We start from the raw sequence: 109,845 nt of genomic DNA, 5'->3' as shown, positions 1-109,845 counted from the left end.
GGAGCTGCACGACAAGGGGGGTCATGTGGGCTTCATCGGCGGCTCGCCGCGCCAGCCCGACTACTACCTGGAGCGGCGCATCCCCGCCTGGCTGGCCGCACTGCCGCGCTGACAGGCCTGCGCCTGGCCAACGTCAGCCCAGCGGCGGCACCACCTGCTCCAGCGGCACGAACAACCGGGCCTGGAGCGCCGCCACGGCTTCCCGGCAGCCCTCGGTGACGTAGCCCGCCTCCAGCGCCAGCACCTGGTAGATGCCGCGCATCAGCAGGCGCTGGTCCAGGTCGCCCGGGGCGCTGCGGGTGGTGCAGAGGAAGCGCACCCAGGAGGTCATGATGATCCAGCTGTTCAGCGCCAGCGCCTCGATCTGCGCCGCATCCATGCGCAGGATCCCCACCTCGACGAAGCCCCGGTAGATCGCCTGGGCATGCCCCAGGCAGCGCTGGGCGAACACCCGGTAGCGCGCCGCCAGCTCGTCATCGGACTCCAGCAGGTGCTCCAGGTCGCGGTGCAGGAAGCGGTAGTGCCACATGGCCGCCAGCAGCGCCTCCAGGTAGAAGGTCTTGTCGTCCATGTTCAGCGGCCGGTCCTGGGGCAGGCGCAGGAAGGTGTCCACCCGCGCCTCGTACTCGGCGAACAGCTCCGCGATGATCATCTGCTTGTTGCGGAAGTGGTAGTACAGGTTGCCCGGTGACATCCCCAGGTGCGCGGCGATGTGGTTGGTGGTGACCGTCCGCTCGCCCTGGGCGTTGAACAGCTCCAGGCTGCTCTGCACGATGCGTTCGCGGGTCTTGATGCGTGGGGCCATGGGCGGGTCGGTCTCACAGGCGCCAAAAAGGTGGCCGAGGGTAACAAAACTACCCAGAGGCCGTGAATCGGCGCCCCGGGGGCGGGCAGCCCAACTTTTCGTTTGGTAGGCAAGCGTCGGCCGGCCGCGTCATGCTATTTGACACTCTAGAGCAATTACTCTAGAAATCGGCATGTCCAACAATAACGAAGAGGTGCCGCCATGGTCGCCGATGTCGCCTACCTGCAGCAGACCCAGCAGCAGATCAGCCAGCTGGAACAACTGTTCGCCCGCCAACGTGCCGCCTATGGCAACCACCCGATGCCCAGCGCCGAGCAGCGCATGCAGTGGCTGCAGTCGCTGCGCGACCTGATCTTCAACGAGCAGGACGCCCTGATCCGCGCCGTCAGCCAGGATTTCAGCAACCGCTCGGCGGACGAGACCCTGCTGGCCGAGATCATGCCCAGCCTGCACGGCATCCACTACGCCCGCCGCCGCATCCGCCGCTGGATGAAGCCCTCCCGCCGCGCCGTCGGCCTGGCCTTCCAGCCCGCCTCCGCCAAGGTGGTCTACCAGCCCCTGGGCGTGGTCGGCGTGATCGTGCCGTGGAACTACCCGCTGTTCCTCGCCATCGGCCCGCTGGTGGGTGCGCTGGCCGCCGGCAACCGGGTGATGATCAAGATGAGCGAATCCACCCCGGCCACCTCCCAGCTGTTCAAGGAGCTGATGGCGCGCATCTTCCCCGAGGACCAGGTCGCCGTGGTGCTGGGCGAGGCCGACGTGGGCGTCGCCTTCTCCAAGCTGCCCTTCGACCACCTGCTGTTCACCGGTGCCACCAGCATCGGCCGCCACGTGATGCGCGCCGCCGCCGAGAACCTCACCCCGGTGACCCTGGAGCTGGGCGGCAAATCGCCGGCCATCGTCTCCGCCGGCGTCCCCCTGGCGGACGCCGCCGAACGCATCGCCTTCGGCAAGACCATGAACGCCGGCCAGACCTGCGTCGCCCCCGACTACGTGCTGGTCCCGCGGGACCGCGTGCAGGGCTTCATCGATGCCTACCGCGAGGCGGTCAACCGCTTCTACCCGAAGCTGGCGGACAACCCCGACTACACCGCCATCATCAACGAGCGCCAGCTGCAGCGCCTGAAGGGCTACCTGCAGGACGCCGAAGCCAAGGGCGCGCGGCTCATACCGCTGTTCCCCGGCGACCAGGCCCGCCGCCTGGCCCACACCCTGGTGCTGGACGTGAACGACGACATGAAGCTGATGCAGGACGAGATCTTCGGCCCGCTGCTGCCGGTGGTGCCCTACGACCGCCTCGACGACGCCCTCGCCTACGTCAACCAGCGCCCGCGCCCCCTGGCCCTCTACTACTTCGGCTACGACAAGCGCGAGCAGCAGCACGTGCTGGAGCAGACCCACTCCGGCGGCGTCTGCCTGAACGACACCCTGCTGCACGTCGCCCAGGACGACATGCCCTTCGGCGGCATCGGCCCGTCCGGCATGGGCCACTACCACGGCCATGAAGGCTTCCTCACCTTCAGCAAGGCCAAGGCGGTGTTCGCCAAGCAACGCTTCAACGCCGCCCGGATGATCTACCCGCCTTACGGCAAAGCCATTCAGAAACTGGTCTACAAGCTGTTCGTTCGCTAACCCTGCAAGGGACCTGATGGGGTCACAACAACAATGACAGACACCACCCTCCAAGCGCCGGGGCTTACCCGGCGCGGCCTGCTGAAAGTCGGCCTCGTCGGCGGCGCATTCCTCGCCACCGCCGGCGTCACCGCCACCCTCACCGGCTGCTCCGCCTCCACACCGGCCAACGGCATGGTCGTGCTACGGGACTCCGACCTGCCCTGCCTGAAGGCGCTGATCCCGGTGATGCTCGCCGGCGCCGTCACCGCCGAACAGATGCCCCAGGCCGTCGCCGGCACCATCCAGAGCCTGGACAACGCCCTGGCCCACCTCTCCCCGGAGATGCTCAAGCTCACCGTGCAGCTGTTCGACGTGCTCGCCCTGCCCATCACCCGGGGCCCGCTCACCGGCATCTGGGGCAGTTGGGAGAACGCCAGCGCCGACGACGTGCGCACCTTCCTCTCGCGCTGGCAGAACAGCTTCATCGGCCTGCTGAAGATGGGGCACGCCTCCCTGCTGCAGCTGGTGATGATGGCCTGGTACAGCCGGCAGGAAGCCTGGGCGCACTGCGGCTACCCCGGTCCGCCGACCGTCTGAGCGCCGCTACCACAACAAGAACCCCGCGCCCCGACCGCCAGGTCGGCCGGCGCGACCGAGGATTGAGCTGATGCCTGTACCTGATCTGTTCGCCGAGGGCCTGGCCCGCGGCTGGAAAACCCACAACGGCTCCCGCCTGGAGCAGGACCTGACCCTGGAAGCCGACGTCGCCATCGTCGGCAGCGGCGCCGGTGGCGGCACCACCGCCGAGATCCTCAGCGCCGCCGGCTACAAGGTGCTGATCATCGAGGAAGGTCCGCTGAAGACCAGCAGCGACTTCAAGATGCAGGAAGCCGAGGCCTACCCCTCCCTCTATCAGGAAGGCATCGGCCGCATGTCCAAGGACGGCGCCGTCACCATCATGCAAGGCCGCGCCGTAGGCGGTACCACCCTGGTGAACTGGACCTCCAGCTTCCGCACCCCCGAGCCGACCCTGGAGCACTGGGCCAAGGAGCACGGCGTCAAAGGGCACAGCCCGGCCGAGATGGCCCCCTGGTTCGAGAAGATGGAACAGCGCCTGGGCGTCGCGCCCTGGGCCATCCCGCCGAACGCCAACAACGACGTGCTGCGCCAGGGCTGCGAGAAGCTCGGCCTGCACTGGAAGGTCATCCCGCGCAACGTACGCGGCTGCTGGAACCTCGGCTACTGCGGCATGGGCTGCCCGACCAACGCCAAGCAGTCGATGCTGGTCACCACCATCCCCGCCACCCTCGACAAGGGCGGCGAGCTGCTCTACCTCGCCCGTGCCCAGCGCCTGCTGATCCAGGGCGACAAGGTCACCGGCATCGAATGCCAGGCCATGGACGAACGCTGCGTCGCCCCCACCGGCCGCACCATCACCGTCAAGGCCCGCCACTACGTGCTGGCCGGCGGCGGCATCAACACCCCCGGCCTGCTGCTGCGCTCCGACGCCCCCGACCCTCACGGCCGCGCCGGCAAGCGCACCTTCCTGCACCTGGTGAACTTCTCCGCCGCGCAGTTCGACCAGGTCATCAACCCGTTCTACGGCGCACCGCAATCCATCTACTCCGACCATTACCAGTGGGACGACGGCACCACCGGGCGCATGTCCTACAAACTCGAAGTGCCGCCGCTGCAACCGGCGCTCACCGCCACCCTGCTCGGCCGCTTCGGCGAGGACAACGCCCTGCGCATGGAGCAACTGCCCCACACCAACGTGATGCTGGCGCTGCTGCGCGACGGCTTCCACCCGGAGAGCGCCGAAGGCACCGTGGAGCTGCGCGGCGACGGCAGCCCGGTGCTCGACTACCGCCTCACCGACTACACCTGGGATGGCCTGCGCCGGGCCTTCCACACCATGGCCGAGATCCAGTTTGCAGCCGGCGCCAAGGCCGTGCTGCCGCTGCACGCCGACGCCGACTACGTGAAGACCCCGGCCGAAGCCCGCGAACTGATCGACCGCCTGTCCCTGGAGCTGTACCGCACCCGCCTGGGCAGCGCCCACGTCATGGGCGGCTGCGCCATGGGCGAGGACCCGAAGCAGGCCGTCACCGACAGCCTCGGACGCCACCACCAGCTGGAAAACCTGTCGATCCACGACGGCTCGCTGTTCCCCACCAGCATCGGCGCCAACCCCCAGCTGTCGATCTACGGCCTCACCGCCCAGCTCTCCACCGAGCTGGCCAAGCGCCTGGGCAAGGCCTGACGCCCCCGGGCCCGCGCCCGGCGGGCCCGGCATCCGACGGACCGCGTGAACCGCACCTGTGCGTCTTTGCCGCAGGGTGCGGCCTGCGCTACCATCCGACTCCCTTACGGACCCACCCCAGGACGTAGCGATGAACCGAGTGCTGTATCCGGGCACCTTCGACCCGATTACCAAGGGCCATGCCGATCTGATCGAGCGTGCCTCCCGCCTGTTCGACACCGTGATCATCGCGGTCGCCGCCAGCCCCAAGAAGAACCCCCTGTTCTCCCTGGAGCAGCGCGTCGGGCTGGCCAAGGAAGTCACCAAGCACCTGCCCAACGTCGAAGTGGTGGGCTTCTCCACCCTGCTGGCGCACTTCGTCAAGGAACAGAACGCCAACGTGTTCCTCCGTGGGCTGCGCGCCGTCTCCGACTTCGAGTACGAATTCCAGCTGGCCAACATGAACCGCCAGCTCGCCCCGGACGTGGAAAGCATGTTCCTCACCCCGTCCGAGAAGTACTCCTTCATCTCCTCCACCCTGGTGCGCGAGATCGCGGCCCTGGGCGGCGACATCAGCAAGTTCGTCCACCCCGCCGTGGCCGACGCCCTGGCCGAGCGCTTCAAGCGCTGACCACCGGCCGGCGCGCACAAGTGGTGCGCCGGCCCCCGCATTCCGGCACAATTCCGCTCCTGTTCCGATAGACCGCCGTGTTTGGACGGCTGGAGTTGTTCCATGTCCCTCAAGATCACCGACGATTGCATCAACTGCGACGTCTGCGAACCCGAGTGCCCCAACGGCGCCATCTCACAGGGTGAAGAGATCTACGTCATCGACCCCAACCTCTGCACCGAGTGCGTCGGCCACTACGACGAACCGCAGTGCCAGCAGGTCTGCCCGGTGGACTGCATCCCCCTCGACGACGCCAACGTCGAAAGCCGCGACGAGCTGATGGCCAAGTACCTCAAGCTCACCGGCAAGGCCTGACCGGCATGGGCAGCCCGGTGCTCGGCAGACCCTGGCAGCGGGGGCTGATCGCGGCCCTGGCCCTGCTGGCCAGCAGCGCCCTCCAGGCCGCCACCCCGCAACGCGCCGCCGTTGCCAGCGCCCAGCCCGCCGCCACCGTCGCCGGCCTGGAAACCCTGGCCCTGGGCGGCAATGCCTTCGACGCCGCCGTCGCCATCAGCGCCGCCCTGGCGGTCACCGAGCCCCATGGCTCGGGCCTCGGCGGCGGCGGGTTCTTCCTGCTGCGCAAGGGTGGCGCCAAGCCCGAGTACCTGTTCCTCGACGCCCGCGAACGCGCACCCCTGGCGGCCCGCCCCGACCTCTACGTGCGCGACGGCAAGGTGCAGCCGCAACTGTCCATCAACGGGCCGCTGGCCGCCGCCATTCCCGGCCTGCCCGCCGCCCTGGCGGACCTGGCCGGCCACCACGGCCGCCTGCCCCTGGCCGACAGCCTGGCCCCGGCGATCCGCCTGGCAAAGGACGGCATCTCGGTAGACCGGGTGTACATCGAACGCGCCGGTTTCCGGGCCGCCGCCATGCGCGACGACCCCGAGACCGCGCGCATCTTCCTCGACGCCAAGGGCCAAGTGCCCGAAGAATTCAGCCTGCTGCGCCAGCCGGAGCTGGCGCGGACCCTGGAACGCCTGGCGCGCTACGGCAAGGCCGGCTTCTACGCCGGCGAAACCGCCGAGAAGCTGGTGGCCGGTGTGCGAAAGGCCGGCGGCATCTGGACCCTGAAGGACCTGGACAGCTACCGCGTGGTGGAGCGCCAGCCGCTGCGCTACCCCCTGGCCGACGGCCGCGAACTGATCGGCGCACCGCCCCCCTCCGCCGGTGGCGTGGCCCTGGCCCAGAGCCTGGCGATGCTGCAGCAACTGCCCTGGCGCGACGGTGACCGCCTGCAACGCACCCATTACGTGGTCGAGGCGCTGCGCCGCGCCTACCGTGACCGGGGCCTGCTGGGGGATCCGGACTTCGTCCGCAACCCGCTGGACAACCTGCTGGCACCGGCCTACCTCAAGCAGCTCGCCGCCGGCATCGACCCACGCCGGGCCACCCCCAGCGCCAGCCTGCCGCCCGCGCCCGCCTGGCGCGAGGGCGACCACACCACCCACTTCGTGGTCATCGACCAGGACGGCAACGCAGTTGCCGCCACCCTCTCGGTGAACCTGCCCTTCGGCGCCGCCTTCGTGCCGCCCGGCACCGGTGTGCTGCTCAACAACGAGATGGACGACTTCGCCGCCGATCCCAACGGCGCCAACGCCTACGGCCTGGCCGGCAGCCAGGCCAACGCCGTGGCCGCCGGCAAGCGCCCGCTGTCGAGCATGAGCCCCACCTTCATCGAGAGCGACGCACAGTTCACCGCCTTCGGCACCCCGGGCGGCAGCCGCATCCCCAGCATGGTGCTGCTGTCGATCCTCGAATACCTCGACGACCAGCCGGTGAGCCGCTGGGCAGCGGTGCCGCGCTACCACCACCAGTACCTGCCGGACGTGGTCGAGCACGAGCCGGACACCTTCAGCGCCGCCGAGAAGGCCGAGCTGCAGGCCCGTGGCTACAGCCTCAAGCAGGTGGACCGCCGCTACGGCAACCAGCAGGTGCTGCTCTGGGACAAGCGCGGCGGGCAGATCGAGGTGGCCAGCGACCCACGGGGCGTGGGCCTGGCGGAAACCCTGGCACCCCGGACGCCCGAGGCGGTCAACGGAGCTCGATGAGGCTCCCTTCGCCCTCGTCCTCAAGGGTGCGCATCACGCTGAACAGCCCCTGTCCCTGCCCGATCATCAGCACGTTGCGCAGGCTCTGGATGATGCGGCTGGCATAGCCCAGGTCGTTCATCAGCGAGCTGGTCTGCAAGCCGTCCAGCTGCCCCGCCCGCACCGCCGCGAACAGGTGTTCGCGGAAGGCGCCGTCGAAGGCCGCCGCCTGCTCGTCCAGCCACTCCAGGTGCTGGTTCCAGACCTCCTCGGGCAGCTCCGAACGCCCCAGCTCACGCACCTTCTGCAAGGCGCCCAGCAGGTGGCGGCGCAGGTCCAGGTAGGCATCGCGCACCGATGAGGGGCCTTCGCCGAGGTAGCGACCGAGGTTCTTCTGCAGGTGCTTGGCGTCCTTCACCGCGTCCACCAGCTGCAGGGCCGCCACCTGGCAGCTCAGCCAGAGGCGCTGGTGGGGTTCGTCCAGCTGCACTTCCAGGCGCCCCATGAAACTCAGCAGGTCGCCGTAGACGCCCTTCACATGGCGCTGGTAGAGCGCCTCGGCATCCAGGTGCAGGCGCTCGGGGATGATCTGCAGGGCGGCCTCGTCCGGGCGCGAGCGGTTGAGCTGATCCACCGGCAGGTAGAGCGCGTGGCAGATCACCTCCAGGCTCAGCCGCCCCAGGTGCCGCAGCTCCTGCAGCACCGCGCTGCAGGCCGCCTCGGAGGAGTCCAGCGCCCGAGCGCTCAGGTAGCGGGCCGTGGTGCGCTCCGGCTCCACCGGCCCGGCCACCAGCTCGGTGATCAGCACCTGGGGCTCCTCACGCTCCGGCAGCCAGCGCACCAGCAACCCGGCCAGGCGCTGCTGCCAGGGCCAGAACAGCGCCACGCCCAGGGCGTTGAACAGGGTGTGGAACATCGCCAGCTGGATCAGCGCGTTGCCTTCCAGCCCCACCGGCTCGGCCAGGGCCCGCACCAGCAAGGTCAGGGGCGTGAGCAGGGTGAAGGCCACCACCGCCGTCACCACGTTGAACAGCACGTGGGCCAAGGCCAGCCGCTGGCCGCTGCGGTTGCCCCCGAGGGAGCCGACGAAGGCCGTGGTGACGCTGCTGCCGACATTGGAGCCGATGGCGATCGCCAGGCTCTGGCCCAGCTCCAGCTGCCCGCCGGCCAGGGCCGCGAGGGTCAGCATCAGGGCCGCGTGGCTGGACTGCAGCACCACGGTCACCAGCATCCCCACCGCCATGAACAGCAGGCTGCCGAGCACGCCATCGACCCGCAGCCCGGTCATGTCGAAGCCGTCACCGAAGGTGGAGAAGCCGTCCTTGATCTGGTCGATGCCGAGGAAGACGAAGGCGATGCCCAGCACGATGCGTCCGGCGGCCTTGCTGCGCGGGCCGATGAACCCCGCCAGCACCCCGAACACCAGCAACGGCAGGGCCAGCGGCGAGAGGCTGAGGTTCTGCCCGGCCATGGCCAGCAGCCAGATGCCGCTGGTGGCGCCGAGATTGGCGCCGAAGAGGATGGCGATGCCGCCGGCCAACTGGATCAGCCCGGTGCTGATGAAGGCGATGGTGAGCAGCGCCACCAGGGTGCTCGACTGCAGCAACAGCGTGCCGCCCACGCCGAACATCAGTCCCTTGAAGGGCGTTGCGGTGCTGCGGGCCAGCACCTGCTCCAGCTTGCCGCCGGCCAGTTGCCGCAGCCCGTCCTCCAGGCACTGCATGCCGAACAGGAACAGCGCCAGCCCCGCGCACAGCTGCAGCCAGCCCGGGCTGTACCAGAAACTCGCCGCCAGCCCGGCCGCCCCCAGCACCAGCAGCGCGATCAGTTGAAACCCCTTCATCCACTCCCTCCATCCCTGGCGGGGCCGGTCCAGCGCCGGCCCCCAATGCAAACGGCCCCTTGCCCGCTACCGGGCAAGGGGCCGTGAACGGCCTGGCAGGCCGCAGCCGAAACGGATCAGTCCTTCTGGTAGCCGCTGCTGGTGCAGCCCAGGCAACGCACGAAGGCTTCCTTGCCCGGATCGACCACCAGGGCCTTGCCGGCGGCGCCGACGTTACCGCCCAGGGCGCTGAACGGCAGGCTGACCACGAACAGGCCGGCACCGATCACGGTGGCACCGATCAGCAGCGGACGGGCGATCAGCAGGTCGCCGGCCATGGCGAAGGCGGGGGGCGCTTCGACGGTGTAGGTGGGGTCGCCGCTGGCATTCTGCTGCTGCACCGTCTCGGCCTGCGCCGGGAGCGCCATGAGGCCGGTGGTCAGCGCCAGGACGGCAGCGGAAGTGCGAAACAGGTTCATGATGCAATCCTTCGGCTATTTGTAGGAGTAATCGTGCGGCTAACTATAACAGCGCCGTTTGCCTTGTCAGCGTGACGGCCATCAATCGCCGTTAAAAGCGTAGTCGGGATTCTTCGGCACATAGGGGCGGTAGAAGGCCAGCAACTGGCGCAGATCGGCCTCCTCGTTCCCGGTGGGCTGGAACGGCGCACCGATGACGATGCGCCGGTGCTGGAAGTCCAGCGCCGCCGGCACGATGGGCACGCCGGCCCCGCAGGCGATGTGGTAGAAGCCGCTCTTCCAGCGCTCCACCTTGCGCCGCGTGCCCTCCGGCGACAGCACCAGGATGAACTGGCGGTGTTCGGCGAAGGCCTCGATGGCCTGCTCCACGGTGTTGAGCTTCAGGTGCCGGCGGATGGGAATGCCGCCCCAGTAGCGCATCAGCGCACCGAAGGGCCAGCGGAAGATGCTGTGCTTGCCGAACCAGCGGGCGTTCAACCGCAGGATGAACTTGGCAGCGATGAACAGCACGAAATCCCAGTTGGAGGTGTGGTGGGCGCCGATCACCACGAACTTGTCGAGGGGCGGCAGCTGCCCCTCGATGCGCCAGCCCATGAGCCGGAAGACGGCATGGCCGAGTGCCTCCGCAACCGCATTGCGGGGCAGGTAGTTGCCGGACATCGTTCACCTCTTGTTCTTGTTCTCGGCAGGTGTCGGTAGCAGCCCCTAGCGCTGGCAGCGGGGGCAGTAGACGCTGGCGCGCTGGCCCAGCCTGACCTCCCGCAGGGTGGAGCCGCAGACCTTGCAGAAGTCCCCGCCACGCCCGTAGGCGAACAGCTCCTGCTGGAAGTAGCCGGGCTGGCCATCGCCGCCGACGAAATCCCGCAGCGTGGTGCCGCCACGCTCGATGGCATTGGCGAGAATGCGCTTGATCTCCCCGGCGAGCTTCAGGTAGCGGGCGCGGGACACACTGCCGGCCTCCCGGCGCGGGTCGATGCCGGCGGCGAACAGCGCCTCGGTGGCGTAGATGTTGCCCACGCCCACCACCACCGCGTTGTCCATGATGAAGGGCTTCACCGCCATGCTGCGCCCGCGGGAAAGGCTGAACAGCCGGTCGCCGTCGAAGGCCTCGGTCAGCGGCTCGGGCCCGAGGTTGCGCAGCAGCTCGTGCCCGTGGGGATCGAGGCTCCAGAGCAGCGCCCCGAAGCGGCGCGGGTCGGTGTAGCGCAGCGCCAGGCCCGACTCCAGCTCGATGTCCACGTGCTCGTGGCGCGCGGCCTCCAGCCCGGCTTCCACCAGGCGCAGGCTGCCGGACATGCCCAGGTGGCTGATCAGCGTTCCCGCCTCGGCCTGCAGCAGCAGGTACTTCGCCCGCCGCTCGACGGCGACGAAGCGCTGCCCGGACAGGCGCACGTCCAGGTCCTCGGGGATGGGCCAGCGCAGGCGGCGCTCACGCACGACGACGCGACTCACGCGCTGCCCTTCGAGGTAGGGGGCGATGCCCCGCCGCGTGGTTTCGACTTCGGGTAGTTCAGGCATGTGGATCTCGGCAGACAGCGGGGAGGGCGCTCAGTTGGCGCCCAGTTCGCGGATGTTTTCCTTGAGGTTGTCGAAGTCGTAGTCGGAGAGACCGACGTAGTCGAGCACCAGCCGGTGGATGCTGTCCCACTCGTGGTCGTCCGCCTGGCCACCCAGGACCAGGTGCGACGAGCAGATGTGCTCGGACATCTTCAGGATCGCCAGCAGGGTCTTCAGCGGCGCGTCGCGACCGGAGTCGTCGCTGAAGATGGCCAGGGCGTTGTGGTGGTTGGCGATGGCCTCGCACAGGTGCTCCGGCAAGCGCCAGGAACGCGCGGTGAAATAGCCCACCACCGCGTGGTTGGTGTTCAGCAGGCGGTTCTCGGTGTCGACGATGCGGCGCTCGTCGCAGGCGCTGGCATAGGCCTCCTCCAGCACCGTCATGTAGTCCGGGAAGCGCTTGAGCATCAGCGGGATGCCGCAGTTGTGGAACAGCCCCAGCGCGTAGGCTTCGTCCGCCTGCTGGTAGCCGATGCGCTTGGCCAGGGTCAGGCAGGTCATGGCCACGTCCTGGGCGGTGTCCCAGAAGCGGTTGAGGGTGACGATGGTCTCGTCGGTCATCTCGCCCTTGATCGACTGCGCGTTGATCAGGTTGATCACCGTGTTGCAGCCCAGCAGGTTCACCGCCTGCTGGATAGAGGCGATGCGGTTGGTGAGCCCGTAGAACGGCGAGTTGACGATCTTCAACAGCGCCCCGGAGAGCCCCGGGTCGTGACTGATCAGCTTGGCGATGGTGCGCAGGTCCGGGTTGGGCATGACCTGTTCCATCTGCAGGTCCACCATGATCTGCGGCTGCGGCGGCACGCTGATCCCCTGGAGGAAGTGGCGGATCTGTTCGGCGGAGAGTTCTTGGGCCATGACAACGGAGACCAAGGGAGGGAATTCGGGACGACAGTCTAACTCTAGCCGGCGATGGCCAGAACACTCCTTTGAGCTGAACTTTCCGGCGGCACCACGGCTCGGAACCTGCATACCCCAACGCGAACAGGAGGCAGCATGAACCCCTCGATCAAGGGCAAGCGCGTGGCGCTGCTGGTTACCGATGGTTTCGAACAGGTGGAGCTGACCGGCCCCCGCCAGGCGCTGGAGCAGGCCGGCGCCACCGTCCACATCCTCGCCCCGACGGCCGGCACCGTGACCGGCTGGCACCACACCACCCCGGCGGACCGCTTCCGGGTCGACCATACGCTCGACAGCGTGCGCATCGACGACTACGACGCCCTGGTCCTGCCCGGTGGCGTGGTCAATGCCGACACCCTGCGCACGGACCCGCTGGCCCAGGAACTGGTGCGCGACGCCGCCCGGGCCGACAAGCCCATCGCGGTGATCTGCCACGGCGCCTGGCTGCTGGCCAGCGCCGACCTGGTGAAGGGCAAGACCCTCACCAGCTGGCCGTCCCTCACCGACGACCTGCGGAACGCCGGCGCCCATTGGGTGGACCAGGAGGTGGTGGTCGACGGCAGGCTGATCAGCAGCCGCAAGCCCGACGACATCCCTGCCTTCAACCAGCGCCTGTTGGAGGCCCTGGCCGCCTGAGCCGACGCCCGCCGGTAGCAGGCTCGGCGGGCGCCTTCGGGTATACTTCCGCTCTTTTTTCCGGAGAGCGACCCATGTCCCTGCCCAGCCTGCGCCTCAAAGCCAATGCCGATCGACGCCTGCGCGCCGGCCACCTGTGGGTCTACAGCAACGAAGTGGACGTGGTCGCCACCCCGCTGAACGCCTTCCAGCCGGGCGACCAGGCCATCCTCGAAGCCGCCGGCGGCAAGCCCCTGGGCGTGGTCGCCCTGAGCCCGAACAACCTGATCTGCGCGCGTCTGGTCTCCCGCGACGTCAAGCACGTGCTGGACAAGTCCCTGCTGGTGCACCGCCTCAACGTCGCCCTGAGCCTGCGCGAGCGGCTGTTCGACAAACCCTTCTACCGCCTGGTCTACGGCGACTCCGACCTGCTCCCCGGCCTGGTGGTGGACCGCTTCGGCGACCACATCGTGGTGCAGCTGGCCTCCGCCGCCATGGAGCGCAACAAGGACGCCGTACTGGATGCCCTGGTGCAGGTGCTCAAGCCCCGTGGCGTGCTGTGGAAGAACGACTCCGCCGCCCGTGATGCCGAAGGCCTGGAGCGCTACGTGGACACCGCCTTCGGCGTGGTGCCCGAGTGGGTCGCCCTGGAAGAGAACGGCGTGAAGTTCGAAGCCCCGGTGCTGGAAGGCCAGAAGACCGGCTGGTTCTACGACCACCGCATGAACCGCGCCCGCCTGGCCCCCTACGTGGAAGGCAAGCGTGTGCTCGACCTGTTCAGCTACATCGGCGGCTGGGGCGTGCAGGCCGCGGCCTTCGGCGCCAGCGAAGTGTTCTGCGTCGACGCCTCCGGCTTCGCCCTCGACGGCGTCGAGCGCAACGCCACCCTCAACGGCGTGGCCGAGAAGGTCACCTGCGTGGAAGGCGACGTGTTCGAAGCCCTGAAGGAGCTGAAGGCCGCCGAAGAGCGCTTCGACGTGGTGGTGGCCGACCCGCCGGCCTTCATCAAGCGCAAGAAGGACCTGAAGAACGGCGAGGCCGCCTACCGCCGCCTCAACGAACAGGCCATGCGCCTGCTGAACAAGGACGGCATCCTGGTCAGCGCCTCCTGCTCCATGCACCTGCCCGAGGACGACCTGCAGAACATCCTGCTCGGCAGCGCCCGCCACCTGGACCGCAACATCCAGTTGCTGGAGCGCGGCGGCCAGGGCCCGGACCACCCGATGCACCCGGCCATCGCCGAAACCCGCTACATCAAGAGCCTCACCGTCCGCCTGCTGCCCAACAGCTGAGCATGACCACCCTGCAGGTCCGGGCCTTCGGCAGCGCCGACGGCCCCGGCCCTGTGGGTCCACGGCGCCCGGCACGGGCCGCCCGGCCCCGGCCGCAGCACAGTGCCGACGCGCTGATGCAGGCCTGTCACCGGCAGCCCTGAGCACCGGTCGCGCCGGCCTTCCGCCCGGCGCCTGCCTGGGATTAGAATCCCGACTCCCCCTGCCACACCCTCAGGCGGGCCAGTGAGCCCCGGCCGAGCGCACGGTGATCCCGCAGCGCCCTCACGCCATCTCCGGACACGACGGGTACATCCCCTCACCACCGGCACCTTCACGCTCACGACACGACCATTACCTGATCAGCCTGCAGGACACCGAAATGCCCGATTACCGCTCGAAGACCTCCACCCACGGCCGCAACATGGCCGGCGCCCGCGCCCTCTGGCGCGCCACCGGGATGAAGGACGAAGACTTCAAGAAACCGATCATCGCCATCGCCAACTCCTTCACCCAGTTCGTGCCCGGCCACGTGCACCTGAAGGACCTGGGCCAACTGGTTGCCCGCGAGATCGAGAAGCACGGCGGTGTGGCCAAGGAATTCAACACCATCGCTGTGGACGACGGCATCGCCATGGGCCACGACGGCATGCTCTATTCCCTGCCGAGCCGCGAGATCATCGCCGACTCCGTGGAGTACATGGTCAACGCCCACTGCGCCGATGCCATCGTCTGCATCAGCAACTGCGACAAGATCACCCCCGGCATGCTGATGGCCGCCCTGCGCCTGAACATCCCCGTGGTGTTCGTCTCCGGCGGCCCGATGGAAGCCGGCAAGACCAAGCTGGCCAACCACGGCCTGGACCTGGTGGACGCCATGGTGGTGGCCGCCGACGACTCCTGCTCCGACGAGAAGGTCGCCGAGTACGAGCGCAGCGCCTGCCCCACCTGCGGTTCCTGCTCCGGCATGTTCACCGCCAACTCCATGAACTGCCTGACCGAGGCCCTGGGCCTGTCGCTGCCGGGCAACGGCTCCACCCTGGCCACCCACAGCGACCGCGAGCAGCTATTCCTGCGCGCCGGCCGCCTGGCCGTCGAGCTGTGCCAGCGCTACTACGGCGAAGGCGACGCCTCCGTGCTGCCGCGCAACATCGCCAACTTCAAGGCGTTCGAGAACGCCATGACCCTGGACATCGCCATGGGCGGCTCCACCAACACCATCCTGCACCTGCTGGCCGCCGCCCAGGAGGCGGAAGTGGCCTTCGACCTGCGCGACATCGATCGCCTGTCGCGCAAGGTGCCGCAGCTGTGCAAGGTGGCGCCGAACATCCAGAAGTACCACATGGAAGACGTGCACCGTGCCGGTGGCATCTTCAGCATCCTCGGCGAGCTGGCCCGTGGCGGGCTGTTGCACACCGACGTGCCCACCGTGCACAGCCCGAGCATGGCCGACGCCATCGCCCAGTGGGACATCACCCAGACCAACGACGAAGCCGTGCACACCTTCTTCAAGGCGGGCCCGGCCGGCATCCCGACCCAGGTCGCCTTCAGCCAGAGCACCCGCTGGGACAGCCTGGACGACGACCGCGCCAACGGCTGCATCCGCTCCGTCGAGCATGCCTACTCCCAGGAGGGCGGCCTGGCCGTGCTCTACGGCAACATCGCCCTGGACGGCTGCGTGGTGAAGACCGCCGGCGTGGACGAGTCCATCCACGTGTTCGAAGGCACCGCGAAGATCTTCGAAAGCCAGGACGGCGCCGTGAAGGGCATCCTCGCTGACGAAGTGAAGCCGGGCGACATCGTCATCATCCGCTACGAAGGCCCGAAAGGCGGCCCGGGCATGCAGGAAATGCTGTACCCCACCAGCTACCTGAAGTCCAAGGGCCTGGGCAAGCAATGCGCCCTGCTCACCGACGGTCGCTTCTCCGGCGGCACCTCGGGCCTGTCCATCGGCCACGCTTCCCCGGAAGCCGCCGCCGGTGGCGCCATCGGCCTGGTGAAGGACGGCGACAAGGTGCTGATCGACATCCCCAACCGCAGCATCAACCTGCTGGTGTCCGATGAAGAGCTGGCCGCCCGCCGCGTCGAGCAGGACAAGAAAGGCTGGAAACCCGCGCAGCCCCGCGCCCGCAAGGTCTCCACCGCCCTCAAGGCCTACGCCCTGCTGGCCACCAGCGCCGACAAGGGCGCCGTGCGCAACAAGGCGATGCTGGAAGACATCTGAGTCCACCCGCCAACGAAGGAGCCCGGCCTTGTGCCGGGCTTTTTGTTGGGCACCTTTCGGAGGCATCGATGGGTGGATGGAAAGAGCGCCATCCACCCTGTAGGGGCGACTTCAGGCGCCAAGGGCCGCGCAGCGGCCCCATGCCCGGCCGGCAGCGGGCGAATGGATTCGCCCCTACACAGACGCGTCCGCAGCAGGCGATTCGCGAGCAGGGCTTGCTCCTACGGAGCGCTCAACGCCTTGGAAAGGCACCAATCCAACAGCTGACCGACGCCCCTCGCCGCCCCTGGCCATTCAGGTAGAATCGCCGCTTTTTCGCCGGCCGCCCCCACCATGACCCCACTGGAAACCCCCTCCGCCCCCGAGTCCCGCAACGAACTGGTCTACGGCCTGGAGGACAAGCCACGCCCGCTGGCGGCGATCCTGGCTGCCCTGCAGCACCTGCTGGCGATCATCGTCCCCATCGTCACCCCCGGCCTGCTGATCTGCCAGGCGCTGGGCGTGTCGGCCCGCGACACCAACCTCATCGTCTCCATGTCTCTGGTGGTCTCCGGTATCGCCACCTACGTGCAGTGCCGCCGCTTCGGCCCCTTCGGCGCCGGGCTGCTGATCGTCCAGGGCACCAGCTTCAACTTCGTCGGCCCGCTGATCGCCGGCGGCGCGCTGATGGTCAAGCAGGGCACCCCGGTGGAAGCGGTGATGGCGGCGATCTTCGGCGTGGTTATGGCCGGCGCCTTCATCGAGATGGGCGTGTCGCGCATCCTGCCGTTCATCAAGCGCCTGATCAGCCCGCTGGTGACCGGCATCGTGGTGCTGATGATCGGCCTCACCCTGATCAAGGTCGGCCTCATCAGCATGGGGGGCGGCTTCGGCGCCATGGCCAACGGCACCTTCGCCAACGGCGAGAACCTGCTGCTCTCCGGCACCGTGCTGGCGGTGATCCTGGTGCTCAACCGCATCCCGGTGGTGTGGATGCGCAGCTGCGCCATCGTCATCGCCCTGCTGGTGGGCTACGCCCTGGCCGGCGCCCTGGGCCGCCTGGACTTCAGCGGCATGCACGAGGCGCCGCTGATCCAGGTGCCGACCCCGCTGCACTTCGGCCTGGGCTTCTCCTGGTCGCTGTTCGTGCCGATGCTGGTCATCTACCTGGTGACCTCCCTGGAAGCCATCGGCGACGTCACCGCCACCAGCAAGGTCTCCCGCCAACCGGTGGAAGGCCCGCTGTGGATGCAAAGGATCAAGGGTGGCGTGCTGGTCAACGGCGCCAACTCCCTGCTGGCCGGCGTGCTCAACACCTTCCCCAGCTCGGTGTTCGCCCAGAACAACGGGGTGATCCAGCTCACCGGCATCGCCAGCCGCCACATCGGCGGCTGGATCGCCCTGATGCTGATCCTGCTGGGCCTGTTCCCGGCCGTGGCCGGCGTGCTCCAGGCCATGCCCGAACCGGTGCTCGGCGGCGCCGTGATGGTGATGTTCGGCGCCGTGGCCGCCTCGGGCATCAACATCCTCGCCGGCATCGAGCTGGACCGCCGCGCCCTGCTGATCATCGCCGTGTCCCTGGCCCTGGGCCTGGGCGTGTCCCAGGTGCCGGAGTTCCTCGCCCACATGCCGGCAGCGGTGCGCAACGTGCTGGAGTCCGGCGTGGCCACCGGCGGCCTGTGCGCCCTGGTGCTGAACTGGTTCCTGCCGGAAACCCCGCGCTCCGCCGCGTGAGGCAGAATGGGCCTCGTTCCCCCACGAGGCCCCTTCCATGACCCTGCGCATCGGCCTGATCGCCGACACCCACGGCCTGCTGAGGCCCCAGGCCCTGGCGGCCCTGGAAGGCTGCGACCACATCCTCCACGCCGGTGACATCGGCAAACCCGAGATCCTCGACGCCCTGCGCCAGCTCGCGCCCCTCAGCGTGGTGCGCGGCAACAACGACACCCAGGTCTGGGCCCAGGCCATCCCCCACGACCTCAGCGTGCAGCTGGGTGGCGCATGCCTCTACCTGGTCCACGACCAGGCCGACATCCCCACCGACCTCGCCACGCGCGGCGTCGACGCCATCATCACCGGCCACTCCCACAAGCCGCTGATCACCCAGCGCGACGGCATCCTCCACATCAACCCGGGCAGCGCCGGGCCCCGGCGCTTCAAGCTGCCGATAGCGGTGGGGTCGCTGCTGATCGAGGACGGGCGAGTCCGCGCGGAACTGCGCGAGCTGGACATCTGAACGGGTGCGCCCGGCCCGCCTGAAGGGTCGATCCGGGCATGGGGTGGACGTCGTTTCTTACGTCCACCCGCGCTGTGCCAACCGGCTCAGCGCCGCTCCCACACCTGGAAGGCGTAGGCGGGGGTGGTGTCGCTGACGGGGTACTCGATGCTGGAAGCCAGGTGCCAGTCGGCAGTGGGCACCTCGGGGAAGAAGGCATCGCCTTCCGGTTCCAGCTCCACCTGGGTCAGGTACAGGCGGTCGCCATGGGCCAGGCCCTGGGCGTAGAGCTGGGCGCCGCCGATCAGCATCACTTCCTCGGCGTCCTCCTCGCGGGCCCACACCTCGGCGCGGGCCACGGCCTCTTCCAGGCTGGCGAACACCTCGGCGCCCTCCAGCTGCAGGCCGGCCTGGCGGCTGACCACCAAGTTCAGGCGCCCCGGCAGCGGGCGGCCCAGGGAGTCCCAGGTCTTGCGGCCCATGATGATGGGCTTGCCCAGGGTCAGGGCCTTGAAGTGCTTGAGGTCCGCCGGCAGGTGCCAGGGCAGTTGGTTGTCGCGGCCGATGACCCGGTTGCGGGCCTGGGCGGCGATGAGGGCGAGGGGGAGGGTCTTTTTCATGGCGGCGAGAATACCAGAGGCCATGGCCACCGCCAGCCGGCCTTTCCTTCTGTCACCGCCAACGGTGTCACGCCCGGCAACACATGCCCGGGCGGCGCACGACAAACCGTCATCTATCCTGCCGCAGGCTTGCGCTTCCCTACCGCAAGGAGACGCCCCCATGGCATCCACCCCGACCCTGCGGCATTGGCTGGCGGCCTGCAGCCTGACGTTGCCCCTCTGCACCTTCGCCGCGCCGGACCCGGTGCAATCCGCCCTCGACTGGGCCACCCAGCAGCCCCAGGCCACCCGCGCCCCGGCGCGCGCCGAGGGCCAGCCCCTGGTGATCGGCCATCGCGGCGCCAGCGGCTACGTGCCGGAGCACACCCTGGCGTCCTACGCCCTGGCCGCCCTGCAAGGCGCCGACTACGTGGAGCCGGACCTGGTGATGACCCGCGACGGCCACCTGGTGGCCCGCCATGACAACGAACTGGGGCTGACCACCGACGTCAGCCGCCATCCCGAGTTCGCCGACCGCAAGCGCACCCAGAGCGTCGACGGTGTGCCGCTCACCGGCTGGTTCAGCGAGGATTTCACCCTGGCCGAGCTGAAGACCCTGCGCGCCATCGAGCGCATCCCCCAGGTACGCCCCGGCAATGCGCGCCTGGACGGTACCTTCGAGATCCCCACCCTGCAGGAGATCATCGACCTGGTGAAAAGCCTCCAGCTCAGCCAGCAGCGCCGCATCGGCCTGTACATCGAGACCAAGCACCCCACCCACTTCCAGCAGCTCGGCCTGGCCATGGAGAAGCCGCTGCTGCGCACCCTGCAACGCAACGGCTACATCGACCGCCGCGCGCCGGTGTACATCCAGTCCTTCGAGGTGGACAACCTGCAGCGCATCGCCCGGCAGAGCAGCCTGCGCCTGGTGCAGCTGTACGGCAGCGGCCAGCCCTACGACCAGCAGGTGCTGGGCACCGGCCTGACCTATGCACGGATGGCCAGCCCCGAAGGGCTGCACGCCGTCGCCCGCTACGCCGCCGGGGTCGGGCCGGAGAAGGGCTACATAATTCCCCGCGATGCCGCCGGCAACCTGGGCCAGCCCACCCGCTTCGTCGCCGACGCCCATGCGGCGGGCCTCAAGGTGCACCCCTACACCTTCCGCGCGGAGAACGCCTTCCTGCCCACCAACCTGCGCCAGGGCAGCGATCCGCAGGCACGGGGCGACATCCAGGCGGAGATCCGCGCCTTCCTCGACGCCGGCATCGACGGGCTGTTCATCGACCAGCCGGACCTGGCCGTGCAGGTCCGCAACGCGCGCGCGGCGCCGTAGCGCACCCCCAGGCGGGCGGTCCACCGGCCGCCCGCTGCACCACCCCTGGCGTCAGCGGTTATGCTTCTGCCTCGTCCCATGGGAAGAGAAGCCGCGTGACCGACTCCGCGAACCCCACCCTCACCGATCTGCAACGCCTCTGGCTCACCGAAGCGATCCGCCTGCGCGAAGAGCACGCCGGCCCGCTGGAGGACAGCGAAGCCAACCGCCGCGCCAACGCCGGCGGGGGCGACCTCGCCCAGCGCATCCAGGCCCGCGCACTGTTCCTCGCCCAGCGCGACGGCCAACTCGGCGCCCTCGTCCACTGGCTGCAAGGCGCCCGCCTGGCGGCCTGGGCCCTGGTGCTGCTGGCCCTGGCCAGCGGCGCCACCCTGGCGGCAGCGGCCCTGGGCGACGGGCAGCGCCCGGTCAACGTGTTCTGGGCCCTGGGCGGGCTGCTCGGCCTGCACCTGCTGACCCTGCTGGGCTGGAGCCTGGGCCTCCTGGTCGGCGGCCACGCCAGCGCCCTCGGCCGCCTGTGGTGGTGGCTGTGCGCACGCCTCTCGCGGGATGCCGCGGCCGCCCAGCTGGGCCCGGCGCTGCTGGTGATGCTGCAGCGCCGCCGCCTGACGCGCTGGGGCCTGGGCGTGCTGGTCCACGGCTTCTGGACGCTGGTGCTGGGCACCGCGCTGCTGACCCTGCTGGCCCTGCTTTCCACCCGCCGCTACGGCTTCGTCTGGGAAACCACGCTGCTTGGCAGCGACACCTTCGTCGCCCTCACCCAGGGCCTCGGCGCCCTGCCGGCGCTGCTCGGCTTCAGCCTGCCGGACAGCGACACCATCCGCGCCAGCAGCGACATGCTCGCCGACGCCGCGCCCCGCCAGGCCTGGTCCGGCTGGCTGCTGGGGGTCACGCTGGTCTACGGCCTGCTGCCGCGCCTGGGCCTGATGCTGCTGTGCCTGTGGCGCTGGAGCCGTGGCCGCGCCGGGCTGGTGGTTGAGCCCGGCCTGCCCGGCTATGCCCTGCTGCGCGAACGCCTCAACCCGGCCAGCCAACGCCTGGGTGTGGTGGACGCCGACCCCGGCCCCCAAGGGCCGATGACCGAGGCCGCACTGCCCTTCGAAGGGGCGGGCGCCCTGCTGGTGGGGATCGAACTGGACGACAGCCGCCCCTGGCCGCCCGCGCTGCCCAAGGGCGTGGGCGACGCCGGGGTGCTGGACAGCCGCGAGCAGCGCCAGCGCCTGCTGGACCAGCTCAGCCGCTTCCCGCCCCAGCGCCTGGCGATCGCCTGCGACCCGCGCCGCTCGCCGGACCGGGGCACCCTGGTGCTGATCGGCGAACTGGCGCGCAGCACCGTCGAGGCCCGGGTCTGGCTGCTGCCGGCCCCGGCCGGCGAGGCGCTGGACAGCCGGCGCCTGGAGGAATGGCACCAGGCCCTCGACCGCCAGGGCCTGCGCCACGCCGACAGCGCCCCCTTCCACTGGCTGGAGCACGGCCATGACTGAGCCCCTGCGCCTGGCCGTGGTCGGCCACACCAACGTCGGCAAGACCTCGCTGCTGCGCACCCTGCTGCGGGACCGCAGCTTTGGCGAGGTCTCCCACCGCCCCAGCACCACCCGCCATGTCGAGGGCGCGCGGCTATCCGTCGACGGTCAGCCACTGCTGGAGCTGTACGACACCCCCGGCCTGGAGGACGCCATCGCCCTGCTGGACTACCTGGAGCGCCTGGACCGCCCCGGCGAGCGGCTGGACGGCCCGGCCCGCCTGGCGCGCTTCCTCGACAGCGCCGAGGCGCGCCAGCGCTTCGAGCAGGAAGCCAAGGTGCTGCGCCAGCTGATGGCCTCCGACGCCGGCCTGTACGTCATCGACGCCCGCGAGCCGGTGCTGGCCAAGTACCGCGACGAGCTGGCGGTGCTGGCCATGTGCGGCCGGCCGCTGCTGCCGGTGCTGAACTTCGTGGCCGGCCACGACCAGCGCGGCGAGCCCTGGCGCGAGGCCCTGGCCCGGCTGGGCCTGCACGCCCTGGTGCGCTTCGACAGCGTGGCGCCGCCGCTGGACGGCGAGCCGCGCCTCTACGACAGCCTGGCCCTGCTGCTGGAGCGGGGCCGCCCGCAACTGCAGCGGCTGGTGGACGACCAGCAGGCCCAGCGCCACCTGCGCCGCCAGGCCGGTGAGCGCCTGGTGGCCGAGCTGCTGCTGGACGTGGCGGCCTGCCGCCGCAGCGTGGCCACCGAGGCCGAGGCCCTGCAGGCTGCCACCGAAGCCTTGCGCCAGCAGGTGCGCCAGCGCGAGCAGCGTTGCGTGGAAGCCCTGCTGCGGCTGTACGCCTTCAGCCGGGAGGATGCCGCCGCCAGCGACCTGCCGCTGCTGGACGGGCGCTGGGGTGATGACCTGTTCAACCCGGAAACCCTGCGCCAGCTCGGCGTGCGCCTGGGCAGCGGCGTGGCCGCAGGCGCGGCGGCCGGTGCCGGGGTGGACCTGCTGGTGGGCGGGCTGACCCTGGGGGCTGCGGCCGCCATCGGCGCACTGGCCGGCGGCGCCTGGCAGACGGTCGGGCATTACGGCCAGCGCCTGCTGGGCAAGCTGCGCGGGCATCGCGAACTGACGGTGGACGACGGCATACTGCGGCTCCTGGCGCTGCGCCAGATGGAACTGCTGCGGGCACTGGAGCTGCGCGGCCATGCGGCGCTCGAAGCGATTCGCGTGGACGCGCCGGCGGACGAGCAATGGCGCCAGGGCAAGCTGCCTGCCGCCCTGGGCAAGGCGCGGGCCCACCCGGAATGGTCCTCGCTGAACCCCGGCGCGGAGCTGGAGCAGGCCGAGCGCCAGGCCGAGCTGGAGCGCCTGGCAGCCGAACTGGCCGCTTAAGAACGTTGGCGTGGGCGGCTAGAGGCCCGGGGCCTCGATGAGAACGCGATCGTCCCGGCAGGCATTGCGGTCACCGGGACGGCGCTCGGCGAACTGGCCATCCATCACCCCCACCAGGCTGTCGGCGGGTTTGAGCGCGCGGGGCAGGCTCACCCGCACCTCTTGCAGATAGCCGCCCCGGGTGCACACCAGCAGGAAGTTGTTGCCGGCCCGGGGGTTGCCGAACTCCTCACTGACCTTCTGGTAGAACGCGGCCTGGGAGATGGCGCCGCCGACGTTGCTGGCGATGTACTGCCCGGCGCGGGTGGCATCCAGCTGACGCACCAGCTCGGCGGCGCGGCGGAAGTAGGCGTTGGCGTCCATGTCGGTCTGGCAGGTGCCGTGCTTCTCCCACTGGTAGCGGCTGAAGTCGTCGCCGTAGCCGACGTTGGGCATCCACGGCCGCAGGGTCGCGCGGGTGCTTTCGTCCAGCACCAGCGCCGGCCCTGCGCAGTGCCCGTAGCGGGTGCCGCAGGCCTGGCGGTTGGGCCAGAGGCCGTGGAGGGTGAGGTGGTTCAGTTGCAGGTCACCGCTGGCCAGGGCGTCGCACTCCGGCTTGCGCCCCTTGTAGGCGACGTGCTCGCAGAAGCCGGGCTGCCAGGTGGCGGCAAGGACGTAGCCGTCGTGCTGGCCCGGCACGTTGCAGACCCCGCCCTGGGCGGCATTCCCGGTGCCCTGGCGGGCGCCAAGGCTGAGGTCTTCCACCTGGCCGCAGCCGACCGGCACCCAGCGCAGCGGCGTGGCGTTGTCCGGCAAGCGCACCCGCAGCCAGTCGTAGTCCCGCTTGTTGACCTCCACCACCCGGTAGCGCTGCCCCGGTTGCAGGGTGGCGCCATCGGGGTTGCTGCGCTTGCGGATCGACTGGTAGGCCTCGCAACGCTGCGAGGCGACGAAGCCGCCCTGGGCGGGCTCGGCATGGGCGGCGAGGGTCCAGAGGCCGACGAGGCCGGTGAGCAGGGCGGCGAGCGGGGCGTTCATGGCGGGCTGTCCTGGAGCAGGCGGGCCGGGGCGGGCGCCCCGGCCGGGGGGTCAGACGGCGACCGGGGCCTTGATGTGCGGGTGGGCCTGGTAGCCGACCAGTTCGAAGTCCTCGAACTTGAAGGCCAGCAGGTCCTTCACCTCGGGGTTGAGCTTCATGGTGGGCAGCGGCAGCGGCTCGCGGGTGAGCTGCAGGTCGGTCTGCTCGATGTGGTTGGCGTACAGGTGGCAGTCACCGCCGGTCCAGATGAACTCGCCGGGGGCCAGGTCGCAGACTTGGGCCACCATCAGGGTCAACAGGGCGTAGCTGGCGATGTTGAAGGGCACGCCGAGGAAGATGTCCGCCGAGCGCTGGTACAGCTGGCAGCTGAGCTTGCCGTCGGCCACGTAGAACTGGAACAGCGCGTGGCAGGGCGGCAGGGCCATCTGGTCCACCAGGGCCGGGTTCCAGGCGGAGACGATCAGGCGGCGCGAGTCGGGGTTCTTGCGGATCATCTCGATCAGCTTGGCGATCTGGTCGATGGATTCACCGTTGGGCGCCGGCCAGCTGCGCCACTGGTAGCCGTAGACCGGGCCCAGGTCGCCGTTCTCGTCGGCCCATTCGTCCCAGATGGAGACACCGTTTTCCTTGAGGTAGCGGATGTTGGTGTCGCCCTGCAGGAACCACAGCAGCTCGTGGATGATGGACTTCAGGTGGCACTTCTTGGTGGTCACCAGGGGGAAGCCCTCGGCCAGGTCGAAGCGCATCTGGTGGCCGAACACGCTGTAGGTGCCGGTGCCGGTGCGGTCGCTCTTGAAGGTGCCGGTTTCGCGCACCAGGCGCATCAGGTCGAGGTACTGCTTCACGGGGTGACTCCTTGGGCGGCTTCACGACGGTGCGCCCAGACGATCAGTGCGAGGCCGCCGATGATCATCGGCAGGCAGAGGATCTGGCCCATGGTGACCCAGCCGAAGGCCAGGTAGCCGAGCTGGGCGTCCGGTACGCGGACGAACTCCACGGCGAAGCGGAAGATGCCGTAGAACAACGCGAACATCCCGGAAACCGCCATGGTCGGGCGCGGCTTGCGCGAGTAGAACCAGAGGATGACGAACAGCGCGACGCCTTCCAGGGCGAACTGGTAGAGCTGCGACGGGTGGCGCGGCAGGTGCGCCGGGTCGGTGGGGAAGATCATCGCCCAGGGCACGTCGCTGGCCTTGCCCCACAGCTCGGCGTTGATGAAGTTGCCGATGCGCCCGGCGCCGAGGCCGATGGGCACCAGCGGGGCGATGAAGTCCATGAGCTGGAAGAAGCTCTTGTTGTTGCGCTTGCCGAACCAGAGGGTGGCGAGCATCACGCCGATCAGGCCGCCATGGAAGGACATGCCGCCTTTCCAGACTTCGAGGATCAGCAGCGGGTTGGCCAGGTAGGCGGGCAGGTCGTAGAACAGCACGTAGCCCAGGCGCCCGCCGGCGATCACCCCGAGGGCGACCCAGAACACCAGGTCGGAGAGCTTCTCCTTGGTCCAGGTCGGGTCGAAGCGCTCCAGCCGGCGCGAGGCCAGCAACCAGGCACCGCCGATGCCGATCAGGTACATGAGCCCGTACCAGTGGATTTTCAGGGGTCCGAGGCTGAACGCCACCGGATCGATCTGGGGATAAGCCAGCATCACGACTCCTTAGATCAGAAAACTCAGCCCGACCGCGAACAGCAGCAGGGCGAACAGGCGCTTGAGCAGGCGCGGGGGCAGCCGGTGGGCCAGGCGCGCGCCCAGGCGGGCGAAGAACATGCTGGTGAGGGCGATCCCCACCAGCGCCGGGAGGTAGACGTATCCGACACTGTGCGGCGGCAGGTGTTCGTGGTTCCAGCCCAGCACCATGAACGACAGGGCGCTGGCGATGGCGATCGGCAGGCCGCAGGCGGAGGAGGTGGCCACGGCCTGCTGCATCGGCACGCTGCGCCAGCTGAGGAAAGGCACGGTGAGGGAGCCGCCGCCGATACCGAAGATCGCCGAGGCCCAGCCGATGAACACGCCGGCGGCGGTGAGGCCGGGCTTGCCGGGCACGTCACGGCTGGCCTTGGGCTTGAAGTCGAGGGCCATCTGCAGGGACACCAAGATGGCGAAGCAGCCGATGATCTTCTGCAGCATCGGACCCTGGATCAGCTTGGCGGTGTAGGCGCCGATGGCGGCGCCGAGCAGGATGCCCAGGGTCATCCAGGCGAAGATCGCCCAGCGCACCGCGCCCTTGCGGTGGTGTTCGCGCACGGCGTTGATCGAGGTGAAGATGATGGTCGCCAGGGAGGTGCCCACCGCCAGGTGGGTGAGGACGCTCGGATCGAACCCCTGGGCGGTGAAGCTGAACACCAGCACCGGCACGATGATCATGCCGCCGCCGACGCCGAACAGGCCGGCCAGCACCCCGGCGAAGGCGCCGAGCACCAGGTAGAGCAGGAATTCCAAGCGACACCCCCGGAAGCAAAGCGGCATGGTAACGGAAGGCCGCTTGCCGCTCCAATCAGGGCGACGGCCGTTCCCGCCCCGCTGCGCGAATCGTCGGTATTCTCGACGCCTTTTCCTACAGCCCCTAGACTCGGCCGAGGATCACGGAGAAGGAGCCTCACCATGTGCCTGATCACCTTCGCCTGGCGCCCGGGACATGCCACCCCCTTGGTACTGGCCGCCAATCGCGACGAGTTCTACGAGCGACCGACCCGCGCCCTCGGCGCCTGGCACGACGTGCCAGGCCTGCATGCCGGGCGTGACCTGGAAGCCGGCGGCACCTGGCTCGGCCTGGGGCAGGGCGGGCGCTTCGCGGCGCTGACCAACATCCGCGACCCACGCCATCCAGCCACCGGCCGCTCACGGGGCGAGCTGTGCGTGGGCTTCCTCGGCGGCACCCAGACCCCGGAGGCCTTCATGGCCGAGGCGCACCGGCGCGCGGCGGACTATGCGGGCTTCAACCTGCTGGTGGGCGACGGGCGCGAGCTGTGGTTCCTGCACTCCCGAGGCCCGGGCCCGCGTCGCCTGGAGGCGGGGCTCTACGGGCTGTCCAACGCCGACCTCGACACCCCCTGGCCGAAGGTGCGCAAGACCAAGGCCGCCCTGGCCGAGTGCCTGGACGTGGTGCGTCCGGCGGACCTGCTCAACCTCATGCACGACCCGCAGCCGGCCTCGGACGCGACCCTGCCGGACACCGGCGTAGGGCTGGAGACCGAGCGCATGCTGTCGCCGGTGTTCATCGCCAGCCGCACCTATGGCACCCGCGCCACGACGGCCCTGATCGTGCACGGGGACGGCAGCCGCGAAGTGGTGGAACGCGGCTTCGGCCCGTTCGGCAAGCCGCTGGACGATGTGCACCTGAACCTGCGCACCCGCTAGGGCGACGGGCAGACGATGACGCAGTCGCGCTGCTGCTTGGCGCGATAGAGGCCGTCGTCCAGCCGCTTGAGCAGGGCGGTGATGTCCTCGCCCTCCACCAGGCTGGCCACGGCGAAGCTGGCACTGAGGCGCTGGGGCAGGTCCGTCCCGGCCTCGGGAATCCGCCGGTGCAGACGCCGGGCCAGCTGCAGCAGGGCCTCGGGGCCGGTGTCCGGCAGCAGCAGGATGAATTCCTCGCCGCCCCAACGGGCGAAGCAGTCCTCCTCTCGCAACACAGCCCGAATCTGCTCGGCCACGACCTGGAGGATGCGGTCGCCTTCGGCATGGCCGTGCTCGTCGTTGATGCGCTTGAAGTGATCGAGGTCCAGCATCACCAGGCCGGTGGGGCAGTGGTGCCGCTGGAAGCGCTGCCATTCCCGCTGCAGCCGGGTCTCGAAGCAGCGGCGGTTGGCGATGCCGGTGAGCGGGTCGGTCTCGCTGAGGCGGATGGCGGCCTCCACCTGCTCGGCCAGGGCCCGGTTGGCCTGGGCCAGGGCCTCGGTGCGGCAGGCCACCAGGGCCTCCAGGTCGCCATTGATGCGCAGCAGTTCCTGGTTGCGCTGCTGCAGCTCCAGCTCGGCGAGCTTGCGCTGGTGGACGTCCCGGTGGGCGCCGATCATGCGGGTGGGCTGGCCGTCCTCGTCGAACTCGACGAAGCGCCCGTGATCGCTGATCCACAGGTAGCGGCCGTCCTGGCAGCGGCAGCGGTATTCCTCTTCATAGACCTCGGAGCGCCCTTCCAGGTAGGCGTTGAAGCTCTGCATGACGCGAGGCAGGTCGTCGGGGTGGATGATGTTCTCCCAGGTGTCGACGTCCTCGGGCAGGCTGTTGCGGGGGAAGCCGAGCATGGCGTACCAGCCGGGGCTGCGGGTGACATGGCCGCTGCGCATGTCCCAGTCCCAGATGCCGTCGCTGACGATCTCCAGGGCGTGGCGCAGGGTGCGTTCCACATCGCGGTCGGTGGCGGAGGGCTCGTCCATAAGCGGCAGCTCCTGGATGCCCGCAGGCGCGGGGCATCGGGTCGGGCGGCACGCGGAGCCGCCCGCTGGAGGCGGCTCAGGCCTGGATGGTCGCGGCCGGGTTGATCACGCGGCCCAGGCCCAGGTTGCGCAGGGCGAGGTGCAGCGCGCTGTGGATGACTTGAGGGTTGTCGATGCCCATCAACTGGTCAAGGAGCTCGCGGGCCTTGCTCAGGCTGAGCTGACGAAGCAGCCATTTCACCTTGGGCAGGTTGGTGGCGTTCATCGACAGGCTGTCGAAGCCCATGGCCAGCAGCAGCACGGCGGCCGCCGGGTCGCCGGCCATCTCGCCGCAGATGCTGACGGGCTTGCCTTCGGCATGGGCGTCGTTGACCACCTTGAGCAGCGCCTGGAGCACGGCGGGGTGCAGGTAGTCGTAGAGGTCGGCCACGCGCGGGTTGTTGCGGTCCACCGCCAGCAGGTACTGGGTGAGGTCGTTGGAACCGACCGAGAGGAAGTCCACCTGGCGCGCCAGTTCGCGGGTCTGGTACACGGCGGCGGGGATCTCGATCATCACGCCGACCGGCGGCATGGGGATGTCCACGCCCTCGTCGCGCACCTCGCCCCAGGCGCGGTGGATCAGGTGCAGAGACTCTTCCAGCTCCTGCACGCCGGAAATCATCGGCAGCAGGATACGCAGGTTGTTCAGGCCTTCGCTGGCCTTGAGCATGGCGCGCACCTGCACCAGGAAGATCTCCGGGTGATCGAGGGTGACGCGGATGCCGCGCCAGCCAAGGAAGGGGTTGCTTTCCTTGATGGGGAAATAGGACAGCGCCTTGTCGCCACCGATGTCCAGGGTGCGCATGGTCACCGGCAGCGGGTGGAAGGCGGCGAGCTGCTCGCGGTAGATGGCGAGCTGTTCCTTCTCGCTGGGGAAGCGCTCGTTGATCATGAACGGCACTTCGGTGCGGTACAGGCCGACGCCTTCGGCACCGCGCTCCTGGGCGCGGGTCACGTCGGCCAGCAGGCCGGTGTTGACCCACAGCGGCATGCGGTGGCCGTCGAGGGTCTCGCAAGGGAGGCTGCGCAGGGCGTCGAGGCCCTTGACCAGCTGGCGCTCCTCCTCGACCACTTCGCCGTACTGCTTGCGCAGTTCCTCGGAGGGGTTGGTGAAGACTTCGCCGTGGTAGCCGTCGACGATCAGCTCGATGCCGTCGACCTTGGAATAGGGCAGGTCGACCACGCCCATGACCGTGGGAATCCCCATGGCCCGGGCCAGGATGGCGACGTGGGAGTTGCCGGAACCGAGCACGGAGATCAGGCCCACCAGCTTGCCTTCCGGCACTTCGCCGAGCATGGCCGGGGACAGCTCCTCGCTGACCAGGATGGTGTTGTCCTGGTAGACCAGGTTCTGCTTGCGCTCTTCCTGCAGGTAGGCGAGCAGGCGGCGACCGAGGTCCTTGACGTCGGAGGCGCGCTCGCGCAGGTAGGCATCGTCCATCAGCTCGAAGCGCTTGACGTGCTCCATCACCACCTGGCGCAGGGCACCCTGGGCCCACTGGCCGGAGCGGATGACCTTCTTCACCTCCAGGCCGATGGAATCGTCGTCGAGCATCATCAGGTAGACGTCGAACAGGGCCCGCTCTTCCGGGCGCAGCTGGCTGGCCAGCTTGCTGGAGAGGCGGCGCATGTCCTCGCGCACGGACTCCAGGGCCTGCTTGAAGCGGGCGACCTCGGCCTCGATGTCATCCACCGGGCGGTCGGGCACCACTTCCAGGTCGGCCGGCGGCAGCACCACCACGGCGGTGCCCACGGCAGCGCCCGGCGCACCGGGCACGCCGACGAACTTGGCTTCCTGGATGCCCTTGCCCTGGCGGCCCAGGCCACGGATGGAGCCGGTGGCCTCGGCATGGGCGATGACGCCCGCGAGCTGGGCGCTCATGGTGACGAGGAAGGCTTCTTCGCCCTCGTCGAACTGGCGACGCTCCTTCTGCTGCACCACCAGCACGCCCATCACCCGACGGTGGTGGATGATCGGCGCGCCGAGGAAAGAGGCGTAGCGCTCCTCGCCGGTCTCGGCGAAGTAGCGGTAGCGGGGGTGGTCGGCGGCGTTCTCGAGGTTCAGCGGCTCTTCGCGGGTGCCCACCAGGCCCACCAGGCCTTCGTTGGGGGCCATGCTGACCTTGCCGATGGAGCGTTTGTTGAGGCCCTCGGTGGCCATCAGCACGAAGCGGTTGGCCTCGGGGTCGAGCAGGTACACCGAGCAGACCTGGCTGCCCATGGCCTCCTTCACCCGCTGCACGATGATCGCCAGCGCCGCCTTGAGATCCTTGGCGGCGTTCACTTCCTGGACGATCTTGCGCAGGGTATTGAGCATGGCCGTGTAGCCTTTCTCCGGGTCAGTCTTGCGCCAGCAGGCGCGGGGCGAGTTCCTTGAGGGCGCGACGATAGACTTCTCGCTTGAAGGTCACGACCTGTCCAAGCGGGTACCAGTAGCTGACCCAGCGCCACCCATCGAACTCGGGCTTGCCGGTCAGGTCCATGCGCACCCGGGTCTCATCGGACTTCAGGCGCAACAGGAACCACTTCTGCTTCTGGCCGATGCACAGCGGCTGGCTGTGCGTGCGCACCAGGCGCTGCGGCAGACGATAGCGCAGCCAGCCACGGGTGCATGCCAGGATCTTCACATCCTGCTCTTCGAGGCCGACTTCTTCGTTCAATTCGCGGAACAGCGCTTCTTCAGGCGTTTCGCGCGGGTTGATGCCCCCCTGGGGGAACTGCCAGGCGTCCTGATTGATGCGTCGCGCCCACAGCACCTGCCCGACATCATTGGCGAGAATGATGCCGACATTAGGGCGGAAACCATCGGGATCGATCACAGCGGACAACCTCGCTTGCGCATGTCGCGGCATTGTTCCACAAAGCCTGTAAACGCGGCAATGCGGGCTTTTCACGCAATGGGCAGCCCCCGGAAAAGGGGGTATCCTGCGCGGCCTTCGGCAGCTTCCAGCAAGGTGATAGACGTGCGCCTGGCCCTTTTCGACCTCGACAACACCCTCCTCGGCGGCGACAGCGACCACGCCTGGGGCGAGTACCTCTGCGAACGCGGCCTGGTGGACGCCTCCACCTACCGGGCGCGCAACGACGCCTTCTACCAGGACTACCTGGCCGGCACCCTCGACGTACAGGCCTACCAGGACTTCTGCCAGGAGATCCTCGGCCGCCACGACCTGGAGCAGTTGGCCACCTGGCACCGCGAGTTCATGCGCGACCGCATCGAGCCGATCCTGCTGGCCAAGGGCGAGGCACTGCTGGCCGAGCACCGCGCCGCCGGCGACCGCCTGGTGATCATCACCGCCACCAACCGCTTCATCACCGGTCCGATCGCCGAGCGCCTGGGCGTGGACGACCTGCTGGCCACCGAGTGCGAGGTGGTGAACGGCCGCTACACCGGCCGCAGCACCGACGTGCCGTGCTTCCGCGAAGGCAAGGTGGTGCGCCTGGAGCGCTGGCTGGCGGAGAACGGCCTGAGCCTGGACGACGCCAGCTTCTACAGCGACTCGGTGAACGACATGCCTCTGCTGGAGCGGGTCAGCCGCCCGGTGGCCGTCGACCCGGACGACCGCCTGCGTGCCGAGGCCCATGCCCGTGGCTGGGCGGTGATCTCGCTGCGCTGACCCACGCGGGCCGCGCCTGGCGGCCCGTCAGAGCGGCTTGGCCACCATCAGGAAGAAGATCGCCACGAAGGCGATGAACGCCGGCCAGCCCAGCACGAACCAGATGCGCATATAGAGGAAGGCCCGCTCCGGCAGGGCCTGGCCGCCGGCCAGCGCCTGGGCGGCCATGTCGCGCACGCGGATCTGCAGCCACACCACCGGTAGCCAGCACAGCCCGGCGAATACGTAGAGCCCCACGCTCCACAGAATCCAGAACTGGTTCAGCGGCCAGCCCGCCACCTTCGCCAGCGCCAGCCCGCTGAGGGGCTGGAACACCGCCGTGGTGGCAATGAACAGCCAGTCGGCGGTGACCAGGTGGCGGAAGGTCACCGCGATCACCTCCAGCCGTTGGCTGTGCCAGGCCCGCAGGGCGTAGTAGGCCGACCCCAGCCCGGTGCCGAACAGCAGGGTGGAGGACAGGATGTGCAGGGTCTTCAGCAGCAGGTACAGGCTCATCGGGCAGGCGTCCGTGGTGGGGGCTCCAGCCACAGCACCCAGAGGGTGGCGACCATGAGCACCAGGTTCTTGCCGACCGCCGCGTAGGGGTCGGCCCAGTAGTGGGGCAGCAGCAAGGTGATCAGCAGGGTGTAGACCAGCATCAGGCCCAACTGGGCCTGCAAGGCGCGCACGCGCCAGCGGCGGACCAGCAGGCCGAGCCCCAGCGCGGCATCCAGCAGCGAACCGCTGACCACCGCCAGGCTCGCCGGCCAGCCGTTCACGCCCATGTCGGCCATGATGCGCAGCCCCCAGTCGTACCCCGGCCCCAGGCAGACGAAGGCCGTCCCCAGCCAGATCAGCGCCAGCACGGCCAGCATCGCGGGGCGCATCAGGCGGGTGATGACCCGCTCCGGCTGCGGCCAGCCACCCGTCAGGCGCAGGGCAAGGGGCACCGCGCGATAGCCGCAGAGCGCCGCCAGGGCATCCGGCTCGGCGAGGTTGTCGCGCCGTGCCAGGGTCATCAGTTGAGGGTCGAGAGCCCGCCAGCCGAACCAACGGGCCGCCCGCGCGCCCAGCGCCGCGAGCGCACCGGGCAGGCGCAGCCAGCGACCGGGGCCACGCCCGCGCATACGGCGGAGCAGGTCCAGCAGGCCACCCTGGGTAAGGATATCGGGGCCCACCAGCGGCACCGCGCAGGGCTGTGCCGGCCAGCGGCGAATCAGCGCCAGCACCGCGCCGGCCAGGTCGTCCACATGCACCGGGCGGCTGCGCGCGCCGACATCCGGCAGGGGCGCGACGGGCAGGCAGGCCAGGGCTTCCAGCCAGCCGCTGCTGGCGCCGCCTTCACCCAGCACCAGGGACGGGCGCAGCACCACGGCGGGTATGCCGAGGCCGAGCAGGTGTGCATCCGCCCGCGCCTTGCTGGCCAGGAAGGGCACATCCGGGTGATCACCCGCCCCCAACGCGGAAAGCTGCAGCACCGCCGCGCCATGGCGGGCCGCGAGGTCGAAGAGGGCCTTGGGCCCATCCGCCTGCAGCCTTTCCAGTCGTGCGGAATCGGGCAGCAGCGCGCCGGCGGCGTTGATCACCAGGCCCACGCCCGCCGGCCAGGGGAAGCCGTCGGGGTCGCCTGCCAAGCGCTCGAGGTCGAGGGCGCGCCACTCCACGCCCGGGCAGGGAGTCCCGCTGCCGGTACGCGACGTGGCCACCAGGCTCTGGCCCGCGCCAAGGAGAGCAGCCAGCAGGCGCTGGCCGATGAAACCGCTGGCACCGACCAGCAGGATGCGGTTGAACGCCAAGTCAGACCGGCCGCACGAGGATGAGGCCGAGGATCACCAGCAGCAGGATCAGGCCGAGGGCGGCATAGCCGAGGCTGAAGCCGAGGAAGCGCCCGCGCGGGGCGGCCAGTTCGGCCGGGCCGGCATGCAGCACCAGCAGGCGGCGACTGGCCAGCAGCCAGGCGATGCCGGCCAGCAGGTAGAGCAGGCTGCTGCCCAGTACCCAGGTCAGGCCCAGGGGAATGCCGCGCTGGTCCAGCACCAGCCAGCCGGACACGGGCGCAGCGAGGCCCAGCAGCAGCAAGGCCGGCACGCCGAACAGCGCGGCCTGGCGCGGGCTCGGTGCCCAGCCTGGCAGGGCGCCGTGCCAGGCTCGCAGGACGAACCAGAACAGCAGGAGGGCCACCGCCATCAGCAGGGCGATCGCCAGGCCGTTGAGGCCCAGCAGCAGGTCAGCGTCCATCATCCTTCCTCCAATCGGGCGACGGGCTCAGTGTAGTCGCCCGGTCTGCGACCTCAGCTGAGGAACAGCCGGTAGGCCGGGTTTTCCGTTTCGTCCCAGTAGGGGTAGCCGATGGCGGCGAGGGCCTCGGGCACCAGGTGGCGCTCCTCCGCTGGCACCTGCAGCCCTGCCACCACGCGGCCGTCGGCGGCGCCGTGGTTGCGGTAGTGGAACAGGGTGATGTTCCAACGCCCGCCCAGCTTGTCGAGGAAGTTGAACAGCGCACCGGGGCGCTCGGGGAATTCGAAGCGGAAGATCGACTCGTCCTCCACCCGAGGCGCACGGCCGCCCACCATGTGGCGGATGTGCAGCTTGGCCAGCTCGTTGTCGGTCAGGTCCAGAACCGGGAAGCCCTGCTCGCGCAGGCCATTGACCAGCGCCTCGCGGGGGTCGTTGAGCGGGTGGGTCTGCACGCCGACGAAGATGTGCGCCTCGTTGTCGGTGTTGTAGCGGTAGTTGAACTCGGTGATCTGGCGCTTGCCGATGGCCTCGCAGAACGCCTTGAAGCTGCCCGGGCGCTCGGGAATGGTCACCGCGATGATCGCCTCGCGCTTCTCGCCCAGCTCCGCGCGCTCGGCCACGTGGCGCAGGCGGTCGAAGTTGATGTTGGCGCCGGAGTCGATGGCCACCAGGGTCTGGCCCTCGATGCCCTCGCGCTCGACGTAGCGCTTGATGCCTGCCACGGCCAGGGCACCGGCGGGCTCGGTGATGGAGCGGGTGTCGTCGTAGATGTCCTTGATCGCCGCGCAGATCTCGTCGGTGCTGACGGTCACCACTTCATCGACGTGATGGCGGCAGATGTCGAAGGTGTGCTGGCCGATCTGCGCCACCGCCACGCCATCGGCGAACAGCCCGACCTGGCCCAGCACCACGCGCTCGCCGGCGGCCATGGCGGCCTGCAGGCAGTTGGAGTCGTCCGGCTCGACGCCGATCACCTTCACCTCGGGGCGCAGGTACTTCACGTAGGCGGCGATGCCGGCGATCAGGCCGCCGCCGCCCACCGGCACGAAGATGGCGTCCAGGCGCCCCGGGTGCTGGCGGAGGATCTCCATCGCCACGGTGCCCTGCCCGGCGATCACATGGGGGTCGTCATAGGGGTGGATGTAGACGAAGCCCTTCTCCTCCACCAGCTTCAGCGAATAGGCCAGCGCCTCGGGGAAGGCGTCGCCGTGCAGCACCACCTTGCCGCCCCGGGCGCGCACGCCCTGGACCTTCAGCTCGGGGGTGGTGCGCGGCATCACGATGGTGGCTTCGATGCCCAGCTCGCGGGCCGCCAGGGCCAGGCCCTGGGCGTGATTGCCGGCCGAGGCGGTGACCACGCCACGGGCCAGTTCCTCGGCGGACAGCTGGGCCAGCTTGTTGTAGGCCCCGCGGATCTTGAAGGAGAAGACCGGCTGCAGGTCTTCGCGCTTGAGCAGCACCTGGTTGCCGAGGCGCTCGGTCAGGCGTGGCGCGCGTTGCAGCGGGGTTTCCACCGCGACGTCATAAACGCGCGAGGTGAGGGTCTTCTTGACGTAGTCTTCGAGCATCACGGCTTCACTGGCGGGCGGGGCGGGAGCGGCGAGTCTACCGCAGGCGTCCGTCGACCGACCACACGGGATGCGGGGTTTTGCCGTGGCGAGCGGCTATACTGCGCGCCCTCGGATACCCCTCACAACGTGGACCACCGCATGAACCAGGACCAGCTCAAGCAGGCCGTCGCCCAGGCCGCCGTCGACCACATCCTTCCGCTGATCGACAGCAAAAGCGTCATCGGCGTCGGCACCGGCTCCACCGCCAACTTCTTCATCGACGCCCTGGCCCGCCACAAGATGGCCTTCGACGGCGCCGTCGCCAGCTCCGAGGCCACTGCGCAGCGCCTGAAGGGCCATGGCATCCCGGTCTACGACCTGAACACCGTGGACGCCCTGGAGTTCTACGTGGACGGCGCCGACGAGAGCGACGAGCACCTGAACCTGATCAAGGGCGGCGGTGCCGCACTGACCCGCGAGAAGATCGTCGCCGCCGTGGCACGCACCTTCATCTGCATCGCCGACGCCAGCAAGCTGGTGCCGGTGCTCGGCGCCTTCCCGCTGCCGGTGGAAGTCATCCCCATGGCCCGCAGCCACGTGGCCCGCCAACTGGTGAAACTGGGCGGCGACCCGGTCTACCGCGAAGGTGTCGTCACCGACAACGGCAACATCATCCTCGACGTGCACAACCTCTCCATCGTCGACCCGAAGGGCCTGGAGGCGCAGATCAACGCCATCGTCGGCGTGGTCACCAACGGCCTCTTCGCCGCCCGCCCGGCCGACCTGCTGCTGCTCGGCACCGCCGAAGGCGTGAAGACGCTCAAGGCCTGACCAACAGCGCCCGGCGTGCAACGCGCCGGGCCCGCCCTGCAACACCGGCGTCTTCAGACGCTCGCCATCGACCATCAAAGTGCCATCAGCCTTGAGGCTCTGTTAGGCTCTGCGCCGCGATACATCCCCCACCCCTCAAGGAATGCCATGAAGAAGGAAACCTTCATCCCCCTGGCGCTGTGCGCCCTGCTGACTGGCTGCTTCGAAACCCCCATCGAGAAGACCGACAAGGCCATCAGCCTCTACCGCCCCGATACCACCGCTGCGCAGCAGTTGCAGGAAGCCCATGAGCTGCTGGAGAGCGCTGCCGAAGACAAGGAGCCCCGTGCGCAGTACATGCTGGCCAAGATGTACGAGCGTGGCGACGGCGTCGCCCAGGACTACAACAAGGCCTTCGCGCTCTATACCCAGTCATCCCTCAACGGCAACGGCGACGCCTCCTACATGCTGAGCCGCTACGTCGAAGACGCGCAGTTCGGCCAGAAGGTGGACGTGCAGCAGGCGAAGAACTTCCTGGAGAAGGGCGCCAGCCAGGGCTCCTACACCGCCAAGCTGCTGCTGGGCCTGGCCCTGCTCAACGGCAACCCGCCGTTCCGCCAGGACGTCGACCAGGGCGAACGCCTCCTGCTCGAAGTCGCCGAGAAGGACCCAGTGGAAGGCCACCGCCTGCACGCCAACCTGGGGCTGGCCAACCTCTATGCCGACCCCACCCTGGGCAAGCTCGCCCCGGAGAAGGTCGTTACGGCCTATGAATACCTGGCGCAACACGGACCCTACGGTTACCCGCCGATCCTCATGGGTCTGTTCGACGGCCACATCCCCGCGCTGGCGGATGAAGCCCGCCGCCGCGCCGTCTTCGAGCAGTACGCCGAGAGCAACGACCGGGTGAAGCTGCTCTACCTGGCCGGCGCCATCGGCGACGGCGAGGGCGCCCTGATCAGCGAGGCCGACTATCGCGCGCTGCTGGCCGAGACATCCGCCAAGGGCGATCGACTCGCTTCCGAACTGGGTTGCCGCCTGTTCGCCCCGCCTCTGAAACGCAAGATGGGTCGTGGCGACCCCGCCCAGGCGGAACAGGTGCTGGCCTGGTGCGATGCCGACGCCCGCACGGGCTCGGCCTTTGGTCAGAGCAACGCCACCGCCCTCAACCTGCTCAAGCGCGACTTCAAGCAGACGTTCATCTGGGCCAGCGTGGCCCTGGCCGATGGCAACCAGGACGGCAAAACGGCACTGGTGCTGCTGGCGGGTGCCGGCTACAGCCCGTCGGAGGCGGAAATGAACGACCTCGTCCAGCAAGCCAAGACCCTGCGCAGCGACATCAAGACCGCCCAGGCGAACTACCGCGACAAATCCCTCGACCTCCCCCTGGTCGAACGCCCCTGGTACTGACGGGGCTGTCCGGGCGCCTCTCCCGAGGCGCCCGGATTCAATCCCTGGCCGGCCGGCTGAACACGTAGAACAGGTTCGGCTCGCTCACCAGGTACAGGTTCCCCTCGTTATCCATCGCCACGCCCTCCGCCTGGGGGACGCTGGCCTTCAGCCCGTGCATGCCGCGCAGCAGGGACAGGGTGCTGATGGGGCGGCCGTCGGCGTTGATTTCCAGCACCAGCCGCGACTCGTCGGACAGCGCCAGCAGATGGCCGCTGCGCTCGTCGTATTGCAGGCTCGACAGGTCGCGAACGAACAGCCCGGCATCGCGCTCGGGGTCATCCACCACGTGCACGGCAAAGGGTTTCTCCGGGTTGGTGTGTGGGAAGCCGTGGATCTCGTAGATGCGCACCGGGTCGCGCTCCTTGGCCACGAACAGGCGCTGGCCCGCCGTGTCGTAGGCCAGGCCCTCGAAGCCCTTGTTGCCGTTCAGGCCGATGCCCAGGGAGAGCTGCTGGGACTCGGCGGCATCGACGCGGGTGGTGTGCTCGTCCAGCTTCACCTTGATCAGCCGCTGCTGGCGCTCGTCGGTGATGACGTAGGTGCCGGGCGCGACGTACTCGATGGCCTCCGGGTCGCCGAAACCGTCCAGGTCGATGCGCCGGACGATGTGGCCGTCCAGTGAGAGCTCGATGATCTGCGGACGCTTGTTGGTCACCGTGAGCAGGCTGTGGCGCTCCGGGTCGTAGGTCAGCGCCGACACATCGGCATCCAGCCCCTCGATGGGGCGCGCCTCCACCGTCACCTGGTAGTCGGGCAACCAGATGGAGCGCTCCCGCCATTCCGAGGCGTGGCGCCATTCTTGCAAGCTGAACCAGCCTCGCTCGAACAGGCGAAATTCCTGGGCAGCGATGCCCAGCACCACGAACACACAGAACAACAGGCCGGAAACCAGCCAACGGGGACGCAGGAAGGAGCGCATCGGGACGGACTCAGGGGATTCAGGAGGCGCGGCGAGGATAACGCAGTGCGCCAGGGTGATGCCTGAAACCAACCTTAATGCCCGACCACAGCGCACGAACCGTGCCCCCACCGTTACCAAAGGGGACGAACCATGGCGGCGTCATTGCTACCCGAACGGGTCCTGACCACCCTCCACACCGTCGCACTCGCGGTCCAGGCACTGACCGACGAGGTGCCACGCACGCGCCTGCTGGAAGGCAGCGGCGTCGCCTGCCGCGATCTCGACACCCCCGACAAGCTGATCAACCACGCCCAGGAACTGCGCGTCTTCGCCAATGCACTGGCCTGCACCCGCGACCCGGCGCTGGGACTGTCACTGGGCCTGCGGATGCACGTCTCCGCCTACGGCATCCTCGGCTACACCATGCTCGCCAGCCGCACCCTGCGTGACGCGCTGAACCTGGCCCTGACCCACTCGGCGCTGCTCGGCAGCTATTTCAAGCTGACCCTGGAAGAGGAAGGCGCCGAAGCGCGCCTGGTGGCCACCCGCTACCGCTATGCGCCGGAGCTGATGGTGTTCAACAGCGAGCTGTGCCTGACCTCGCTGCTCACGGTGATCCGCGACCTGCTCGGCGAGGCCATCCGCCCGCGCCGGGTGGCGCTGCCCTATCGCCCGCCGCTGCACGCGGCGGCCTACACCGAGCGGCTCGGCTGCCCGGTGGACTTCGGCGCCGCCCACACCGCCCTGTGCTTCAACGCCTCCCTGCTGGACCGCCCGCTGCCCCTGGCCGACCCGGTCAGCTGCCACCACGGGCTGCAGCAGTGCCAGCGGCTCTCGGCCCAGCTCACCCAGCGCCACGACGTGCTGGAGCAGATCCGCGAGCAGCTGGAGGACAATCTCGCCGAGGACATCAACCTCGACGGCATCGCCCGCCGCCTGCACCGCTCCGAGCGCACCCTGCGCCGCCACCTGCAGCGCATGAACACCAGCTACCAGCGCCTGCTCGACCAGGTGCGCTACGAGAAGGCCCGCCACCTGCTGCTGCAGACGGACCTGCCGATCTACCTGATCGCCGAGCAGCTCGGCTACGCCGAAACCGCCAGCTTCCGCCACGCCTTCCAGCGCTGGAGCGGCCAGCCGCCGAGCCAATATCGCCGCTGACCGACGCCCTCGGAAAAAGCCCGCCCACCCCTTCCGTCACCGCCTGCCTACGCGGCGGCGGGCGCTCGCCTGCGCGCCGCGTAGGACGCGCAGAAGGCCTCGACAGATTGTCCGGAATTATCCCCTTTTGACCGTTTCTATCGTTCTGGCCCTCCCTCGCCGCTGACAGAATCGAAGCCATCAGGGGTGGCCAGCAGCGCCCGCAAACCCCAAGAAGAACAATCCCTTAGAGCGTGTGATCAGCATGTCCAGCGCGATCAGCATCGACCGAGTGTGCATGGAGTTCGGCGACCCGGGGCACGGCGTGCGCGCCCTGGACGAGGTCTCCCTGGAAATCCGCCCCAACGAGTTCTTCACCCTCCTGGGACCCTCCGGCTGCGGCAAGACCACCCTGCTGCGCCTGATCGCCGGCTTCGAGCAACCCACCTCCGGTGCCATCCGCCTCTATGGCGAGGAAATGCAGGACCTGCCGCCCTTCCGCCGGCCGGTCAACACCGTGTTCCAGAGCTACGCGCTGTTCCCGCACATGACGGTGGCGCAGAACATCGCCTTCGGCCTGGAGATGCAGGGCCGCCCCCGCGCGGAGATCGACGCCACCGTGCAACGCATGCTGCAGCTGGTGAAGCTGCCGGACGTGGGCAAGCGCCGCGCCGACCAGCTCTCCGGCGGCCAGCAACAGCGCATCGCCCTGGCACGTGCCCTGGCCAGCCAGCCCAAGGTGCTGCTGCTGGATGAGTCCCTCTCTGCACTGGACATGAAGCTGCGCAAGGAGATGCAGATCGAGCTCAAGCGCCTGCAGCACGAGACCGGCATCACCTTCATCTTCGTCACCCACGACCAGGAAGAAGCCCTGACCATGTCCGACCGCATCGCGGTGATGAACAAGGGGCAGGTGCTGCAAGTGGGCTCGCCCACCGAAATCTACGAGGTCCCGGTGAACCGCACCGTGGCCGACTTCATCGGTGAGACCAACTTCCTCGACGCCGAAGCCAGCGAGAGCGGCCTGCTGCTCGGCGACGGCCAGCGCCTGGGTCTTGCGCAAGGCGAACGCCGTGGCCCGGTGACCCTGGCCATCCGCCCGGAGCGGGTGGAGCTGGATGCGGCGGGGAACCTCGAAGGCGAGGTGGAAACCGTGGTCTACGTCGGCACCGACACCCTCTACCTGCTGCGGGTCGCCGGCCAGAGCGGCTTCCGCGTCCGCCGGCAGAACCGCGACGGCGCAGGCGATGCCCTGGCCACCGGCACCCGCGTGCGCGTGCAGGTCCCGCCCACCGCCATCCGGGTGCTGTCGCGATGAGCAGCCCGCGCGTGCTGGCCGAGGCGCGGCACCTGAGGCGCCGCCTGGCGCTGGTATCGCCGGCCATGCTCTGCCTGGTGCTGTTCCTGCTGTTGCCGCTGGGCATCATGCTGCTGGTGTCCTTCCTGCAGCCGGGCGACTACGGCGGCGTGAAGTGGGGCGAGTACTCGCTGGAGGCGTACATCAACTTCCTCTACGAGCGCGATCTGGACGACAGCCTCACCTTCAACACCGATTACCTGCAGATCTTCCAGCGCTCCTTCTGGCTCTCGGTGATGACCACCGCCGGCTGCCTGCTGATCGGCTTCCCCACGGCGCTCTACCTGGCCCTGCAGGACGAACGCCGGCGCAACCTGCTGCTGTTCCTCGTCACCGTGCCGTTCTGGACCAACCTGCTGGTGCGGGTCTATGCCTGGATCCTGCTGCTGCGCAACGGCGGCCTGGTGGACAGCGGCCTGCATGGCCTGGGCCTGACCGACGGGGTGCTGGGCGTCCTCTACACGGACACGGCGGTGATTATCGGCCTGCTCTACACCTTCCTGCCGTTCATGGTGCTGCCCATCTACACCAGCCTGGAGAAGCTCGACTGGCGCCTGGTGGAAGCGGCCTTCGACCTGGGCGCCAACCGCTTCCACGCCCTGCGCCGGATCATCGTGCCGCTGGCCATGCCGGGCATCATGGCCGGGGTGATCCTGGTGTTCATACCCTCGCTCGGCAACTACATCATTCCCGAGCTGCTGGGGGGCGGTAAGTCGCTGATGATCGGCAACCTCATCCAGCTGCAGTTCGGCGCCTCGCACAACTGGCCCCTGGGTGCCGCCCTGTCGTTCGCCCTGCTCGGCTTCGTGCTGGCGGCCATGCTGCTCTACAGCCTGCGCTTCAAGGGCGCCGCCGGAGGCCACCCATGAACATGCGCAACCCGCTGTGGCGCTTCACCGGTGTGCGCCCCGTCGCCTGGCTGTTCTTCGCCTTCCTCTACGTGCCGATCCTGGTGCTGGTGGTGCTGAGCTTCAACGGTGGCCAGTCGGCGACCATCTGGGAGAGCTTCAGCCTGAAGTGGTACGCGGTGGTGGCCAATGACCCGGAGATCGTCCGCGCCGCGAAGAATTCGCTGATCGTCGCCAGCCTGGCCACCCTGATCGCCACCACCCTGGCGACCCTGGCAGCCCTGGGCATGCGCGGCCGCACCTTCCGCGGCCAGGGGCTGATGAGCGGGGTACTGGGCCTGCCGCTGCTGGTGCCGGAGATCGTCACTGCAGTGGCCACGCTGATGTTCTTCGCCTTCATCGGCCTGAAGCTGTCGCTGTTCACCATCCTCATCGCCCACGTGGTGTTCTGCATCCCCTTCGCCTACCTGCCGATCCGCGCCCGCCTGGAGGGCCTGGACCCGCGCCTCGGGGAGGCGGCCGCCGACCTCTACGCCTCGCCGTGGAAGGCCTTCTGGAAGGTGACCTTCCCCCTGCTGATGCCCGGCATCCTCTCCGGGGCGATGCTGGCCTTCATCATCTCGATGGACGATTTCGTCATCACCTACTTCGTCGCCGGGGCCGGCTCGACGACCCTGCCGGTGTACATCTTCAGCTCTATCCGGATGGGTATTTCCCCGAAGATCAATGCCATTTCCTCACTGATCCTGGTGATCTCCATTGCGTTCGTTGCGTTGTCCTACTACATCGGCCAGCGCAAGCGCTGAGCCCAAGGAGCCCGACATGAGCCGTACCCCACCGTTCGCCCTGTCCCTGCTGCTGACCCTCGGCCTGGCCGGTACCGCCCAGGCGGCCGACACCCTGCACTTCGCCAACTGGTCCGACTACTACCCGCCGGAGCTGTTGAAGAAGTTCGAGCAGGACACCGGCATCAAGGCCACCCTGGACGCCTACGACAGCAACGAGACCCTGCTGGCCAAGCTGAAGGCCGGCGGTGGCGCCTACGACGTGGTGGTGCCCTCCGACAGCTTCATCCAGATCATGGTGCAGGACGGTCTGCTGCAGAAATTCGACAAGAGCAAGCTGCCGAACCTGAAGAACCTCAAGCCCAACTTCCAGACCCTGGATTTCGACCCCGCCCACGACTACAGCGTGCCCTACCTCTGGGGCACCACCGGCTACAGCTACGACAGCAAGCAGGTGCCCGGCGGCACGCTGGAGGAAAGCTGGAAGCCCTTCTTCGAACCGCCGGCCGAACTCAAGGGCAAGGTGGTGGCGCTGAACTCCATCGAGGACCTGTACATCGCCGCGTCCCACTACCTGTCCATCGACCAGTGCACCGAGGACCCGAAGGACGCGAAGAAGATCCAGGACCTGCTGCTGGGCCAGAAGCCGCTGCTGGCCATGTACAACAGCGACGGCACCATCGAGCGCATGGCCGCCGGCGAAGTCGCCATGCACATGCAGTGGAACGGTGCCTACCACCGCGCCCATGCCCAGCGCGACAGCCTGGTCTACGTCTATCCGAAGGAAGGCATCCACGTCTTCATCGACAACCTGGTGATCCCCAAGGACGCGGTCAACGTCGAGGAGGCCCACGCCTTCATCAACTGGATGATGCAGCCGGAGAACATCGCCGCGGCCTCCAATTTCGCCAAGTACAACAACGCCGTCGCCGGCTCCGAGCAGTTCATGGAGAAGGAGCTGTTCGATGACCCGGCCATCAACACCCCGCAGGACAAGCTGGACCGCCTGAAGACCTTCAAGCTCTGCTCGCCCAAGGCCCTGTCCCTGCGCAGCAAGGTGTGGACCAAGCTGAAGAAGTGACCCCGCAGCGGCCCGCAACGACGGGTCGCCGCACGGCATGCACAGGCCGGTGCATGCCGCACCCGAGGGTGTTGCCCGATGCGGCACACCCGCTGGCCATCGAAGAAAGAGAGAAACCGCCATGCCTTGCCTGACCCGCACCACCCTCCTGCTGACCGGCGGACTGCCCGCCGACTGACGCGCCGGATCGTCCCGGACCCGACCCGAACCGCCGATTCCCCAGACTGGCGGCCTGACCTGCAGGCTGCCCAGCGAGGTACTGCCATGAACACGTCCACCCTCGACACCGCCTCCGCCAGCGGAGCCTTCGTCCACAGCGCCCAGGGCACCCGCCTGCGGCGCATCCTCGGGCTGCCGGCCCTGGTCTTCTTCGGCCTGGTCTACATGGTGCCGCTGACGGTCTTCACCACCTACGGCGTGGTCACCGAGACCACCGGCGGGCGCACCGCCCTGGCCTACGTGGTGACCCTGGCGGCGATGCTGTTCACCGCGCAGTCCTACGGCTTCATGGTGCGCCGCTACCCGGTGGCCGGCTCGGCCTACTCCTATGCCAGCCTCAGCTTCGGCCCCGGCATCGGCTTTCTCGCCGGCTGGTCGCTGCTGCTCGACTACCTGTTCCTGCCGATGATCAATTACCTGGTGATCGGCCTGTTCCTCAACATCGCCTTCCCCGAGGTACCGGCCTGGGTCTTCGTGGTCGGTGCCATCGGCCTGGTCACCGTGCTCAACCTGCTGGGCATCGGCTCGGTATCGAGCATGAGCAACCTGATCGTGATCGCCCAGCTGGTGTTCGTAGTGGTGTTCCTGGCCATGGCCTGGCGCCTGCTGGGGGGCGCGCCGATCGACTGGATGGCGCCCTGGCAGGGTGATGGCTCCCAGGCAGGCTTCGCTCCGGTGATGGCGGGCGCGGCGATCCTCTGCCTGTCGTTCCTCGGTTTCGATGCGGTGTCCACCCTTGCCGAGGAGGCCCGCGAGCCGCGCCGGGACATCCCCCGGGCGATCCTGATCACCACCCTGGGCGCGGGGGTGCTGTTCATCCTGCTGGCCATGGTCAGCCAGCTGGTGTTCCCCGGCAGCCACTTCCAGGACGCCGACGCCGCGGCCGCCGAGGTGATGCTCAAGGCCGGGGGCGGCTTCCTCCAGGCCTTCTTCACCGCTGCCTACGTGGCGGGCGCGGCCGGCTCGGCCCTGGCCTCCCAGGCCTCGGTGTCGCGCATCCTCTACAGCATGGGCCGCGACGGCATCCTGCCACGCCGGGTGTTCGCCCACCTGTCCCAGCGCTTCCACACACCGACCCTGGCGATCCTGCTGGTGTCGCTGATTTCCCTGCTGGCAGTGGTGATCGACCTCGGCACCCTGGCCTCGATGATCAGCTTCGGCGCCCTGGTGGCCTTCTCGGTGGTGAACCTGGCGGTGATCCGCACCCACCTGCTGGACGGCCAGCGCCACGGCCCGGCCGACCTGCTCCGCTACGGGCTGGTGCCGCTGATCGGCTTCGGCCTGATCGCCTGGCTGTGGACCAGCCTCAGCCACCAGACCCTGGTCTTCGGCCTGGCCTGGTTCGCCATCGGCTTCATCTACCTCACCGTCTTCACCCGCGGGTTCCGCCGTCCGGCGCCGCAGGTGCAGTTTTCCGAGCACTGACCCCAAGGAGGACACGACATGCTCGTCATCTACAGCGACGACCACCACCTGCACCACGGCAAGCACGAACTCATCGGCGGCCAGTTCACCCCCTGCTTCGAGAAGCCCAGCCGCGCCGACATGGTGCTGGACCGCGCCCGTGCAGTGAACCTGGGCCCGGTGCAAGCGCCCATCGATTTCGGCCTGGAGCCGATCCTGCGGGTGCACAGCGAGGGCTTCGTGAACTTCCTGCGCACGGCCTGGAGCGACTGGCAGGCCAAGGGCCGCAACCACGACATGCTGCCCATCGCCTGGCCGACCCGCCGCCTGCGCCAGACCGAACCCACCGACATCGACGGCCGCCTGGGCTACTACTCCTTCGACGCCGGCGCGCCGATCACCGCCGGTACCTGGCAGGCCATCACCAGCTCGGCCAATGTCGCCCTCACCGGGCAGGCGGAACTGCGCAAGGGCGCGCGGGGCGTGTTCTCCCTGTGCCGTCCGCCGGGGCACCACGCCGCCGCCGACTACATGGGCGGCTACTGCTACCTGAACAACGCTGCCATCGCCGCCCAGGCCCTGCTGGACGCCGGCGCCAAGCGGGTGGCCATCCTCGACGTGGACTACCACCACGGCAACGGCACCCAGGACATCTTCTACGACCGTGCCGACGTGCTCTTCACCTCGATCCACGGCGACCCGCGCTTCGAGTACCCGTACTTCCTCGGCTTTGCCGATGAGCGCGGGGCCGGCGTGGGCGAGGGGTTCAACGTCAACTACCCGCTGGCCTCGGGCAGCGACTGGTCGGTGTGGGGCCAGGCGCTGAACGATGCCTGCCGCCGCATCGCCGCCTACGGCGCGGACGCGCTGGTGGTGTCGCTGGGGGTGGATACCTTCAAGGAAGACCCGATCTCGCAGTTCAAGCTGGACAGCCCGGACTACCTGCGCATGGGCGAGGCCATCGGCCAGCTCGGCCTGCAGACCCTGTTCGTGATGGAGGGGGGGTATGCGGTGGAGGAGATCGGCATCAACGCCGTCAACGTGCTGCAGGGTTTCGAAGGCGCCAGGCCCTGAACCAGCAGCCCCCTGCCGGCACGTGCTGGCAGGGGGCTGTGTGAATGCATCTCCAACTGATTGGCCCGCTCAAGAGCGGGCCAATCGCATGTCAGTCAAGACGCTCGCCGGTTTCGTGGACCATTCGGCGCGCCAGCGCCAGGTTGGCCTGGGATCGGTCCAGCACGAAGTAGACGAACACGCCCTCGAAGCGGGAAATCGGGCAGAGGATGTGATACTGCTTGCCCAGCGTGATGAGGATGTCGTCGATCTGGTCCTTCACGCCCAGCAGCTTCATGGTCTTGAGCTTGGCGCGCACCACCTCCGTGTTGCCCGCTGCGGCGATCTCCAGGTCCAGCCCGCTCCCCGCCGACGCCAGGATCATGCCGCTGTTGCTGTCGACCAGCGCCGCGCAAAGGGAGCCAGTGGTTTCACTGATCAGACTTTCCAGTAGTTGCTGATGATTGCTCATGGGTCTTCCTTACTCCTTGGGTTCACGATTCAAAGGCATCTGCAGTCAGTTGAGCCAGGCTCGTCACCAACCGCTCCAGCTTCCAGAGCTGCTGGCCCAGTGCGGTGTCTTTCGTGGACACCGACATCAGCACCAGCATGGAGGTGGGCAAAGGCACGGACAGCAGGACCACGACCCGGTCGCTGCTCTCCAGAACGGTGCGCTTGTAGTCCCTCGCACCGAGCTCACGCAGCATGGCCTGGCCGATGGCCTGGGCTGAGCTGCTCATGGCCGCCAGGCGGCGGGAATACTCATCGCCCTCGTGATGGCTGGCCGTCACCACGAAGCCGTCCTCGGTGGTCAGGAGCAGGCTTCGTATCTCGCTGTTTTCTTCGCGGAACCGGTTGATCAGGCGCTCCAGCAGGCGCCTGGTCATGTCCGTCATCTCTTTCAATGGGCACCTTCCAACAGGGCACGGGCCTCAACCTGGCAGACCACTGCTTCGAGCAGGAGGAGCACCTCGTCGCGCTGACGAACATCCACCCCCATCACGGGGAACGCGAGCCCCTGAGCCTCCAGGACCTCCGCATAGCGCTCCAGCTCCGGGGTCGGGGAGAGGTCCATCTTGACCACCCCGATCACGACGGCCACGTCGCCCTCCAGGTAGCGCTGCAGCACATCCAGGTAGTGGCGCAGCTCATCCAGGGGGTCCGCGGACTGGTTGTCACAGAGAATCACCACACCCAGGGAGCCCCGGGCGAGGATCTCCCACATGAATTCGTAGCGCTGCTGGCCCGGGCAGCCGTAGAGCATCAGTTGATCGCCCTGGCCCGGGGCGGTGACTTCCCCATAATCCAGGCCCACGGTGGTCAACGCCTTGGACAAGGACGGATCGTTGTTCGCCACCTCGGTGCGTACCGGTGGTGTGTGGCTGATGCTGCCGATGGCCGTCGTCTTGCCGGCACCGCTCGCGCCGAGGAAGAGGATCTTGTAAGTCGCCACGGTCACAGGCTCAGCCCCAAGGTGCTGCGCAGGCGCTGGAAGAACCCCCTGCCGATACCCGAGATCTGGCTGGCGGCATACGCGCTCCTCTGCTGCAACTTGCCACTCAGTGCGCAGGCGTTCAGCAACCCATGGATATCCGCACGGGCAAGACTCACGTGCCGAGCCATCTGGTCCACGCTCAGGTAACCGCGTCTCAGCAGGGACGCGAGTTGCAAGGCGCCTGATCGCAACGGCTGAAGGGGCCAGCTGGTCAGGGAGAATGCCCCATCGCCATCCAGCCCCTTGAGCAAGCGGGGATGCGCAAGGCCGGCCTGCCAGAGCAGTCCGCCCAGAGAACGCCAGTTGATCTGCTCTGCCTGGGGCTTGTGCCGGGCAACCAGCAGCGTTCCACCTTCCAGGAGCAGGGCACGGAGTTCCGAGGCACTGGGCGCGGTGTCCGATTCCACGCAGAAACGCCCGGCATCGAAGTCCAGATAGAGCGAGTGGCGCGCGCCGCTGAGCACGTAGCTGCCGCCCAGTTGCAGGCGGACGATGTCCCAGAGCTGCTCGACCAGCGTTCCGTCGAAAGACCTGTCTGCACGGCGGACCAAACGGAGAAGGTCATCGACCGTACTGGCGAAGCTGAGGTGCGGGTCCTGCGGGCCGCCATCGGCAATGAAAGGAATGACCTTCAACGACAGGCCCTTGCGGCGGCCCAGTTCGGTCGCATAGCGGGAGAAGGGGGAATCAGGGGAGAGCACCACCAGGTCGCAGCGCTCAAGCGAAGGCAGGGAGAGGTCCTCGACAATGTGGATGGCCAATCCGGAGCGTGTGCCCGCCTCATGAATCAGCTCACGGACGAAACGATCCTCGTGCAACCCCAGGCCGAGCATCAGGACATTCATCTGACTCACCTCGTCGGTCTATGACTAAGTCTTCGAGCGAGAGGCGATGGTAGTGACTCGGATCAAGGGGCCGCTGTAGGCGGACCCCACTTCGGCTTGAGGAATGTTCCCGGCGGAACACGCCATTCCCCAGATCAATGACAGCGCTGCCGCCGGATGGAACGCAGGGCGCACGCTGGTGCGCCCTGGGGAGGGGAGACAGCTCCGCGTGAGCGATCAGTTCACCCGTTCGACGAACTCCACGTCGATCTCGCGGCCCATCAGGTCGCGATCCACTTCACCGGTGAGCTTCACAGTGGCCTTGTCGTCGATGGACTGGGTCGGCCAATCCTCGTCGTCGATCTCCACCTTGATGGTGCCGGTGGCGTCCTTGAACTCGTAGATATCGCCCTTGATGCGCTTGACGATCTGCCCCTGGAGGACAACGGTCGCATCGTCGCTGGCCTGCATGGCAGCGGCGACGGTGGTGATCGCCTGGTTGGCGCCGGGGCCGGTGTAGCTGGACGCCAGGGCGGCGGTGGAGAACAGCGGGGCGATCAGCAGGGCAAGGTATTTGGCGTTCATGGTTGTGATCCCGTATCGGTGTGTGGTTGACGGGATCAGGCTAGGGCCGGGCGCTGAAACGAGGCTTAAAAGCCCCTTAAGCGAACCTTAAGCGGGCAGGGCGGTTCAACCGCGCTCCGTCACCTGGGGCGCGCTGCGGCGGAAGACATAGAACAGGTTGGGCTCGCTGACCATATAGATGTCACCGGCTTCATCCATGGCCACGCCTTCGGCGCGGGGGATGCGGCTTTCCAGGCCATTGAAGCCGCCCAGCAGGCTGATGAAGCTCACCGGCTCACCGGCCTCGTCCAGCTCCAGCAGCAGGTTGGATTGCGCGGACAGCGCCAGGACGTGCCCGGTACGCGGATCGACACTGAGGGCCGACAAGTTGCGCATGCCCAGGCCATAGCTGGGCAGTGGCTGGAGCTCACCCGCCAGGCTGCGGCTGCCATCGGAAGCGAGGCTGAACATCGCGGTGGGCTCGCGCTCCTTGCCCAACAGCAGACGCCCTTGGGCCGGGTCCCAGGCGATGCCTTCGAAACCCTTGTTGCCGGAGTCGGCAAAGCCCAGGTCGAACTCGTCGGCGTCGTTGACATCCAGCTCGCGGGTCAGCGGATCGAGGGTGAAGATCGACAGGGTACGACGTCGCTCGTCGGTCACGGCAACGTTGCCGTTCTCCAGCACCGCCACGCCTTCGAGGTTGGCGAACCCGTTGAGCGGGATGCGCCGCAGCACGTCACCCTCGCGGGAGATTTCAACCAGCATCGGCGTCTTGCCGGTCACGGTGAACAGGGTGCGCGTCACCGGGTTGTAGGCCAGGTCCGAGGCTTCATCATTCTCCAGGCCCGCCAGCGGCTTGCCCTGGAGGATCGCCCGGTAGCCCGGCAGCCAGATGCTGCCGGCCTGCTCGCCCTTGCTCAGGTTGCGCTCGCTCAGCCAGAGCTGGGCACGGTCATCGAGGTGCAGATAGCGGAGGGCGCCGCCACCTAGGATCAGCGCGGCGCCCAGGAGGGAATAGCGAAGGGTGCGGGAAAACTTCATGGCCGACGACTGCTTCGGGCGAATGGCCGTCTGATGCTATTCCAGCCGAAAAGTTCCCCGCCAGTGAATTTCAGATGACGCCGCTTTCGAAGGTGCTGTGACCCACCAGCTCCAGCACCAGCGCATCGCCCTTGTTGAGCGGGCCGACGCCGACCGGCGTGCCGGTCAATACCACGTCCCCCGGCTGCAGGCTGAAGTGCTGGCTGATGGCCTGGAGCAGCGGGAGGATGGGGTTGAGCATGTCGCGGCTGTTGCCGTCCTGGCGTACCTCGCCATTGATGGTGAGGCGGATGCCGATGTCATCCAAGGCCTCGACGGCATCTCCCGGAATGAAGGGCGCCAGCACGCAGGCACCGTCGAAGGCCTTGGCGACTTCCCAGGGCCAGCCCTTTTCCTTCAGCTTGGCCTGGACGTCACGCAGGGTCAGGTCCAGCGCCGGGGCGAAGCCGGAAATGGCGTCGCGGGCCTCTTCGGCACTGGGGTGGCGCGACAGCGGCTTGCCGATCAGCACGGCGATCTCCGCCTCGTAGTGCACGGCCCCCCGGTCCTCGGGAATGGAGAACCCACCCTCGATGGCCACCACGCTGGACGCCGGCTTGATGAACAGCAGCGGCTCGGTGGGCACCGGGTTGTTCAGTTCCTTGGCGTGCTCGGCGTAGTTGCGGCCGATGCATACGACCTTGCCGAGGGGGAAGTGGATACGGGTGCCGTCGACGTACTGGTGCTGGTAGCTCATTAACCGACTCCTGAACGGTGAATACGAAACAGGCGGTGGATCGCTCCACCGCCTGCCTGGTCAGTTGAAGATCTTGCCGGGGTTCATGATCCCGTTCGGATCGAACACCGCCTTGATCGCCTTCATGATCGCGATCTCCGGCTCGGAACGGCTGTAGCCCAGGTAGTCGCGCTTGGTCATGCCCACGCCGTGCTCGGCGGAGATCGAGCCGTTGTACTTCTGCACGGTCTCGAACACCCACTTGTTCACGGTGGCGCACTTGGCGAAGAACTCATCCTTGGACAGGGCGTCCGGCTTGAGGATGTTCAGGTGCAGGTTGCCGTCGCCGATATGGCCGAACCAGACCACTTCGAAGTCGGGGTAGTTGGCCTCGACGATGCGGTCGATGTCGTGGAGGAAGGCCGGAACCTGGCCGACGGTGACCGAGATGTCGTTCTTGTACGGCGTCCAGTGGGAGATGGTCTCGGAGATGTACTCGCGCAGCTTCCACAGGTTCTGCAGCTGTTGCTCGCTCTGGCTCATCACGCCGTCCAGCACCCAGCCCTGCTCGACGCAGTGCTCGAAGGTGGCCAGTGCGTCGTTGGCGACTTCCTCGGTGGTGGCCTCGAACTCCAGCAGCGCATAGAAGGGGCAGGGCGTCTCGAAGGCCGCCGGCACGTCACCACGGGCCAGCACCTTGGCCAGGGCCTTGTCGGAGAAGAATTCGAAGGCGGTGAGGTCCAGCTTGTTCTGGAAGGCGTGCAGCACCGGCATGATCGAATCGAAGTCCGGGGTGCCGAGGACCATGGCAGTGAGGTTCTTCGGCGCGCGGTCCAGGCGCATGGTGGCCTCGACCACGAAGCCCAGGGTGCCCTCGGCGCCGATGAACAGCTGGCGCAGGTCATAGCCGGTGGCGTTCTTGATCAGGTCGCGGTTCAGCTCCAGCAACTCGCCGGTGCCGGTGACCACCTTCAGGCCGGCGACCCAGTTGCGGGTCATGCCATAGCGAATGACCTTGATCCCGCCGGCATTGGTGCCGATGTTGCCGCCAATCTGGCTGGAGCCTGCCGAGGCGAAATCAACCGGGTAGTACAGGCCCTTCTCTTCCGCGAAGTTCTGCAGCTGCTCGGTCACCACGCCCGGCTGGCACACCGCCGTGCGGTCGTATTCGTTGAAGGCGAGGATCTGGTTCATGTAGTCGAACGCCACCACCACCTCGCCGTTGGCCGCTACCGCAGCGGCCGAGAGCCCGGTACGCCCGCCGGACGGCACCAGCGCCACCTTGTGCTGGTTGGCCCAGCGCACGATGGCCTGCACCTGCTCGATGGTCTTGGGGAAGACGATGGCGGTCGGTGCCGGGGCGAAATGCTTGGTCCAATCCTTACCGTAGGCCTCCAGGGAGGCGGCGTCGGTCAGCACCTTGCCGGGTTCGACCAGGGTCTTCAGTTCTTCGATCAGGGCGGCGTTGGTCATCAGAGGAACTCTCGAATCATTCATGGTCGCCCTGAGAACGTTTCAGGTCGCAACCGAGCAAGGAAAAAGGAAGGCATGCTAGCATACGCACCCCGTGAATCATGCCTTACAGGCGTTTTACGGGGTAGCTGCCGCACAGCCTGCTTCTGACTTCACTACCGGGACAAATAGGTACGCAGATGAGCAAGACCTCTCTCGAAAAGAGCAAGATCAAGTTCCTTCTCCTCGAAGGCGTCCACCAGAACGCCGTCGACACCCTGAAGGCCGCCGGCTACAGCAACATCGAGTACCTCAAGGGCGCGCTCTCGGGTGACGAGCTGAAGGAAAAGATCGCCGATGCCCACTTCATCGGCATCCGCTCCCGTACCCAACTGACCGAAGAAGTGTTCGACTGCGCGAAGAAACTGATCGCCGTGGGCTGCTTCTGCATCGGCACCAACCAGGTCGACCTCGACGCCGCCCGTGCCCGTGGCATCGCGGTGTTCAACGCCCCCTATTCCAACACCCGCTCGGTCGCCGAGCTGGTCCTGGCCGAGGCCATCCTGCTGCTGCGCGGCATTCCGGAGAAGAACGCCTCCTGCCACCGTGGCGGCTGGATCAAGTCTGCAGCCAACTCCTTCGAGATCCGTGGCAAGAAGCTCGGCATCGTCGGCTACGGCTCCATCGGCACCCAGCTGTCCGTCCTCGCCGAGGCCCTGGGCATGCAGGTCTACTTCTACGACGTGGTCACCAAGCTGCCTCTGGGCAATGCCCAGCAGGTGGGCAACCTGCACGAGCTGCTGGGCATGAGCGACATCGTCTCCCTGCACGTGCCGGAACTGCCGTCCACCCAGTGGATGATCGGTGAGAAGGAAATCCGCGCCATCAAGAAGGGCGGCATCCTGATCAACGCCGCACGCGGCACCGTGGTCGAGCTGGACCACCTGGCCGAAGCCATCAAGGACGAGCACCTGATCGGCGCCGCCATCGACGTGTTCCCGGTGGAGCCCAAGTCCAACGACGAGGAATTCGCCAGCCCGCTGCGTGGCCTGGACCGCGTGATCCTGACCCCGCACATCGGCGGCTCCACCGCCGAAGCCCAAGCCAACATCGGCCTGGAAGTGGCCGAGAAGCTGGTGAAGTACAGCGACAACGGCACCTCCGTGTCTTCCGTGAACTTCCCCGAAGTGGCCCTGCCGTCGCACCCGGGCAAGCACCGCCTGCTGCACATTCACCAGAACATTCCGGGTGTGATGAGCGAGATCAACAAGGTGTTCGCCGACAACGGCATCAACATCTCCGGCCAGTACCTGCAGACCAACGACAAGGTCGGCTACGTGGTGATCGACGTCGACGCCGAGTACTCGGACCTGGCGCTGGAGAAGCTGCAGCACGTCAACGGCACGATCCGCAGCCGCGTCCTGTTCTAACCTCAGGGCTGCTGCGCGTCGGCGATACGGCGTTGGGAACGGCCTCGAAGTGCTCATTTACAGTCGTAAACTCCGCGCTTCTCGACCATTCCCGCCTTGTATCGCTCTAGCTCGCGAGCCCTGACGACGGAGCTGGACAGTAAAAGGGAGGCCTCGGCCTCCCTTTTTCGTGCCTGCGATTTCACGTGCATCAACGATGCGCCGTGAGAATGGCCTCGACGTGCTCATTTACAGCCGGGAACGCCGTGCCTTCATTCCCGCTTTGTCTCGCTCCAACTCGCGAGCCCTGACGACGAAGCTGGACAGTAAAAAGGGAGGCCTCGGCCTCCCCTTCTCATACGCGCGTTTTCACGCTCATTTCACGGTGACCGTGATTTTCTCGGAGATCACCGGCGGGTCCAGCGGGACGTGGTTCTTGTCGCCCACCAGCAGTTGCAGGGTGTGCTTGCCCGGCGGCAGGGTCACTTCGGTTTCGGTCTGGCCCTTGCCGAAGTGCTTGAGGTTGTCGGTCATCGGCAGCGGCATGTTCATCGCCGGCTCCTGATCCAGGTCGATCAGCAGGTGGTGGTGGCCGGTCGCCGGTGCATCCACGCCTGCCGGCGCGACGCCCATGCCCTTGAGACCGAACTTGACGGTAAACGTCTTGTCCACAGTGGCGCCGTTGGCGGGCTCGATGAAGTAGACCTTGGCACCCTCGGGTGCTGGCGTGCGGGGCATGTCCGCAAGAGCGGCCGCGGAAAAGGCCGAGAGCAGGGCCGCCAGGCCAAGGGGGGCGTACGCAAGCTTCATGACGAATCTCCTTGTTTCGTGAGCTACACAGACCTCCCGCCGCTGCGTAGGTTCACCGCCGGACCGTTCCGCCGGGTCTACGCTGGAGAAGCGGGAAGGCACCCATCAGACCATAACCGAGGTTTTCCCATGCGCCTGTTGTACTGCCTGTTGTTTCTACTGCCCCTGGCTTCGCCGTCGGTCCGGGCGGACCTCATCGACGATGTGTGGGAGCGGGGCAGCCTGCGGATCGCCCTGGTGGAAAACGATGCAGCCTTCGCCCTGCGCGACGGCGAACAGCTGCAGGGCTACGGGGTGGACCTGGGCAACGCCCTGGCCGACGAGCTGAACGTGAAGGCGGACTTCATCCCGGTCAGCGCCGACGAGCTGATGGAGAGCCTGCGCAGCGGCAAGGTGGACATCGCCCTCGGCAGCAGCCTGAAGACCGCCAGCGAGGACCCGCAACTGGAGCTCAGCGAGCCCTACACCCACACACCCGCGCCACCGACTGCCGCCACAAACCCGGCCACCCAGGGCCTGGCGCCCAGCCCGTCGAAGCCAGCCGCCCCGGCGGAAGGCATTCCCTTCCGCCGCGACAACCCGGCCTTCCGCAGCGCCCTGAACAATGCACTGGGCAAGCTGCGCAGCACGGGCCACCTGGAGCAGTTGGAGCAGAAATGGCACGGTGGCCACGAGGCACCCGCCGCGGCAGCACCGCAGGCGCCCGCCTCGGCGCCGGAGCCCACCCCCGAACCGGCGGCCTCAGAGTAGGTCGTCCGCCTCCAGGGCTGCGAGGCAGGCCTGCGCGGCCTCCAGCTGTGTCTCGTTGAACACACGCACCCCGGCCTGCCGTAACAAGGCGGCCGTCACCCCCTCCCCGGGGATACGGGTGCCGGTGAAAGTGCCGTCGTAGGCCTCTTCGTTTCCGCAGGACGGGCTCCGCGCCTTGAGCACGGCCACCGCGATGCCGTGGCGCCGCACCAGCTCCAGGGCCAGGCGCGCGCCGGCGACGAAAGCCGTGGTGACGTCCTCGCCGCCATCGGTCATCACCCGCGCCTGCCCCTCCAGCACCTGGAGGCCCTGCCCACCGGGAATCTCGGCCGGCGGGCGCGGCGTCGGCAATCCGCCTTCCACCTCGGGGCACACCGGCACCACGCGCCCCTCGTCCTGCCAGCGTTGCAGCAGGTCATAGGGGCCGTGGGCGCCGCCGTCGTAACGCACCCGCTGCCCGAGCAGGCAGCGGCTGATCAGAATCTTCTGCATGGTGATCTCCTCGGCGCGCAGGGTACTCCCGGGCCACACCCGGTAACAGCCCGAGGCCCCACACCCCGTCGCACCCACCTTTGGCTGGCCCATCCTTCGGCGGGAAACGCCGTCCGGCCCTGGCATCCGCCACAGGCCCCGCCCACACTGCGGCCGCCCCTTCGCGAAGGACAGTCGCCATGCCCATAACAAGAAAAGCCCTGCCCCCGCTCCTCGCCTGCCTCACCCTGCTGGCCGCCAACACCAGCCACGCGGACCTCCAGGTCCTGGACAACGGCCAACTCGGCCAGGTGACCGGCCAATCCGGCCTGAGCATCCGCCTGGACGTGATGTCCCGCATCGACCGGCTGACCTGGACCGATGACGGCGGCAACGCCTCCCTGCGCAACATCCGCATCGACAACGGCTGCCTCAGCGCCGCCGATTGCCCCAACGGCGCCGGTGGCAGCTTCGCCCTCGGCCCGGCGCAACTGGGCCTGACCCTGCCGGTGTTCAACGTCGACCAGCCGACCCTGATGGTGGATGTGATCAAGAACGCCAGCGGCGTCGAGCAGATGGTGCTGACCCTGCCGGACCTGACCACCATCAACGACCAGCTGATCCAGTCCGGGCTGCCGGCCCAGCGCATCCGCATGCGGGTGGCCGCCGACATGTACGTCGGCGAGAGCAGCCTGGGCAGCATCGAGGTGCGCGACATCGTCGACCTGCGCGGCACCCTCAAAGTCTGGGGGCACTGAGCCCCCTGGCGATCAGAGCGGCGTATCGCCCCGGCGGCGGAACCAGCCGGTGAGGGACAGCCGCTCGCGGTTGGCCGGCAGCACCTCGTGGGGCAGGTCGCCGGAGAGGAACACCACCAGGGTCCCGGCCTCCGGCTCCACGTCACGGATCGAGCCGTCGGCGAAGTAGAGCCGCAACTGGCCGCCCTGCTCGGGCTGCCAATCGGGATTGAGGTAGAGCACGGCGGAGACCGTGCGGCGGTCGTCATCGCGGAAGCGGTCCACGTGCTTCCGGTAGAAGGCGCCGGGCGGGTAGAGCGCAAAGTGCGCCTCGAAATCCTCCAGCCCCAGGAACAGCTCGCGGTTGAGCACCAGCCGCAGCTCGTCCATCAGCGCCAGGTAGCGATCGGAAACCTCGGCCTGCCCCGGCTCCAGCCAATCGATGCTGTCGCCGCGGATGCCCTCGCGGACCTGCAGCGCATCCCCACGGCCGATGCCGGCCTGGCTCAGCACCCCGGCCGCAGCACGCGCCCTGCATTCGCCGGCCAGCGCCGCCACGAAGTCGTTGTCCAATGCGCTGGCGAGCAGGCACCAGCCTTGGCGGGCAAGGCCATCGGCAAGCGTGTCCGGGGAAAATTCGAAGGGGGGGGTCGGCATGGTCGGGGCATTCTAAATGGGCGCTATAACGCCGCCTACAGGGCGAACGGAAAAATCTTTCACGCCCGACGAAAGCCTCCTGCAAGCACGCTTCACCGCCCCTGCAACCGCCCGCCAGGCCTGGCGTCCATAGCCTAGAACGAATTTCGTGCGCAGGGCCCCGGCATGCCTCGACAAGCACCCCAAGCCCCCGGAAAATAGCCCGCGCCGCACCGCCCCCGTGAATCGTCGGCACCCCGGCCGAACCGAGCCCGCCCCTCCGGGTCCTAGAACAACACCGGCTCTCGTTTTCCCCCAGGAGATCCCATGCGCCTGCTTCTCGCTGTCACCTTCCTGCTACTCGGTCTGCCGGCGTTGGCCGACGACCACGCCAGCCTTTACCAGGCGGCGGGCTGGCCGGAACAGCGGACGCATTTCACCGACGCGCTGAGCGCCGCGCAGCAGCGTTACCAGAAGAGCCTGCCGCCGGCCGTCTACCAGGCACTGGTGGACAACAGCAACCGCCGCTTCCAGGGCCAGGCCATGGACCAGCGCGCCCTCGCCGCACTGCGAGCCAACCTGAACGATCCACGCCCGGCCCTGGCCTTCTTCCAGTCGCCGCTGGGGCGCAAGATCACCGCCGCCGAGGTTCTGGCCACCCGCCGTGACCAGCTCGCCAAGAACGCCAACGGCCTGCCGCGCATGGAAGCCAGCGCCACCCGCCAGTTGCAGGTGCGCCACCTGGCCCAGGCCCTGCCGGCGCGGGAGGCGGGTGCCGAGGTCAGCCTCGCCCTGGCCGGCGTCGCTGCCGACAGCCTGAGCCAGATGCTCCCCGGCCTGCTGGGTGGCGGCCAGGCCCAGGGCATGCTCGACGGCCAGCGCCAGCGCCTGATGGAGCAGATCGGCAACGACCTGGACAACACCCTGCTGTACGTCTATCGCGGGCTGTCGGACCCGGAAATGGAAGAGTTCGTCACCTTCGCCGAATCCCGTGAAGGCCACGCCTATTACCAGGCCGCCCTGGCCGCCGTGCGCGCCAGCCTGGCGGTGGGGCAGGACGCCTCCAGCCTCGCCCCCTGAGGCGAGGCCCGCCCACTCACGCCAGGCGCTGCCTGAGGAATTCGAAGTAGCGCTCGCGGTAAGCCGCTGACTCGTTCACTAGGTGATGCCCGGCGCCGGGCAGCATCAGCACCTCGGGCGCATCGAACTTGGCCTGCAGCACCTGCAGGTTGTGCCGCCAGTCCACCGTCATGTCGCCATCGCCCTGGATCACCAGCGGCCGGTGCGGGCTGCGCTGGGCGGCCTCGATGCGCGGCACCCAGCGCGACAGGGCACCGACCCAGGCAGTGGGCAGGCTGCGCGGCTGCAGCGGGTCGCGGTTGTGGACGAAGTCGATGAACTCGGCATCGCTGGAGTTGACGCTGAAGCGCCGGGGGATGGACGCCACGAACGGGCGCAGCATCAGGTAGCTGAAACGCGACCAGCCCCAGGCACGCGGGCGCACCAGCGGGGCGAACAGCAGGGTGCGGCCCAGCCCGGGCGGCGGCGAGCCGGTGAGCAGGAAATCCAGCAGGATGGCCCCGCCCGTGCTCTGCCCGGCCAGGTGCCAGGGCTGCGGCAAACCCAGCCGCTCGGCCTCGCCCAGCAGCGCCACCAGCACCGCCTGGTACTCGGCGAAATCGCCGATGCTGGCCCGCTCGCCACTGGACAGACCGTGCCCGGGCAGGTCGCAGGCGATCACCGCAAAGCCCATCTCCAGCGCCCAATCCACCAGGTGGCGGTACAGCCCCATGTGGTCGTAATAGCCGTGCAGCATCACCAGGGTGGCGCGGGGCTGTGCCGGCCACCAGGCCTGGGTGGCGATGCGGTAGCCGCCCACGTCCAGGCTGCCGAGGCGCACATGGGGCGCCGGCTTGCGCATCGCCAGGTCCAGCCCGTAGTAGCGACGGTAGGTCGCCGCCAGCTCCAGGTCTGGGGCGTCGGCGGCCAGCGGGCGCAGCAGCGGGCGCAGTTGTTCGGGTTGCGGAGCGTCGGACATCGGGGCTTCCAGGCGGCAGGGCAGTCGGGCTCGCCGCTTCTCCGGGCGGCAGTGGCTGCCGATATTCAGCTGCACGGCCGGCCATGGCAAGCTATGCGCCCCGCACAAGGTCGGCTCCCATGCGTTCATTTCCCCTCAAGTCCCTGCTCCTCGGTCTGCTGGCCCTGGCCGTCGTCATTGCCCTGGGCCTGGCCTACCGCTGGTACGAGGGGCGCTACATCCGCCCCTTCGACGAGCGCACGGCGCTGTTCTCCGGCGATGCACTGCACCTGCCGGCCTCCCTCGCCGGGCCGGGGCCGATCCGCCTGGTGCATTTCTTCGACCCCGCCTGCCCGTGCAACGTCGGCAACCAGCAGCACCTGGGGGAGCTGATCGAACGCTTCGCCGACCAGGGCGTGACCTTCTATGCGGTGCAGAAACCCGGCAGCCAGGGGCACCTGCCGCAGAACCTGCAGCGCATGCAGCTGCTGGCCGGACTGCCGGGGGCCGAGGCCATTCCCGCCACGCCTGCCGTGGGCATCTGGGGCCGCGACGGCAAGCTGGCCTACTTCGGCCCCTACAGCGAAGGGGCGGTGTGCAACTCGGCCAACAGCTTCATCGAACCCATCATCGAGGCGCTGCTCGCCGGCCGTGCCGTGGAGGCGACCCACACCCTGGCGGTGGGCTGCTACTGCGAATGGGCGCCGACCGGCGGCTGATCCAGCCCGGCCGGGCGAAAGCGCTGGAAGATGGCCTCCGTTTCACCGCTGGCGTTCATCGAACGCAGCTCCCCATTCAGCGCCTTCACCAGCGCCTCACCCCGCGGCGAACTGCGTGCCACCAGCAGGTAGAAGGCCTTGCGCGACGGCAGCACGAGGTAGCGCAGGGTTCCGTCGGCCCGGTAGGCACCGAGTTCGATGCCGCCGTAGAGCGGTTCGATCTCGCTGGGGAACAGGTCGCAGCGCTGGCGCGTCACCAGGTCCAAAGCCTGCTGCACACTGGCCACCCGCTGGGGCTCTTCGGTGATGCCATAGGGGTCGTAGTTGTAGCCGATCACGCCGCACAGCCGCTGGTTGGCCAGGGCACCCGGCGCCTTGATGTCCGGCGGTGTGGGAAAGCGGGTGGCGGAATAGAACAGCCCGAGGCGGGTGTGGTAGAGCGGCTCGCTGTAGTGGGCGAACGCCGCCCGCTCGGGGGTATAGCTGGCGTCCCAGGTCACCTCGCAGTTCTGGCGGGAGGCGTAGTCCGCCAGCTCCTGCTGCACGCGCGCCCAGGGCAGGTAGCTCAGGTCGTACTCGTATCCGAGGTGCTTCAGTGCAGTAAGCACCAGGGTCGCGGCCGAGCCGGTGAGCCGCGATTGATCGGGCTTGCCGTCATGACGCTCCCAATAGGTGAAGGGTGGCCACTCGTTGCCGCCACCTAGGCAGATCTTCACCGGCTCCGCCGCCCAGGCGCCTGCGCCCCCGGCCAGCAGCCCCAGCATTGCCACACATCTGAGCATTGCACCGCCCTCATCCAGGTCTGGCCGACGCCCCTGTCACTACGGTCGCCTTCCCTGCCGCCACCGCGATGGCCCTTGAGGACGCGGTGTCATTCCGAGCATAGACCAGCCGAGGCGACCGATAGGTGCCGGGCGCCCGGCGTATGCCCCTCCCAGCGCTGGAAGGCCCGGTAGAACGGCGACAGCTCGGCGAAGCCGCAGGCCCGGGCCACCTCGCGCACGCTGTGGCCGGCGTCGAGCAGCTCCCGGGCACGCATGCGCCGCACCTCGTCATGCAGGGCGCGAAAGCCCGTGCCCTGTTCGGCCAGGCTGCGCTGCAGGGCACTGCGGGTCATGCCCAGGGCCTGGGCGCAGGCAGCCAGGGTGCAGTCACCACGCTCCAGGCGCAGGGCCAGCCAATAGCGCACCCGCTCCTGCAGCTGGTTCTCCACCAGCTCCGCCAGTTGCCGCTCGGCCTCCCGCTCCAGCACCTCGAACACCCTCGGACTGGCGCTGCCCAGGGGGCGGGCCAGCAGCGACCGGGGCAACAGCAATGCATCGTGGGGCTGGGCGAACAGCGGCTCCACCCCGAACAGCCGGCGGTGCTCAGCCAGGCGCCGCGGTGCAGGGTGGCGGAAGCACACACCCAGCAACGGCAGCGGCTCCCCCAGCACTGCGCCGAGCATGCGGCTCAGCAACAGGGCGACGCACTCCACCTGCTGGCGCAGGTGCCCCACCCCGACGTAGTGCAGGTCGATGACCAGCCGGGCCACTTCGCCGTGCTCCTCCAGGCGCGCGGCGAAGCCGCCGGAGGCGACGTGCTGGTAGCGCACGAAAGCCTCCAGGCCCTGGCGCAGGTCGCGGGCGGCCTGCAGCAGGTAGCCCATCACGTCCATCGGCCGGGGGCGCATGACCTCGCCCAGGTGCAGGCCGATGTCGTCGTCACCGGTCATGCCGGCCATGGCCAGCCAGAAGCGCGGGGCGCTGTCGTGGTCCTCGCGGCCGTCCAGCCAGGGCACGGACGGCGCCAGGCCGAACACACGGCGGTAGGTGTCGGTAGGGTCCAGGCCAAGCTCGGCCAATGCTTCGTAGAGCAGGCGGCGCAGGGTCGAGGAATGGGTCAGGGCAGGGCGGGGGAACGGCGAGAAATCCATGGCACCTCCGGAGTGACCAAATGCTCTGCGCTTCGCAGCATCTGGTCAATGCCAGCGCAGCGGCCGCTGCGCAGAATGGCGCCCACTACAACAAGGAGAATCCGCCCATGAAACGTACCCTGACCGTCCTTGCCGTGGTGGTGGCCGCCGCCGCTGCCGGCGCCACCTGGTACACCCAGAGCAAGAAGCCGGTGCGCGATGGCGAACTGGCCCTGAGCAACCTCCAGGCCCCGGTGAGCGTCCGCTACGACGAGCGCGGCGTGCCGCATATCCGCGCCGAGAGCGAGGCCGACATGTACCGCGCGCTGGGCTTCGTCCACGCCCAGGACCGCCTGTTCCAGATGGAGATGCTGCGCCGCCTGGCCAAGGGCGAGCTGGCCGAGGTGCTGGGCCCGCGCCTGGTGGAGACCGACCGCCTGTTCCGCACCCTCGAACTGCGCCACCACGCCCAGGAATACGTGCGCCGGATGGACCGCAACAGCCCGTCGGCCAAGGCGCTGGAGGCCTATCTGGACGGCATCAACCAGTACCAGGCCAGCCGTCCGGCCCCGGTCGAGTTCGACCTGCTGGGCATCCAGAAGCAGCCGTTCACCGTCGAGGACACCTTCGCCGTGGCCGGCTACATGGCCTACAGCTTTGCCGCAGCCTTCCGCACCGAACCGGTGCTGACCTACATCCGCGACGAGCTGGGCGCGGACTACCTGCGCGCCTTCGACCTGGACTGGCACCCCGAAGGCGTGGTGGGCCAGAAGCTGGCCGCTGCCGACTGGAAGGCCCTCAACAGCCTCGCCCGGGTCAGCCACCAGGCGCTGGTGGAAGCCGGCCTGCCGCAGTTCGAGGGCAGCAACGCCTGGGCGGTTTCCGGCAGCCGTACCGCCAGTGGCAAGCCGCTGCTGGCCGGCGACCCGCACATCCGCTTCGCCGTGCCGGCAGTGTGGTACGAGGCGCAGATGAGCCACCCGGGCTTCGACCTCTACGGCCACCTGCAGGCGCTCAATCCCACCGCGTCGCTGGGGCACACCGCCCGCTTCGCCTGGAGCCTGACCATGTTCCAGAACGATGACCTGGACCTGGTGGCGGAGAAGGTCAACCCGGACAACCCCAACCAGGTCTGGTACCAGGGCCAGTGGGTGGACATGACCCAGCGCGAGGAAGTGCTGAAGGTGAAGGGCGCCGACCCCATCACCCTCACCCTGCGCCGCTCGCCCCACGGCCCCATCGTCAACGACGCCCTGGGCGCCACCGCCGGCAAGACCCCGATCGCCATGTGGTGGGCCTTCCTGGAGACCGAGAACCCGGTGCTGGACGCCTTCTACCAGCTCAACCGCGCCGACACCCTGGACAAGGCCCGGGCGGCGGCGGAGAAGATCCACGCCCCCGGCCTCAACGTGGTCTGGGCCAATGCCGACGGCGACATCGGCTGGTGGGCCGCCGCACGCCTGCCGAACCGCCCGGCCGGGGTGAACCCGTACTTCATCCTCGACGGCAGCCAGGGCGAGGCGGACAAGCCGGGCTTCCTGCCCTTCAGCGCCAACCCCCACGAGGAGAACCCGGCGCGCGGCTACATCGTCTCGGCCAACTACCAGCCGCAATCGCCCACCGGCGTGGCCATCCCCGGCTACTACAACCTGCCGGACCGCGGCCAGCGCCTGGACAGTCGCCTGGCCGACGCCAGCGTGAAATGGGACCTGAACAACAGCCAGGCCCTGCAGCTGGACACCGCCACCGGCTACGGCCCGCGCCTGCTGGCGCCGCTGCTGGACGACCTGCGTGCCGCCGCCGGCAACGACGACGAGCGCGCACTGGTGGAGCAACTGGCCGCCTGGAAGGGTGATCACCCGCTGGAGTCCACCGCCGCCACGCTGTTCGAGCAGCTGATCTACGAACTGGCCAAGGGCGCCTTCCACGACGAACTGGGCGATGCCTTCTTCGACAACCTGCTGTCGACCCGCGTGCTGGACGTGGCCCTGCCACGCCTGGCCGCCGATGCCCAGTCGCCCTGGTGGGACGTGCGCGGCACCGAGGCCCGGGAGAGCCGGGCCGATGTGGTCAAGGCCGCCTGGCAAGCCAGCCTGGCGCACCTGGAGAAGACCTTCGGCGCCGACCGCGCGAGCTGGACCTGGGGCCGGGCCCACACCCTCACCCACGGCCACCCGCTGGGTCAGCAGAAGCCGCTGGATCGTCTGTTCAACGTCGGCCCCTTCGCGGCACCGGGCGCCCACGAGATGCCCAACAACCTGGCCAACCGGGTCGGCCCGGCGCCGTGGGAGGTGGTCTACGGGCCGTCCACCCGCCGCCTGATCGACCTCGCCGACCCGGCCCACGGGCTCGGCATCAACCCGGTGGGACAGAGTGGCGTACCGTTCGACCGTCACTACGCGGACCAGGCCGAGCGCTATATCGAGGGCCAGTACGTGCCGATGCACATGAGCGACGAGGACGTGCAGGCCAACACCCGCGACACGCTGAAGCTGGTGCCACGCGCCCAGTGACCCGAACACGCCCCCGGCCCCAGCGGGCCGGGGGCGTTGTCGTTTCTACGGCGTGCTCGTGGTACGCCAGGCCCGCTTGCTTCCCCCACGCGCAGGGTACGGCCGGCCTGTACAGCTCCACGCCAGGACACGCCCACGAAAAAGGCCACCCGAAGGTGGCCTTTCTCGTTTCACGCGGCGATCAGGCCGAAGCCGGCTGGGCGCTGCGCTTGTTGCTGGAGGCGGCTTCCAGGGCCATGGCTTCCATGGCCTCCTGGATGGCGCGCTTGCGGCGCTCTTCGGCCTTGCGGCTGAAGTACCAGGCCAGGAAGGTGAACAACGACACGCTCAGCAGGATCAGGCTGGCGACGGCGTTGATCTCCGGCTTCACGCCCAGGCGCACGGCGGAGAAAACCTCCATCGGCAGGGTGGTGGAGCCAGGGCCGGAGACGAAGCTCGCCAGTACCAGGTCGTCCAGGGACAGGGCGAAGGACATCATCCCGCCCGCCGCCAGGGAAGGCGCGATCATGGGGATGGTGATCAGCAGGAACACCTTCCACGGGCGCGCGCCCAGGTCCATGGCCGCTTCCTCGATGGATAGGTCCAGCTCCCGCAGGCGCGCCGACACCACGATGGCCACGTAGGCCGAGCAGAAGGTGGTGTGGGCGATCCAGATGGTCACCAGCCCGCGCTCCTGGGGCCAGCCGATGAGCTGGGCCATGGCCACGAACAGCAGCAGCAGGGACAGACCGGTGATCACCTCGGGCATGACCAGCGGCGCGGTGACCATGCCGCCGAACAGCGTGCGGCCACGGAAGCGCGGGATGCGGGTCAGCACGAAGGCCGCCAGGGTACCCAGGGCTACGGCGGAGATGGCGGTGTAGAAGGCGATCTCCAGGGAGCGCATCACCGAGGTCATCAACTGGGTGTTGTCCAGCAGGCCGACGTACCACTTGATCGACCAGCCGCCCCACACCGTCACCAGCTTGGAGGCGTTGAAGGAGTAGATGACCAGGATGACCATCGGCAGGTAGATGAACAGCAGACCCACCCACAGCATCAGGTTGGAGAAACTGAAGCGCTTCATACCTTGCCCTCCAGTTCCTTGGCCTGGTTACGGTTGAACAGGATGATCGGGACGATCAGGATCGCCAGCATCACCACCGCCAGGGCGGATGCCACCGGCCAGTCGCGGTTGTTGAAGAACTCCTGCCACAACACCTTGCCGATCATCAGCGTCTCCGGTCCGCCGAGCAGCTCGGGGATCACGAACTCGCCCACCACCGGGATGAACACCAGCATGGAGCCGGCGATGATGCCGTTCTTGGACAGCGGCACGGTGATCTTCCAGAAGCTGTTGAAGTTGCTCGAACCGAGGTCGGAGGCGGCTTCCAGCAGGCTGAGGTCGTGCTTGACCAGGTTGGCGTACAGCGGCAGCACCATGAACGGCAGGTACGAATAGACCACGCCGATGTACACCGCGAGGTTGGTGTTGAGGATCTGCAGCGGCTCGCTGATGACCCCGATGGTCATGAGGAAACCGTTGAGCAGGCCGTTGTTGCTGAGGATGCCCATCCACGCGTAGACGCGGATCAGGATCGCGGTCCAGGTCGGCATCATGATCAGCAGCAGCAGTACGGTCTGCGACTCCTTGCTGGCGCGGGCGATGGCGTAGGCCATCGGGTAGCCGATCAGCAGGCAGAGCAGGGTGCTGAAGAAGGCGACCTTCAGCGAGCCCAGGTAGGCCGCCAGGTAGAGTTCGTCCTCGTTCAGCATCAGGTAGTTGCCGAGGTTGAGGGCGATCTGCAGCTGGTTATCGGCCCAGGTGTAGATCTCGGTGTACGGGGGGATGGCCACGTCCGCTTCCGCGAAGCTGATCTTCAGCACGATGGCGAAGGGCAGCAGGAAGAACAGGAACAACCAGAGGAACGGGACCCCGATCACCGCATGCCGGCCCGTGGGCAGGCGCTTCTTTATGCTGGATATTTTCATGACCGCAGCACCACCCCGCTGTCGTCCTCCCACCATACGAAGACTTCATCTTCCCAGGTCGGCCGGGCACCACGACGTTCGGCGTTGGCGACGAACGACTGGACGATGGAGCCGCCGGGCAGCTGCACGTAGAACACCGAATGGCCGCCGAGGTAGGCGATGTCGTGGATCTTGCCGCGCGACCAGTTGTACTCGCAGGTGGGCTGCTCGGTGGTGACCAGCAGCTTCTCGGGGCGCAGGGCGTAGGTGATGCGCTTGTCCTGCACGGAGGTGGTCACGCCGTGGCCAACGTAGATCGGCCGTTCCAGCTCGGGGCAGGCGATCAGGGCGTGGGCTTCGGCGTCCTCCACCACTTCACCGTCGAACAGGTTGACGTTGCCGATGAACTCGCACACCAGGCGGCTGATGGGGGTCTCGTAGATGTCCACCGGGCTGCCGATCTGCTCGATGCAGCCCAGGTGCATGATGGCGATGCGCTGGGCCATGGTCATGGCCTCTTCCTGGTCGTGGGTCACCATCACGCAGGTCACGCCCACGCGCTCGATGATCTCCACCAGTTCCAGCTGCATCTGCGAACGCAGCTTCTTGTCCAGGGCGCCCATGGGCTCGTCGAGCAGCAGCAGCTTGGGCCGTTTGGCCAGGGAGCGGGCCAGGGCCACGCGCTGGCGCTGGCCGCCGGACAGCTGGTGCGGCTTGCGCTTGGCGTACTGGGTCATCTGCACGAGCTTGAGCATCTCGTTGACCCGCTCTTCGATCTCGGCTGCGGGCAGGCGATCTTGTTTGAGTCCGAAGGCGATGTTCTGCGCGACAGTCATATGCGGGAAGAGCGCATAGGACTGGAACATCATGTTGATGGGGCGCTCGTAGGGCGGCATGTCGGTGATGTCGACACCGTCCAGGTAGATGCGACCTTCGGTCGGGCGCTCGAAACCAGCGAGCATCCGCAGCAGGGTCGACTTGCCCGAACCCGAGCCCCCCAGGAGGGCGAAAATCTCGCCCTTGTTGATGGTCAGCGAGACGTCGTCGACCGCGAGGGTCTCGTCGAACTGCTTGGTTACCCGGTCGATCTTGACCAGCACCTCTTTGGGTTGCTGGCCGCCCTCGAGGGCTTTCTTGTAGGCGCCGGAGGCTATAGCCATTACCACACACTCCCAGATTCTTGCTTAGCCGGCCATTATGGCCGGTCGCGTTCAGTACTGCCTGAAAGGCGCGAGCCATTCATCCTGGTTCGCCCTGCGCCCGCTTGTGTAGGCACCGCACACTCCCTGCCGCGCGGCGCCCCTGTTATCACTTGCCCGATTTCACCTTGGTCCAGGTGCGGGTCATCAGCCGCTGGACCTTGGGCGGCAGCTCTGCCGATACGTAGAGCTTGTCCAGGACCGCTTGTGGCGGATAGACGGACTCATCGGTCCGTACTTCCTGCTTCATGAACTCGCCGGCCTTGGTGTTGGGGTTTGCGTAGCCGACGCTGTCACTGACCTGGGCGATCACCTCGGGACGCAGCAGGTAGTCGATGAAGGCGTGGGCCTCCTTGACGTTGGTGGCGTCAGCCGGGATGGCGATCATGTCGAACCAGAGGTTGGCACCTTCCTTCGGGATGGCGTAGGCGATCTTGACGCCCTTGCCGGCTTCCTCGGCGCGCGCAGCGGCCTGGAAGATATCACCGGAGAAGCCGGCGGCCACGCAGATGTCGCCGTTGGCCAGGTCGCCGATGTACTTGGAGGAATGGAAGTAGGTGACGTAGGGGCGCACCGCCATCAGCTTGGCCTCGGCCTTCTTGTAGTCGGCGGGGTTCTTGCTGTTGGGGTCCAGGCCCAGGTAGTTGAGCACGGCCGGCAGCATCTCGTCGGCCGAGTCGAGGAAGGCGACGCCGCAGCTGCTGAGCTTCTTGATGTTCTCGGGCTCGAAGAGCACGGACCAGGAGTCGATCTTGTCGACGCCCAGCGCCGCCTTGACCTTCTCTTCGTTGTAGCCGATGCCGTTGGTGCCCCACAGGTAGGGAACGGCGTACTGGTTGCCGGCGTCGTTGGCCTCCAGGCGCTTGAGCAGCGCGGGGTCGAGGTTGTCCCAGTTCTTCAGCTGGGCGCGGTCGAGCTTCTGGAAGGCGCCGGCCTTGATCTGCTTGCCGAGGAAGTGGTTCGAGGGGACGACCACGTCATAGCCGGTTCGCCCAGCCAGCAGCTTGCCCTCGAGGGTCTCGTTGGAGTCGAAGACGTCGTAGACCGGGCGGATACCGGTTTCCTTCTGGAAATCGGCCAGGGTGGTCTCGCCGATGTAGTCGGACCAGTTGTAGATGTGCACCGTCTGCTCTGCCTGGGCCTGGCTGGCCAGGGTCAGGACGGCAGCGGTGATCAGGGTTTTGCCGAAGGAAACTCGCACACTTCAGTCCTCTTGTTTGCGCCGGGCCGCCCGCACGCAGGCAAGGCGGCAGTCATTGGGTTCGGGGTTCAGCGCCCGCTCTTTATCCGGGTCCAGTCACGGGTTAGCCAGCGCTGCACTTCGCGGGGGCGTTCCCGGGCCACGTAAAGCTTGGCCATCACTTCCGGCGCAGGGTACACGCCGGGGTTGTCGCGCACGCTGGCATCCACCAGCGGCGTCGCGTCCTTGTTGGCATTGGCATAGGACACGTAGTTGCTGATGCTGGCGATCACGTCGGGCCGCATCAGGTAGTTGATGAAGGCATGGGCCTCCTCGACATGCTGGGCGTCGCGGGGGATGGCCAGCATGTCCGCCCACATGGCGGTGCCTTCCTTGGGGATCACGTAGCGGATCTCGTCCTGGCGTCCGGCTTCCCGGGCGCGAGTGGCGGCCTGGAGCATGTCGCCGGAATAGCCGAAGGCGATACAGATGTCGCCGTTGGCCAGGTCGGCGATGGACTTGGAGGAGTGGAAGTAGGTGACCGAGGGACGGACCTGGAGCAGCGCGGCGGTGGCTTTGTCGAAGTCGGCCCGCTCGTGGCTGTGGGGCGACATGCCCAGGTAGTTGATCATCTGCGGGATGACTTCGTCGCCGGTGTCCAGCAGGGCGACGCCGCAGGCGTGCAGCTTCTTCACCACGGCAGGATCGAAGAGCAGCGACCAGGATTCCAGGGCCACGTCGTCGCCGAGGATGGCGCGGACCTTGTCGACGTTGAGGCCGATGCCGTTGGTCCCCCACAGGTAGGGGACGGAGTATTCGTTGCCCGGATCACCACTGGCCAGGCGTTCCAGCACGGCGGGATCGAGGTGGGCGAGGTTGGGCAGCTTGGACTTGTCCAGCTTCTGGTAGGTACCGGCCCGCACCTGCTTGGCCAGGAAGTGGTTGGTGGGCACCACCACGTCGTAGCCGGAATGGCCGGTGGCGAGCTTGCCGTCGAGGGTTTCGTTGGAGTCGAAGACGTCGTAGATCACCCGGATGCCGGTCTCCTTCTGGAAGTTCTCCAGGGTGCCAGGGGCGATGTAGTCCGACCAGTTGTAGACGCGCACCTCCCGCTCTTCCGCGCTGACGGCGGACATGAGGAGGGCGCTGGCCAGCAACCCGTACAGCCAGGGACGTTTTCGCATGAGCGATCCTCTCGGGGATGACCGTCCCCCGGTTCAACCGGGGGACGGGGTACGACGGCTTACTTGCCCGACTTGATGGTGGTCCAGGTACGGGTCATCACGCGCTGCACCTTGGCCGGCAGGTCCGGGAAGGCGTAGAGCTTGGCCATGGTTTCCTGGCTCGGGTAGATGCCCGGGTCGGTACGGATCGCCTCATCCACCAGCGGGGTCGCGGCGGCGTTGCCGTTCGGGAACTGAACGACGTTGGTGATCTCGGCCATGATCTCCGGCTTCATGATGAAGTTCATGAAGGCGTAGGCGGCGTCGGGGTTGGCGGCATCGGCGGGGATGGCGACCATGTCGAAGAAGGTGCCGGCGCCTTCCTTCGGAATGTTGTAGGCGACCTTCACGCCACCCTTGGCCTCTTCGGCGCGGGACTTGGCCTGGTACACGTCACCCGAGTAGCCGACTGCCACGCACAGGTTGCCGTTGGCCAGGTCGGAGATGTACTTGGAGGAGTGGAAGTAGGTGACGTAGGGACGGATCTTGAGGAACAGGGCCTCGGCTTCCTTCAGCTCCTTCGGGTCCTGGCTGGTGGGCTTGTAGCCCAGGTAGTGCAGGGCGATGGGGAGGATCTCGGTGGGCGAGTCGAGGAAGGAGACGCCGCAGGATTTCAGCTTCTCGATGTTCTCGGGCTTGAACAGCAGGTCCCAGGAGTTCACCGGGGCATTGTCACCCAGGACGGCCTTGACCTTCTCCGGGTTGTAGCCGATGCCGATGGAGCCCCACATGTAGGGGAAGGCGTACTGGTTGCCCGGGTCGGACACTTCGACGGTCTTCAGCAGGTTCGGGTCCAGGTTCTTCCAGTTCGGCAGCTTGGACTTGTCCAGCGGCTGGTAGACCTTGGCCTTGATCTGCTTGGCCAGGAAGTTGTTGGAGGGCACCACGATGTCATAACCGGACTTGCCGGCCAGGAGCTTGGCTTCGAGGGTCTCGTTGGAGTCGAAGACGTCGTAAACCACCTTGATCCCGGTTTCCTTGGTGAACTTCTCCACGGTGTCCGGGGCGATGTAGTCAGACCAGTTGTAGACGTGCAACACCTTTTCTTCTGCCTGGGCCACACCGGCCACAGCGCCAGCCAGCGTCACGGCGAGCAGGGTCTTGCCGAAGGTTTTGAACATGCGGGTAGCTCCGTTTGTTGTTTAAGTGTCCGAGCGGCGTCGTAACCGAATACGCCACCGCCCGGTGAGCCTGGCCAACGCACTGGCACAGTCTAGGGTGGGGGGCGGTGCTTACAACAGCTCGCGGTAGCGATTGTTTGCAAACTCGCCCATTTGCTCAACCCAGAACTGCACTCGCGGTGAGGTCAAGGCACTTGCGAGCCTTGGTCACCAGTTCGTCGATCTCGTCCTTGGTGATCACCAGGGGGGGCGAAATGATCATCGTATCGCCCACCGCCCGCATGATCAGGCCATTGCGGAAGCAGTGCTCGCGGCACTGCATGCCCACGCCCAGGTCGTTGAAGCGTTCGCGGGTCTTCTTGTTCTTGACCAGCTCGAGTGCGCCAACCATGCCCACTCCACGCGCTTCACCGACCAGGGGATGGTCAGCCAGCTCCTGCCAGCGTTGCTGCAAATATGGTGCCGTTTCCGCCTTCACCTTCTCGACGATCTTCTCGTCACGCAGGATGCGGATGTTCTCCAGGGCCACGGCGGCGGCCACCGGGTGACCGGAGTAGGTGAAGCCGTGGTAGAACTCGCCGCCCTGGTTGAGGACCTCGACGATCTCGTCACGGACGATCACACCGCCCATGGGGATGTAGCCGGAGGTCAGGCCCTTGGCGATCGGCATCAGGTCCGGGGCGTTGCCGTAGTACTGGCTGCCGAACCATTCGCCGGTACGGCCGAAGCCGCAGATCACTTCGTCGGCGATGAACAGGACGTCGTACTTGGCGAGGATCTCGCGGATTTTCGGCCAGTAAGTTTCCGGCGGGACGATCACGCCACCGGCGCCCTGGATGGGCTCGGCGATGAAGGCGGCGACGTTCTCCTCGCCGACTTCGAGAATCTTCTTCTCCAGCTGCTCGGCCGCCCAGACGCCGAACTCGGCCGGGGCCATGTCGCCGCCCTCGCCGTACCAGTAGGGCTGGGGAATGTGCACGATGCCGGGGATCGGCAGGTCGCCCTGGCCATGCAGGGCCTTCATGCCGCCGAGGCTGACGCCGGCGACGGTGGAGCCGTGGTAGCCGTTCCAGCGGCCGATCACCACTTTCTTCTTCGGCTGGCCCTTGGTCGCCCAGTAGTGGCGGACCATGCGCAGCACGGTGTCGTTGGCCTCGGAGCCGGAGCCGGTGAAGAACACGTGGTTCATGCCTTCCGGCGCCAGCTCGGAAATGGCCTTGGCCAGTTCGATGGCCGGCGGGTGGGCGGTCTGGAAGAACAGGTTGTAGAAGGGCAGTTCGCGCATCTGATTGGCAGCGGCCTGCACCAGCTCCTCGCGACCATAGCCGACGTTCACGCACCACAGGCCGGCCATGCCGTCCAGGATCTTGTTGCCTTCACTGTCCCAGACGTAGACACCTTCGGCCTTGGTGATGATGCGTGCACCCTTGGCATTCAGCGCCTTGTAGTCGGTGAAGGGCGGCAGGTGGTGGTCACGGCTGAGGGCCTGCCACTCAAGGGTCCTTGGATTGGTCACTTGGCTGTTCATTTCCATACCTCGTTAAACACTCTTCGGCGACGCCGGCCTTCACGGCCGGCGTGCCGGTTCCTGATCAGACGGAGAGCAGCAGGAACTCACGTTCCCAGGAGCTGATCACCCGTTTGAAGTTTTCGTGCTCGGCACGTTTCACGGCCACGTAGGCCTTGATGAACTTGCTGCCCAGGTACTTCTCGATCTCCCGGCAGGATTCCATCCGTTCCAGTGCTGCCTCGATGGTCAGCGGCAGGCGCAGGTTGCGGCGCTCGTAGCCACGGCCCTTCACCGGCGCACTCGGCTTCACGCCTTCCACCATCCCCATGTACCCGCACAGCAGGCTGGCCGCGATGGCCAGGTAGGGGTTGGCGTCGGCGCCGGCCAGGCGGTTCTCCACGCGGCGGTTCTGCGGGTTGGCATCCGGCACGCGTAGGCCGACGGTGCGGTTCTCCTCGCCCCACTCCACGTTCACCGGCGCCGAGGTATCGGGCAGGAAACGACGGAAGGAGTTCACGTTCGGGGCGAACAGCGGCAGCAATTCGGGGATGTACTTCTGCAGGCCCCCGATGTGCTGGAGGAACAGGTCGCTCATCGAACCGTCATCGTTGGAGAAGACGTTCTTGCCCGTCTTGATGTCGATCACGCTCTGGTGCAGGTGCATGGCGCTGCCCGGCTCGTCGGTGATCGGCTTGGCCATGAAGGTGGCGGCCACGTTGTGCTTGAGAGCGGCCTCGCGCATGGTGCGCTTGAACACCAGGATCTGGTCGGCCAGGTCCAGGGCATCGCCGTGACGGAAATTGATCTCCATCTGCGCCGGGCCTTCCTCATGGATGAGGGTGTCCAGGTCCAGGTCCTGCGTCTCGCACCAGTCGTACATGTCCTCGAACAGCGGGTCGAACTCGTTCGCGGCATCGATAGAGAAGGACTGGCGGCCGGTTTCAGGACGGCCGGAGCGGCCCAGCGGGGCCTGCAGCGGGAAGTCCGGGTCGTCGCAGCGCTTGGTCAGGTAGAACTCCATCTCCGGCGCGACGATCGGCTTCCAGCCCTTGTCCGCGTAAAGCTTGAGCACCTTCTTCAGCAGGTTGCGGGGCGACAGCTCGATGGGGTTGCCCTGCTTGTCGAAGGTGTCGTGGATGACCATGGCGGTGGGCTCGATGGCCCAGGGCACCAGGTAGACGGCCTTCTCGTCCGGGCGGCAGAACATGTCGATGTCCGCCGGGTCGAGCAGGTCGTAATAGATGTCGTCCTCGACATAGTCGCCGGTGACGGTCTGCAGCAGCACACTCTCGGGGAGGCGCATGCCCTTCTCGTCGAGGAACTTGTTGGTCGGCGAGATCTTGCCGCGCGCAATGCCGGTAAGGTCGCTGATCAAGCATTCAACTTCGGTGATTTTGCGTTCTTTCAGCCAGCTGGTGAGCTGGTCGAGCTTGGTAGTCATAAAGACCTCAGGGTTTGAGAGCCTCGACTGGAATAGCCGGGCTCAGCGTTGCCCCGCCCTCTCCCTGCAAGCCTCACCAAAGGCCTGGAAGATGGCGAGATATACGGGGTTGGAGCGAACCTGCCACTCGGGGTGCCACTGTACGCCGAGTGCGAAGGACCTGGCGCCTTCGACCGATACGGATTCGACCAACCCGTCGGGCGCCAGCGCTTCAACTCGAAGGCCGGGCGCCAGACGTTCAACGCCCTGGCCGTGGATGGAATTGACGAGAAACTCGCCCGGCACACCGAGGCCGGCGAGCACGCCACCCGGTTGCACGGAAACCGGGTGGCGCGGTGCGTACTGGACCTCCAGCGGCTGGTCTTCAGGCTCGCGGTGGTCCATGAAACCCTCGACCTCATGCACCTTCTGGTGCAACGAGCCGCCGAAGGCCACGTTCATTTCCTGGAAGCCCCGGCAGATGCCCAGCACCGGCACGCCACGCTCCACTGCAGCACGCAGCAGGGGCAGGGTGATGGCATCGCGATCAGGATCGTGGAGGGTGCCGGGCGCGCTGGCCGGGCCGGAGTAAAGATGAGGTTCTACGTTGGAAGGCGAACCGGTGAACAGGAGTCCGTCTAGACTCTCCAGCAGGGCATCGATGTCCAGAATATCGCCCAGCGCCGGAATGATGAGGGGAATACCGCCAGCCCCAAGGGCTACCGCCCGAAGATATTTGTCACCTGCAACATGGTAGGGATGTGGACCGATCTGCTTGGTGCAAGCGGTTACGCCGATCAACGGCAGGCGAGACATGGGGCACCCGTTTTATTGCTGTTATGGGTTTCGGCCGAGCTTAGCGTTGTTCATTTTTTTACACAATAGGGCTGTAAAAAATTGAACACACCCCACTGGACGCCGCGCCGGGCATGGCTCCGAGCAGGGCCAAGATGCCCTGAAACGCCCCAAAATTGGCCATCGAGCCCCGCTTTAGGGCAAAATAGGGCGCTATTGACATCCAGGGGGCTTTTCGATTGACTCAACCCCTAGTCAATACGTGATTGATATTTTTAACAAGAAAGGTGTTGCATCATGTCGGTACCCCCGCGTGCCGTTCAGCTTCAAGAAGCGAACGAGTTCCTTAAGGAACATCCTGAGGTCCAGTTCGTCGATCTCCTGATCGCAGATATGAATGGTGTGGTTCGAGGCAAGCGAATCGAACGCGCCAGTCTCCACAAGGTCTACGAAAAAGGTATCAACCTCCCCGCCTCCTTATTTGCCCTCGACATCAACGGCTCCACCGTCGAAAGCACCGGCCTCGGCCTGGACATCGGCGATGCGGACCGTATCTGCTACCCGATCCCTGGCACCCTGTGCGACGAGCCCTGGCAGAAGCGCCCCACCGCGCAACTGCTGATGACCATGCACGAAATCGAAGGCGAGCCGTTCTTCGCCGACCCGCGTGAAGTCCTGCGCCAGGTCGTGGAGAAGTTCGACGAGCTGGGCCTGACCATCTGCGCCGCGTTCGAGCTGGAGTTCTACCTGATCGACCAGGAGAACGTGAACGGCCGTCCGCAGCCGCCGCGCTCCCCGATCTCCGGCAAGCGCCCGCAGTCCACCCAGGTCTACCTCATCGACGACCTCGACGAGTACGCCGATTGCCTGCAGGACATCCTCGAAGGTGCCAAGGTCCAGGACATCCCGGCCGACGCCATCGTCAAGGAAAGCGCCCCTGCTCAGTTCGAAGTCAACCTGCACCACGTGACCGACGCCCTCAAGGCGTGCGACTACGCGGTCCTGCTCAAGCGGTTGATCAAGAACATCGCCTACGACCATGAAATGGACAGCACCTTCATGGCCAAGCCCTACCCGGGCCAGGCGGGCAACGGTCTGCACGTGCACATCTCCCTGATCGACAAGAAGACCGGCAAGAACATCTTCGCTGCCGATGATCCCGAGCAGAACGCCGCCCTTCGTCATGCGGTCGGCGGTGTGCTCGAGACCATGGCCGCCTCGATGGCCTTCCTCTGCCCCAACGTCAACTCCTACCGCCGCTTCGGCGCACAGTTCTACGTGCCGAACGCGCCGAGCTGGGGCCTGGACAACCGCACCGTGGCCGTTCGCGTGCCCACCGGCAGCTCCGATGCGGTGCGCATCGAACACCGCGTAGCCGGTGCCGACGCCAACCCGTACCTGATGATGGCGGCCATCCTGTCCGGCATCCACCATGGCCTGACCAACAAGATCGAGCCCGGTGCGCCCATCGAAGGCAACTCGTACGAGCAGCTGGAGCAGAGCCTGCCGAACAACCTGCGCGACGCCCTGCGCGAACTGGATGACAGTGAAATCCTGGCCAAGTACATCAGCCCGGACTACATCGACATCTTCGTCGCATGCAAGGAAAGCGAGCTGGAGGAGTTCGAGCACTCCATCTCCGACCTCGAATACAACTGGTACCTGCATACCGTGTAATCGAGTCCAGAAGCGCCGGCCCCAGGGCCGGCGTTTTTTTGCCTGCAATCCGCCTCCCCGCGTGCGGAATGGGCAGTGGAAAACGCGCAAAGGCCCGAGCTAGAGAGGCCCAGGCGCTGATGTGAATCAACCTGCTGAACCTCATGCCGCCGCACAATGCTGCGCCATCCACCAGGGAGGACTCCATGCCCCGCTTCCTCGCCCCATTGCTGCTCGCGTTGCTGCCGACCCTTGCCGCCGCCGACGAGAGCATCCGCGTCTACAACTGGAATGACTACATCGCGCCCCAGGTCCTCAAGGACTTCGAGCAGCAGACCGGCATCCGCGTCGACTACCGCACCTACACCAGCGCCGAAGAGCTACTCAAGGTCATCGACAGCGGCGAAGCGGCCGACGTGGTGGTGCCCTCCCACAACAACCTTCCCGAGCTGATCCGCGCCGGCAAGCTGCAGCCGCTGGACCTCGCCCGCCTGCCCAATCGCAAGCACCTCGACCCGCAGCTGATGAGCAAGCTCGCCGGCGTCGACCCCGACAACCGCTACGCCGTGCCCTACCTGTGGGGCGCCGTCGGCCTCGCCGTGAACGGCCCGCAGGCCGAGAAAGCCTTCGGCGGCCCGCTGCCCAACAGCTGGGCCGTACTCTTCGATCCCGCGCAGAGCAAGCGCCTCTCCAGCTGCGGCATGAGCGTGCTGGACGCCCCGGACGAAGCCCTCTCCGTACTCATGACCTACCAGGGCCGCAGCCTCGCCCGCACCGCGCCCAGCCGGCTCAAGCGCTCGGCCGAAGTCCTGGCAGGCCTGCGCCCGAACCTGCGCTACATCGACAGCGAGCGCTACATCGAAGACCTCAACAAGGGCCACCTGTGCGTCGCCATGGCCTGGGTCGGCGACGCCCTGAACGCCGCAGCCGCCGGCCAGCCGGTGCGCTTCGTGGTGCCCGACGAAGGCTCGGTGCTGTTCATCGACAACCTGGTCATCCCCAAGAGCGCCAACCGCGCCGACCTGGCCCACCGCTTCATCGACTTCCTGATGCAGCCCGAGGTCGCCGCCCGGATCACCAGCGAAACGCTCTACCCCAACGGCAACGTCGACTCGCGCCAGTTCCTCGAACCCAGCCTGCGAGACCAGCCCGGCCTCTACCCGGACAAGGAGACCAAGCGCCGCCTGTTCGCCCTGGAGCCCCTGCCCGAGAAGCTCGGCGCCACCCGCGACGAGATCTGGACCGCCTTCCGCGACGGCCGCTGAGCCACTCAGCCCAGGCAGTCGCGCAGACCGCGCTCCAGGGCTTCACGCCCGGCAAACCCCTGCCGGGCGATGAACACCAGCTGTGAACCCTCCGCCCGCTCCCGCATCGCCTCGAACTGGCTGCGTCCGCCCACCTGCTGCAGCCAGAGGCTCTCCTCCCGCCCGGCCAGGCGTATGCAGCCCTTGATGCGGAACACCTCCGCCGGCACCTGCCCCAGCCAGGCCTGCAGGCGCGCACCGTCGAAGCGCTCGCCGCTGCGCCACAGCCAGCTCTCGAACAGCCCGGCGTGGGCCACGCCCGCCACCGGTACCAACCCCGGCGCCCGCTGCACCGGCTCCAGCCACAGCGCCTCCGGCAGGTCGGCCTGCACCCCGACATGCACCAGCGCCCGCCCCGGCAGGGCCTGCCGCACGGCGGCCAGGGTGGCCTCGCCCACCAGGTCCGCCTTGTTCAGCAGCAGCACGTCGGCCGCCGCCACCTGGGCGCGGGCCAGGCGTGCGTAGTCGCCCTCCAGCGCCAGGTGCCGCGTGGCGTCCACCAGGGTGATCACCAGGTCCAGCCGCAGCAGGTCACGCAGCTGTGGATAACCCAGGGTCTGCACGATGCGCTGGGGGTCGGAAACGCCGCTGCACTCGATGACGATGCGCTCCAGGCGCGGCGAAAGCTGCGCCAGGCTGGCCAGCTGCGCCAGCAGGTCCTCCTGCACCGTGCAGCAGATGCAGCCGTTCTGCAGGCTGTACACCGCATCGGTCACCTCGGCCACCAGCGCCGCATCGATGTTCAGCGCACCGAAATCGTTGACGATCACCGCCAGCCGGCTGTCCCCGGCCTGCCGCACCATGCGGTTGAGCAGCGTGGTCTTGCCCGCGCCGAGAAAGCCCGCCACCACCGTGACCGCAATGCGCTCAGCCATCCTGGCGTGCCCCCGACTCGATCACCGGCGGCTCGCCGCGCCACACCGCCTGCAGCCCAAGGCCCGCCAGCGCCTCGCCCCGGTCGTACACCAGTTGCCCCTCGACGAAGGTCAGCAGCACCTGGGTGCGGTGGATGTAATTGCGCGCCGGCTGGGCGAACAGGTCGCGGTCGAGCACTATCAGGTCCGCCGCCTTGCCCACTTCCAGGCTGCCGGTGCTGGCCTCCAGCCCCATGGCGAGCGCCCCGTTCAGGGTGGCCACCCGCAGCGCCTGGGGCAGGCTGATGGGCTCGCCGAAGCAGGCCGGGTCGTCGTTCCAGGGGTTCTGCCGGGTCACCATCGTCTCCAGCGCCAGCCAGGGATCGATGGACGCCACTGGCCAGTCGGTGCCGAACACCGCCGTGCCGCCGGCCTCCAGCACACCCTTGAAGTCGTAGATGCGCTTCAGCCGCTCCTGGCCGTAGCCCGAACGCGCGCCACTGGCGAAGGGCGTCGGGTACCAGGCCGCCGGGGAGAACTCGGCGATCACCTGCAGCGCCTGGAAGCGCGCCAGGTTGCCCGGGTGCAGCAACGTGCTGTGGGCACACTGGTGGCGCACCCCGCTGAAGCCGTTGCGCCGCCGCGCCTCCGCCACCGCATCGAGGAACACGTCGGACGCGCCATCGCCGGTGCAGTGGGCGATCACGCGGATACCCCGGCGATCCATGTCCACCAGCATGTCGGTGATGTGTTCCGGGGTGAGGTTGAGCTTGCCGCGCCAGTCCGACTCGTTCGGCCAGGGCGTCAGCAGGAAGGAAGAACGCGGCTCCACCGTGCCGTCGAAGTGGAACTTCACCGCGTTGGCGCTCAGCCGGGCGCTGCGGTAGTAGTGGCGCTCGCCGGCCAGCAGCTCCCAGCGCCGACGCACCGGGAAGATGTCGTCCTGCCAGCTGATCGCCGCCTCGATGCGCACCGTCAGCTCGCCGGCGTCGTCCAGCGCCTTCAGCGCCTGCAGGCGGTGTTCGCAGACGTGCACGTACTTGCTCGCCGTGACCCCGCGTGAACTCTGGAAGTGCACGCCATCACGGTAGGCCCGGCGCAGCACCGCCACCGGGGTCGGCGGCATGGCGGCGTGGATCATCGCGTAGGCGCCGTCGATCATCAGCCCGGTGGGCTCGCCGGTCAGCGGGTCGCGCTCCAGGTAGCCGTTGCGCGGGTCGGGGGTATGGCGGTCGATGCCCGCCAGCTGCAGCGCCTTCGAGTTGACCATCATGGTGCCCCACATGCGGTCCAGCAGCGCCACCGGGCGGTCCGGCATCACCGCATCGAGCCAGGCGCGGCCGGGCACCAGGCCCGCCTCGCGGAAGGTGTAGCGCACCCAGTACTGGCCGTGGATCCAGCCCTCGCCGGGGTGGGCATCGGCATAGGCGCGGATCGCCGCCTCCAGCTGCGCCGGCGTCGGGTCCTCGATACCGACATCGAGGTCGTCGCTGTAGCGCGGCGCCAGGGCCAGGTCCGGGTGGGTGTGCATGTCGTGCAGGCCGGGCATGCAGAAGGCCCCGTCGAGGTCGTGCACGCGGGTCTGCGGGCCACGCAGCGCCTGCACGGCGGCACGGCTGCCCACGGACAGCAGGCGCCCCCCGCCGATGGCCACCGCCTCGGCCCAGGGCTGCGCCGGGTCCTGGGTGTAGAAGCGGCCGTTGTCGAGGATCAGGTCGGCAAAATGGCCCGTGGCCGAATGGGTCGAGGAGAAGTTGTCGGCGTCAGTCATGGCGGCACCTTGTGATTTTCGGGCGTGGCCAGGCCCGGCGCGCGAACGCACCGTGAGCCTGGTTCGGTCAGGAATTGCGGTGGGTCAGCGCGAGCGTTGCAGGCGCTGGATAAAGCCGGCGATGCGACGGCAGGCTTCCTCCAGCTCGGCATCGGAGACGGTGAACGAGAGCCGCACGAAGCCCCGGCAACTGGCGCCGAAGGCTTCGGCATCAAGCACCGAGACGCCGGTCTCGCGGAACAGCTGCCAGGCGAAGTCCATGCCCGAGAGCCCCGTCTCGCGGACGTCCACCAGCATGAACATGCCCGCTTCCGGCACCTTGCAGCGCAGCAGCGGCACATCGGCGAGCCCCCGCACCACCAGGTCGCGGCGGCGGCGGTAGGTCTCGCGGGCGTCCCCCACCACCGCCTCGTCCAGCTCCAGGGCCTTCAGCGCAGCGGCCTGGATGAAGCCCGGCAGGCCGTAGATCATGCACAGCATCAGGTTGTCCAGGTGGCCGATCAGCGCCGGCGGCGCTACCACCCAGCCCACCCGCCAGCCGGTCATCGCATGGGTCTTGGACAGGCTGTTGAGCACCACCGTGCGCGCCGCCATGCCCTCCAGGCTGGCGATGCTGCGGTGGCTGCGCTCGTAGGTGAGCTGCCCGTACACCTCGTCGGAAATCACCCAGAGGTCATGACGACGGGCCACCTCGGCCACCGCCTGCAGCTCCTCGGCGGTGTAGACGTTGCCGGTGGGGTTGTTCGGCGTCGCCAGGGCGATGCCCCGGGTGCGCGGCGTGAGCACCGCCGCCAGGGCGTCGGCGGTGAGGCGGAAGTCGCCCTCCGCCGGCTGCGGGATGCTCACCAGGCGGGCGCCGGAGGCCTGGATGCTGGCGGCGTAGGTCAGGTACATCGGCTCCGGCACCAGCACCTCGTCGCCGGCCTCGAACAGGCACAGCGCCGTGGCGAACAGGCCGTTCTGCGCCCCGGCGACCACCGCCACCTGCTCGGCGCCCACCGGGATGCCCAGCAGCCGGCGCTGCTTGGCGGCGATGGCCTCGCGCAGGGCAGCGCGGCCGATCACTTCGGTGTAGTGGGTGTCGCCCTGGGCCAGGGCCTCGACGGCCGCCGCGCGGATCGGCTCGGCGGTGGTGAAGTCCGGGTCGCCGATGCTCAGCACGATGGCGTCCTCGCCGCGCGCCTGGGCGGCACAGGCCGCGTAGTGGATGTCCCAGGCGCTGACGGTCTCGCCGCTGATGCGCCCGACCAGGGATGAATACTTCATGCACGGCTCCTTGGGGTCCGGGTCCATGGGTTCAGGCCTGGCGCTGCGGCGTACGGCCGATGCGCGCGAAGCCCTGTTCGATGAGGAAGGCGAGGACGATGTACACCACCGCCACCACCAGCAACGGCTCGTACACCTTCAGCGTCTGCGCGCGCACCAGGTTCGCCGCCCCCAGCAGGTCGGTCACCGCCACGGTGGAGGCCAGCGCCGTGGACTTGAGCAGCATCACGCTCTCCCCGGCCAGGGCCGGGCGCAGCATCTGCAGGGCCCGTGGCATCCACACCCGCCGCAGCACCTGCGCGGGTCGCATGCCATAGGCCCGCGCCGCCTCCAGTTCGCCCCGGGGCACCGCCCGCAGGCCACCGCGCAGCACCTCGCCCACATAGGCCCCCACGCTCAGGGTCAGGGCCAGCGCCACGTACCAGAAGCCCTCGCGCAGGTAGGGCCAGAGCAGGCTGTGGCGGATCAGCGGGAAGCTGGCGAACACGCTGCCGAGGCCGTAGTAGAGGATGTAGATCTGCACCAGCAGCGGCGTGCCCCGCAGCACGCTGGTGTAGAACCGCGCCGCGCCGGCCAGCAGCGGGTTGCGGGCCAGGCGCGCCAGGGCCACGGCAACGGCCAGCAGGAAGCCGAAGACCGCCGACACCAGCAGCAGCTGCACCGTCAGCAGCACGCCACGGGAGAGCTCGCCGATGAAACCGTCCAGCCAGGAAAAGTCCATGGGGCCTCCTAGGCGAGCCGGGGCATCCACCGCTCGAAGCGCGCTTCGATACGGCGGAAGACCAGCCCGGAACACAGGGTGATGACGTAGTAGAAGGCCGCGACCACCAGGTAGAACATCAGGTAGTGCTTGGTCGAGGCCGCCGCCTGGCGACCCGCGCCCAGCAGTTCGCTGTAGCCCACCACGCTGATCAGCGCGCTGTCCTTGACCAGCACCAGCCAGAGGTTGGACAGCCCGGCGACGACGTGGGGCAGCATGCTCGGCAGCAGCACCCGGCGCAGCACCAGCAGCGGGCGCATGCCGTAGGCCCGCGCCGCCTCCACCTGGCCCACCGGGATGGCCTCGATGGCGCCACGGATGATCTCCGCCGAGTAGGCGCCCTGGACGATGCCCAGCACCACGATGGCGGCGAGGAAGCCGTTGACCTCCACCGGCGGCTGGCCGGCGGCGGCCATCAGCAGGTTGAGCAGGTCGGAGCCGGCGTAGTACAGCAGCAGGATCAGCAGCAGCTCCGGCACCGCGCGGTACAGCGTGGTGTAGCAGTTGGCCCAGATCACCAGCCAGCGCGGCCCCCACAGCTTCAGCAGGGCCACGCTCAGCCCCAGCACCAGCCCGAGGACGAACGCCCCCAGGGAGATGCCCAGGGTGCGGATGGCACCCTCGGCCAGAGCCTGCAGCCAGCCGTCGACGAACAGCAGCTGGGAGAAGTCGGGCGCCATCATGGCCGCGCCGCGATGTCGGTCTTGAAGTAGCGGCTGCGGATGGCGTCGTAGGTGCCGTCGTCGCGCAGCGCCTGCAGGGTCTGGTTGAGGCGCTCGCGCAGGGCATCGTTGCCCTTGCGTACCGCCGCGCCGACGCCTTCGCCCAGCAGCGGGTCCTGGGGCGCCACGCCCTTGCTGGCGAGCATGGCGTTGTCCGGCAGGTCGAGCAGCGGCTCCACCGCCAGCTGGTCGGCGAGGAGGATGTCGACCCGGCCGCTGCGCAGGTCGGCGAGCAGGTCGTCCTGGTCGTTGTAGTAGCGCACCGTGGAGGTCCTGCCGTAGTACGCCTTGACGTACGCCGAGTGGGTGGTGGAGCCCTGCACGCCGATGATCAGGCCCTTGAGCCCCTCCGGCGTGGGCGCCACATCCAGGCTGCGGTCGGCGACCCACAGCGCCGGGGTGAAGAAATAAGGCTCGCTGAAGTCCACCACCTGGCGCCGCTCAGGGGTGATCGACAGGGAGTTCAGCACCACGTCCACCTGCTGCGCCTTGAGCGCCGGGATCAGCCCGTCCCAGGCCATCTCGTTGAGCGGGCACTGGGCCTGCAGGCGTTCGCACACCGCACGGATCAGCTCCGGCTCGAAGCCGCTCCAGTCACCTTTGCCACTCTTGAAGGAGAACGGCGGGTAGGGCTCCAGGGCAATGCCGAAGACGATGGTCTCCTGGGCCGTCGCTGCGTGGCTGGCGGTGGCCAGGAGCAGGGCGAGAAGGGTTTTCTTCATGTGGATTCCCTCGGTTGTGGTCGTTGTTGTCAGGGGATTCAGCGGTTGTCCTGGGCCATCACGAACTGCCGGCAGCGCTCGCTGCGCGGGTCCAGCAGCACCTGCTCGGGCGGGCCCTGTTCCTCGATGCGGCCCTGGTGGAGGAACACCACCTGGCTGGACACATCACGGGCGAAGGCCATCTCGTGGGTGACCAGGATCATGGTGCGGCCCTCCTCGGCGATGCTGCGGATCACCCGCAGCACATCGCCCACCAGCTCCGGGTCCAGCGCCGAGGTGGGCTCGTCGAACAGCATCACCCGGGGCCGCACGGCCAGTGCCCGGGCGATGGCCACGCGCTGCTGCTGGCCGCCGGAGAGGAAGGCCGGGTAGGCGTGGCGCTTGTCCGCCAGGCCGACCCGCTCCAGCAACTGCTCGGCGTGGGCGATGGCCTCTGCGCGGGGCTCGCCGAGCACGTGCACGGGCGCCTCGATGACGTTCTCCAGCACCGTACGGTGGGGCCAGAGGTTGAAGTTCTGGAACACCATCGCCAGGCGCGCCCGCAGCCGCTCCACCTGGCGCGGGTCGCCGATGCGCCCATGGCCGTGGCGGTCACGCTTGAGCAGCACGGCCTCGCCGTTGATGCGCAGGCTGCCGGCATCGGGAATCTCCAGCAGGTTGATGCAGCGCAGCAGGGTGCTCTTGCCCGAGCCGCTGGCGCCGATCAGCGACACCACGTCGCCCTCCCGCGCCTCCAGGGAGATGCCCTTGAGCACGGCATGGTCGCCGTAGCTCTTGTGCAGCCCCTCGATGGCCACCACCGGGGTGGCGCCGTCACATGCCTGGTTCATCGCTTCGCTCCCGTTCATTCGTCGTCCCGCGCCGGAATCCACCACTCTTCGCCCCGCACGGTGCGGATGTACTCCGGCCAGCGGAACCGGTGCGGCGCCTCGAAATCGGCCGGCAGCAGCGGTGCCTGCCAGTGCTCGCCGCCGATGCCGCCACCGGTGCGCCGGACGAACTCGTCCCGCGCGGCCCCCAGCAGCTCGGGCCGGGTGAGCAGGTCCACCAAGGTCGCGGCGATGGTCTTGGCCGCCACCTGGATCATCGGGTCGATGGTCTCGCGGATGCCGCCCAGGGCATTGGCCACCCAGTCCGGGTAAGGCGTGCCGGCGGCGGCGAGCATCGGCCGCGCCACCAGCAGGCGCACCGTCGGGCAATGCCAGGTGTACTCCGGGTAGTCGTCGGAGGTGAGGTGGCGCTGCCAGGCCGGCATCTGCAGGCGCAACTGGCGCTCGCACTCGCGGGGGTCGATGAGGGCCTCGGTGGCCGCGAGGAAGGGCCGCTCCATGGGCTCCAGCCCCAGGTTGGCCTGGATCTCCCGGGCCACGGCGATGGCCGACTCGCCCCACTGCGGCGCACCGACGGCGGCCAGGTTGTCGTAGGTGGCCTGGGCCAGCACGTGGTTGGGCAGTCCGCCACGGGACTTGCACACCCAGGTCTTCTTCCACTGGCAGCCGGTGGCCAGGGCCGCCGCAGCGGCGTTGTTGTCCATCACCCGGCAGATGGTCTCGGCCTGCTCGATAGAGTCGCAGCGCAGCAGGTACTGGATCTGCGACAGGTGCGGCGGCAGGTTGTCGGCGGTGGCCTGGCCGGCGGTGAGGATGGCCTCGTTGAAGCTCCACAGGCCGGTGAACGGCAGGGTGGAGCGGCGCAGGCTCTCGTTGAGGGTGTAGAAGTGCACCAGCGCGTCGTTGGCGCCCGGCGCGCGGGCCGCCAGGTGGTTCTGCGGGATCGGGCTGTAGGCGTCTGCGGCGATCCAGTCCTGGGGCGCCTCGCAGGTGAAGCTGTAGATGAAGGCGTAGGCGATGCCGCAGTGGGTGTCCCAGGTGGTGGTGTTGTTCAGCGGCAGCATGTAGGTGGGGTGGAAGCTGATGGCCGCGTCGAGGTCGTCGTAGTACCCCTTGGCCGCGTGCACCGGCTTGGAGGCGCGCAGCTTCTCCGCCGGCTCGCCGAAGAAGCGCAGGGTGCCCTTGAGGCCGTGCGCCTGCATGGCGGCCTTGGCGGCCAGCACCCCACCCAGGGCGCTGATGCCCAGGGCCGAGTGCGGGTCGGTGTGGCCCGGGGCGAAGCGCGACAGGCCCTCGCGGGGCATCGGCCGGGTGGTGGCGGCCTGGCAGTTGCCGGGCACCGCGTCGTACTCGGCGTAGCTGGCCAGCACCGGGCCGTCGCCGGTGCTGAAGGTGGCGCAGAAGGCCGTGGGCATGCCGCCGCTGGCCTCCTCCACGGTGAAGCCCTCGCGGCGCAGCAGGTCGACGTACCAGGCGCAGGACTTGTACTCGCGGAAGGCCGGCTCGGCGAAGTGCCAGATCACCTGATGCCAGTCGGACAGCGGCTGGCGATGGCGTTCCACCCAATCGAGGGCAAAGGCTTTGGCAGACATGGGCGCTCCGGGCTCAGGCAGGCAGGAAGTCGGCAGCGTCGAGCTCGACCAGGTGCGGCTCGGCGCTCCCGTCCAGCTCGCCGAGCAGCGCACCCAGCGCCTCCAGGCCGGCCACGCGGTGGTGGCGGACATGGCAGGCACGGGCCAGGGCGGCGAAGTCCGGCGCGAGGATGTCCACCCCCAGCGGCGGCACCTCGCGGGCCAGCATGCTGTCGCGGATCTCGCCGTAGCAGCGGTTGTTCCACAGCACCAGGATCACCCCGGCACCGGCCTCGCGGGCGGCGATCAGCTCGGCGCTGGAGAACTGCAGGCCGCCATCACCCACCAGCGCCAGCACCGGGCGACGGGGGCAGGCCAGCTTGGCGCCGATGGCCGCCGGCAAGGCGTAGCCGAGGGTGCCGTAGCCGGTGCCGGCGTTGAACCAGCTGGCCGGCGCCGGGGCCCGGTAGCCCAGGGCGCCCTGGTAGACCGGCTGGGTGGAGTCGCCCACCAGGATCGGTGCCGGCAGGCTGTCGCGCAGGGTGTCCAGCAGGGCCTGCATCGCCCGTTGCCGGGGGCTCCAGCCGTCGCGCTCGCAGGCATTGACCCGCGCCACGGCGGCCCGGGCCCAGTCACCGTCGCCCGCACCGGCGGGCAGTGCCGCCAGCAGCGCCTCCAGGCCAAGACGGGCATCGCCCAGCAGGCCGACGTCGGCCCGGGCAGCACCGAGCACCTGCAGCGGGTCGATGTCCAGGCGGATCAGCGGCGCCTCGACGCGGAAGGGGCCGAGGCCGAAGAAGTCGTAGTCGGTCTCGCCCAGCTCGGTCCCGACGGCAAGGACCGCATCGGCCTCGGCGAACAGCGCCCGGCCGTGGGCAGCGGACTGCACCCCGTCGAGCAGCAGCGGATGCCCGGGCTCCAGCAGGCCCCGGGCGTTGGTGGTGAGGGCCACCGGCGCCTGCAGGCGCTCGGCCAGCTGGCGCAGGGCAGGGCCGGCACCCCGGGCCCCGCCGCCAGCGAGGATCAGCGGGCGCCGGGCGCGGGCCAGCAGGGCGACCGCCTCGGCCACGGCGGCCGGTGCCGGCGCAGCAGCCTCGGGCAGCGGGCGCGGACGCAGGTCCAGGCCGTCGGCGGGCATCTCCAGCACGTCCAGGGGAATCTCGATGTGCACCGGGCGCGGGCGGGCGCAACGGAACAGACCGAAGGCGCGGGCCAGCACCTCGGGCAGTTCGTCGGGGCGCTGCAGGGTGTGGCTGAAGGCGCAGACGCCGGCGACCATGGCGCGCTGGTCCGGCAGCTCGTGGAGGTAGCCGTGGCCCAGGGCCTGGTGCTCGCGGCGGCTGGTGGTGGAGATCACCAGTATGGGCACCGAGTCGGCGTAGGCCTGGCCCATGGCGGTGAGGATGTTGGTCATGCCCGGGCCGGTGATGATGAAGCACACCCCCGGCTTGCCGCTGGCACGGGCATAGCCGTCGGCCATGAAGCCGGCCCCCTGCTCGTGGCGCGGGCTGACATGCCGCAGGCGGCTGCCGTGCAGGCCGCGATACAGCTCGACGGTATGCACGCCGGGAATGCCGAAGACGGTGTCGACACCGTAGCCTTCGAGCAACTGGACGAGCGCCTGGGCACAACGGGCCATGCGAGCACCTCTTGTTCTGGTTATGGGCTCCCGGCTTCCGCCGGAGGAAGGGCTCCAGTATTGGTGAACGACACGCAACTACAATCGAATTGTTTTTGCCTTATTGTTCGATCCTGCTCACCATTCGACCTTTACCGCCGCCCTGGAGCCGCCCATGCGCTTCCCTTCGATGACAGCCCTGCGTGCCCTCGACGCCGTCGCCCGGCTGGGCAGCGTCTCCGCTGCCGCCCGCGAGCTGAGCCTGACCCGCAGCGCCATCAGCCACCAGATCAGCAGCCTGGAAGAGGCCCTCGGCTTCGCCCTCACCGAGCGCATCGGCCGTGGCATCGGCCTCACCTACCGGGGCGAGCGCTACGCCCGGGAGGTGCAGCGGGCGCTGTCCAGCCTGCGCGAGGCCGCGCTGGGGCTGGACCAGCAGGAGGTCTCCGGGCGGCTCTGCGTGAGCTGCAACCCCGGCTTCGCCACCTATTGGCTGTGCCACCACATCGGCTCCTTCCAGCGCCAGTACCCGCAGGTGCAGCTGCAGGTGGTCTCGCCGCGCACGCCGGACGACACCCGCAACCCCCAGGCCGACCTGTTCATCGCCTACGGCATGGGCGACTGGCCGGACCAGTGGGTGGAGCAGATCGTCGCCTTGCGCTTCTTCCCGGTGTGCAGCCCGCGCCTGATCAATGCCCACGGCGGGCTCAAGCACCCAACCGAGCTGGCGGGCTTCCCCCTGCTGCACATGAACGACCACAGCGACTGGCGGGTCTGGCTGGCCACCGCCGGCGCCTCCCAGGTGGACGCCTCCAGCGGCATCGTCTTCTCCGATGCCCATTGCGCCCAGTCGGCCTGCATCGCCGCCCAGGGCGTGGCCATCGGCGACAACCTGCTCAGCGGCGATGCCCTGGCCCGGGGCCTGCTGGTGCGTCCCTTCGAGACCAGCATCGATTCGCCCCGGGGCTACTACCTGGTGGCCGACCCGTTGAAGGCGGAACGCCCGGCGGTGCGCGCCTTCGGCAACTGGGTGCGGCACCAGCTGCAGGCCACCACCGGCGACCTGCGCCGCGAGCGGCCCCACCCGGGCGAGCCGCAGGCGCTGGTTTGACAGCCCCCACGCCTTCACGGAAGCTGCCGCCTTCCGTGCCCATGCGCCACAGCGGACGTCTGCATGCCTGATCCGAGCCCCACGCCCTCCACCCGGCCACGCCGCAGCTACGTGCTGCCGGTGCTGCTGTCGCTGGCGGTACTGCTGGGGCTGGGCAGCTGGCTGTGGATCGCCGGCGGGCGTCCCTACACGCCGTCCAGCACGCCCCGCGCCAGCCTCGACGACAGCCCCGCGCAGTGGGTGGACGAGCAGCAGTGCGCCACCTGCCACGCGCCCCAGGCCCGTGCCTGGAAGGGCTCCCACCACCAGCTCGCTCTGCAGGAAGCCAGCGCCAGTACGGTGAAGGGCGACTTCAACGACGCCCGCTTCGAGGATGGCGCCGGCGCCACGCGCTTTTTCCAGCGCGACGGCGGCTTCTGGGTGAACACGGCAGGAGCGGACGGCCAGCAAGGCGACTACCGGGTGGCCTGGGTGATCGGCGTCGAACCACTGCAGCAGGTCCTGCTGGCCTTCCCGGACGGGCGCTACCAGGCCCTCGACATCGCCTGGGACGTGCAGCGCCAGGCCTGGTTCCGCCTGCCGGCGGGCCAGGGCGTCGACAGCAGGGCCGACAGCCACTGGGCCCGGCCCGGGCAGAACGCCAACCTGCAGTGCATCGACTGCCACACCAGCGGCTTCCAGAAGAACTACGACGCCGCGACCGACCGCTATGCCAGCCAGTGGCAGAGCCCCGGCGTCGGCTGCCAGGCCTGCCACGGCCCGGCCTCGCGCCACCTGGAATGGGCGCACTTCAGCGGCCTGCACGCCCAGGCCGGCTTCAGCCTGGACCTCAGCCGCGCCAGCAGCCGCCTCCAGGTGGAAAGCTGCGCGCGCTGCCACGCCCGTCGCACGCCCCTGGGCGAGGGCTACCAGGTGCAGGACCGTTTCATGGACGACTACCTGCCCGCCGCCCTGACCCGCGAGTTGTACGAGCTGAATGGCCACTTCAGGGAGCAGGTCTACGAATACGGTGCCTTCACCCAGAGCCGCATGTACGCGCGCGGCCTGAGCTGCACCACCTGCCACGATCCCCACGCCGGCACCCTGAAGGTGGAAGGCGACGGCCTCTGCACCCAGTGCCACAACCCCGAGGGCCGCAGCCGCGTCGCCGGCATCGACGACCGGGGCCTGCGGGCGCGGGACTACAGCAGCCCCGAACACCATCACCACCGCTCCGGCGAGGCCGGCTCGCGCTGCGTCGACTGCCACATGCCGTCACGCACGCTGCTGGGCAACGACCTGCGCCACGACCACCGCTTCAGCCTGCCGGACCCGGCCCACGCGCTGAAGCTGGGCACCTCGGATGCCTGCCAGGCCTGCCACGCCAACCTGCCCAACGAGACCCTGGTGGGCGAGTTCGAGCGCTGGTACGGCCGCACCCAGGCCGGTGCGCCACGTTATGACGAGAGCCTGGCCCTGGTGCGCCAGGGCAAGCCGGGCGCCTCGCGGGCGCTGTTCCAGCAGCTGGAGCGTGCCGACCTGCCGGCCATCCGCCGCGCCACCCTGCTGGCGGAGCTGCCGGCCTACCCCAGCGAGCGGGCACTGAAGGTGGCCGCCAACGACCTCAACCACGCCGCGCCCCAGGTGCGCGAGGCGGCCATCCGCGCCGTCAGTGCCCTGCTGCCGCCGGAGCAGCGCCGCGACCTGCTGGGCCCGCTGCTGAGCGACCGCGTGCGTGCCGTGCGCATCGCTGCCGCCCGCGACCTGCTGGGCATGCGCACCACCGGGCTGGGCAACTACCAGCGCGCCTGGAGCCAGGCCATCGGTGAATACGAGGCGGCCCTCAGCAGCCAGGCCGAGCGCCCGGAGGTGCAGCTGGCCCTGGCCGCCCTGCAACAGGCCGACGGCCGCGCCGACCAGGTGGAGGGCCGCCTGCGCACCCTGCTGGCACGCAACCCGGACTACCTGCCCGGCACCGTCGCCCTGGCCCAGTGGCTGGACGCCAACCAGCGCGATGACGAAGCCCTGGCCCTGCTGGACCAGGCCCTGGCCCGGCACCCCGAGGCGGGCGCCCTGCACCATGCCCGGGGCCTGGCCCTGCTGCGCCGGGGTGATCGCAGCGGCGCGCTGCAGGCCCTCGAACACGCCGTCCGGCTGGAGCCGGGCAACCCGGGCTACGGCTACGCACTGGCCACGCTGCTGCACGATGCCGGCCGGCTGGAGGAGGCCTGCCGGCGCCTGGAGCTGGTGCTGGAAAGCCAGCCGGCCCACCGCGAGGCCCGCCTGGCGCTGATCGCTTACTGGCGCGAGGCGGGGCAGATCCAGCGGGTGCAGGCCCTGCTGGCCGAGCTGGAGCAACTGAACCCGGACGACCCGGCGCTGCGTCGCGAGTGACGCCACGACGGTTCGCATCGAGCCGGCGGAACTCCGGGCACGGGCCTAGAATCCAAGGTGTCAGGTCCCCCCCAACACCCTGGAGCCCGCCATGCGTACCCGTCTTGCTGCCACCGTCCTCGCCCTGATCGCCCTCCCCGCCGGTTCGGCCATGGCCGACACCTTCTGGCGCAACGTGATCTCCTCCGGCGCCACCACCGCCTCTACCTACGTCACCTTCAAGGACCACAAGCTGATCGTCGCGGCCCGCGAGGATGCCAGCAGCTTCGTCGCCAGCGACGGGCAGATCCGTGGCCCTTACCTGGAGGCCGCGCTGCGCCAGGTGCGCGCCGACAACCCCGGTCTCACCGCCAGCGACGAGGAGCTGGCCAGCGCCATCCTCGCCAGCGAATAACGCGAAACGGACGATACGCCGCACGGAACGCAACGGGAGGCCGGGTTAGACTGGCCTCCCGCAACCGGCACAAGGACCGCGCCCCATGGGCAATCCGATTCCCACCCTCAAGGTCATCCTGATCCTCACCATCGCCGTCGACATGTTCTGGTTCGGCGACCGCCTGCTGTCGATCTTCGGCTTCAGCTTCTACGAGATCCTCCCCGACAAGCTGATCAGCCTCATCGCCATGATGAGCAACGCCCTGATGATCCTCTTCAACGTGCTGCTGATCGGGCTGCTCTCGCGGCTGCAGCTGAAGGACGAAAGCTGAGCGCACGCCACCACCGCCCGGAAGGGGCAGCGCTCTGGCATCTGTAGGCAAACGATTGGGAACAAACGCAGCCCGACCGGTGGTGACACCGGCCAGGCGCGCCCCATTGCGGGGCGCAGGCGTGATCAGGCTTCGGCGACGGCGGCGTAGCCGGCAGCGCCCAGCAGCTTGTCCAGCTCGGCGGTGTTGGCCGGCTTGAGCTTGAAGAACCAGGCGCCATAGGGATCGCTGTTGACCAACTCGGGCGAGTCGGCCAGTTCTTCGTTGATGGCGATCACTTCGCCGGAGACCGGCGCGTAGATGTCGGACGCGGCCTTCACCGACTCCACCACACCGGCTTCCTGGCCAGCGGCCAGGGCCTTGCCCAGCTCCGGCAGTTCGACGAAGACCACGTCACCCAGGGCCTCCTGGGCATGGTCGGAGATACCGACGGTCACGGTGCCGTCGGCTTCAAGGCGCGCCCACTCGTGACTGGCGGCGTAACGCAGGTCGGCGGGAATGTTGCTCATTGTTCTGGCTCCTAAGGACAGTGGCGGGCAGCCCGCCTGGGAAATTTAGATCAAGGCCCTGCCATTGCGAACGAAGTTCGGCTGGACCACGCGAACCGGGTACCACTTGCCACGGATCTCCACTTCGGCGCGCTCACCGGTGGCCGCCGGGACCCGCGCCAGGGCGATGGACTTGCCCAGGGTGGGGGAGAAGCTGCCGCTGGTGATCTCGCCATCGCCGATGCCCTCGACCCGCACCACCTGGTGGGCGCGCAGCACGCCGCGCTCCTCCAGCACCAGGCCCACCAGTTTCGGGTGGGGGCAGGCGGCACGCTCGGCCTCCAGGGCGCTGCGGCCGATGAAGTCACGCTCGGCGGGCGCCCAGGCGATGGTCCAGCCGAGGTTGGAGGCCAGGGGCGAGGTGTTCTCGTCCATGTCCTGGCCGTAGAGGTTCAGGCCGGCCTCCAGGCGCAGGGTGTCGCGGGCACCGAGGCCGATGGGGGAGATGCCGGCGCCGACCAGCTCGTTGAGCATGTCCACGGCCTGGTCGCGGGGGAACATGACTTCCAGCCCGTCTTCACCGGTGTAGCCGGTGCGGGCGATGAACCAGTCGCCTTCGGGCAGGCCCTGGAAGGGCTTGAGTTCATGGATCAGCGCGGCGCGTGGGCTGCTCACCAGGTCGGCCAGGCGCTGGCGCGCGGTGGGGCCCTGGATGGCCAGCAGGGCCAGGTCGTCGCGCAGCGCCAGGCGCACGTCGAAGGCTTCGGCGTGGCGCTGCATCCAGGCGATGTCCTTGTCACGGGTGGCGGCGTTGACCACCACGCGGTAGCCCTCGACGGTGAGGTAGACGATGAGGTCGTCCACCACGCCGCCCCGCTCGTTGAGCATGACGCTGTAGAGCGCCTTGCCGGGGCTCTGCAGGCGGCTCACGTCGTTGGCCAGCAGGCGCTGCAGGTAGGCCGTGGCCTGGCTGCCGGCAACATCGACGACGGTCATGTGGGACACGTCGAAGACGCCGCAGTCGCTGCGCACCTGGTGGTGCTCCTCGACTTGCGAGCCGTAGTGCAGCGGCATGTCCCAACCGCCGAAATCGACCATCTTGGCGCCAAGGGCCAAGTGCAGGTCATGGAGCGGTGTGCGCTGTCCCATGGGTTTCTCCTTCCGGGCTTGGCGAACTGCGATCCGCGCTCAAGCCCCCGCCAATCCTGGCGTTCAGGGCTGCCGGGGGCCTTTCGTGACACGGGGTCCGAGGGGCGGGCCGCAACGAATGGCGCGCATTGTAGCTGCAAGGTCGGAGACTGGACACCCGACGGGTGACCGGCTGGTCGAGCAGCTATCCGCCACCCATCGGGCGGGCCGAACGGCGGATCAGCAGCACCACCGGCAGCAGCCCCACCAGCACCAGGCTGAGGGCCGGCAGCGAGGCCCGTGCCCACTCCCCTTCGCTGGTCATCTCGAAGACCCGCACGGCCAGGGTGTCCCAGCCGAAGGGGCGCATCAGCAGGGTGGCGGGCATTTCCTTGAGCACATCGACGAACACCAGCAGCGCGGCGCTCAGCAGCCCCGGTGTGAGCAGCGGCAGGTAGACCCGGCGGAACAGGCCGAGCCCGCCCACGCCCAGGCTGCGGGACGCCTCCGGCAGTGACGGGCGAACCCGCGCCAGCGCGCCTTCCAGCGGGCCGTGGGCCACCGCGAGGAAGCGCACCAGGTAGGCCACCAGCAGGGCACTGAGCCCACCCAGCAGCAGCGGCTTGCCGGCTCCGCCGAGGGCGGAGGACAGCGGCACGACGACGGCCCGGTCCAGGTGGCTGAACACCAGCATCAGCGCCACCGCCAGCACCGAACCGGGCAGGGCGTAGCCGAGGTTGGCCAGGCCCACGGCGGCCCGCACCGGCCGCGTCGGCTGCTGGCGCCGGGCGAACACCAGCAGCAGGGCGACGCCCACGGTGATCAGCGCCGCCAGGCCGGCCAGGGCGAGGCTGTGCAGTACCAGCGCCTGGTAGCGCTCGTCCAGGTCGAAGCGACCGCGCTGCCAGAACCAGGCCAGCAGCTGCAGCAGGGGAATGACGAAGGCGCAGGCAAACACCAGGGTGCACCAGCCGCTGGCAGCGAGGGCGCGCCAGCCCTGCAGCCGGTAGAGCGGTGCGCCGCGACCGCGCTCCTTGGCCGGACGCGGCACGCCCCGGGCACGGCGCTCGCCGTAAAGCACCAGGCCGACGCCGAGCAGCAGGAGGCTGGCCAGCTGGGCGGCGCTGGACAGGCTGAAGAAGCCATACCAGGTCTTGTAGATGGCAGTGGTGAAGGTGTCGAAGTTGAACACCGAGACGGCGCCGAAGTCCGCCAGGGTCTCCATCATGGCCAGTGCCAGCCCGGCACCGATGGCCGGCCAGGCCACCGGCAGGGCGACCCGCCAGAACGCCTGCCAGGGGGACTGCCCGAGGGTGCGGGCGGCTTCCATGAGGCCGCGCCCCTGGGCCAGGAAGGCGGCCCGCGCCAGCAGGTAGACGTAGGGGTAGAACACCAGCGACAGCACCAGGATGACGCCCCCGGTGGAGCGCACCCGGGGCAGCCGCACGCCGCTGCCGAACCACTCGCGCAGGGCGCTCTGCACCGGGCCGGCGAAGTCGAACAGGCCGATGAAGACGAAGGCCAGGACATAGGCCGGGATGGCGAAGGGCAGCATCAGCGCCCAGTCGAGCCAGCGCCGGCCGGGGAATTCGCAGAGCGCCACCAGCCAGGCCAGGCTCACCCCGAGCAGGGTGACGCCGGTGCCGACGCCAAGCACCAGCACCAGGCTGTTGCCCAGCAGGCGGGGGAGCTGGGTGTCCCAGAGGTGGGCCCAGATCTCCCGGTCCACGTCCTGCCAGGCCAACAGCAGCACCAACAACGGCAGGACCACCAGACTGGCGGCGGCGAACGCCGGCCAGTGCCAGTGAAGGCGCGGCGAGCGCGGGGGCGCCGGCTCGCCGCTGGCGGGGTTCGTCAGAACCCCTTGGGCGGGGCTCAGCGCCACGCCACCCGGTCCATCATGCGGATGGCCTCGGCCTGGCGCTGGCCGGTGACTTCCACCGGCATGTCGTCGGCCTTGAAGGGGCCCCAGGCGGCCACTTCGTCAGACGGGTTCACCTTGGGGTTGGCGGGGAACTCCTGGTTGAGGCTGGCGAACAGGCCCTGGGCGTCGGGGCCGGTCATCCACTCCACCAGGGCGCGGGCCGCTTCGGGGTGCGGTGCGTGGCGGGTCAGGCCGATGCCGGAGAGGTTGACGTGTACGCCACGGTCCGCCTGGTTGGGCCAGTAGAGCTTCGCGCGCAGCTGCGGGTTCTGCTTGTGCAGGCGCCCGTAGTAGTAGGTGTTGACGATGCCGACGTCGCACTGGCCGGCGTCCACGGCCTGGATCACCGCGTTGTCGTCGGCGAAGGGGTCGGTGGCCAGGTTGGCGACCCAGCCCTTGAGCACCTGCTCGGCACGCTCGGCGCCCTGGGCTTCGATCAGCGCGGCGGTCAGCGACTGGTTGTAGACCTTCTTCGAGGAACGCAGGCACAGGCGGCCTTCCCATTCCGGGCCAGCGAGGGCTTCGTAGGTGGAGAGGTCTTCGGGCTTCACCCGCTCGGTGGAGTAGACGAGGGTGCGGGCCCGCAGGGAGAGGCCGGTCCACTGGTCGCTGCTGGAACGGTACTGGGCGGGGATGTTGGCCTTGACCGCATCCGAGCCCAGGGGCTGGAGGATGCCCATCTGCTCGGCCTGCCAGAGGTTGCCCCCGTCGACGGTGAGCAGCAGGTCGGCGACGCCGTTCTCGCCCTCGGCCTTGATGCGCTGCATCAGCGGCGCTTCCTTGTCGGTGATGAAGCGGACCTTGACGCCGGTCTTGGCGGTGTAGGCATCGAACACCGGCTTGATCAGCTCGTCGATGCGCGAGGAGTACACCACCACCTCGTCGGCGGCTTGCACGCTGGGGATGCCGAGGCCGACGGCCATCAGGGTGAGAAGGGTCTTGCGCGCCTTCATTGCTCATGCCTCTCGTGGTCGGAAAGGCTGGCGATAGTAATCAATCTCAGTTGCATGCAGGCCGGCCATGTATGACCGGGTGTTTCTCCGGGGCGCGAGGCCCCGGACGGTCAGGCGCGGGCGAGGTCCGGCAGGTCCCCGGAGAGGCCGAGGGCCTGGCGCACGAACAGCGCCTTGGCCTCGGGCTGCTGGTTGACCCAGCGCAGGCCGGCATTGCGCAGCCAGCGCAGGGGCAGCGGGTCGGCCTGGAACAGGCGCTCGAAGCCCTCCATGGCCGCCATCATCCCAAGGTTGTAGGGCATGCGGCGGCGCTCGAAGCGGCTGAGCACCTTCTCGTCCGCCAGGCGCTCGCCACGGGCGTGGGCGTGCAGCAGCACTTCGGCCAGCACGGCGGCATCGAGGAAGCCGAGGTTGACCCCCTGGCCCGCCAGCGGGTGGATGGTGTGGGCGGCATCGCCGATCAGCGCCAGGCCGGGCTCGACGTAGCGTTTGGCATGGCGCTGGCGCAGGGGGATGCACAGGCGCGGGTCGCTGTGCTCGACGCGCCCCAGGCGGTGCTCGAAGGCCTCGCCGAGGGCGCTGCAGAAGGCGTCGTCGTCCAGCGCCATGAGCCGCTCGGCTTCTTCCGGGGTGACGGACCAGACGATGGAGCACCAGTGCTCGTCGCCCTGGCGGTCCAGCGGCAGGAAGGCCAGCGGGCCGTCGTCGGTGAAGCGCTGCCAGGCGGTGCGCCGGTGCGACTGCTCGCAGCGCACGCTGGTGACGATGGCGTGGTGCAGGTAATCCCATTCGCGGGTGGCGCAGCCGGCCAGGCGGCGTACGGCGGAGTTGGCGCCGTCGGCGGCGATCACCAGCGGGGCACGGAGCTGGCGACCGTCCACCAGGGTCAGCAGCCAGCCGTCGCCGGAATGGCGCAGGTGTTCGAGGCGGGCATTGGGCATCAGGCCGATGCCGCTGTCGTGCAGGGGCTCCAGCAGGGCGTCCTGCACCACGCGGTTCTCGACGATGTGGCCGAGCACGTCGGCATGGACGCTGGCGGCGGAGAAGTGGATGGCGCCGGTGCCGGTGCCATCCCAGACCTGCATCTCGCCGTAGGGGCTGGCGCGCCGCGCGACGACGCCCGGCCAGGCGCCGAGACGGTCGAGGATGCGCTGGCTGGCGGCGGACAGGGCGCTGACGCGGGGCTCGAATGCGGCCTCGGCATCGAAGGGCTTGACGCTGAGGGGGCTGCCGTCGATCAGGAGGATGTCCAGCCCGCTGTCCTTGAGTGCCAGGGCCAGGGCGCTGCCCACCATGCCTGCACCGACGATGATCAGATCCGCTTGCATGTCCGTTCCTTATGCGCCTTGTCGCGCCTGCGGCTTGAGCCGCACGTAGAGGGTCTTTCGCACCCGGGCCACCAGGGTGCCTTGGCCGTCGTGCACGTCGACGTGCAGGTCGGGCAGGTACTTGTCGCCGCCGGCGGTGTGCTGGCGGATGCGCTCGATCAGCGCGTCGTCGATGTGGAACTCGGCGTACACCGGCCCGCGCCCGGGGGCGATGAAGTCGATGTGGGCGGCCTTGTCCCAGACGATGTAGTCGCGCCCCAGCAGCTGCATCAGCATGAGCATGTAGAAGGGGTCGGTCATGCTGTAGAGCGAGCCGCCGAACTGGGTGCGGACGTAGTTGCGGTTGTACCAGCCCAGGCCCATCTTGACCCGCACCAGGCGGAAGTCTGCGCTGATCTGCCGCACGCGGATACCCGCCCCGAGGTAGGGCGGGTAGAGGTTCAAGGCCCAGCGCAGGATGCGCGCCTTGCGCGCCAGTCGGCGGTCCGCCATGGCGCGGTCAGACCGGGCGGGTGCCCAGGCCCATGGCCTGGCGGGCAAACCAGCGCTTGGCCGGGGGCAACAGGTCGAGGCCGAGCAGGCCCAGGTTGCGCCCGGTGGCCAGCAGCGGCTCCTTGTTGGAGAACAGCCGCGTGACCTGGTCGGAGAAGCCGACGGTGAGGTCCTGGTCCAGGCGCTGGCTGGCGAGGTAGCCCTGCAGGGTGGCGAGGTCACCCAGGGGCGCTGTGCTGGCCAGCAGGGTTTCCGCCAGGGCCACGGTGTCGCGCAGGGACAGGTTGTAGCCCTGGCCGGCGATGGGATGCAGGCTGTGGGCGGCGTTGCCGAGCACCACCAGGTTGGGGCGCACCTGCTCCTCGGCCTCGATCAGGGTGAGCGGATAGAGGTGGCGGGCGCCGACCTGGGAGAAGGCGCCCAGGCGGTAGCCGAAGGTGGCCTGCAGTTCGCCGAGGAAGGCGCGGTCATCGAGGCCGGCCAGGCGCTGGGCGTCATTGCCCGGCCGAGTCCAGACCAGCGCGCAGCGGTTTTCCGGCAACGGCAGCAGGGCCATGGGGCCTTCGTCGGTGAAGCGCTCGAAGGCCTGGCCACGGTGGGATTCCAGCGGGCTGACGTTGGCGATCAGCGCGGTCTGCCCGTAGGGGTTGCGGCGCACGCCGATGCCCAGCTGCTCGCGCAGACTGGAGCGGCCGCCGTCGGCAAGGATCGCCAGGTCGCATTCGAGCTGGGTCTCGTCGTTGAGGCTGAGGCGGTAGCCGCCTTCCAGCGGCTCCATGCGCACCACTTCCGCCGGGCAGTGCCAGGTGACCACGTCCGGATCCAGGGCCTGCCAGAGGCACTGTCCGAGCCAGGCGTTCTCCACCACGTAGCCGAGGGCGGGGACGCCCTCTTCGATGGCGGCCAGCCGCGCCGCACCGAAACGGCCGCGGTCGGAGACGTGGATCTGCAGGATGGGCTCGGCGCGCTGGGCGATGGCCGGCCACAGGCCGAGGCGTTCGTAGATGCGCCGGGTGCCGAAGGAGAGGGCGGAGGAGCGGGCGTCGTAACTGGGCTGGTAGCTGTTGCCGGGGGCGAAGGGCTCGATCAGGACGATCTTCCAGCCCCGCTCGCGGGCACCTTGCTGCAGGGCCAGGGCCAGGCTGGCACCCACCAGGCCGCCGCCGACAATCGCCAGTTGGGTGTGGGCCATGTCAGGCGGCCTCGCTGCGGGCGGCGGCCATCAGGGCTTCGATCTCGGCGACGGTCTTGGGTACGCCGCCGGTGAGGATCTCGCAGCCTTTCCGGGTGACCACGACATCGTCTTCGATGCGCACGCCGATGCCGCGCCACTTCTTCGGCACGTCCTGGTTGTCGACGCCGATGTAGATGCCGGGCTCGACGGTCATCGCCATGCCGGGCTCGAGGACGCGCCATTCGCCGCCGACCTTGTATTCGCCGACGTCGTGCACGTCCATGCCCAGCCAGTGGCCGGCGCGGTGCATGTAGAAGGGCTTGTAGGCTTCGCGGGCGATCAGCTCGTCCACCTCGCCCTGCAGCAGCCCCAGCTCCACCAGGCCGGCGGTGATGACCCGCACGGTGGCTTCGTGGGCTTCGTTCCAGTGCTTGCCGGGGGCGATCTCGAGGAAGGCAGCCTCCTGGGCGGCCAGCACCAGCTCGTAGATGGCCTTCTGCTCGGGGCTGAAGCGGCCGCTGACGGGGAAGGTGCGGGTTATGTCGCTGGCGTAGCAGTCCAGCTCGCAGGCGGCGTCGATCAGCACCAGGTCGCCGTCCTTGAGGGGGGCGTCGTTCTCGCGGTAGTGCAGGATGCAGGCGTTCTTGCCGGCGGCGACGATGGAGCCGTAGGCGGGCATCTTCGCGCCGCCCTTGCGGAACTCGTATTCCAGCTCGGCTTCCAGGCTGTATTCGTAGAGACCGGCGCGGGCGGCCTGCATGGCGCGGACGTGGGCACGGGCGGAGACTTCACCGGCCTCGCGCATGACCTTGATCTCGGCGGCGGACTTGTACAGGCGCATGTCGTGCAGCAGGTGGTCCAGGGCGACGAACTCGTTCGGCGGCTGGGCGCCCTGGCGGGCCTTGGAGCGGATCACGTTGACCCACTCCATGAGGTGGTGGTCGAACTCGGGGTTGGTGCCGATGGAGTAGTAGACCCGCGAGCGGCCTTCGATCAGGCCGGGGAGGATGTCGTCGATGTCGCCGATGGGGAAGGCGTCGTCCGCGCCGTAGTCGCGGGTGGCGCCGTCCTGGCCGGCACGCAGGCCGTCCCACAGTTCACGCTCGGGGTCACGCTCGCGGCAGAAGAGCACGTACTCGCCGTGTTCCCGTCCGGGGATCAGCACCATCACCGCTTCCGGCTCGGGGAAGCCACTGAGGTACTGGAAGTCACTGTCCTGGCGGTAGACGTGCTCGACGTCGCGGTTGCGGATGTAAACCGGCGCGGCGGGCAGGATGGCGATGCTGTTGGGCACCATCTGCTCCATCAGCGCCTTGCGGCGACGGGCGAATTCGGACTTCGGGATACGGGTCATGCGCGCTCCTTGATCGAGGGTGCCGGGATGGCACCCGTGACGCGGGTCAGTGCAGGGAGGTCTTCGGCGCCGGTGCGGCGCCCCGGTTGCATTCGCTGAACAGCAGCAGGGGGGCGACGCGCAGGTACTCCATCACTTCCATGTAGTCGGTCTCGCCGTCCTCGGAATCTTCCAGGGCGCTCTGCACCTGGGCGATGGAAGCAAGGTCCTGTAGGACTTCAACCGCTTCGCCTGACAGCGCACCTTCACGCGCGGTGAGGCCGAAGCCGCCGAGGAATCCCTGGCACCACTGGCCCAGGGCCGCAGCGCGTTCGGACAAGGGCGTTTCGTCGTCGGGCAGCAACAGCACGACGGCCATCTCGCCGCCGGTGAGTTCGCCCTTGACCATCTCCTGCAGGCCGATCAGGGCCTGGCGCAGGTTGTCCTCGGGCGAGGCGCCGAGCAGCTCGGCAGCGTCCTCCAGCCAGGGCTCGGGCTCGAAGCCGGCTCCGGCGCAACTGCGCCCCAGGAGCAGGCCGTGGAGTTCGGCAGGGGAAACGGGCTGGCCGGTGCTGGCGAGCAGCGCGGCGAATGCGGAATACGGGGAGTTCGGGCTGGGCATGGGTGGCTAGGCGCCGGGGGGCGCAATCACTAGAATGACGGCCTCGTATCCTAGCATCGGCACGCGCGCCAAGACCATGCGACGTCGCCGCGGGGTTTGTCCCTGGATCGGGCCGGTCCTGTATAGTCCCCGTCCACTCATCGCCGAGTAGAAAGCCCATGGAAGATGCCGACCTGAAAGCACTCGCCACCCGCCTGGAACACCTGATCCAGCGCGTGGAGCAGCTCAAGGCGCACAACCGGCAACTGCTCGCGAACGAGAGGATGTGGAAAGAAGAACGCGCTCATCTGATCGAAAAGAACGAACTGGCCCGGCAGAAGGTCGAAGCGATGATTTCGCGCCTGAAAGCCCTGGAGCAGGATTCATGACCCAGTCCAATACCGTCACCGTCCACATCCTCGACAAGGATTACTGCATCGCCTGTCCCTCGGACGAGCGCGCTAACCTGGAAAGCGCTGCCCGTTACCTGGACGGCAAGATGCGTGAGATCCGCAACAGCGGCAAGGTGATCGGCGCCGATCGCGTCGCCGTGATGGCGGCGCTCAACATCACCCACGAGCTCCTGCACAAGCAGCAGCGCCTCGACCAGGAGGCCACGTCCACCCGTGAACGGGTCCGCGACCTGCTGGAACGGGTCGACCACGCCCTGGCCACCGATCAGGATGCACCCGGGGCCTGACGCCACCGACCTTTCTTGGGGTATACTCGCCGCCAGCTCCCTGGTGTGTTTGCCAGTCGGTGATGTCCCTGAGCCGATACGCACAACCACGGGGGTTGTAAGTGGGGCCGGTGTGCATGTCCGCCTGACGGAAAGCCTTAACGCCTCCTGCAACCTCCACCTTGAACTTTCGGGTTCAAGGGCTAACCCGACAGCGGCATAACCGGGGAGTCATATTTTCATGGTCACTGCCGGCACCCTCTCCCGCCCGGCCCTGCGGCGCCTCCTCAGGCAGCAACGCCGCCAGCTCTCCCCCCTCCAGCAGAAGAAAGCCGCCCGTGCGCTGTACCGTCAGCTCGCGCAGCACCCGCTGTTCCGCCGCGCCCGCCACCTGGCGCTGTACCTGCCCAACGACGGAGAGATCGACCCGCGACCGCTGCTGCGCGAGGCACAGCGACGGGGCAAGGCCACCTACCTGCCGGTGCTCAATGCCTGGCCGCGCACGCGCATGGCCTTCCAGCGCCTGATGCCCGGCGAGCGCCTGGTGCGCAACCGCTTCCGCATCGAAGAGCCGCGCACCAATACGGCGCGGCAGCGGCCGGTGTGGACGCTGGACCTGCTGCTGATGCCGCTGGTGGGATTCGACGAGGAAGGCGGCCGTCTGGGCATGGGCGGCGGCTTCTACGACCGCAGCCTGGCCTACCGGTCACGCCGCAAGCAGGGGCAGAAACCGACGTTATTGGGCCTGGCCCATGAATGCCAGAAGGTGGATCGGCTGCCGCTGGCGAGCTGGGACGTCCGCCTCCAGGGCACGGTGACGGACGGCGGCTGGTACCGCTGAAGGCGCCGGAAGGACGGGCGCCGGGGGATCAGGGCTGTTGCTGCTGGGTGATCACGCCAGCGGGAGCGCTGCCCTGACGCTGCTCCCAGAGGCTCTGGGTGTAGCCCGTGGTGACCACGCCCAGGCCGAAGATGATGACCAGTACCCAGAGAAGATCGGGTTTACGCTTCATCGAAATGCCTCCCCCTTCAAGGCATGGTGCCCGCGATGACTTGCGGCGATTTTCTGTTTTTTTGAGTGGGCTGTGCGGCAACGTCCGGCTCGAAGCGCGGCATTTTCAGGCAAGCCGTGATAACGCGCAATTATGACGCCAACCGATTGTCGGCTAATCGTTACATTTCTTTCCGTTGGCGCAAGGACCACTTTTCAGGAGCAAAGTTCATGCCCCACTGGCTGATGAAATCGGAACCCGACGAACTGTCGATCCACGACCTGCAACGCCTCGGCCAAGCGCGCTGGGACGGCGTGCGCAACTACCAGGCGCGCAACTTCATGCGTGCGATGAACCCGGGCGACCTGTTCTTCTTCTACCACTCCAGCTGCCCGGAGCCGGGTATCGCCGGGATTGCCCGCATCGTCGGCGCCACCTACCCCGACCCGACGGCCCTGGACCCGCAGAGCCACTACTTCGACGCCAAGGCCAGCCACGAGAAGAACCCCTGGAGCGCCCTGGACGTGGAATTCGTCGAGGCCTTCGCGCGGGTCATCCCCCTGGCGCAGCTGCGCGAGGCAGAGGCCCTGCAGTCAATGCCGCTGGTGCAGAAGGGCTCGCGCCTGTCGGTGATGCCAGTGACCGATGCCGAATGGCAGGCCGTGCTGGCCCTGCGCTGAAACCGCAGCCCGTCAGGGCTGCACGATCAGGTTGTTGAACAGCAGGTCCTCGACCAGCGGCTTGCCTTCTTCCTGGTTGAGCGCCTGCTGCACCTGCTTGAGCGCTTCCTGGCGCAGTGCTTCCTTGCCCTCCACCGAGCTGAGCGACTCGTCGGTCTGCTGGGCGAACAGCATCACCAGCTGGTTGCGGATCAGCGGCTCGTGGTACTCCACCGACTTCTTCGCGTCTTCCCCGGTGACCCGCAGGGAAATGTCGGCCTTGAAGTACTTCAGCTTCGGGCCGGCGCCGTAGTTGCCTACCAGCGCGGGCACCAGGTCGAGGTAGAGCACCTTGGGCCCCTCGCCCTCTTTGGCCTCTCCCTCGGATTCCGAGGCGAAGGCGGAGAAGGGGATCAGCAGGGCCAGCAGCAGAGCGAGAGTGGTTTTCACGGGAGGGATTCCTGATGGGGCGTGCCCGCTAGCATAGCCACAGCCCGGGGCGAGCCCAAGCCCGATGCTTATGCAGCCCTATCAGGACCGGCCATGCTCGTTGACCGACCCTGCCCCCCGCCTACACTGCCTGACCACAGGGCCGGCGCCGGGCCGGTCGCCAACGAGGATCGAATCCCCCATGAAAGCCGTCCTGTGCAAGGCCTTCGGCCCCGCCGAGACCCTGGTGCTCGAAGAGGTTGCCAGCCCCGAACCGAAGAAGAACGAAGTGCTGATCGACGTGCACGCCGCCGGGGTCAACTTCCCCGACACCCTGATCATCGAAGGCAAGTACCAGTTCAAGCCGCCGTTCCCCTTCTCCCCGGGTGGCGAAGCCGCCGGCACCGTCGCTGCCGTCGGCGAGAAGATCACCCACCTCAAGCCCGGCGACCGGGTCATGGCGCTGACCGGCTGGGGCAGCTTCGCCGAGCAGGTGGCCGTGCCCGGCTACAACGTGATGCCGATCCCCAAGGGCATCGACTTCAATTCCGCCGCCGCCTTCGGCATGACCTACGGCACCTCCATGCACGCGCTGAAGCAGCGCGCCAACCTGCAACCGGGGGAAACCCTGCTGGTGCTCGGCGCCTCCGGCGGCGTCGGCCTGGCGGCGGTGGAGATCGGCAAGGCCATGGGCGCGCGGGTCATCGCCGCCGCCAGCAGTGACGAGAAGCTGGAAGTGGCCAAGGCTGCCGGTGCCGACCTGCTGATCAACTACAGCACCAGCAGCCTGAAGGAGAAGGTCAAGGAACTGACCGGCGGCCAGGGTGCGGACGTGATCTACGACCCGGTGGGGGGCGACCTGTTCGACGAAGCCATCCGCTCCATCGCCTGGAACGGCCGCCTGCTGGTGGTCGGCTTCGCCAGCGGCCGCATCCCCGAGCTGCCGGTGAACCTGGCCCTGCTCAAGGGCGCGGCGGTGGTCGGCGTGTTCTGGGGCTCCTTCGCCCAGCGCCAGCCCCAGGACAACCTGGCCAACTTCCAGCAGCTGTTCGCCTGGCATGCCGAAGGCAAGCTCAAGCCGCTGGTGTCCCAGACCTTCCCCCTGGAGCGGGCCGCCGAGGCCATCAACGCCCTCGGCCAGCGCAAGGCCGTGGGCAAGGTGGTGGTCACCGTCCGCTGAATCACGGGCCCCGGCAGCGCCGGGGCCTGCCCCATCACCCCTGCGCCAGCAGGGGTGGCGGGCGACGCGCGTACCACTGCGTCGCCTGCTCATAGGCATGGGCCAGTTGCAGCACCGCCAGGTCCGCGTGGTGCCGGCCGATGACCTGCATCCCCATCGGCAACCCCATCTCGTTGAACCCCACCGGCACGCTGGCCACCGGGCAGCCGGACAGGGTTCCGGGGATCACCACCTCCATCCAGCGGTGGTAGGTGTCCATGGACCTGCCAGCGATGGCCTTCGGCCAATCCCAGTGCTTGTCGAAGGGGAACACCTGGGCGCTGGGCAGCAGCAGGAAGTCATAACGCTCGAACAGGCGGCTGATAGCGCGGTACCAGTCGCTGCGGGTGACGGATGCGCGGTACACCTCCATGGCCGACAGTTGCAGGCCGTTCTCCACCTCCCACACCGCCTCGGGCTTGAGGCGCTCGCGCCGCGCCGGATCGGCATGGGCCGCCGCCAGCGAGCCGGCCACCAGCCAGTGGCGCAGGGTTCGCCAGCAGGCCCAGAGGCGCTCCGGAGCAAAACCCAGGGCCGCTTCCTCGACCTGGCAACCCAGTGCCTCGAAGTCCGCCAGGGCGCTGCCGCACAGCGCCAGCACGCCGGGCTCCATGGGCAGGTAGCCGCCCAGGTCACCGAGCCAGCCCAGGCGCGCGCCCTTGAAGTCCCGCTCCAGCGCACCGGCGAAGGCCGCGCCGGATTCGGCGATGGACAGCGGCGCGCGGGCGTCGAAGCCGGCCTGCACCGAGAGCAGCAAGGCCACGTCCCGCACGCTGCGGCCCATGGGGCCCTCGTAGCCGAGCTGGTCGACGAACAGGTCGGCGCTGTCATCGAAGGGCACCCGCCCCTGGGACGGGCGGAAGCCGACGATGTTGTTGAACGCCGCCGGGTTGCGCAGCGACCCCATCATGTCGCTGCCGTCGGCCACCGGCACCATCTGCAGCGCCAGTGCCGCCGCCGCGCCGCCGCTGCTGCCACCGGCGCTGCGAACAGGGTCGTAGGCACAGCCAGTGACGCCGAAGACCGGGTTGTAGCTGTGGGAGCCGAGGCCGAATTCGGGGGTGTTGGTCTTGCCGATGAGGATCGCGCCGGCCGCGCGGATGCGCTCCACCATGATGCCGTCGCGCTCGGGCACGTGGTCGCGGAACAGCGGCGAACCGAAGGTGGTGCGGATGTCCCGGGTCAGCGACAGGTCCTTGATGGCGTGGGGCAGCCCGTGCATCCAGCCGCGGTACTCGCCGCGGGCCAGCTCGGCGTCGCGCTGGTCGGCCTCGGCCAGCAACTGCACCTCCGGTTGCAGGCTGACCAGGGCGTTGACCTCGGGGTTGAAGCGCTCGATCTGCGCCAGGTAGGCCTGCATCACCTCGCGGCAGGACACCTGGCGCAGGCGGATGCGTTCGGCCAGCTCATGGGCCTGCAGCTGGACGAGTTCGGGGTGAAGCGTGTTCGGGCTCATGGCGTGCAGCCTTCTTCCAGTTCCATCGGGGTTCGGGTCGCGTCGCTCGCGGTGCGGGCGCGTTGCCGAGGCGAGCGATGCCGCTGCGCCTGCCGGAGCAGGCGCGCATCGTCAGGCGTCGGATGAGTCGGGTCAGCGCATCAGGCTGGTCCAGATGCGGTCGGCCAGGCGGATCGCCCCTTCGCCGCAGGTCTGGCTGAACACCACGCGGGTGCCCTCGGGAATGTGCAACTCCGGCGCATCCTTGAGGCTGGCGTCCAGGTAGGGTTCCACGCCCTTGATCGGGCTCTGGTGCTTGAGGAAGTTCTGGGTCAGCGCCGCGTTCTCCGGCTGGCTGAGGAAGGCGATGAAGCGCTTGGCGTTCTCCGGATGCTTCGCCCCGGCGGGGATCACCAGGTTATCCACCCAGGCCATCACCCCCTCCTTCGGGTAGAGGTAGGTGAGGCTCGGCTTCATCTCCCGCGCCCGCATGGACGAGCCGCCCCAGAACATCGACATGTCCACCTCGCCCGAGGCCAGGTTCTCGCGGATCGAGCCGGCCTTGGAGCTGTAGGTCTTCACGAAGGGCTTCTGGTTCTTCAGCAGCGTCAGCACCTGCTGCATCTCCTTCGGGTCCTCGCTGCACAGCGGGATGCCCAGGTAGAGGCTGGCGGTGTCGATCACCTCGCTGGCCGAGTCGAACATGTTGATGCGCCCCTGCAGCGCAGCGGGCGGGGTGAACAGCACGGCGTAGCTGTCGGCCGGACCGTCGTAGCGGGCGCGGTCGAGCACCACGCTGGTGGTGCCCCAGATGAAGGGTACGGCGTAGGCGCCTTCCGGGTCCCAGGCGGGCTTCTTCAGCTGGTCCTGGATGTTGGCGTAGTAGGGCTGGCCGGCCGGGTCGAAGCGTTCCAGCAGCTTCTCCTGCACCAGGATCGGCACGAACTGGTGGGAGGGGATGGCCACGTCGTAGCCGGCGCCGCCCTGCTTGAGCTTGGCCAGCAGCGTCTCGTTGGAGTCATAGGAATCCACGGTGACCTTGATTCCGGTCTCCTGCTCGAACTTGGCCAGGATCGGCGGCGAGAAGTAGCCGCTCCAGCTCACCACGTTCAACTGCTCGGCCGCCTGGGTGGCCGACGCCAGGCCCAGGGCCAGCGAAATACCTGCAACAGCGCTCAATGTGTTCATCGTCTTGCTCCGGTTTGGGCTCAGGCCTTCTTCTTGCCGAGCAGATAAGAGAGGGTCACGAACAGCACGGAGACCCCGAGGATCAAGGTGGAAACGGCGTTGACGTCAGGCGTCACGCCCATGCGCAACAGCCCGAAGATGAAGATCGGCAGGGTGGTGGTGCCGGCCTGGGCCACCATCATCGAGATCACGAAGTTATCCAGCGAGACGATGAAGGCCAGCATCAGCCCCGAGACCATGCCCGGCGCCAGCAGCGGCAGGGTGACCTTGCGGAAGGTCCGCCAGGGGCCGGCGTAGAGGTCGGCGGCGGCCTGCTCCAGGGACAGGTCCATGTCGTTCAGCCGGGCGCGGATCGGCAGGTAGGCGAACGGGATGCAGAACACCGTGTGGGCGATGATCAGGTTGCCGTAGCCCAGCGACAGGCCGAGGGTGGAGAACAGCGCCAGGGTAGCGACGCCGACCACGATCTCCGGCAGCACCAGCGGCAGCATGATCGTCCCCATGGACAGCCGCAGCCCCTTGAAGCGCGCCCCGCGTGAGGTGCCCAGGGCCGCCAGGGTGGCGATGGCGGTGGCAGCCAGGCTGGCACACACGGCGATCAGCAGGCTGTTGCCGGCCGCCTGGCGCAGGGCCTGGTTGGCGAAGGCGGCGCGGTACCAGTCCAGGCTGAAGCCGGTCCACACGGTGGCCGACTGGTTGGCATTGAACGACAGCACCACCAGCACCAGGATCGGCGCGTAGAGGTACAGGTAGAACAGCAGGCTGAGGGCGCCGAAGCCGGGGAAGTCCCGCACGCCGGGGCGACGGTTGCGAAACAGGGCACGCATCATCGGGCACCTCCCGCCGCACGGCCGGCGCGCCAGGCGTAGACCATCAGCACCAGCATCACCGCCGCCATCAGCACCAGCGACAGGGCGGAGCCCAGCGGCCAGTTACGGGCGTCGCTGAACTGCCGGAAGATCAGGTTGCCCAGCATCATGCGGGTACCGCCGCCAAGCAGCTCAGGAGCCACCATCGCCCCCAGGCAGGGCACGAAGGTGAGGATGGCG

Annotated in this window: 108 protein-coding genes, 1 other RNA gene and 1 pseudogene (2 of these 110 only partly in view); 44 read left to right on the top strand and 66 right to left on the bottom strand. The window is 68.2% G+C overall.

Annotated features, from left to right (window positions below):
* A protein-coding gene (locus tag RTK35_RS08540; protein WP_284547659.1) for a hydrolase crosses the window boundary here: on the top strand, positions 1–112 show its final stretch. It extends 872 nt beyond the left edge of the window; the window shows 112 of its 984 coding nt (coding positions 873–984); its start codon lies off the left edge, out of view; it ends in the stop codon at positions 110–112.
* Between the two features lie 21 nt (positions 113–133).
* Here the strand turns inward: RTK35_RS08540 and RTK35_RS08535 are convergent, their stop codons facing one another.
* Positions 134–805 (bottom strand): TetR/AcrR family transcriptional regulator, encoded by a 672-nt coding sequence (locus RTK35_RS08535; protein WP_044403631.1) that lies wholly within the window; start codon positions 803–805, stop codon positions 134–136.
* Positions 806–1,006: 201 nt separating this feature from the next.
* Between RTK35_RS08535 and RTK35_RS08530 the strand changes: the two genes are divergently transcribed.
* From RTK35_RS08530 to ggt, 6 genes are all read left to right on the top strand, one after another.
* On the top strand, positions 1,007–2,437 hold the full coding sequence (locus tag RTK35_RS08530) for a coniferyl aldehyde dehydrogenase (protein ID WP_316907786.1): 1,431 nt from the start codon (positions 1,007–1,009) through the stop codon (positions 2,435–2,437).
* A 33-nt stretch (positions 2,438–2,470) separates the two neighbouring features.
* Positions 2,471–3,016: a hypothetical protein gene (locus RTK35_RS08525; protein WP_044403633.1), complete on the top strand. Its 546-nt coding sequence runs from the start codon at positions 2,471–2,473 to the stop codon at positions 3,014–3,016.
* A gap of 70 nt (positions 3,017–3,086) precedes the next feature.
* Positions 3,087–4,682, top strand: coding sequence for a GMC family oxidoreductase (locus RTK35_RS08520; RefSeq protein ID WP_316907785.1), 1,596 nt, complete (start codon positions 3,087–3,089; stop codon positions 4,680–4,682).
* Positions 4,683–4,812: 130 nt separating this feature from the next.
* The gene (gene coaD / locus RTK35_RS08515; RefSeq protein ID WP_044403635.1) at positions 4,813–5,292 is read left to right on the top strand and encodes a pantetheine-phosphate adenylyltransferase; all 480 of its coding nucleotides are present in this window, start codon (positions 4,813–4,815) and stop codon (positions 5,290–5,292) included.
* A gap of 102 nt (positions 5,293–5,394) precedes the next feature.
* Entirely contained in the window at positions 5,395–5,646 is a 252-nt protein-coding gene (locus tag RTK35_RS08510) for a YfhL family 4Fe-4S dicluster ferredoxin (RefSeq protein WP_044403636.1), read from the top strand.
* Positions 5,647–5,651: 5 nt separating this feature from the next.
* Positions 5,652–7,379 (top strand): gamma-glutamyltransferase, encoded by a 1,728-nt coding sequence (ggt, locus tag RTK35_RS08505; protein WP_316907784.1) that lies wholly within the window; start codon positions 5,652–5,654, stop codon positions 7,377–7,379.
* On the opposite strand, the gene RTK35_RS08500 is transcribed toward ggt, so the two are convergent.
* From RTK35_RS08500 to RTK35_RS08480, 5 genes are all read right to left on the bottom strand, one after another.
* The gene (locus RTK35_RS08500; RefSeq protein ID WP_316907783.1) at positions 7,363–9,201 is read right to left on the bottom strand and encodes a Na/Pi symporter; all 1,839 of its coding nucleotides are present in this window, start codon (positions 9,199–9,201) and stop codon (positions 7,363–7,365) included. The genes ggt and RTK35_RS08500 overlap by 17 nt on opposite strands.
* A 116-nt stretch (positions 9,202–9,317) precedes the next feature.
* Positions 9,318–9,659 carry a multidrug transporter gene (locus RTK35_RS08495; protein ID WP_074967162.1) on the bottom strand — a complete coding sequence of 114 codons (342 nt, stop codon included), beginning with the start codon at positions 9,657–9,659 and terminating at the stop codon, positions 9,318–9,320.
* An 81-nt stretch (positions 9,660–9,740) separates the two neighbouring features.
* Positions 9,741–10,319 carry a lysophospholipid acyltransferase family protein gene (locus tag RTK35_RS08490; protein WP_107330107.1) on the bottom strand — a complete coding sequence of 193 codons (579 nt, stop codon included), beginning with the start codon at positions 10,317–10,319 and terminating at the stop codon, positions 9,741–9,743.
* 45 nt (positions 10,320–10,364) lie between these two features.
* Positions 10,365–11,177, bottom strand: a complete 813-nt coding sequence (mutM, locus tag RTK35_RS08485) for a bifunctional DNA-formamidopyrimidine glycosylase/DNA-(apurinic or apyrimidinic site) lyase (RefSeq protein ID WP_074967157.1) — start codon at positions 11,175–11,177, stop codon at positions 10,365–10,367.
* Between the two features lie 30 nt (positions 11,178–11,207).
* Positions 11,208–12,020 (bottom strand): HDOD domain-containing protein, encoded by an 813-nt coding sequence (locus RTK35_RS08480; RefSeq protein WP_167368444.1) that lies wholly within the window; start codon positions 12,018–12,020, stop codon positions 11,208–11,210.
* Between the two features lie 192 nt (positions 12,021–12,212).
* On the opposite strand from RTK35_RS08480, the gene RTK35_RS08475 reads away from it, so the two are divergent.
* The 5 genes from RTK35_RS08475 to RTK35_RS08455 all read left to right on the top strand — a co-directional run bounded on the left by RTK35_RS08475 (position 12,213) and on the right by RTK35_RS08455 (position 18,441).
* A complete protein-coding gene (locus RTK35_RS08475) occupies positions 12,213–12,752 on the top strand; it encodes a type 1 glutamine amidotransferase domain-containing protein (protein ID WP_044403646.1) in 540 nt (179 codons plus the stop codon).
* 74 nt (positions 12,753–12,826) lie between these two features.
* Positions 12,827–14,023 (top strand): class I SAM-dependent rRNA methyltransferase, encoded by a 1,197-nt coding sequence (locus tag RTK35_RS08470; protein ID WP_316907782.1) that lies wholly within the window; start codon positions 12,827–12,829, stop codon positions 14,021–14,023.
* Between the two features lie 361 nt (positions 14,024–14,384).
* On the top strand, positions 14,385–16,226 hold the full coding sequence (gene ilvD / locus RTK35_RS08465; RefSeq protein ID WP_316907781.1) for a dihydroxy-acid dehydratase: 1,842 nt from the start codon (positions 14,385–14,387) through the stop codon (positions 16,224–16,226).
* Positions 16,227–16,559: 333 nt separating this feature from the next.
* On the top strand, positions 16,560–17,939 hold the full coding sequence (locus RTK35_RS08460; protein ID WP_142012871.1) for a uracil-xanthine permease family protein: 1,380 nt from the start codon (positions 16,560–16,562) through the stop codon (positions 17,937–17,939).
* 37 nt (positions 17,940–17,976) lie between these two features.
* On the top strand, positions 17,977–18,441 hold the full coding sequence (locus tag RTK35_RS08455; RefSeq protein WP_316907780.1) for a metallophosphoesterase family protein: 465 nt from the start codon (positions 17,977–17,979) through the stop codon (positions 18,439–18,441).
* A gap of 86 nt (positions 18,442–18,527) precedes the next feature.
* On the opposite strand, the gene RTK35_RS08450 is transcribed toward RTK35_RS08455, so the two are convergent.
* Entirely contained in the window at positions 18,528–19,040 is a 513-nt protein-coding gene (locus RTK35_RS08450) for a dihydrofolate reductase (protein ID WP_139233538.1), read from the bottom strand.
* A gap of 160 nt (positions 19,041–19,200) precedes the next feature.
* Between RTK35_RS08450 and RTK35_RS08445 the strand changes: the two genes are divergently transcribed.
* From RTK35_RS08445 to RTK35_RS08435, 3 genes are all read left to right on the top strand, one after another.
* Positions 19,201–20,352 (top strand): glycerophosphodiester phosphodiesterase, encoded by a 1,152-nt coding sequence (locus RTK35_RS08445; protein ID WP_316907779.1) that lies wholly within the window; start codon positions 19,201–19,203, stop codon positions 20,350–20,352.
* A gap of 95 nt (positions 20,353–20,447) precedes the next feature.
* On the top strand, positions 20,448–21,836 hold the full coding sequence (locus RTK35_RS08440) for a DUF2868 domain-containing protein (RefSeq protein ID WP_316907778.1): 1,389 nt from the start codon (positions 20,448–20,450) through the stop codon (positions 21,834–21,836).
* A complete protein-coding gene (locus RTK35_RS08435) occupies positions 21,829–23,199 on the top strand; it encodes a GTPase/DUF3482 domain-containing protein (RefSeq protein WP_174244735.1) in 1,371 nt (456 codons plus the stop codon). The genes RTK35_RS08440 and RTK35_RS08435 overlap by 8 nt, the downstream gene beginning before the upstream one ends.
* An 18-nt stretch (positions 23,200–23,217) precedes the next feature.
* Here the strand turns inward: RTK35_RS08435 and RTK35_RS08430 are convergent, their stop codons facing one another.
* From RTK35_RS08430 to RTK35_RS08415, 4 genes are read right to left on the bottom strand one after another with little or no spacing between them, the layout of a single operon-like run.
* A complete protein-coding gene (locus tag RTK35_RS08430; protein ID WP_142012882.1) occupies positions 23,218–24,216 on the bottom strand; it encodes a ribonuclease T2 family protein in 999 nt (332 codons plus the stop codon).
* Positions 24,217–24,267: 51 nt separating this feature from the next.
* Positions 24,268–25,062: a thymidylate synthase gene (locus RTK35_RS08425; RefSeq protein WP_142012884.1), complete on the bottom strand. Its 795-nt coding sequence runs from the start codon at positions 25,060–25,062 to the stop codon at positions 24,268–24,270.
* Positions 25,059–25,862 carry a prolipoprotein diacylglyceryl transferase gene (gene lgt, locus RTK35_RS08420; RefSeq protein WP_044402306.1) on the bottom strand — a complete coding sequence of 268 codons (804 nt, stop codon included), beginning with the start codon at positions 25,860–25,862 and terminating at the stop codon, positions 25,059–25,061. The genes RTK35_RS08425 and lgt overlap by 4 nt, the downstream gene beginning before the upstream one ends.
* Positions 25,863–25,871: 9 nt before the next feature.
* Positions 25,872–26,654, bottom strand: a complete 783-nt coding sequence (locus RTK35_RS08415; protein WP_074967135.1) for a sulfite exporter TauE/SafE family protein — start codon at positions 26,652–26,654, stop codon at positions 25,872–25,874.
* A 162-nt stretch (positions 26,655–26,816) separates the two neighbouring features.
* Between RTK35_RS08415 and RTK35_RS08410 the strand changes: the two genes are divergently transcribed.
* Positions 26,817–27,572, top strand: coding sequence for an NRDE family protein (locus RTK35_RS08410; protein WP_316907777.1), 756 nt, complete (start codon positions 26,817–26,819; stop codon positions 27,570–27,572).
* Here RTK35_RS08410 and RTK35_RS08405 read toward each other — a convergent pair.
* The 3 genes from RTK35_RS08405 to RTK35_RS08395 form a co-directional block, all read right to left on the bottom strand.
* Complete coding sequence (locus tag RTK35_RS08405) at positions 27,569–28,591, bottom strand: sensor domain-containing diguanylate cyclase (protein ID WP_316907776.1); 1,023 nt, start codon at positions 28,589–28,591, stop codon at positions 27,569–27,571. The two genes, RTK35_RS08410 and RTK35_RS08405, sit on opposite strands and share 4 nt — an antisense overlap.
* Positions 28,592–28,667: 76 nt before the next feature.
* Positions 28,668–30,947 (bottom strand): phosphoenolpyruvate--protein phosphotransferase, encoded by a 2,280-nt coding sequence (gene ptsP / locus RTK35_RS08400; protein WP_044402299.1) that lies wholly within the window; start codon positions 30,945–30,947, stop codon positions 28,668–28,670.
* A 22-nt stretch (positions 30,948–30,969) separates the two neighbouring features.
* Complete coding sequence (locus RTK35_RS08395; protein WP_044402295.1) at positions 30,970–31,449, bottom strand: RNA pyrophosphohydrolase; 480 nt, start codon at positions 31,447–31,449, stop codon at positions 30,970–30,972.
* 144 nt (positions 31,450–31,593) lie between these two features.
* Between RTK35_RS08395 and RTK35_RS08390 the strand changes: the two genes are divergently transcribed.
* A complete protein-coding gene (locus RTK35_RS08390) occupies positions 31,594–32,247 on the top strand; it encodes an HAD family hydrolase (protein ID WP_316907775.1) in 654 nt (217 codons plus the stop codon).
* Between the two features lie 27 nt (positions 32,248–32,274).
* Here RTK35_RS08390 and RTK35_RS08385 read toward each other — a convergent pair whose 3' ends face one another.
* Genes RTK35_RS08385 through ilvA form a run of 4 tightly spaced genes read right to left on the bottom strand, consistent with a single transcriptional unit; the run spans position 32,275 to position 36,032 of the window.
* Positions 32,275–32,742 carry a DUF2269 domain-containing protein gene (locus tag RTK35_RS08385; protein ID WP_316907774.1) on the bottom strand — a complete coding sequence of 156 codons (468 nt, stop codon included), beginning with the start codon at positions 32,740–32,742 and terminating at the stop codon, positions 32,275–32,277.
* A complete protein-coding gene (locus RTK35_RS08380) occupies positions 32,739–34,022 on the bottom strand; it encodes an SDR family oxidoreductase (protein WP_316907773.1) in 1,284 nt (427 codons plus the stop codon). The genes RTK35_RS08385 and RTK35_RS08380 overlap by 4 nt, the downstream gene beginning before the upstream one ends.
* A 1-nt stretch (position 34,023) precedes the next feature.
* Positions 34,024–34,464, bottom strand: a complete 441-nt coding sequence (locus RTK35_RS08375) for a DUF2269 family protein (RefSeq protein ID WP_044402283.1) — start codon at positions 34,462–34,464, stop codon at positions 34,024–34,026.
* 53 nt (positions 34,465–34,517) lie between these two features.
* Positions 34,518–36,032, bottom strand: coding sequence for a threonine ammonia-lyase, biosynthetic (ilvA, locus tag RTK35_RS08370; protein WP_044402280.1), 1,515 nt, complete (start codon positions 36,030–36,032; stop codon positions 34,518–34,520).
* A gap of 141 nt (positions 36,033–36,173) precedes the next feature.
* Between ilvA and rpiA the strand changes: the two genes are divergently transcribed.
* Positions 36,174–36,845 (top strand): ribose-5-phosphate isomerase RpiA, encoded by a 672-nt coding sequence (gene rpiA, locus RTK35_RS08365; protein ID WP_044402277.1) that lies wholly within the window; start codon positions 36,174–36,176, stop codon positions 36,843–36,845.
* 147 nt (positions 36,846–36,992) lie between these two features.
* Entirely contained in the window at positions 36,993–38,234 is a 1,242-nt protein-coding gene (locus RTK35_RS08360) for a tetratricopeptide repeat protein (protein ID WP_253121926.1), read from the top strand.
* Between the two features lie 37 nt (positions 38,235–38,271).
* Here the strand turns inward: RTK35_RS08360 and RTK35_RS08355 are convergent, their stop codons facing one another.
* Positions 38,272–39,195 carry an SdiA-regulated domain-containing protein gene (locus RTK35_RS08355; RefSeq protein WP_236213121.1) on the bottom strand — a complete coding sequence of 308 codons (924 nt, stop codon included), beginning with the start codon at positions 39,193–39,195 and terminating at the stop codon, positions 38,272–38,274.
* Positions 39,196–39,327: 132 nt separating this feature from the next.
* On the opposite strand from RTK35_RS08355, the gene RTK35_RS08350 reads away from it, so the two are divergent.
* The 7 genes from RTK35_RS08350 (at position 39,328) to RTK35_RS08320 (ending at position 47,085) form a co-directional block, all read left to right on the top strand.
* On the top strand, positions 39,328–40,338 hold the full coding sequence (locus RTK35_RS08350; protein ID WP_316907772.1) for an AraC family transcriptional regulator: 1,011 nt from the start codon (positions 39,328–39,330) through the stop codon (positions 40,336–40,338).
* A 244-nt stretch (positions 40,339–40,582) separates the two neighbouring features.
* Positions 40,583–41,635, top strand: coding sequence for an ABC transporter ATP-binding protein (locus RTK35_RS08345; RefSeq protein ID WP_316907771.1), 1,053 nt, complete (start codon positions 40,583–40,585; stop codon positions 41,633–41,635).
* Positions 41,632–42,543: an ABC transporter permease gene (locus tag RTK35_RS08340; RefSeq protein WP_316907770.1), complete on the top strand. Its 912-nt coding sequence runs from the start codon at positions 41,632–41,634 to the stop codon at positions 42,541–42,543. Before RTK35_RS08345 ends, RTK35_RS08340 begins: the two co-directional genes overlap by 4 nt.
* Entirely contained in the window at positions 42,540–43,328 is a 789-nt protein-coding gene (locus RTK35_RS08335) for an ABC transporter permease (RefSeq protein ID WP_044402266.1), read from the top strand. The genes RTK35_RS08340 and RTK35_RS08335 overlap by 4 nt, the downstream gene beginning before the upstream one ends.
* Before the next feature lie 16 nt (positions 43,329–43,344).
* Positions 43,345–44,388, top strand: coding sequence for an extracellular solute-binding protein (locus tag RTK35_RS08330; protein ID WP_316907769.1), 1,044 nt, complete (start codon positions 43,345–43,347; stop codon positions 44,386–44,388).
* A gap of 264 nt (positions 44,389–44,652) precedes the next feature.
* The gene (locus RTK35_RS08325; protein ID WP_316907768.1) at positions 44,653–46,032 is read left to right on the top strand and encodes an APC family permease; all 1,380 of its coding nucleotides are present in this window, start codon (positions 44,653–44,655) and stop codon (positions 46,030–46,032) included.
* A gap of 18 nt (positions 46,033–46,050) precedes the next feature.
* A complete protein-coding gene (locus RTK35_RS08320) occupies positions 46,051–47,085 on the top strand; it encodes a histone deacetylase family protein (RefSeq protein ID WP_316907767.1) in 1,035 nt (344 codons plus the stop codon).
* 91 nt (positions 47,086–47,176) lie between these two features.
* Here RTK35_RS08320 and RTK35_RS08315 read toward each other — a convergent pair whose 3' ends face one another.
* The 8 genes from RTK35_RS08315 to RTK35_RS08280 all read right to left on the bottom strand — a co-directional run bounded on the left by RTK35_RS08315 (position 47,177) and on the right by RTK35_RS08280 (position 53,176).
* A complete protein-coding gene (locus tag RTK35_RS08315; RefSeq protein WP_044402260.1) occupies positions 47,177–47,536 on the bottom strand; it encodes a hypothetical protein in 360 nt (119 codons plus the stop codon).
* A 22-nt stretch (positions 47,537–47,558) separates the two neighbouring features.
* A complete protein-coding gene (locus RTK35_RS08310) occupies positions 47,559–47,951 on the bottom strand; it encodes a roadblock/LC7 domain-containing protein (protein WP_044402258.1) in 393 nt (130 codons plus the stop codon).
* 14 nt (positions 47,952–47,965) lie between these two features.
* On the bottom strand, positions 47,966–48,517 hold the full coding sequence (locus tag RTK35_RS08305) for a GTP-binding protein (protein WP_316907766.1): 552 nt from the start codon (positions 48,515–48,517) through the stop codon (positions 47,966–47,968).
* Between the two features lie 2 nt (positions 48,518–48,519).
* Positions 48,520–49,404 (bottom strand): hypothetical protein, encoded by an 885-nt coding sequence (locus RTK35_RS08300; protein ID WP_316907765.1) that lies wholly within the window; start codon positions 49,402–49,404, stop codon positions 48,520–48,522.
* Between the two features lie 216 nt (positions 49,405–49,620).
* On the bottom strand, positions 49,621–49,968 hold the full coding sequence (locus RTK35_RS08295) for a NirD/YgiW/YdeI family stress tolerance protein (RefSeq protein ID WP_074967111.1): 348 nt from the start codon (positions 49,966–49,968) through the stop codon (positions 49,621–49,623).
* A 105-nt stretch (positions 49,969–50,073) separates the two neighbouring features.
* Positions 50,074–50,988: an SdiA-regulated domain-containing protein gene (locus tag RTK35_RS08290; RefSeq protein WP_316907764.1), complete on the bottom strand. Its 915-nt coding sequence runs from the start codon at positions 50,986–50,988 to the stop codon at positions 50,074–50,076.
* 70 nt (positions 50,989–51,058) lie between these two features.
* Positions 51,059–51,724 (bottom strand): fumarylacetoacetate hydrolase family protein, encoded by a 666-nt coding sequence (locus tag RTK35_RS08285; protein ID WP_316907763.1) that lies wholly within the window; start codon positions 51,722–51,724, stop codon positions 51,059–51,061.
* A 60-nt stretch (positions 51,725–51,784) separates the two neighbouring features.
* Positions 51,785–53,176 (bottom strand): FAD-binding oxidoreductase, encoded by a 1,392-nt coding sequence (locus tag RTK35_RS08280; RefSeq protein WP_044402245.1) that lies wholly within the window; start codon positions 53,174–53,176, stop codon positions 51,785–51,787.
* 179 nt (positions 53,177–53,355) lie between these two features.
* On the opposite strand from RTK35_RS08280, the gene serA reads away from it, so the two are divergent.
* Entirely contained in the window at positions 53,356–54,585 is a 1,230-nt protein-coding gene (serA, locus tag RTK35_RS08275; RefSeq protein WP_044402243.1) for a phosphoglycerate dehydrogenase, read from the top strand.
* Positions 54,586–54,939: 354 nt separating this feature from the next.
* Here the strand turns inward: serA and RTK35_RS08270 are convergent, their stop codons facing one another.
* Positions 54,940–55,374, bottom strand: coding sequence for a DUF4399 domain-containing protein (locus RTK35_RS08270; RefSeq protein ID WP_044402242.1), 435 nt, complete (start codon positions 55,372–55,374; stop codon positions 54,940–54,942).
* 129 nt (positions 55,375–55,503) lie between these two features.
* Here RTK35_RS08270 and RTK35_RS08265 point away from each other — a divergent pair, with 129 nt between their 5' ends.
* The gene (locus tag RTK35_RS08265; RefSeq protein WP_316907762.1) at positions 55,504–56,124 is read left to right on the top strand and encodes a transporter substrate-binding domain-containing protein; all 621 of its coding nucleotides are present in this window, start codon (positions 55,504–55,506) and stop codon (positions 56,122–56,124) included.
* Here RTK35_RS08265 and RTK35_RS08260 read toward each other — a convergent pair.
* Positions 56,116–56,616, bottom strand: a complete 501-nt coding sequence (locus tag RTK35_RS08260; protein WP_107328478.1) for a DUF523 domain-containing protein — start codon at positions 56,614–56,616, stop codon at positions 56,116–56,118. The genes RTK35_RS08265 and RTK35_RS08260 overlap by 9 nt on opposite strands.
* Positions 56,617–56,795: 179 nt before the next feature.
* On the opposite strand from RTK35_RS08260, the gene RTK35_RS08255 reads away from it, so the two are divergent.
* Positions 56,796–57,353, top strand: a complete 558-nt coding sequence (locus tag RTK35_RS08255; protein ID WP_074967103.1) for a DUF6160 family protein — start codon at positions 56,796–56,798, stop codon at positions 57,351–57,353.
* Between the two features lie 12 nt (positions 57,354–57,365).
* Here RTK35_RS08255 and RTK35_RS08250 read toward each other — a convergent pair whose 3' ends face one another.
* Positions 57,366–57,989, bottom strand: coding sequence for a 2OG-Fe(II) oxygenase (locus RTK35_RS08250; RefSeq protein WP_044402234.1), 624 nt, complete (start codon positions 57,987–57,989; stop codon positions 57,366–57,368).
* Between the two features lie 306 nt (positions 57,990–58,295).
* Between RTK35_RS08250 and RTK35_RS08245 the strand changes: the two genes are divergently transcribed.
* Positions 58,296–59,048, top strand: a complete 753-nt coding sequence (locus RTK35_RS08245; RefSeq protein ID WP_316907761.1) for a DUF2059 domain-containing protein — start codon at positions 58,296–58,298, stop codon at positions 59,046–59,048.
* Positions 59,049–59,064: 16 nt separating this feature from the next.
* Here the strand turns inward: RTK35_RS08245 and RTK35_RS08240 are convergent, their stop codons facing one another.
* The gene (locus RTK35_RS08240) at positions 59,065–60,006 is read right to left on the bottom strand and encodes an alpha/beta hydrolase (protein ID WP_236210672.1); all 942 of its coding nucleotides are present in this window, start codon (positions 60,004–60,006) and stop codon (positions 59,065–59,067) included.
* Positions 60,007–60,089: 83 nt separating this feature from the next.
* On the opposite strand from RTK35_RS08240, the gene RTK35_RS08235 reads away from it, so the two are divergent.
* Positions 60,090–60,704, top strand: coding sequence for a DUF6436 domain-containing protein (locus tag RTK35_RS08235; protein ID WP_410478638.1), 615 nt, complete (start codon positions 60,090–60,092; stop codon positions 60,702–60,704).
* On the opposite strand, the gene RTK35_RS08230 is transcribed toward RTK35_RS08235, so the two are convergent.
* Positions 60,674–61,468, bottom strand: coding sequence for a substrate-binding periplasmic protein (locus RTK35_RS08230; RefSeq protein ID WP_316907759.1), 795 nt, complete (start codon positions 61,466–61,468; stop codon positions 60,674–60,676). The two genes, RTK35_RS08235 and RTK35_RS08230, sit on opposite strands and share 31 nt — an antisense overlap.
* 107 nt (positions 61,469–61,575) lie before the next feature.
* Positions 61,576–62,619, bottom strand: a complete 1,044-nt coding sequence (locus RTK35_RS08225; protein WP_316907758.1) for an AraC family transcriptional regulator — start codon at positions 62,617–62,619, stop codon at positions 61,576–61,578.
* A gap of 107 nt (positions 62,620–62,726) precedes the next feature.
* On the opposite strand from RTK35_RS08225, the gene RTK35_RS08220 reads away from it, so the two are divergent.
* Positions 62,727–65,111, top strand: coding sequence for a penicillin acylase family protein (locus tag RTK35_RS08220; RefSeq protein ID WP_316907757.1), 2,385 nt, complete (start codon positions 62,727–62,729; stop codon positions 65,109–65,111).
* 181 nt (positions 65,112–65,292) lie between these two features.
* Here RTK35_RS08220 and RTK35_RS08215 read toward each other — a convergent pair whose 3' ends face one another.
* The 9 genes from RTK35_RS08215 to RTK35_RS08175 all read right to left on the bottom strand — a co-directional run bounded on the left by RTK35_RS08215 (position 65,293) and on the right by RTK35_RS08175 (position 75,530).
* Complete coding sequence (locus RTK35_RS08215) at positions 65,293–66,177, bottom strand: ABC transporter permease subunit (RefSeq protein ID WP_044402221.1); 885 nt, start codon at positions 66,175–66,177, stop codon at positions 65,293–65,295.
* The gene (locus RTK35_RS08210) at positions 66,174–67,055 is read right to left on the bottom strand and encodes an ABC transporter permease subunit (RefSeq protein WP_174244762.1); all 882 of its coding nucleotides are present in this window, start codon (positions 67,053–67,055) and stop codon (positions 66,174–66,176) included. Before RTK35_RS08210 ends, RTK35_RS08215 begins: the two co-directional genes overlap by 4 nt.
* 23 nt (positions 67,056–67,078) lie before the next feature.
* Positions 67,079–68,221 (bottom strand): polyamine ABC transporter ATP-binding protein, encoded by a 1,143-nt coding sequence (gene potA, locus RTK35_RS08205; protein WP_182851464.1) that lies wholly within the window; start codon positions 68,219–68,221, stop codon positions 67,079–67,081.
* Between the two features lie 148 nt (positions 68,222–68,369).
* On the bottom strand, positions 68,370–69,461 hold the full coding sequence (locus tag RTK35_RS08200) for a polyamine ABC transporter substrate-binding protein (protein ID WP_107328484.1): 1,092 nt from the start codon (positions 69,459–69,461) through the stop codon (positions 68,370–68,372).
* Positions 69,462–69,529: 68 nt separating this feature from the next.
* Positions 69,530–70,624, bottom strand: coding sequence for a polyamine ABC transporter substrate-binding protein (locus tag RTK35_RS08195; RefSeq protein WP_316907756.1), 1,095 nt, complete (start codon positions 70,622–70,624; stop codon positions 69,530–69,532).
* Between the two features lie 59 nt (positions 70,625–70,683).
* Positions 70,684–71,784, bottom strand: coding sequence for a polyamine ABC transporter substrate-binding protein (locus tag RTK35_RS08190; RefSeq protein WP_142012944.1), 1,101 nt, complete (start codon positions 71,782–71,784; stop codon positions 70,684–70,686).
* Between the two features lie 157 nt (positions 71,785–71,941).
* A complete protein-coding gene (locus tag RTK35_RS08185; protein WP_316907755.1) occupies positions 71,942–73,312 on the bottom strand; it encodes an aspartate aminotransferase family protein in 1,371 nt (456 codons plus the stop codon).
* 64 nt (positions 73,313–73,376) lie between these two features.
* Positions 73,377–74,735 (bottom strand): glutamine synthetase family protein, encoded by a 1,359-nt coding sequence (locus tag RTK35_RS08180; RefSeq protein WP_044402210.1) that lies wholly within the window; start codon positions 74,733–74,735, stop codon positions 73,377–73,379.
* Between the two features lie 42 nt (positions 74,736–74,777).
* The gene (locus tag RTK35_RS08175) at positions 74,778–75,530 is read right to left on the bottom strand and encodes a gamma-glutamyl-gamma-aminobutyrate hydrolase family protein (protein ID WP_044402208.1); all 753 of its coding nucleotides are present in this window, start codon (positions 75,528–75,530) and stop codon (positions 74,778–74,780) included.
* A 276-nt stretch (positions 75,531–75,806) separates the two neighbouring features.
* On the opposite strand from RTK35_RS08175, the gene RTK35_RS08170 reads away from it, so the two are divergent.
* The gene (locus tag RTK35_RS08170) at positions 75,807–77,186 is read left to right on the top strand and encodes a glutamine synthetase family protein (protein ID WP_074967085.1); all 1,380 of its coding nucleotides are present in this window, start codon (positions 75,807–75,809) and stop codon (positions 77,184–77,186) included.
* A 185-nt stretch (positions 77,187–77,371) separates the two neighbouring features.
* Complete coding sequence (locus RTK35_RS08165) at positions 77,372–78,430, top strand: polyamine ABC transporter substrate-binding protein (RefSeq protein WP_044402202.1); 1,059 nt, start codon at positions 77,372–77,374, stop codon at positions 78,428–78,430.
* 5 nt (positions 78,431–78,435) lie between these two features.
* On the opposite strand, the gene RTK35_RS08160 is transcribed toward RTK35_RS08165, so the two are convergent.
* From RTK35_RS08160 to RTK35_RS08120, 9 genes and pseudogenes are all read right to left on the bottom strand, one after another.
* Complete coding sequence (locus RTK35_RS08160; RefSeq protein WP_044402199.1) at positions 78,436–79,344, bottom strand: CobW family GTP-binding protein; 909 nt, start codon at positions 79,342–79,344, stop codon at positions 78,436–78,438.
* Positions 79,337–81,094 (bottom strand): amidohydrolase, encoded by a 1,758-nt coding sequence (locus RTK35_RS08155; protein ID WP_316907754.1) that lies wholly within the window; start codon positions 81,092–81,094, stop codon positions 79,337–79,339. The genes RTK35_RS08160 and RTK35_RS08155 overlap by 8 nt, the downstream gene beginning before the upstream one ends.
* An 84-nt stretch (positions 81,095–81,178) precedes the next feature.
* Positions 81,179–82,360 carry a pyridoxal phosphate-dependent aminotransferase gene (locus RTK35_RS08150; RefSeq protein ID WP_308723879.1) on the bottom strand — a complete coding sequence of 394 codons (1,182 nt, stop codon included), beginning with the start codon at positions 82,358–82,360 and terminating at the stop codon, positions 81,179–81,181.
* A gap of 31 nt (positions 82,361–82,391) precedes the next feature.
* Positions 82,392–83,081: an ABC transporter permease subunit gene (locus RTK35_RS08145; RefSeq protein ID WP_142012953.1), complete on the bottom strand. Its 690-nt coding sequence runs from the start codon at positions 83,079–83,081 to the stop codon at positions 82,392–82,394.
* An 8-nt stretch (positions 83,082–83,089) separates the two neighbouring features.
* Positions 83,090–83,800: an ABC transporter permease subunit gene (locus tag RTK35_RS08140; RefSeq protein ID WP_316907818.1), complete on the bottom strand. Its 711-nt coding sequence runs from the start codon at positions 83,798–83,800 to the stop codon at positions 83,090–83,092.
* The gene (locus RTK35_RS08135) at positions 83,800–84,564 is read right to left on the bottom strand and encodes a transporter substrate-binding domain-containing protein (protein ID WP_316907753.1); all 765 of its coding nucleotides are present in this window, start codon (positions 84,562–84,564) and stop codon (positions 83,800–83,802) included. The genes RTK35_RS08140 and RTK35_RS08135 overlap by 1 nt, the downstream gene beginning before the upstream one ends.
* A gap of 38 nt (positions 84,565–84,602) precedes the next feature.
* Positions 84,603–85,325, bottom strand: a pseudogene (locus tag RTK35_RS08130) (ABC transporter ATP-binding protein); the annotation flags it as partial.
* Between the two features lie 83 nt (positions 85,326–85,408).
* Positions 85,409–86,986, bottom strand: coding sequence for an amidohydrolase (locus RTK35_RS08125; RefSeq protein WP_316907752.1), 1,578 nt, complete (start codon positions 86,984–86,986; stop codon positions 85,409–85,411).
* 13 nt (positions 86,987–86,999) lie between these two features.
* Positions 87,000–88,604, bottom strand: coding sequence for a 5-guanidino-2-oxopentanoate decarboxylase (locus RTK35_RS08120; protein ID WP_316907751.1), 1,605 nt, complete (start codon positions 88,602–88,604; stop codon positions 87,000–87,002).
* A 154-nt stretch (positions 88,605–88,758) separates the two neighbouring features.
* Here RTK35_RS08120 and RTK35_RS08115 point away from each other — a divergent pair, with 154 nt between their 5' ends.
* The 4 genes from RTK35_RS08115 (at position 88,759) to RTK35_RS08100 (ending at position 92,774) form a co-directional block, all read left to right on the top strand.
* Positions 88,759–89,694, top strand: coding sequence for a LysR substrate-binding domain-containing protein (locus tag RTK35_RS08115; RefSeq protein ID WP_074967073.1), 936 nt, complete (start codon positions 88,759–88,761; stop codon positions 89,692–89,694).
* Between the two features lie 63 nt (positions 89,695–89,757).
* Positions 89,758–92,067 carry a tetratricopeptide repeat protein gene (locus RTK35_RS08110; RefSeq protein WP_316907750.1) on the top strand — a complete coding sequence of 770 codons (2,310 nt, stop codon included), beginning with the start codon at positions 89,758–89,760 and terminating at the stop codon, positions 92,065–92,067.
* A 91-nt stretch (positions 92,068–92,158) separates the two neighbouring features.
* Positions 92,159–92,461: a DUF2388 domain-containing protein gene (locus RTK35_RS08105; RefSeq protein WP_044402169.1), complete on the top strand. Its 303-nt coding sequence runs from the start codon at positions 92,159–92,161 to the stop codon at positions 92,459–92,461.
* An 85-nt stretch (positions 92,462–92,546) separates the two neighbouring features.
* Complete coding sequence (locus RTK35_RS08100) at positions 92,547–92,774, top strand: hypothetical protein (protein WP_316907749.1); 228 nt, start codon at positions 92,547–92,549, stop codon at positions 92,772–92,774.
* 125 nt (positions 92,775–92,899) lie between these two features.
* Here the strand turns inward: RTK35_RS08100 and gcvH are convergent, their stop codons facing one another.
* The 9 genes from gcvH to RTK35_RS08055 form a co-directional block, all read right to left on the bottom strand.
* Complete coding sequence (gene gcvH / locus RTK35_RS08095; protein WP_316907748.1) at positions 92,900–93,283, bottom strand: glycine cleavage system protein GcvH; 384 nt, start codon at positions 93,281–93,283, stop codon at positions 92,900–92,902.
* A 45-nt stretch (positions 93,284–93,328) separates the two neighbouring features.
* On the bottom strand, positions 93,329–94,411 hold the full coding sequence (gcvT, locus tag RTK35_RS08090) for a glycine cleavage system aminomethyltransferase GcvT (protein ID WP_316907747.1): 1,083 nt from the start codon (positions 94,409–94,411) through the stop codon (positions 93,329–93,331).
* Between the two features lie 184 nt (positions 94,412–94,595).
* On the bottom strand, positions 94,596–96,248 hold the full coding sequence (locus RTK35_RS08085; protein ID WP_410478639.1) for an ABC transporter permease: 1,653 nt from the start codon (positions 96,246–96,248) through the stop codon (positions 94,596–94,598).
* 17 nt (positions 96,249–96,265) lie between these two features.
* Complete coding sequence (locus RTK35_RS08080; protein ID WP_160479873.1) at positions 96,266–97,267, bottom strand: extracellular solute-binding protein; 1,002 nt, start codon at positions 97,265–97,267, stop codon at positions 96,266–96,268.
* A 110-nt stretch (positions 97,268–97,377) separates the two neighbouring features.
* Positions 97,378–98,595, bottom strand: coding sequence for a 2-octaprenyl-3-methyl-6-methoxy-1,4-benzoquinol hydroxylase (locus RTK35_RS08075; RefSeq protein ID WP_316907746.1), 1,218 nt, complete (start codon positions 98,593–98,595; stop codon positions 97,378–97,380).
* A 9-nt stretch (positions 98,596–98,604) separates the two neighbouring features.
* Positions 98,605–99,087 (bottom strand): DUF4442 domain-containing protein, encoded by a 483-nt coding sequence (locus RTK35_RS08070; RefSeq protein ID WP_044402148.1) that lies wholly within the window; start codon positions 99,085–99,087, stop codon positions 98,605–98,607.
* A 7-nt stretch (positions 99,088–99,094) separates the two neighbouring features.
* Positions 99,095–100,279: a 2-octaprenyl-6-methoxyphenyl hydroxylase gene (gene ubiH, locus RTK35_RS08065; protein ID WP_316907745.1), complete on the bottom strand. Its 1,185-nt coding sequence runs from the start codon at positions 100,277–100,279 to the stop codon at positions 99,095–99,097.
* Between the two features lies 1 nt (position 100,280).
* Positions 100,281–101,615, bottom strand: coding sequence for a Xaa-Pro aminopeptidase (gene pepP, locus RTK35_RS08060; RefSeq protein ID WP_165680319.1), 1,335 nt, complete (start codon positions 101,613–101,615; stop codon positions 100,281–100,283).
* Positions 101,616–101,661: 46 nt separating this feature from the next.
* The gene (locus RTK35_RS08055; RefSeq protein ID WP_044402140.1) at positions 101,662–102,216 is read right to left on the bottom strand and encodes a YecA family protein; all 555 of its coding nucleotides are present in this window, start codon (positions 102,214–102,216) and stop codon (positions 101,662–101,664) included.
* 158 nt (positions 102,217–102,374) lie between these two features.
* On the opposite strand from RTK35_RS08055, the gene RTK35_RS08050 reads away from it, so the two are divergent.
* The 4 genes from RTK35_RS08050 to RTK35_RS08035 all read left to right on the top strand — a co-directional run bounded on the left by RTK35_RS08050 (position 102,375) and on the right by RTK35_RS08035 (position 103,715).
* Positions 102,375–102,584, top strand: coding sequence for a TIGR02449 family protein (locus RTK35_RS08050; protein ID WP_044402137.1), 210 nt, complete (start codon positions 102,375–102,377; stop codon positions 102,582–102,584).
* Positions 102,581–102,895, top strand: coding sequence for a cell division protein ZapA (locus RTK35_RS08045; RefSeq protein ID WP_044402134.1), 315 nt, complete (start codon positions 102,581–102,583; stop codon positions 102,893–102,895). The genes RTK35_RS08050 and RTK35_RS08045 overlap by 4 nt, the downstream gene beginning before the upstream one ends.
* 34 nt (positions 102,896–102,929) lie before the next feature.
* Positions 102,930–103,108: non-coding RNA, 6S RNA (ssrS, locus tag RTK35_RS08040), on the top strand.
* 7 nt (positions 103,109–103,115) lie between these two features.
* Entirely contained in the window at positions 103,116–103,715 is a 600-nt protein-coding gene (locus RTK35_RS08035) for a 5-formyltetrahydrofolate cyclo-ligase (protein WP_142012975.1), read from the top strand.
* Between the two features lie 28 nt (positions 103,716–103,743).
* On the opposite strand, the gene RTK35_RS08030 is transcribed toward RTK35_RS08035, so the two are convergent.
* Entirely contained in the window at positions 103,744–103,887 is a 144-nt protein-coding gene (locus RTK35_RS08030; protein WP_164707296.1) for a hypothetical protein, read from the bottom strand.
* A 209-nt stretch (positions 103,888–104,096) separates the two neighbouring features.
* Between RTK35_RS08030 and RTK35_RS08025 the strand changes: the two genes are divergently transcribed.
* Positions 104,097–104,546, top strand: a complete 450-nt coding sequence (locus tag RTK35_RS08025) for an EVE domain-containing protein (RefSeq protein ID WP_142012977.1) — start codon at positions 104,097–104,099, stop codon at positions 104,544–104,546.
* Positions 104,547–104,558: 12 nt separating this feature from the next.
* On the opposite strand, the gene RTK35_RS08020 is transcribed toward RTK35_RS08025, so the two are convergent.
* The gene (locus RTK35_RS08020; protein WP_316907744.1) at positions 104,559–104,975 is read right to left on the bottom strand and encodes a flagellar basal body-associated protein FliL; all 417 of its coding nucleotides are present in this window, start codon (positions 104,973–104,975) and stop codon (positions 104,559–104,561) included.
* A gap of 181 nt (positions 104,976–105,156) precedes the next feature.
* Between RTK35_RS08020 and RTK35_RS08015 the strand changes: the two genes are divergently transcribed.
* A complete protein-coding gene (locus RTK35_RS08015) occupies positions 105,157–106,134 on the top strand; it encodes an NADPH:quinone oxidoreductase family protein (RefSeq protein ID WP_044402123.1) in 978 nt (325 codons plus the stop codon).
* Positions 106,135–106,168: 34 nt separating this feature from the next.
* Here RTK35_RS08015 and RTK35_RS08010 read toward each other — a convergent pair whose 3' ends face one another.
* The 4 genes from RTK35_RS08010 to RTK35_RS07995 all read right to left on the bottom strand — a co-directional run.
* Positions 106,169–107,629 (bottom strand): amidase, encoded by a 1,461-nt coding sequence (locus RTK35_RS08010; RefSeq protein ID WP_316907743.1) that lies wholly within the window; start codon positions 107,627–107,629, stop codon positions 106,169–106,171.
* A 132-nt stretch (positions 107,630–107,761) separates the two neighbouring features.
* Positions 107,762–108,796, bottom strand: a complete 1,035-nt coding sequence (locus RTK35_RS08005) for an extracellular solute-binding protein (protein ID WP_107328765.1) — start codon at positions 108,794–108,796, stop codon at positions 107,762–107,764.
* A 20-nt stretch (positions 108,797–108,816) separates the two neighbouring features.
* The gene (locus RTK35_RS08000; protein WP_377742301.1) at positions 108,817–109,623 is read right to left on the bottom strand and encodes an ABC transporter permease; all 807 of its coding nucleotides are present in this window, start codon (positions 109,621–109,623) and stop codon (positions 108,817–108,819) included.
* Positions 109,623–109,845: the final stretch of an ABC transporter permease gene (locus tag RTK35_RS07995; protein ID WP_316907742.1), read on the bottom strand. Its footprint extends 686 nt past the window's final position; only the last 223 of its 909 coding nucleotides appear in the window; its start codon lies off the right edge, out of view; it ends in the stop codon at positions 109,623–109,625. Before RTK35_RS07995 ends, RTK35_RS08000 begins: the two co-directional genes overlap by 1 nt.

This window comes from Pseudomonas sp. zfem003, from assembly GCF_032621675.1.
GTDB lineage: Bacteria > Pseudomonadota > Gammaproteobacteria > Pseudomonadales > Pseudomonadaceae > Metapseudomonas > Metapseudomonas otitidis.
This window is presented reverse-complemented; position numbering and strand designations above follow the sequence as displayed.

What these genes read in the sequence shown, in the direction of transcription:
- RTK35_RS08310 (WP_044402258.1), bottom strand. Translation starts at nt 47,951, where the DNA reads ATGACCAGGCGCCTGCTGGAGCGCCTGATCAACCGGTTCCGCGAAGAA.
- RTK35_RS08170 (WP_074967085.1), top strand. Translation starts at nt 75,807, where the DNA reads ATGTCGGTACCCCCGCGTGCCGTTCAGCTTCAAGAAGCGAACGAGTTC.
- RTK35_RS08105 (WP_044402169.1), top strand. Translation starts at nt 92,159, where the DNA reads ATGCGTACCCGTCTTGCTGCCACCGTCCTCGCCCTGATCGCCCTCCCC.
- RTK35_RS08315 (WP_044402260.1), bottom strand. Translation starts at nt 47,536, where the DNA reads ATGAGCAATCATCAGCAACTACTGGAAAGTCTGATCAGTGAAACCACT.
- RTK35_RS08070 (WP_044402148.1), bottom strand. Translation starts at nt 99,087, where the DNA reads ATGGCGGACCGCCGACTGGCGCGCAAGGCGCGCATCCTGCGCTGGGCC.
- RTK35_RS08015 (WP_044402123.1), top strand. Translation starts at nt 105,157, where the DNA reads ATGAAAGCCGTCCTGTGCAAGGCCTTCGGCCCCGCCGAGACCCTGGTG.
- RTK35_RS08335 (WP_044402266.1), top strand. Translation starts at nt 42,540, where the DNA reads ATGAACATGCGCAACCCGCTGTGGCGCTTCACCGGTGTGCGCCCCGTC.
- RTK35_RS08195 (WP_316907756.1), bottom strand. Translation starts at nt 70,624, where the DNA reads ATGCGAAAACGTCCCTGGCTGTACGGGTTGCTGGCCAGCGCCCTCCTC.
- RTK35_RS08175 (WP_044402208.1), bottom strand. Translation starts at nt 75,530, where the DNA reads ATGTCTCGCCTGCCGTTGATCGGCGTAACCGCTTGCACCAAGCAGATC.
- RTK35_RS08135 (WP_316907753.1), bottom strand. Translation starts at nt 84,564, where the DNA reads ATGAAGAAAACCCTTCTCGCCCTGCTCCTGGCCACCGCCAGCCACGCA.
- RTK35_RS08340 (WP_316907770.1), top strand. Translation starts at nt 41,632, where the DNA reads ATGAGCAGCCCGCGCGTGCTGGCCGAGGCGCGGCACCTGAGGCGCCGC.
- rpiA (WP_044402277.1), top strand. Translation starts at nt 36,174, where the DNA reads ATGAACCAGGACCAGCTCAAGCAGGCCGTCGCCCAGGCCGCCGTCGAC.
- RTK35_RS08145 (WP_142012953.1), bottom strand. Translation starts at nt 83,081, where the DNA reads ATGGACTTTTCCTGGCTGGACGGTTTCATCGGCGAGCTCTCCCGTGGC.
- RTK35_RS08375 (WP_044402283.1), bottom strand. Translation starts at nt 34,464, where the DNA reads ATGGACGCTGACCTGCTGCTGGGCCTCAACGGCCTGGCGATCGCCCTG.
- RTK35_RS08410 (WP_316907777.1), top strand. Translation starts at nt 26,817, where the DNA reads ATGTGCCTGATCACCTTCGCCTGGCGCCCGGGACATGCCACCCCCTTG.
- RTK35_RS08300 (WP_316907765.1), bottom strand. Translation starts at nt 49,404, where the DNA reads ATGAATGTCCTGATGCTCGGCCTGGGGTTGCACGAGGATCGTTTCGTC.
- RTK35_RS08110 (WP_316907750.1), top strand. Translation starts at nt 89,758, where the DNA reads ATGCCTGATCCGAGCCCCACGCCCTCCACCCGGCCACGCCGCAGCTAC.
- RTK35_RS08250 (WP_044402234.1), bottom strand. Translation starts at nt 57,989, where the DNA reads ATGCCGACCCCCCCCTTCGAATTTTCCCCGGACACGCTTGCCGATGGC.
- RTK35_RS08530 (WP_316907786.1), top strand. Translation starts at nt 1,007, where the DNA reads ATGGTCGCCGATGTCGCCTACCTGCAGCAGACCCAGCAGCAGATCAGC.
- RTK35_RS08000 (WP_377742301.1), bottom strand. Translation starts at nt 109,623, where the DNA reads ATGCGTGCCCTGTTTCGCAACCGTCGCCCCGGCGTGCGGGACTTCCCC.
- RTK35_RS08295 (WP_074967111.1), bottom strand. Translation starts at nt 49,968, where the DNA reads ATGAACGCCAAATACCTTGCCCTGCTGATCGCCCCGCTGTTCTCCACC.
- RTK35_RS08240 (WP_236210672.1), bottom strand. Translation starts at nt 60,006, where the DNA reads ATGTCCGACGCTCCGCAACCCGAACAACTGCGCCCGCTGCTGCGCCCG.
- RTK35_RS08010 (WP_316907743.1), bottom strand. Translation starts at nt 107,629, where the DNA reads ATGAGCCCGAACACGCTTCACCCCGAACTCGTCCAGCTGCAGGCCCAT.
- RTK35_RS08455 (WP_316907780.1), top strand. Translation starts at nt 17,977, where the DNA reads ATGACCCTGCGCATCGGCCTGATCGCCGACACCCACGGCCTGCTGAGG.
- RTK35_RS08255 (WP_074967103.1), top strand. Translation starts at nt 56,796, where the DNA reads ATGCCCATAACAAGAAAAGCCCTGCCCCCGCTCCTCGCCTGCCTCACC.
- RTK35_RS08520 (WP_316907785.1), top strand. Translation starts at nt 3,087, where the DNA reads ATGCCTGTACCTGATCTGTTCGCCGAGGGCCTGGCCCGCGGCTGGAAA.
- RTK35_RS08350 (WP_316907772.1), top strand. Translation starts at nt 39,328, where the DNA reads ATGGCGGCGTCATTGCTACCCGAACGGGTCCTGACCACCCTCCACACC.
- RTK35_RS08405 (WP_316907776.1), bottom strand. Translation starts at nt 28,591, where the DNA reads ATGGACGAGCCCTCCGCCACCGACCGCGATGTGGAACGCACCCTGCGC.
- ptsP (WP_044402299.1), bottom strand. Translation starts at nt 30,947, where the DNA reads ATGCTCAATACCCTGCGCAAGATCGTCCAGGAAGTGAACGCCGCCAAG.
- RTK35_RS08450 (WP_139233538.1), bottom strand. Translation starts at nt 19,040, where the DNA reads ATGAAAAAGACCCTCCCCCTCGCCCTCATCGCCGCCCAGGCCCGCAAC.
- RTK35_RS08265 (WP_316907762.1), top strand. Translation starts at nt 55,504, where the DNA reads ATGCGCCTGTTGTACTGCCTGTTGTTTCTACTGCCCCTGGCTTCGCCG.
- RTK35_RS08235 (WP_410478638.1), top strand. Translation starts at nt 60,090, where the DNA reads ATGGCAAGCTATGCGCCCCGCACAAGGTCGGCTCCCATGCGTTCATTT.
- RTK35_RS08525 (WP_044403633.1), top strand. Translation starts at nt 2,471, where the DNA reads ATGACAGACACCACCCTCCAAGCGCCGGGGCTTACCCGGCGCGGCCTG.
- RTK35_RS08100 (WP_316907749.1), top strand. Translation starts at nt 92,547, where the DNA reads ATGGGCAATCCGATTCCCACCCTCAAGGTCATCCTGATCCTCACCATC.
- RTK35_RS08355 (WP_236213121.1), bottom strand. Translation starts at nt 39,195, where the DNA reads ATGCGCTCCTTCCTGCGTCCCCGTTGGCTGGTTTCCGGCCTGTTGTTC.
- RTK35_RS08150 (WP_308723879.1), bottom strand. Translation starts at nt 82,360, where the DNA reads ATGAAGTATTCATCCCTGGTCGGGCGCATCAGCGGCGAGACCGTCAGC.
- RTK35_RS08345 (WP_316907771.1), top strand. Translation starts at nt 40,583, where the DNA reads ATGTCCAGCGCGATCAGCATCGACCGAGTGTGCATGGAGTTCGGCGAC.
- serA (WP_044402243.1), top strand. Translation starts at nt 53,356, where the DNA reads ATGAGCAAGACCTCTCTCGAAAAGAGCAAGATCAAGTTCCTTCTCCTC.
- RTK35_RS08260 (WP_107328478.1), bottom strand. Translation starts at nt 56,616, where the DNA reads ATGCAGAAGATTCTGATCAGCCGCTGCCTGCTCGGGCAGCGGGTGCGT.
- lgt (WP_044402306.1), bottom strand. Translation starts at nt 25,862, where the DNA reads ATGCTGGCTTATCCCCAGATCGATCCGGTGGCGTTCAGCCTCGGACCC.
- RTK35_RS08215 (WP_044402221.1), bottom strand. Translation starts at nt 66,177, where the DNA reads ATGAAGCGCTTCAGTTTCTCCAACCTGATGCTGTGGGTGGGTCTGCTG.
- RTK35_RS08120 (WP_316907751.1), bottom strand. Translation starts at nt 88,604, where the DNA reads ATGGCCCGTTGTGCCCAGGCGCTCGTCCAGTTGCTCGAAGGCTACGGT.
- RTK35_RS08445 (WP_316907779.1), top strand. Translation starts at nt 19,201, where the DNA reads ATGGCATCCACCCCGACCCTGCGGCATTGGCTGGCGGCCTGCAGCCTG.
- RTK35_RS08535 (WP_044403631.1), bottom strand. Translation starts at nt 805, where the DNA reads ATGGCCCCACGCATCAAGACCCGCGAACGCATCGTGCAGAGCAGCCTG.
- RTK35_RS08230 (WP_316907759.1), bottom strand. Translation starts at nt 61,468, where the DNA reads ATGCTGGGGCTGCTGGCCGGGGGCGCAGGCGCCTGGGCGGCGGAGCCG.
- RTK35_RS08435 (WP_174244735.1), top strand. Translation starts at nt 21,829, where the DNA reads ATGACTGAGCCCCTGCGCCTGGCCGTGGTCGGCCACACCAACGTCGGC.
- RTK35_RS08290 (WP_316907764.1), bottom strand. Translation starts at nt 50,988, where the DNA reads ATGAAGTTTTCCCGCACCCTTCGCTATTCCCTCCTGGGCGCCGCGCTG.
- RTK35_RS08475 (WP_044403646.1), top strand. Translation starts at nt 12,213, where the DNA reads ATGAACCCCTCGATCAAGGGCAAGCGCGTGGCGCTGCTGGTTACCGAT.
- RTK35_RS08045 (WP_044402134.1), top strand. Translation starts at nt 102,581, where the DNA reads ATGACCCAGTCCAATACCGTCACCGTCCACATCCTCGACAAGGATTAC.
- RTK35_RS08330 (WP_316907769.1), top strand. Translation starts at nt 43,345, where the DNA reads ATGAGCCGTACCCCACCGTTCGCCCTGTCCCTGCTGCTGACCCTCGGC.
- RTK35_RS08470 (WP_316907782.1), top strand. Translation starts at nt 12,827, where the DNA reads ATGTCCCTGCCCAGCCTGCGCCTCAAAGCCAATGCCGATCGACGCCTG.
- RTK35_RS08510 (WP_044403636.1), top strand. Translation starts at nt 5,395, where the DNA reads ATGTCCCTCAAGATCACCGACGATTGCATCAACTGCGACGTCTGCGAA.
- RTK35_RS08495 (WP_074967162.1), bottom strand. Translation starts at nt 9,659, where the DNA reads ATGAACCTGTTTCGCACTTCCGCTGCCGTCCTGGCGCTGACCACCGGC.
- ilvD (WP_316907781.1), top strand. Translation starts at nt 14,385, where the DNA reads ATGCCCGATTACCGCTCGAAGACCTCCACCCACGGCCGCAACATGGCC.
- RTK35_RS08025 (WP_142012977.1), top strand. Translation starts at nt 104,097, where the DNA reads ATGCCCCACTGGCTGATGAAATCGGAACCCGACGAACTGTCGATCCAC.
- RTK35_RS08190 (WP_142012944.1), bottom strand. Translation starts at nt 71,784, where the DNA reads ATGTTCAAAACCTTCGGCAAGACCCTGCTCGCCGTGACGCTGGCTGGC.
- mutM (WP_074967157.1), bottom strand. Translation starts at nt 11,177, where the DNA reads ATGCCTGAACTACCCGAAGTCGAAACCACGCGGCGGGGCATCGCCCCC.
- RTK35_RS08325 (WP_316907768.1), top strand. Translation starts at nt 44,653, where the DNA reads ATGAACACGTCCACCCTCGACACCGCCTCCGCCAGCGGAGCCTTCGTC.
- potA (WP_182851464.1), bottom strand. Translation starts at nt 68,221, where the DNA reads ATGGCTATAGCCTCCGGCGCCTACAAGAAAGCCCTCGAGGGCGGCCAG.
- RTK35_RS08030 (WP_164707296.1), bottom strand. Translation starts at nt 103,887, where the DNA reads ATGAAGCGTAAACCCGATCTTCTCTGGGTACTGGTCATCATCTTCGGC.
- RTK35_RS08245 (WP_316907761.1), top strand. Translation starts at nt 58,296, where the DNA reads ATGCGCCTGCTTCTCGCTGTCACCTTCCTGCTACTCGGTCTGCCGGCG.
- RTK35_RS08285 (WP_316907763.1), bottom strand. Translation starts at nt 51,724, where the DNA reads ATGAGCTACCAGCACCAGTACGTCGACGGCACCCGTATCCACTTCCCC.
- ilvA (WP_044402280.1), bottom strand. Translation starts at nt 36,032, where the DNA reads ATGCTCGAAGACTACGTCAAGAAGACCCTCACCTCGCGCGTTTATGAC.
- RTK35_RS08225 (WP_316907758.1), bottom strand. Translation starts at nt 62,619, where the DNA reads ATGGATTTCTCGCCGTTCCCCCGCCCTGCCCTGACCCATTCCTCGACC.
- RTK35_RS08035 (WP_142012975.1), top strand. Translation starts at nt 103,116, where the DNA reads ATGGTCACTGCCGGCACCCTCTCCCGCCCGGCCCTGCGGCGCCTCCTC.
- ubiH (WP_316907745.1), bottom strand. Translation starts at nt 100,279, where the DNA reads ATGGCCCACACCCAACTGGCGATTGTCGGCGGCGGCCTGGTGGGTGCC.
- RTK35_RS08500 (WP_316907783.1), bottom strand. Translation starts at nt 9,201, where the DNA reads ATGAAGGGGTTTCAACTGATCGCGCTGCTGGTGCTGGGGGCGGCCGGG.
- RTK35_RS08360 (WP_253121926.1), top strand. Translation starts at nt 36,993, where the DNA reads ATGAAGAAGGAAACCTTCATCCCCCTGGCGCTGTGCGCCCTGCTGACT.
- RTK35_RS08115 (WP_074967073.1), top strand. Translation starts at nt 88,759, where the DNA reads ATGCGCTTCCCTTCGATGACAGCCCTGCGTGCCCTCGACGCCGTCGCC.
- RTK35_RS08160 (WP_044402199.1), bottom strand. Translation starts at nt 79,344, where the DNA reads ATGGCTGAGCGCATTGCGGTCACGGTGGTGGCGGGCTTTCTCGGCGCG.
- RTK35_RS08185 (WP_316907755.1), bottom strand. Translation starts at nt 73,312, where the DNA reads ATGAACAGCCAAGTGACCAATCCAAGGACCCTTGAGTGGCAGGCCCTC.
- RTK35_RS08385 (WP_316907774.1), bottom strand. Translation starts at nt 32,742, where the DNA reads ATGAGCCTGTACCTGCTGCTGAAGACCCTGCACATCCTGTCCTCCACC.
- gcvH (WP_316907748.1), bottom strand. Translation starts at nt 93,283, where the DNA reads ATGAGCAACATTCCCGCCGACCTGCGTTACGCCGCCAGTCACGAGTGG.
- RTK35_RS08280 (WP_044402245.1), bottom strand. Translation starts at nt 53,176, where the DNA reads ATGACCAACGCCGCCCTGATCGAAGAACTGAAGACCCTGGTCGAACCC.
- RTK35_RS08270 (WP_044402242.1), bottom strand. Translation starts at nt 55,374, where the DNA reads ATGAAGCTTGCGTACGCCCCCCTTGGCCTGGCGGCCCTGCTCTCGGCC.
- RTK35_RS08490 (WP_107330107.1), bottom strand. Translation starts at nt 10,319, where the DNA reads ATGTCCGGCAACTACCTGCCCCGCAATGCGGTTGCGGAGGCACTCGGC.
- RTK35_RS08430 (WP_142012882.1), bottom strand. Translation starts at nt 24,216, where the DNA reads ATGAACGCCCCGCTCGCCGCCCTGCTCACCGGCCTCGTCGGCCTCTGG.
- pepP (WP_165680319.1), bottom strand. Translation starts at nt 101,615, where the DNA reads ATGACCCGTATCCCGAAGTCCGAATTCGCCCGTCGCCGCAAGGCGCTG.
- RTK35_RS08075 (WP_316907746.1), bottom strand. Translation starts at nt 98,595, where the DNA reads ATGCAAGCGGATCTGATCATCGTCGGTGCAGGCATGGTGGGCAGCGCC.
- RTK35_RS08180 (WP_044402210.1), bottom strand. Translation starts at nt 74,735, where the DNA reads ATGACTACCAAGCTCGACCAGCTCACCAGCTGGCTGAAAGAACGCAAA.
- RTK35_RS08125 (WP_316907752.1), bottom strand. Translation starts at nt 86,986, where the DNA reads ATGTCTGCCAAAGCCTTTGCCCTCGATTGGGTGGAACGCCATCGCCAG.
- RTK35_RS08165 (WP_044402202.1), top strand. Translation starts at nt 77,372, where the DNA reads ATGCCCCGCTTCCTCGCCCCATTGCTGCTCGCGTTGCTGCCGACCCTT.
- RTK35_RS08220 (WP_316907757.1), top strand. Translation starts at nt 62,727, where the DNA reads ATGAAACGTACCCTGACCGTCCTTGCCGTGGTGGTGGCCGCCGCCGCT.
- coaD (WP_044403635.1), top strand. Translation starts at nt 4,813, where the DNA reads ATGAACCGAGTGCTGTATCCGGGCACCTTCGACCCGATTACCAAGGGC.
- RTK35_RS08055 (WP_044402140.1), bottom strand. Translation starts at nt 102,216, where the DNA reads ATGCCCAGCCCGAACTCCCCGTATTCCGCATTCGCCGCGCTGCTCGCC.
- RTK35_RS08005 (WP_107328765.1), bottom strand. Translation starts at nt 108,796, where the DNA reads ATGAACACATTGAGCGCTGTTGCAGGTATTTCGCTGGCCCTGGGCCTG.
- RTK35_RS08155 (WP_316907754.1), bottom strand. Translation starts at nt 81,094, where the DNA reads ATGACTGACGCCGACAACTTCTCCTCGACCCATTCGGCCACGGGCCAT.
- RTK35_RS08140 (WP_316907818.1), bottom strand. Translation starts at nt 83,800, where the DNA reads ATGGCGCCCGACTTCTCCCAGCTGCTGTTCGTCGACGGCTGGCTGCAG.
- RTK35_RS08320 (WP_316907767.1), top strand. Translation starts at nt 46,051, where the DNA reads ATGCTCGTCATCTACAGCGACGACCACCACCTGCACCACGGCAAGCAC.
- ggt (WP_316907784.1), top strand. Translation starts at nt 5,652, where the DNA reads ATGGGCAGCCCGGTGCTCGGCAGACCCTGGCAGCGGGGGCTGATCGCG.
- RTK35_RS08050 (WP_044402137.1), top strand. Translation starts at nt 102,375, where the DNA reads ATGGAAGATGCCGACCTGAAAGCACTCGCCACCCGCCTGGAACACCTG.
- gcvT (WP_316907747.1), bottom strand. Translation starts at nt 94,411, where the DNA reads ATGGGACAGCGCACACCGCTCCATGACCTGCACTTGGCCCTTGGCGCC.
- RTK35_RS08080 (WP_160479873.1), bottom strand. Translation starts at nt 97,267, where the DNA reads ATGAAGGCGCGCAAGACCCTTCTCACCCTGATGGCCGTCGGCCTCGGC.
- RTK35_RS08460 (WP_142012871.1), top strand. Translation starts at nt 16,560, where the DNA reads ATGACCCCACTGGAAACCCCCTCCGCCCCCGAGTCCCGCAACGAACTG.